This window comes from Mesomycoplasma neurolyticum (assembly GCF_900660485.1).
GTDB lineage: Bacteria > Bacillota_I > Bacilli_A > Mycoplasmatales > Metamycoplasmataceae > Mesomycoplasma_A > Mesomycoplasma_A neurolyticum.
This window is the reverse complement of the sequence record NZ_LR214951.1, coordinates 230686-346028: the sequence shown is the minus strand read 5'-3', so window position 1 is coordinate 346028 and position 115343 is coordinate 230686. Positions and strand designations below refer to the sequence as shown.

The following is a 115343-nucleotide window of genomic DNA, read 5'->3' as shown; positions in this document are numbered from 1 at the left end:
TTTTAGGAGAACCAGGAAAAGGTAAAACAACTTTTAGTAAAAAAATAATGTTAGCTAATTATGCAAAAGAAGATCAAATAATAATTATCGATCCCCAAAATGAGTTTGTTGATTTTGTAGAAAAATTAAATGGGCAAATTGTTGATTTGGGTGTTGGTGATAATGTAAAAATTAACCCTTTACAGATAAGAGAAAACTTTAATCCTTCATTAAAAACAAAAACAATTAAACAAAAAAACATTGAACTATTACAAGCTCATGAAAGTTTTATCAGACAATGATTTCAAATTTTGTATCCTCACTTTGATAAAAATGACATTATTTTCATTATAAAAGCCTTGCATAATATTTATAAAAATTATTTTTTCGAAAATATAGATGTTGATATTTCTAAGCTTAAAAATAATGAATACCCAATTATTGATGAATTAATTTTAGAAATGAAAAATTTAGCTAATAATGAAAAATTAGAAAGTGAAAAAATAAAATTCAAAAAAATTATTGACACTTTGGAATTAGATTTTGTTTTTGGTAGATATAAAAATAAATTTAATTCTTTTTCAAATTTAAAGTTAGATAATAAAATAATTTGTTTTAATGTTTCTTCATTAATGTATCAAGAAAAAGAAGTGTTTAATTCAATGTTTTACTTAATTATTTCATATTTACAAGGTAAGGTATCAAATCGATTGAACAAAACAAATAAAATCTGATTTTTTTTTGATGAAGTACATAAATTTATTGATGAAGATAACATGTCAACACTTAACTTTATTTATTCAACAGTTAAAGAAGGTAGAAAATTTAATGTTGGAACGGTTTTGACCACACAACAACCTCAAGACTTTTTAAAAAGCCCTAAAATCGAAAAAATGGGTCAAGCAATTATTGCTAGTTGTCAATATGGAGCTATTTTCGGTCTCAAATCTGAATCAATAAAATATGTAAATAATTTATTTGAAAATATTGGAGGTTTAACTGAATTTGAAAAAAGCCAAATTAATATTGCAAATATTGGTGAAGCATTAATTATTATTAGTCCTATACAAAGATTGCTATTAAAAATTAATTACAATGACATTGAAAAAGAATTATTTTTTGTTAAAAATCAAATGATTAGTAGTTAATAAAACATTATGTATTTATTAATTACATAGTAAGTACTTATTAAATACATAGTAATTATTTATTACTTAATTAAAAAGTAATTTGAAAAAAAATAATAAATATGAAATATGAATACAAATTAAAACAACAAATTTTTAAAGAATTAAAAAAACTAGAAAGAGAAATTGAAGAAATTGAAAATAGCAAAATATTAGAATATTATTCAACTAATTACATTGATTTACACACAAGCACTAAAAAAATAATAAATTGATATAAAAAAATGTTAAAAATTTTTAAAAAACTTTTAGGAGAAATTAATGAAAAAAGAAAAAGTAAATAAAAATATAAACTATATTAAAAACACAATAGAAAAAAACAAAAATATCAGCATTTATTCTTTAGATAACGATAAAAATGCTCAATTTATTAAACAAATAGCATTAAATTATTTAACTAATTATGATGAATATCATTTTATGCAATGAATTGTTGAAATACAAGATACATCAACAAAATTAATAAATTTACTTGAAGATTATCACGAGACAAGAAACAATGTTGAATTAAGTCTTGATAAATTAAAGTATTTTCAAGAGATAGATGTTCACATAAAAGATTTAAACTATTTTAATGATAGAATTCGCAATATTTTTAATGAACCTATTAAAAATATTGATGTTTTAAATGATGAAGAATTTTTAGAACACTTAGCAAAAAACTTAAAAAAATAATAGTTAAACTAAGTATTTGATTGGTATTTATTTAATTAATAAAACAAACAAATGAAAAAAGAAGACATACTTAATTTATAAAATATCATGTTGAAAATAATGATTATAATTTTAAAATTCAAGCATCAGAAATAGCACAAAATTTTACAAGATAGGTGATGAAGAATTAGCTAAATATATTTTAGGATTAATTTCTTATGCAGGAAATAACAAACCAAAAACTAATATTATTGAAAATGATTTTTTGCATAAAGTTCATTTAACAAATAGTTCCTTATTTTTACCAACAACCATTTTAGATGATATAAAAGGTATAATCAATGCTATAAAACATAATGTAGGTGTAAATAAATTTTTATTTTATGGTCAACCAGGAACTGGAAAAACAGAAAGCGCAAAACAAATAACAAAACTTTTAGACAAAGGGCTTTGAATTGTAGATACTAATTCATTAATTGACAGTCATTTAGGTTAGATGTCTAAAAATATTAAAAAATTATTTAATGATATTAATAATATTTTAAATCCAAAAGATTTAATTATTTTATTAGATGAATTAGATTCAATCGCTTTAGACCGAATTAATTCACAAGATACACGTGAAATGGGGCGTGTTACAACAACAATTTTACAATCACTAGATGATTTAGATGAAAATATGGTTTTAATAGCTACAACTAATTTGTTTAAAATTTTGATAAAGCAGTTTTAAGAAGTTTTAATTTCAAAATTAATTTTGATAAATATAGTCAAGATGATTTATTGCAAATATCAGAAATTATTTTAGACAATTTATTAAAAAAATTCCCAAATCTTAAAAAAATGTAAAAATTTTCAAAAAAATTATAAAAAATATGGATGAAATACCTTTGCCAGGTGATTTATATAATTTAATTCAAACTTCACTAGCTTTTAGTGATCCTATAAAAAAATATGATTATTTAAAAATTTTATTAAAAAATAGTTTAAAAAATAATGTAATTATTAATGAAAATTTATTAAAACAAATGAATTTTACAAAAAATGAAATTGAAATACTAAAAAATAAAAAATTATAAAAAAAGGAGATAAAAAAATGGGAGCAATGAATTTTTCAAAAAAACAATTATCTATTGCTGTTGGTTACATTATTGAAAATTTTATTGAAATAGATAATTTAAGTGAAAAGCAATTAACAAAATTATATGAAGACTATGCAATAACATATGATTGATATAAAACAGGAGAAAAATGTAAATTAACTTTACATGATTTTATAAATGAATCTTTGGATGGTTTATCAGAAAACATAAAAATTATTAATTCTAACATCAAAAAAATTTTAGATTATAGTTATAAATCGCAAAATGAATACTTAGAGGAATTACAAGATGAAACAATTTTAGAAATTGATAATGAAATTGGTTATCACGAAGGTCAGCAATGATATTTATTTAGTAGTCATGCATATAATGAAAAGCAGTTTAAAAATATTATTGTTGATGATTTTTCAAAACCTAAAACCAAAAAAGATAAATTTGAATTCGAAGAAGCACAACTTATTTTAAATCAATCATATCATTATGCTAAATATGAATTATTAAAAACTGCTAATTTATTTAATTTAAAAGAAATTAATATACCTTCTACTTATCAATTGGAATTAAAAACAATAAAGCAAAACAAGATTAAAAAAGCAGAAGAAGAATATTTAAATTGTATACAAAAACTTCAAAATTTTTATGTTAAAAATAACAAAAAATGAGAAGTATATAACCCATTAGAACAAAATGATGAAACATAAAGATAATTGCAAAATATTTACACCCAAAAAATATGTAAATAAAAACTCAATTTATAAAAATAAATAAAAAAAACAAAATACAAACAAATATATTTTAAAAAAAATGAAAACTATTTCAAATAATTAAAATTACATTTTAAATTAATTACTTTGCAATTATTGACAATCACTTAATTAATTACTATTATTAATTAGTTAAACATAATAAAAAAAATAAGGAACATTATGAATAAAAAGCTTAAAATACCAATGTTATTGTTTTCTACTACATTAATAAGTATTCCATTTTTTGCAATGTCAGCAAGCATCCAGAAAGTGATAAAAAACAAAATAATTCACATTCCTAAAAAAAGATACAATGTTCATTACAACACTACATATGGTGGTACATATTTTGATAATATTCATTTTTTTGGTGAAAGTTATTTTGGTCTTGTTGGTTTAACCAAAACAAAGGACTGATATAATATAAAATATAATGATTTATTAGAAAACATTTCATCACACTTTGATAATTTTAATATTTATGATTTAACTCGTTCATATAAAAATCAAATTATAGATTCATTTTCTTCATTAAAAAATAAATATTTTAAATATTTTAAATTTATAATTACATCAAAAATATTTGATGATGAAAAAAGAATAGGTAATTATTTATCTAATAATCGCTACCAAGCAGCATATGAAGCATCAGTTCCAATTGAATTTTGAATAGATATAGAATATAAATTGGCAGATTTAAATGAACCTATTGAAAACATAAATAAAACAAAAACAGTAATAAATAATAAAAATTTAAATAATGAATTTGTTTTAACTTCTTATAATAATTCAAAAAATATTTTTGATAAATCAAAATTAAATTTTAATGATGAAAACTATAAATCAAATGATCAACAAGTTAAAGAAAAAAATCAAGAAATTTTAAATTTAGTTAACAAAAATAATAATATTGATCCTTATTTTCAATTAAATTATGAGATAGTTCCAAATATTTCAAAACAATATTATGAGTTAATAGCTAAATATAAAATAGGTAATATCGATAAAACGGTATCAGTTGCAAATATTGAATATAAATTTAAAAACGCTAATATTTTACAAGGTATTGAAAATCAAATTAAATACATATCGGGAGTTTATCCTGAGCTAAAAGAACCAACAAAATATAAAATTATTGAACATGAAATCCCAGAAAAAATAGATGATTTAAAAGTTGATTTATTATATTTTGGTAAAGATTTTTATCAAACTTTACCAAGAGTAGAATTTACAACTAATTCTGCTTCAAATGAAGTTTTATTTATTAATGATGAACCTGTTCCTACAATAGATAATATATTTGTTTATCAATTTCAAGACAAAAAGCTTTTAAAACAAAATTATAATATATTAAAAAAATTAAGAAGCACATATGATAATTACAATAAAACTCATGATCAAAAAGATCTAGAAAAGTATAATATAGCGAAACAAGAGTGAGACAATATTAACACCTATAAGGTTGAAATTAAAAAATTTAATGCAAAAACTAAAAATTGAAATACTATTTATATAAAAAATGTAGTTGTAGCTTCGCAAATGGATGAATTAATTGAATTGAAATTTTATGCTTGAAATCCAGAAAAAAATCTCGAACAAAAAACAATAATTGAACAATATTTAAAAGATCCAAATGGGCATTTTATCTTAGATGAAAATGGACAAAGAATTAAAAACCCAAAATTTAATCCTTTGATAAATGTTCAAACAGGAACAAACCCTGAAATTGTTGTGTTATTTGCAAATCGATCTAACACAAAACCTTTTTATTTTGATGATGGTTGATTTAATTTGCAAAATCCATTGAATTCTAAAGGAGAAATTGAAAATGTAAAATATGATCAAATATTTCCTGAATACTCACACAAAATTATTGCAGAGGCTCATGTTGTTTATGGTGGTGTTAATTTACAACTTAGTGATGAAATAGAAAAATTTGAAGTTTGAAATCTTATTCCAAACGAAAAAGGTGTGAGATTTTGAACCAAAAATCAAAAATATAGCAAAACTGGCAACATAAATTATTATAAAAATAAAAATAATGTTTATTCTGAATTAGGTCTATCATTATTTTTAGCTAAAACAAAAAATGGTTTAACAAAAGCAAAAATTGTTTTAATTAAAGAGAATAAAGGAAGTATTACCAAAGAATATAATGATGAAAAATTTACTACTATAGAAAATTCAACTGGTGTTAGTTTTTGAGAATATCATTGAGGTAAGCAATTACTTATTTATTTAAGCACTAAATTCAATATTTCAGAAAATAATTCTAAAAAATTATCTTATGAAGAAATTTTAAATTATTGAAAATTATATGTAAATGATGTATTTCAAAATACTAAAATTGTAGGTATAAGACCTATTGTTAATACTTCGGAAATAAAAAATTTATTTTCTAGTAACCTAAAACCAAAAAATAATCAACAAAAAGATATTTTAATAAAACAAGCACTTAAATTTATATCAATGCCTTATTATCGTTTTATTAAAACAAATGTTGAATTAACAGATAACAAAATTATTTTTAATTTTGAACCGTTAACTAACTTTATTGTTATGGAAATATCAAAAATCGAAATTGATATTGAATATGGAAATTTTTTAGATATATTCATAAATAAAGATAAAATTAAAAATTTTTATCTTAAAAATAATAATATAACTGAAGAAGATTTAAATTTGCCATCAAATAATTTTTTCAATAAAGAAATATATGAAAATTTGATTATAAATAATCTTATAATCAATAAGTTTATGGGTGAAAACGGTTTTTTTAATGGGAGAATTAATTTTAAATTTAAATTAAAAGAAAACAAAAACTTTTTTTATGATGATAAATGATATTCAGTGTTTTTTGAAAGTCAAAAGAATTTGAAAAAAAATACTTATAATTTTGAAAATGAAAATAAATCAAATAATGAAGAATATATTTTAGCTCCTAATTTTTCTGATGATAAAAATGATGAAAATAGTAACAATAAAAAAATTGATGAAATTTCAAATACTTCTACAAATGATGAAATTGATAAAATATTAAAAGATTTAGATGAAAAATTAGAATTAAATCCTAATTATGACATTAACGAAAATAACAAAAAACAATTAAATGATTTTTTTGAAAAAAAAGACATTGATGAATATTTAAATAATTTAAATTTAAAAAACAAAGATAAAATTAAAGAGCTTATTAAAAATGGGATATTAACAGAAGAAGAATTAAAAAATATTTTAGAAAATTTAGATATAGTAAAATTAAACAAAATATTGTTAAAAAACAACGATTTATCTGATGTTTATTTGGCTATTGAAAATAATTTAATTGAACAATTTAACAAGTTTAAGATTGATTTTAAAAAGTTTTTAAAAATTCAAAATCCAGAAAAAATAAAACTACTTGTTAAAAAAGATTTGCTAAATAATATTATTTTAAAAATAGGTTTTAAAGATAGCGTATTTGATAATATTTTTGATGTTGAAGTGGAAAATGATTTAACTAAATTAACTGAAGAGCTAGATAAGCTAAATATAAATTCAGAAAATGAAAATAAATCAAAAATAATTAATTTTTTTAATAAAAAAGAAAATCTATATTGATTTGTGCCTTTGCTAATAATTTCAATAGTTGGTGTAAGTGTTTTAGCATGAATATTAATAATTAGAAAGAGAAGGATTGATTAAATATTAAGTACTAAGTAAGTACTAAGTAAGTACTAAGTAAGTATTGACAATTTACTTAGTACTTAATATTCCATTTAAAAAACATGAGGGAAAATATGAAAAAAAGAACCAAAATATTATTATTTTTAATTTTTATTATTATTTCACCAATAATTGCTAGTGGTGGTTATTATTTATGAAATAATTACATTGTTAACAAAATAAATGATAATCCTATTAAAAAAACTAAAAATAATACTAAAAAAGAAAAACTTCAAAAGTCAAACGTAAAAGTTGGGATGTGAAATGTTTATAAATTATCTGCAAATTCTAAAAAAGAAAAATATGAAGCTTTAGCAAAAGTTATTTTAAATCAAAATTTATCTTTAGTAGGTTTAACTGAAATAATGGGTGAAAAAAAACGTAATGATAATTTAGCTATTGAATTTGACATAAATGCAAAACGTGCTGTAGATAAAATAAAAAATACTTTAAATGACTTTGATAGTGAAAAAGATTGAGATTATGTAATTAGTTCAAAATTAGCATCAAACTCGAAATATCAAAATCAAAATGAAACAATAGCTATGCTTTATAAAATTAACTATTTTGAACCTATTCCTTTTGTGGGTTATGAAAATTTAGATCAAACATTATTAAAACATGGTTATGATAAAAACAATTGACTAAAAAAATACAATCTTAAAAATGAAGATGAATTAAAAAACAAAATATTAATTAATAATCAATATAAAAATACATTACTAAAAATTTATAATAATGAAAGTGATATAAATAAAAGTTATACTGAAAAGCAATTATTAGGTATTAATTACATAAACACACCTTGAGTTGCACAAACAAACAAAAACAATAAAACAATTCAATATGCTCGAAGCCCTTTTGGTGTAATGTGAAAGTCCAAAATTGATAACCAAACATTTACAACAGTTGTAGCGCATTTAGATGCACCCAAAGCACAAGAAAATAGACAAGAAGAAAAAAGTGAATTTTCATCATCACAAGGACAACATGAAGTTGAAGAAGCGTTGAAAATAAATGATGTAATGAACTTTTTTGATGTATTAGATGGTGATAATCAAAATTTGATTTTTTTAGGAGATACAAACATAACTGAAAAAGTTGGTCCAATTGTTTTTGAACCATTAATAAAAAATGGCTTTAAAACAGGGCTCGATTGAAACACTAAAACTTCATTAGGGAAGCAAGAGCTATATTCAAATCCTTATGACAGAATTTTTTATAAAGGTCAAATATTTCAAGATTTTGGTTATTTTAAAGAATTTGCTAAAATAAACAAAAGTAATATTGAAAATGGTTATTTTAAAAAATATCAAAAAGTTAATTCAGAAATAAGTGACCACACTTTGGTTTATGCTATATTAAAACTAAATAATTAAAATGATTTCCTGTGCACATTTAAAAAAATATAAAATTTTTTAGTAATTTTATTTTTTGTGTTGTAATGTACAAGAAATCTTTTGTAAAAAAATCCACAAAAAAACATCTTTTGAATGTTTTTTTTATAATTAAAATAGTTAATAAAAATAATTAAATTATTTTGTACTTTTGAAAATTTGTGATAAAATAATTATATGGTCAGTCCTGGGTATGTCAATTTGATATAAATCTGGGGGAAGAAAAAACACTCATATGAGTGTTTTTTTGGTTTTGGATTAAAAAATAAAACAATCAAAAAAAACACCTTTTTTGAATATTCTTTTTTACCTAACATAACTAGTAGGTAATAAATTACTTTTATCATTTATTTTTTATAAATATTACTTATTGTTTCATAAAATTTATTATTAAAAAAAATTTTATGAAATTTAAATCAATTTTTCCGGAAAAAGACATCTCAATAAATATAAGTTAATTTTTTATATTAATATAAATTAACAAAATTAAAAAATAAAATGCTTTTTTATATATGTACCAGTTAGGTATTTATGTGTAATAAAAATAATTAATATTAAAACCTGTTTTTATTTTTTAATTCAAAATAAAATAATTCGAATGTTTAAAATATAAAATATTCCAAAAACCCCACCAACAAAGGGTGGGGGTGGATCGCTGCCAATGCAACGCCTTGATCATATTATGAATATTATACTTGATTTTATTTATATTCAAAGCGTTTTATTTTAAATATTTGATATTTTTCAATATTATTTAACATTTTTAAAAAATTTCAACTTTAAAATATTTTTGTTTTTGGAAAAATTATTTAATTTATTATATCATTCAGAAAAAAGAAATTCCATTTTTAAAAAAATCTAACCAACATTCTTTTGGGTGTTTTTTTGACTAAATTAAATAATTTTGCACAAGTTATGAATATAAAAAATAATAAGTAATTAATAACTAATTAGTAATTATTTAGTTATTAATACGTTGTTATTTATTAATCAAAAAAAAGCAAGCATAAACTTGCTTCTGTCTAGTTCCTTGTACTTCGACATTCTTATGTCATACAATTAGTGAAAACATGGATTTCTAAATGTAGATAGACAATTTATATAATTTCTACAAATACATATTATAACATTTTTTCTAATAAAAAAGCAGCTAACACTACTTTTTAGCCAAATTGTTGTTCCTTCTAATAAAATAAATATTGTAAGATCCAAGAAGTCTAGAAATGTGGACTAAGCATGAAATAAAATAAACATTTTATTTTTTCGTATATGAATTATAGTATAAATAAAAAACCACTCTAATAAAAGAGTGGGTTAGTTTTTTTACTCTAACATAAACTAACAAAGTCGAAAGATAAATGCTTTTTAAGCCCAACCCAGCTCGGTATTTATGAGTAAATAACAATATTAATTATTGTGGCTTATTTTCATTATACCAAATTTTTGTTATTTTAATAAGATTTAATTTATATTTTTTATTTGTCTTTTTTATTTTTAATGTAGAAAATGGAGTACAGTAAATAAATTTAAGTGATCATACTTTAGTTTATGCTATATTAAAGATTAAATAATTAAGTAAATAAAAAAGCAAGCTATAAGGCTTGCTCCACCTAGTTCCTTGTACTTCGACATTTTTATGTCATACAATTAGTGAAAAAACACGGATTTCTAAATGTACATAGACAATTTATAAAATTTCTACAAAGTCATTATACCACTTTTTAAAAATTATTTTTTATTTTTTTTAATTTAAATTTTTTATTTTGAATTGTTGGTAAAATTAGAAGAAAATATTTAATATTTTTTATTTGTCTTTTTTTATTATGAAAAATAGAATTTAAATTATTAGCAACTAAATCAGCTGATCTAATTAAAGAATTTTTTTTTGAATTTGCATAACTTAAATTAATTTTTAAATCTTCTTTATTAAAAATTTTTGTGTTAAATAATGGATTTATAGTTCCGTTTAATTCTGCGCTGATAAGTTTTTCTAAAGAATAATAACCATTGCTTTTTGTTGTTTGATTATCTATTTTAATATTTATAATAGTTTTTATGTCAAAAGAAATTTTTTTAATAATTTCTAGTTCTTTTAATGTTTCTTTTATTAAAATTTTGATTAAAAAATCTTTATTTCTTCCTATACTACTTTTATCCTTAAGATCAATTGAATTTCATTCTTTAAATTTAGAAATAATTCCTATTTTGTAGTATTTTGACAAAGATTTAATCAATCTTTTCCTATCTTTATATGAAGTATTAGAACCTTTTATTTCTCTATTATCACTATTTTCACCTATTTTATTTTTAATTTCTTTTTCAATAGATTTATGTAAATTGTTAGCATCATTTATATCTTTTTTATTCAAAAAAACATAGCCAGCATAAACAAAAAATTCATCCTTAGTTTTTTTATTTATTGTTCCAGAATCATCAATAAAAAAAGTTATTTCTTGTATTTTTGTATTTTCATTTTGTTTGTTTTTATTCAAATATTCTCCTTTGCATGTTTTAATATTTTATTTCATAATTTAATTATTAATTATTTTCTACTTATTTTTTTAAATAATTGATTTATAGCCCAAAACTAAGATATCTTTTTAGACATTTTAATTTAGTTTTGTATACAAGCTTAAAAAATTAATTTAATATCTTTGCATTTTTCAATTCTTTAATAATATCTAATTTAATTTCTTTTAATTCATGAATATATTTTTTATAAAGCATCCCATTGATATCTGAAGGTAATTCAACATCGCTTTTATACAATATCATAATTTTATTTTTAGGTAATTTTCCATATAGTATTCCCATTTCAAAAATTACATTTTGTCTAGCTCTGTATTTACTTGCACTACTTCCTAAATCTTTTTTGTAACCTACATCATCAGGGGTTAAAAGTACAAAAGCAAAATCACAACTATCAATATCACTAATAACTTTATCTAGTATTGAATAACCATCGTCGGGTTTTTCCATGCTAGTTGAAGGATGTAATTTAGATTCTAATAAAATAACTTGAAGTTCTAATTTAGCTCTTTCATCATGGCCATGGACTATGTAAATATTTTTATTAATTTCTTTTTCATTGTTTTTTGGATTTTTTATTTGATTTATTTTTTCTATAAATTTATTTTTTATTTCATTATCTCACTTACCTATAAAAGCTATGGTTCCTGTGCTTTCATATCAATGAATTGAATAATTTTCTTTTTTAGCTTTCAATGTAATTTTGCCAATATTTTCTTCTATTGAAAAATTCTCTTCTTTTAAAAATGTTTTAAATTTTTTTATTTGATTTTTATTTAATCTAATTTTAGTCATTATTTCTCCTTTTATAATTTTTAAATATTTTAATTTTTAAAAATAGTAATTACTAAAATAGTGCTTATTAACTAATTAGTAATTACTTTTTATTTAAATAATAGATTTATAGTGCAAACCTCAAATATTTTTTTTTGATACTTTGCCTGCTATAGATTCAGAATTGTATTTTTCAGCAAAATCAACTTCTTCATTGAAGAATTTTTCAAGCTTTTTAGCCGCTTGTTCTTTAGTAATATCTCAATCTAATTTAATATTAAGCTTTAGCACAGAATGACCTTGAATTATCTCTTCGTATTTGAAAAATTTATCATCTAATATTTTTTGAATTTCTGGATCGAATTTTAACCTTTCAATTTTTTGTTTTAATTCTGGGTTTTTATCTTTAATTAAATTATATAATCATAATAAAAAGTTAAAATGATCAGCAAACATTTTGTAGTTTTTAGCTACAAAGCTATTTGGGTATTCATATTCCAATCAAAATGGTGTAGGTAGAGTTTCTACATTTGTTTTACCTGTAAATGCTTCAATGATTGTTTCATCTTCAACTGATGAAGAAGGGTAATTTCTAGGGTCAAGAAGTTCAATAGCAAATTCAATATTATTGTAAAGTATTGTAGCAATATTTGCTTGTTCAGAAAATGTTTTATCAGGGTTGGTAATACTTGAAGCTAATTCTCATCAAAGATGAGCCATTCTAGATTTTGTTCCATCTATAGTAGATACATAGCCATCAAATAAAACATCTGAATAAATACCAAGTAATAATTGCCCCATTGTTAATATTACGCCATCTGGTCCCATTTTATCTAATTCTTTCATTCCTTCTTCATCATTTAAATCGTCATATTTTTCTGCAAATTTTTCCATTTGTTCAATGTTAAATAGCCGATTAAGATTGTTTTTTCATTTCTCGTAGCTTAATTTTTCTTTTTCATATTGTGTAGCATCTTTAGGTGTCAAAGTTTGAACTACTTCTTTTGAAGCTAATTCTCTATTTTGCTGATAAAACTCTCCCGCTCCTTTTAATAATTGCTTATCTTGTTTATATCAGTAATTATTTAACAATTCATGTGCATAGTCTTTAGTAAATTGTCTCATTTCTTCTTCAGTTGTTGGTTGTTTTCGTTTACTTGAATATCATTCATAGTGTAATTCTGGAACACTAAAAATTCACTCTACAGATTCGCCTAAATTTGTTCTATTTTCTACATCATATTTAGGTACTTCTTCATATTTAAATACTTTATTAAATTTTCCATAATTAGAATAAAAATCTTCTTCATTATTTGGAACCTTAATATCACCACGTCCAATTATATTTACCCCTGGTATTATTGTTGAATTACCAGGTTTGAACACTTTACCAATACTAGGTGGTTTTTGTGGTGTTGGTTTTGCAGGTTCGCTTTCAGCTTCTCTTGGTTCTCCAAATATACGATGTTTACCAATTGTTAAACCACATGAAACAAACGAAAGTGATGAAAACAATAGTAAACTTGTTAATAAAATTGTTTTTTTATATTTTTTTTTCATAGTTAAATTATATACATTTTTTAGATTAAAAATGCTTTTTTATTCCTTTCGTTTTTTTGTTTTTGCTTTTATTAATTTAGTAGTTAATAAGTAATTAGTAAGTACTTAATAATTACTTAGTTTGTGAGTAATAAATTAGTTTTATTATTTATTTTTTATAAATATTATTAATTTTATTTCAAATTTTTGTATTTCAATTATTTATTGGGAAATTAGTTTTTAATTCTAAATAATATTGTTCTAAATCAAGATTTATAGTATTTTTTATTTGATTATAAACCATTATTTTAAATTCTTTTTTAGAATATTTTTTCTCTATTAATTGTTGTATTGTAAAACATATTTCAAATAACCTAATTTCACTATTTTCATAATCAAAAATATATTCATTATTTGTTTTATGTTTTTTCGGAAGATAATAATAAGCTTCAGGGCTTCAAAGAAAAATTATATCTTTTTTACTTTTATATTCTTTTATTTCATCACTTAAATCTTCATCATCAAAATATAGTTCATACGATCTACCCATATGTTGATTTAAAAAGTCTATTGCATCAGAATAATCGATACTATTTAAAATGTTTTCATTAAAATGGTTTTTTAATATTTTTTTATCTTTTATAAATTCATCATTTTTTAAAAATTGACTATAAAATAACAAGTTTTGTATTTTTCAATATTTTTTAAAAAATTTCAACTTTAAAATATTTTTGTTTTTGGAAAAATTATTTAATTTATTATATCATTCAGAAAAAAGAAATTCATCTTCTATTTCATTAATATAATATTTTAATGTTGTTAAATTAAATTTTAAAATTTCTCATTCTTTATTTTTTAATATCATTTCTTATTTCCTTAAAATTAGTGTTTTAAATAAATCCGCAAGTTTATTACTTTTTTTCATGATAAAAATATCATTTAAAATTGGTTGTGTCTCTATTAAACTAATTTGTTTAACAAATTGACTTTCAAGACACAATTCAACATATTCCAAACCAACAACTATTTCTCTGATTATTTTACTTAAGTTTGTTTTATATTTTGAATTATAAAGAATTGTTTCTTTATTCATAATGAAAGTATTAATTGCCATCTTAATATTTTCAACTGAATTCAGAGCTCCTAGTCAAAAGAAATTTTTAGTTTCAATTTTTTCTTTTTTAATAAATTCTAAAATTTCAAATGAGTTTTTTTTAACTAAATTTATTATTGCTTGTGAAATATCTTTGGCGCTAATATTTTCATCAATCAAATAATTTGCTTCATTATTATTTAAAATCTTGCCATAAACTTTAAATATTTTTTTTGCTTTTGTTTCAGTTAAATTGAAATTATTAGAAAATTCTTTAATCATGTCATTATAATTTAAACTTAATTCTTTATACTTGATAGTTGAATCATTATTTATGAGTGCCAATCATGAATTATTTTCATCTATGTTTATAACAATTTTTTCAGAATTTGTGTTAGTTTCAATGTTTATTAAATTTTGGATAGAATTAATGTTTGTAAATATATTTTCAATTTTTAAATCGAAATTTTGAAAAAAGTTAGTCAAAAATTGAAAATATTTTTTAGAAATATAAGTTGCATTATACTCTACAATTAAATTATCAGCATTTTTATTTAATGGTCAAGTTAAATATTGTTTTTTTTCATGCTCATAATTAGTTGTGAATTTTTTTGCTTGAAACAAAATTAATGAATATTCATTTTTATTAAATGTTTTTTTTGCTTGCTCAATGTTTTGATTAAAAATTTTATTATCAATTATTTTTTTATTATTATTAATGTTAGTGGTAATTTCAAATTGTTCACTATTAAAATGAATATCTCTAAAATTATTTAAATAAACAAATATTTTTTTAATTTTAGCTTTTAAAAAGGTATTTATTTCATTTAAAGAACTTTCAAAAAACTTTTGCATCATTTCGTTTTTATTACTTTCTTTACTGAAAATTAAAATATTGTCATTTTTTATTTTTTCAAAAGCATAAAGCCCAAAATTATCTTTTGAAATTTTTGCAACAACTTTGATTTTTCTTTTCATAAACACCCTTTCATAAATATTATTTTAATCTTGTTAAAATTCTTAATTTAGCACTTCTACTTCTGTTATTAGTTGATATTTCATCATTTTTAGGTTTTAAAGAAATATTTTTTCACTTTTGTTCAACAATAATAGAAAGTTATAGTAAGCTTTTTTATTGATTTTATTTAAATATTTCTTAAATTAGTTTTTATTTAATAAGTAATTAGTATGTACTTATTTAGTACTTAGTAAGTAAGTATTTATTAAGTATCAGAAACTTTTATTCCTTTATAGTTTTCATCTAAAACTATTCTTTTTTTCTCATTTTTATTTTTATTTAATTCCATTTGTTTTTTAGTTTCTAAAACTTCAACATTTGTTGCATTAAGTATAATGTGCGTTTTTTTCTGATTATCTACAATATCTTCTAAAATATTTATAGTCGCTTCAACAAAAATTTTTACTCCTTTCATTGCATATTTATTTAATATTTCTGCTGTTTTATTTCAAGCAACAAAAGGTATAAAATCGGTAATTTCATTACCTTCATTTGACTTATATTTTCTTCTTATAGCAAGTGTAATATAAGTGTAATAATTATTATTTGCGCTTGTCATTAACTTAAAATCATTGGCAATTCTTCCAGCTAAAAAAACTTTATTCATTTATTTTTTACCTTTGTATATTTATTTGTTTTTTAAAACCTTAATTGAAGTTATTAAATTAACGCCTTGTTTTATTAGTGTTGTATTTCCATCTTCTTCTTCATTATCTCCTTCGCTAGGAAAACAAAAAATTTCTTTTCCTAATTCTAAAAAATAATTTACTAAATTCATAATTGCGCTATTAGTTTTAGATGAGTATATAACCAATAAATTTGAAATAGATGCCATTATTCTATTTCTATTTTTTATGTGTATTTTTGTTATTTCAGTTTTATCAAGATATTCAGAAATAATTAAATTATTTTTATGAATAGTTACTTTATTAGCAAAAAATGGTTCATTAACTCCATTTGCTGAAATATAAATTATTTTTCCATTATTTTTTTCAAAATAATTAATTATATTTTGATCTAAGTTTTTATAGCTAGCTGTAACTAAAACACTATTTTTGTTTACTTCTGGTAATGATTGCTCTAAATACTTTTTAACTTTTAATGTATTTTTATCGCCAGTTAAAGCAATTTTACTTTTATTTTTTAATAATTTGATATTTCCCTTGTAAAAAATTACAAAAGGTGGTTTATCTAAATATTTAAACTCTTTTGGATATTTTTTATCTAAAATTGTTATTGCTTGTATTTTTTTGTTTTGTATATCATTTTCAATTTCTATTATCTTATTTTTATCAATTTTTTCTTGTTTTTTTAGTGCATTAAAAATTGATAAAAAATCGCCATTATATTTAATAGCAAAATATATTAAAATTAAATTCATTTCCATATTTCCCCTTTTTGATTTTTTAATATTAATTACTATCTAAGTATTAAAATTACTAATTACTTAGTAAGAATTTAATTCTAATTCTTCTTCTAATTCATTTAGTTCATCTTCTATTTCATACAAATCTTCAACATCGCCTCATCTATAATGATTTTCTGAAGCTTCATCCATAGGATCAAATAAACCATTGTTAAAATCATTTTTTAATTCAACTAATTTTTCTAAAACTCCCATATAAATTAATGTAAAAGATGTATCGTTATTATCTTTAGCTTTAAAATAGTTATTAGCAAATTTTTCTATTGCTTCTTCTAATATATAATCTTCATATTTTTTCATATTTTTCCTCATGTTTTTAATTTATTAGTAAATAGTAAGTACTTAGTAGATACTTAACAACTAGGTACTTACAAAGTATTTAATTTTTAATTATTTTGTTGATCATAAATATATTCCAATATATCTTCTAATACTTGACTTTTGGTTTTATTTGTTTCATTCGCTAATGTTTCAAGCATTTTAGCATATTCAATAGGTATAGAATAACAAAATTGATTTCTCGTTTTTTTGTTTGCAATTTTTTTTACAAATAATTTTTGGTTATTTTTATTTTGTAATTTTGTTAATTTTTCATCTGAATTTTTCTCATTTTCATACGCCTTAGCATAAGCACTTTCAAGATTAATTTTTCTATTAATACTCATTTTATTTACCCACTTTTTTAAATTCTAATAAATTCACTAAATCTTCATATGCTTGAGAAACTATATTTTTAGTAGTTAAATAAATTGGTAAATTTTCAAAAGTAATTGAATTACTATTAGAGATAGAACGTGGGATAGATACTTCACATAACCCAGGTTTAGGAAAAAAATTTTGTTCTTTAAATACTTTTTCTAATTTACTTCTTTTTAATGTTTTGGTTGCTACTAAAGCTTCAATTTTTAAATTAGAATTTCGTTTTTGTGCGTCTTCAATATAAACTTGCATTTTAGCAAGTCCTTCAAAACCATATGCATCAAATGTAAAAGGAATTATTGCTCCATCTGCAACAAGTAATGTACTAAAAGTACTTAATGATTTTTTTGGTTCAGTATCAAACAAAATATAATCATAGTTATAGTTATTTTCAATTTCTGAAATAATTTCTTTTATGTGTTTGGTTTTTTCTCCATAATGCATTGCTTCTAATTGAGCTTCTTCAAATTTTCTTCAATTTTTTCCAGGAGTAATTAAATCAATATTTTTATAAATATTAACAATTGCATCTTTTATTTTCGCATCATGAAACACTAAATCATAAAGTGTGTAATTAATTTCAATTTTCTTTTTTAAAGGATTAACAAAACTAGTCAAAACATTATTTTGACTATCTGTATCTATTATTAATATTTTAAATCCTTTTGTTGCTAAAACAGCAGCATAATTAACAGTAAGTGAAGTCTTTAAAACCCCACCTTTATTATTAACAAAAGTTATTTTCTTAGCCATAAAACCTTTCTGGCTAAATAAAGTACAATGTAAAAATTATATCATTAAATATTAAAAAAAATTAAAATTAATTTCATAAATTTTTTTAATATTTAAAAAATTAATTTAAAAATATTAAAAAATAATCAAATAATATTTTTTTAATAAAAAACATATAATTTTTTATTATGACAATAAAACTAATGTGCACATGAGCTTTTGAAAAACAAATAAAAAAATTTGATAAAGCTGAAATGCTATTTAAAAACTCGCTGCAAAGAAAAGAAATGGGGCTACATATTCATAGTATAATTATTAGAAAACTCAAAACTATTTGTGGTGTATGAGAATTTAAAAAAATTAGATATAGAAACAAAAATAAAAATATTATATATTATGATAACCCACACTTTCAAATAGAAAAACATAAAAATATTGATTCAAACTTAAAAAAAGATATTTTAGAAAAAATTCGAAATAGATTAACATATGAAAACGTGATAAAAAGCTATCCTAAAAATACTATTTCAATATTTAGTATTAGGCAAATAATAAAAAAAAGCTTTATAGACAAAAACCAAAAAACAACTGTTTTTAAAAAAATAGAAAATGAAAAAAATATTTATATAGAAATGGATGACACATATGCCAAACTTCAATGAAATAGCAAAAATAAAAAATATTTAAATAGATTAGTTGTTATTCATACAGGGCTTGATAACAAACGAAATGTTAAAAATAAAACTATTTTAATAGAAACTAAAAATACTGATTCAAGCAAAATTTCAGTTAATCAATGAGTTGAAATAATAAAAACCAAAATTAAGGAACTCTACAAATTTAATTATAAAAATATTATTGTTATTGGTGATGGAGCAACATTTATAAAAAAAATAGCTCAAAAATTAAATGCTAAATACATTATTGATTCATGGCATTTAAAAAAAATATTGCAAAAATTAGTTGGTTATGGTTTATATTCAAGAAAAAATAAGCATTTTTTTAAATGATTTAATATTCAAAACAAAGTAACAATTTACAAATTTTGTGAAAAAGAAATTATGAAAGGTAATTATGCTCTTGTTTTAGATGTTATTTATGAAGCAATACAATTTACAAAAACTCAAAATCATAATGTTGATTTATCTATGAAATTACAAGAATTCTATAATTTTAGTAAATATGTCGAAAATAATAAACAAGGTATTCAAAATTTTGCAAAAAACTTTTATATAGGTTCACGTACAGAGGCTTTTGTAGCAAATATAATAAAGAAAAAAATCAAGAGATTCACAAAAATAGGTTTAAATCTTTATAAATTTCTTATTTATAGTGGGAAAAAAAATAACGAAAATTTATTTTTCATATAGAAAAAAGTAGCTAAATAAAAAAACACTAAGTAGTGTTCTTTTACTGTTGCTTAAAATTAAAAAAAAATAATTTTTTTAATAGTTTTATTAAATTTTTGGTTTATAATAAATTAGTTAGGTAAAAAAACCACAAATTTATCATTTCTCTCTAATTTTGAATATTTGATATATTGTTTTTTGGTATTTGAATTAAAAAACCATGTACTTTTTCAAAAAATACTTTATCATGTCCGACCTTTAATATTTTAAAATTTAAAATATTTAAAACAATTTCATTACTTTTAATATCAATAAAAATATTTTTTAATTTATAAGGTTGTATTTTAAAAACTGGTGTTGAACTAGAAAAAATTTTCAAATCTCTAACAAAAACTAAAAAATTATTGTTAAAAAAAGTTTCATTAAAATATTGTTTGTTGTATTTTTTTGTTCAAAACTAGTTTTATCTATGTTTTTTATTTCAAAAAGTGATGGAATTTTCTCTTGAGGAAAATATTCATTTAATTTTTCTGGTGAAGTTATTAATTCTTTGTTGAATTTTTCTAGTTTGTCTTTATTATTAGAAACTAATTCAGCTATTAGAGAATAACTTTTTGCTTCTTCTAATGTTTTGCTATCAATATTTATTTTTTTTAAAAAATGCTTGTGGAACAATACATAATCATCTTGTGTTTGAAATGAATTGTCAAAAGTAACTGAAGGTTGTTCTGAACTTTTTATTTGCTTAGTTTCATTACATGAAATAAAAGTCATCATCGGAATTAAGCAAAACAAAGATAATCCATTTTTTTTCTTATCATTTTTTTTATTGAGTTGTGTAACTAACAGCTAAATCAATTTCTTCATTACGGAGCATTTTTTCATGTTGTAAAATTTCTATTGTTATTTCTTCATTTTTTTGCTCAGTATAAGTTATAAGTTCAGAATTTATAGTTCTATTTTTAGATATTACTAACTGTTTGCCATCTTTATCTCTTATTCAAAAGTCAAAATCTTGAAGTATTGGTTTTTCAATTATGTTTTTACTTCTCTCAAAATAACATCAAGGTTTGTATGCATCAAATTTGTCATTAAAATTTCATACTAATGATGTTTTAAGTGTTTGACCTTTTTTAAAAAAACTTTATGAGTTTTAGTTTTATTTGATTTATAGTTTTTCATGAATCTTCTTTTATAGTAAAATATTTTAAATTATTTAAAGCTTCTTCAAATTTTTTCAACATTTAAAATACTTGCTGCCATTTTTTTATCTAAAAAATTATTGTTTGTTGAAGAACTTAAAAGTGCTGAAATTGTTATTAAACTATCTAAACCTTTGTTGTAAACATCTTTTTTTAATTCTATTATAGAAGCTACCACCCCTGGAAGAAGTAAAGCTGCATAACTTATTCCTCGATTATCAAATTCTTCTGTTTCACAAACTTCCTGGAGCTGCTATTGTGGTGATTTTGTTTTTTTAGTAAAAAAAATATAAATATATTAACTTAATATTTATATTTTTATTTTTTTAAATACTAATTTTAAAATTAGTAAATTTTAATTAATTTATCTTTTGAAAAATGGTTGCCTTTTTTCTTATCTCTTTCAATGTGATAGATTTCAATAGGAATATTTCCTTCGGTGTGTAACCCTTTTTTTTGCTCTCTAATAAATCTAATTATTTCTTTTTCAACATCTTCAAGTGTATGACCTTCTGCAATAACTTTTTTTGAAGATTTTAGAATTGCTTTATATTGGTACATATGTACTCTCCTTTATAATTGTAATATTTTAAAAATTACAATAAAAATTAAATTTTATTATAATTAAATTATATATTTTTTTTACATTTTTTTTATCTATATTTGATAAATAGGTGAATTTAATAAATATAGATAAAATTTAATATAAAAAACAAGAACTTAAGCATAAAAATGCACTTTTTTAGTATAATTAAATAATTAATTTATAAATAAAGAATAGGAGTTTCGAATAATTATGGCAGGACATTCAAAATGAGCGAATATAAAACATAGAAAAGGAGCTCAGGATGCAATTAGAGGAAAAATTTTTGCTAAATTTTCAAAAGAAATCATGATAGCAGCAGCAAAAGGTGGACCTGATCCTGAAACTAATTCAGCATTAAGATTAGCTATTTCAAAAGCAAAAGCAAAATCTATGCCCAAGGCTAACATTGATAAAGCTATTTCAAAAGCAACAGGAACATCTAAAGAAGGTGCAGATTTTAAAGAAATTATTTATTCTGGAACACTACCAGGAGGGGTTGTTTTTTTAGTAATAAGTTTAACTGATAACATTAATAGAACTATTTCAAATGTTCAAGCGCTCTTTAAAAAAGCTAATGGAACTGTAGGTAAGCAAGGATCAATTCCATATGTTTTTGAACAATTAGGTGTATTAGAAATAGATAAAAGCTTAGCTGATGAAGAAACATTAATGCTTTTTGCTTTAGAAAATGGAGCTAACAATTTTGAAACAACAGAAGAAAGTTTTGAAATTTATTGTGAGCCTGGGCATTTTCTTAAATTAAAAAAAGCTATAGATGATCAATTTAATTTTGAGTATAAAACTGCAGAAGTTAGTTATATTCCTAATGAATATGTTGTTCTAGAAAAAGAAAGAACAGCAAAAATTCTTGAACATATTGAAAGATTTGAAGCTGATGATGATGTTCAAGAAGTATTTCATAACATAGATTTAAGTGTTTTAGAGGAATAAACATTTATGGAGCAAGTAAAAGATAATTTTAAATCCAATTCTAATGAAAATAGACTAACTTATAGAAAAATGATAATTTCCATTCTTTATCAATTTGAATTAGAAAACTTAATTGTTAATTCTGAGGTGGTAAACAAAAAATTCAAATTAAACCAACAAGAAAAAGAAACAATAAGTTTTATAGAAAAAAGATATACTTTTTTTAGGGCAAGCATTATTAAGTTTTTAGAAAAAAAAGAAACAACTTGAAGATCTACAAAACCTTTAATTAGAGCTATTTTAATTTTTGGTACTTTTGAACTTTTATATATCACAAAAGAGATTGTTATAAATGAATTTGTTGAACTAACCAAGATTTATACTTTAGAGGAAAAAGAAAATGACTATAAGTTTGTTAATGCTATTTTACAAAAAGTTAGTGAATTATTTGAAACAACTGAAAAAAAGAAAACAAATTAAAGTTTTTTTAAAAAAAGAAAATGCTTGAGAAAAATACAAATTTACACTCTCTGATAATAAAGTTTTTTTTCTATCATTAAAATTTAAAACAACATTTAATTTACCTTTAAAACTAAAAGAAATGCAACGATTTGAACACTCTCTTTGCTATGAGTTTGACACTAAAACATTTATTAGCATTGCTGAGATTCTTTTAAAAAAAGAAAATTTAAAAAGTGTTGAAAAAATAGATTTTTTAAAAAAAGAATTATCTAGTTTTATTTTTTATAAAATTAAATATTTTTCTTTTAGTCAAATGTCAAAACAATTTTTATTTGAAAAACAAGCGCGTGAACACTTTAACAATTTTTCAAATGCATTAATTGAACAAACACCAAATTTTAATTTAATAATTCAAAAAGTATTAGGTATTTTTTATTAAAATGAAAATTAAATTATTAGATTTAGTTTTAAAAAAAGGTTATAAAAATGCTGAAATTTTAATTAGAATTGGAAAAGTAAAAGTTAATAATGAAATAATCTTACTACCACATCAAAAGGTAAAAATTGACAGTATAATTCAAATAGATTATCAAGAAAAAAAATGAGTTTCAAGAGGAGCTTTAAAATTACTTAGAGCTATTGAATTTTTTAATTTAAATTTTGAAAATAAAATTGTTTTAGATATAGGTTCTTCCACTGGTGGTTTTACTCAAGTCGCACTAGAAAATAAAGCTAAAAAAATTTATGCATTAGACTCAGGGACTAATCAAATAGATTATTCGTTAAGACAAAATTCTAAAATAATTGTTATGGAAAAAACTAACTTAAAAACTATTAGCTTTCAACTATTTAATGAAATAATAGACATAATTGTTTGTGACGTTTCATTTATAAGTTTAAAAGAAGTCTTTAAAGTTATAGGTGAAATTAGTGATTATAATACTGAAATAGTTTTATTGATTAAACCACAATTTGAAGCATCCAGTAAATATGTAGAAAAAAAAGGTTATGTTGATGAAAAATATCATGATTTTCTTATAGATAGAGTTATTAAATATGGTTTAGAGTATAATTTTAAATTATTAAATATTACAGAATCGCCAATTACAGGCAATAAGTCAAAAAATAAAGAATATTTAGCATTATTTAAAAAGGTGGAAAATGAATAACGAATATCGAAAACTATTTCCTATGCTTAAAAAAATTACATATTTTGACAATGCGGCATTAAGTCAGAAACCTTATTCAGTAATAGAAGCATCAAGAGAATTTTATGAAAATTTTGCTATTAGTAATAGAACTTCTGAATCTGAAATTGGTATTATTATTTCTCAAAAAATTGATAATGTTAGAGTAAAAATAGCTAAATTAACTGATTCAACAACAGATGAAGTTATTTTTACATCTGGAACTACTCAATCATTAAATAATTTTGCCAATATGATTGAAGAGCATATTTTTGAAAACGATGAAATATTAATTTCATATTATAATCATAGTTCTCATATTATACCTTGAATTGAACTAGCTAAAAAAAGAAAAGCTAAAATAGTTTATTCTGAAAATTTAATAGATGATATCAATGAAAAAACCAAATTAATTTGTTATAGTCAACAAACAAATAATTTTCAGATAAAATTAAATTTTAAAGAATTGTATGAAAAAGCCAAAAAGTACAATAGTATATTAATTAATGATGCAGCACAAGCTATTTCAACTGAAGTTGTAAGTCTTAAATGATGTCATGTTATTGCTTTTAGTGCCAATAAAATGTATGGTCCTACTGGTTTGGGTGCTCTTATAATAAAAAAATCACTTTTAGATAATTTAAGACCCGCCACTTTTGGTGGTGGTTCTGTAGAAAAAATTGTAGATTTAGATACTAATGAATGAAATCAGAAAAATACAATTGAAAAATTCGAACCTGGAACATTAAATCTTGCTGCAATTTGACAATTTGAGCAATCACTAAATTTAGTTGAAAAAATAACTTTAAAAAAAATAAAAAAATTAGCAACAGAAAGCGCAATATATTTATATGATCGTTTACTAGATGTAAAAGATCTAATAATTCATAGCAAAAGAGGCGATTTAATCACTTTATTCACTATGAAAAATACTTCAGCACAAGATGTAGCTTCTTATCTTGGACATAATAATATTTATGTTAGAAGTGGAATTTTTTGTTCTAAATTAATTCCATTTATTAAAGAAGAAAAAAATTATGTAAGAGTTTCGATTGCTTTTTACAACAATAAAGAAGATGTAGATATATTGGTTAAAACTTTACAAAAGGGTGGTGATTTTCTTGACTTTCTCTAAGGATGATAAAAGACAAATAATCATGGATTATTATTTAAATCCAAGATTTAAAAAAGAAAATATTGATAAAACTAATTCACATTATCTTCATAGCAATAATTGCGTTGATGAAATATGAATAAATTTAAAAATTGAAGATAATATTTTGAAAAATGCAGAATTCGAAGCTATTGGATGTGCTGTTTTTTTATCATCTACTGATATTTTTTTAGAAATTGCAAAAAATAAAACTATTGATGAAATAAAATTAATTGTTGAAAATTATGATAATTTAATTCATAAAAAATCTGAAAATATAAAGAAAAACATTTTAGAAAAATTGTTAGTTTTTGAAGATGTTAAAACACATTTGAATCGACTTGAATGCGCAAATATGATATCTAAAATTGTTAAAATAGCTATTGATAAGGGATAAAAATGAATATTAAATATTTAAATAATTTAACAAAATTAACAAAAAGTGAAAAAAATTTAGAAGAATGAATTGAAGAAAATCCTATAGTTTTTTTAAAAACAAGTCTAAAAGATGTTTTAGATATTTTATCTTTAAATTCACCTTCAATTGTGACAAAATATGTTAAAAAAATAGGATATAAAAATCTCAAAGAATTTAAATTATCAATTAAAAATAAATTAAAAGAATCACCACAAAAAATAAGTGAATCTTTCAGTAATCCATTGCTTTATTTACAATCTAGGTATTATTTAACAATTAATGATATTTATAAAAATATTGAAAATAATTTTTTAGAAAAAAGTTATTTTTTATTAAAAACTGCTAAAAAAATTTATATTTATAAAAATCAAGAATTCAATTTTTCATTTAGTGATTTTGAAAATTATTTTAAAAATAGAAATAAAAAAATAGTTTATTTTGATAATTATGATTTGTTATTACATAATTATGATTATGAAAATGAAATTATTTTATTTATAGATGATTTTGAAAAAGACATACATTTTGAATTTATAAATGCACTAGATAAATTAGAAATAAAAAGTATTATTTTATCAAAAAATGATTTTAATTTTTCTTCTAAATTTATTGCATATTATAAGTTAAAAAATAATAATTTTAAAGATTTGCACTTTTTTCAAAACAATTTAAAACTATCTTATATATTTTTGTTAGATTTATTAATAAGTATTTTTGAAAAATAATTTTTTTTTATATTATTCAATAATTAAATCTGTTTTAATAAAAAGACAGATTTTTTTATTAAATTTTGAAAAAGTATAAAAAAAATGGCAGAGGTGACAGGATTCGAACCCATAACACACGGGGTTGAAGCCCGTTGTTCTACCGTTGAACTACACCTCTACTGTAATCTTATACATTATACAATATTTTGTTTATTTTGTATATTTTTTTTTGTATAGAAAAAAATTAAAAATGTAAAGCAAAAATGCTTGATAAAATTTTTTTTTAGTGTAAAATATTCTTATTATTATTTAAATATAAAAAATAAACTTAATTTATATTAAACAAAAGAAAGGTAAAAAAAATGGTAAAAATTAGATTAAAACGTTTAGGAAATAAATTTAATGCTTTTTATAAAATAGTTGCTGCCGACTCAAGAGCACCAAGAGATGGAAGATTTATTGAAATTTTAGGTCATTACAATCCACATTCAAAAGAATTAAAAGTAAATAAAGAATTAGTATTAAAATGACTTAAACAAGGGGCTATTCCTACAACAGTTGTTAGAAATTTATTAAAAAAAGAAGAAATTTTTAAAACATTTGCTGAGTCAAAATAATATTTACAAATAAATAATTTTTATGAAAATAAATTTTTTAACTCTATTCCCTAGATATTTTGAAGCTTTTAAAAATGAATCTATTATTGCAAAAGCAATTGAAAAAAAGATTATTGAAATTAATGTAATTGATATAAGAGATTTTTCACAAAACAAACATAGAAAAGTGGATGATGAAATCTTTGGTGGTGGTCATGGTATGCTTTTGCAAATTGAACCTATAGATTTAGCACTCAAAAAAACTAAAGGTTTCAAAATAGCTTTAAGTCCACAAGGCAAAGTCTTTGATCAAAAAATGGCTAAAGAATTTTCTAAATTAAAAGAAATTACATTGATTGCTGGAAGATATGAAGGTTTTGATGAAAGAATAATTGATTATTTAGTAGATGAAGAAATATCAATCGGAGATTTTGTGCTTACAGGTGGGGAATTACCTGCAATGGTTGTTGCAGATGCAATTATTAGATTGGTAGATGGTGTTATAAAAAAAGAATCTCATGAAAATGAATCATTTGAAAATGATTTATTAGATTATCCACAATACACTAGACCAAGAAATTACAAAGATTTATTAGTGCCAGAAGTTTTATTTAGTGGGAATCATAAAAATATTGATGCTTGAAAAAAGCAAAAACAATTGGAAAAAACTAAAAAAAATAGACCAGATCTTTTAGAAAGGAAAAAACATGCAAAATAAATTAATATCTATTGTTGAGCAAAAACAATTAAGAAATGATATACCTAATTTTAAAGTAGGTGATAATGTTAGAGTTCACGTAAAAATTAAAGAAAACAACAAAGAAAGAATTCAGGTTTTTGAAGGATTAGTAATTGTTAGAAATAGTACAGGGTTAAGAGAAATGTTTACTGTAAGAAAAATTTCATATAATGTTGGAATTGAAAGAACTTTCCCAATTAACTCTCCTTTAATTGAAAAAATCGAAGTTGTTCGTTCAAACAAAGTTAGAAGAGCAAGACTATATTTCATGAGAGATAGAAAAGGTAAATCTGCTAGATTAAAAGAAATTAGAAATAAAAAATAAAGCTCTTAAATGTGCTTTATTTTTTAATTAAAAGGAAAAATAATGATAAATAAAGAAGATATTTTTTTAAGATTAAAAGAATACATGGAAATCCATGGAATTTCAGGGCATGAAGAAGAAGTTGTTAAAGCCCTTAAAAAAAATACAGAAAATGCTAATGTAGAATTTAAAAGAGATGGACTAGGTTCCTTAATAATAACTAAAAAAAATCATTCAAAAGGTCCAAAGATTTTACTTGCAGCTCATATGGATGAAGTTGGTTTTTCTGTATTAGATATAAATGATAATGGCCAAATTTTAGTTGTGAGTGTAGGTGGAGTTTGACCTCTTGTTTTCATAGGAACAAAAGCCAAAATAATAACTTCAACAAACAAAGAATTTTATGGAATTTTTGGTCATACTTCTATTCATATTTTAGAAGCTGAAAAAAGAACTAAAGCGCCAACTATTAAAGATATGTATGTAGATTTTGGTTTTAAAAATAAAGAAGAAGCATTAGAGCAAGGAATTCAACCTGGTGATAGAATTTATGTTTACGGTGAAACATTGAGATTGTTTAATCCTGATTTAGTAGCTGGAAAAGCTATGGATAATCGCGCAGGTATTACTGTTTTAGATTTTGTTGTTAATGCACTAAAAGATGAACAATTACCTAATGTTCCTTATTTTGTTGGAACAGTGCAAGAAGAAGTTGGAACAAGAGGGGCAAAAGTTTTAGCTAATTCAATTGAAGTGGATGTTGCAATTGCGATTGATACAACTGCTTCGCATGATACAATTAATACAATTAAAGGAACACAAAAACTTGGTATGGGTGTTGCAATTAGAATGATGGATTCATCAACAATTATGAACCCTAAATTAGTTGAATATATTTACAATTTAGCAAAGAAAAAAAATATAGCTATTTATAAATTTGTGGCACAAGGTGGTGGAACTGACGCTGCTGAATTACAATATGGTAAAGGTGGTGTCCCTACTTTAACTATTTCAATACCACAAAGATATTTACATTCACCAATTGGTGTTTGTGATTTAAATGATATTAAAGCGATTATTGAATTATTAATTGAATTTTTTAAAATTTTTGATAATAATGAACTAAAAAAAATTGTTTATAAATAAATAAAAAAAGGAAAAATAATGATAAATAAAGAAAATATTTTTTTAAGATTAAAAGAATACATGGAAATCCATGGAATTTCAGGGCATGAAGAAGAAGTTGTTAAAGCCCTTAAAAAAAATACAGAAAATGCTAATGTAGAATTTAAAAGAGATGGACTAGGTTCCTTAATAATAACTAAAAAAAATCATTCAAAAGGTCCAAAGATTTTACTTGCAGCTCATATGGATGAAGTTGGTTTTTCTGTTTTAGATATAAATGATAATGGCCAAATTTTAGTTGTGAGTGTAGGTGGAGTTTGACCTCTTGTTTTCATTGGAACAAAAGCCAAAATAATAACTTCAACAAACAAAGAATTTTATGGAATTTTTGGTCATACTTCTATTCATATTTTAGAAGCTGAAAAAAGAACTAAAGCGCCAACTATTAAAGATATGTATGTAGATTTTGGTTTTAAAAATAAAGAAGAAGCATTAGAACAAGGAATTCAACCTGGTGATAGAATTTATGTTTATGGCGAAACATTGAGATTGTTTAACCCTGATTTAGTAGCTGGAAAAGCTATGGATAATCGCGCAGGTGTTGCTGTTTTAGATTTTGTTGTTAATGCACTAAAAGATGAAAAATTACCTAATGTTCCTTATTTTGTTGGAACAGTGCAAGAAGAAGTTGGAACAAGAGGGGCAAAAGTTTTAGCTAATTCAATTGAAGTGGATGTTGCAATTGTCATCGATACTGGTGCTTCACATGATACACCTAATGCTATGAAAGGAATTCCCGCTGTTAATAAAGGGGTAGCAATCACTATAATGGACTTTGAAACCATTATGCATACAAAATTAGTAAATGCATTTTTTGATATTGCTAAAAAACATAATATTCCAATTTATAAATATGTAGCACAAGGTGGTGGAACTGACGCTGCAGAATTGCAATATGGTAAAAATGGTGTGCCAACTATCTCTATTTCAATTCCACAAAGGTACTTGCATTCACCAATTGGTGTTGCTTCACTTCATGATATTGAATCATGTATAAAACTAATTACTGAATTTTATAAAGTTTTTGATCAAAAATATTTAGAAAATATTAAACATTAATATAAATTTATGTAAATTTTTCAATGCTTTTAGTAAATATTTTTAATTTCAAATATAAAATCTTAAGTAAAATATTTTTTCATTGTGATGATATATTTTACTATAAGATTTTTTTTAATTTCAAATAGTTAAATACTAAATAAACTTTTGTAATTTATTAAAAAAATATAATATATCTTATTTATATTAAATTTATTTTATGATAACTATAACTTTTTTGTAAAAATAAAAAATGGACACTATAATATTTAACTTATTTTATAGTGTCGCAATTAAGTTTTATATTAAAATAATTTTAATTTATGAAAAAGTTTTATAGTGTTTTTTCACTAAACTATATTTTTTTATTTTTTGCATCGTTTTTTGCAGTCAATTCTAAAATTTCATTAACTATATCATCATGAGATGGAGTATCTGGAGGTATAGGTTTTTTAAAATCAAGTTCATATTTTTTTGAATAAGGTAAAAAATAATAAGCATCAGGTTTTATATCATCACTAACAATTTCATTATATTTTATATGACTCCTTGGCCAAATAATAAAAGGTTGAACAATTATTTTTTTCTTATTTTCATCATTTTTAATAAACATATCATATTCAAGAGGACCTTTTGTTACATATAAAAAAATATTATTGTTTTCAAAAAAATGTTCTAATTCTTTCTTTGGTATTTCTTTATTAATCAAAATATCATTTATTTTTCATGTACCAAAAATTGTTTCTTCGTGATTATTAATATTTTTTTCTCAGTTATATAAGTCAAAAAAATAGTCAAAAAGTATTTCTCCATTTTGACCAAAAACTTTTTCAAAATCATCAACATTTTTTAATTCTTTATAATTAAAAACATCTAATTCTAATTTTTGTTGTCCAAAAATTTTTTCATAAACTTCTTCTTCTGATGGAGCTTTATCTGGGATTCTTTTAATTAAAGATCTATAATAAAATTTTTCAACATTATTTTTTTTGTATGTTTTATTAACTCATGATCATATTTTGCCTTTTTCTTCTGAACCTTCTTTGTAATAATATGAATCATTTGGTTCTTTTTCATCATTTTCTTTAATTTTTGTTACTACAACGCAAGAAGTAAATAAAAAAGGCATAAATAAAAAACTTAATAAAAAAAATATTTTTATATTTTTTTTAATTTTTAACATAAGTGACCGCCATTACATCATCAACAAATTCCTCATAGGGACTTGTATATCGCTTAACTTTTATCCTATATTTAGCTTTTTCATTTGATGTATATTCAATTACCTCAACATTGCTATTTACAGATAAAACGCTTTTAACTGTTTCTCATGAATGCCCATTTCATTTTTCTAAATATAAGTCAAAATCACTAAAAAAACGAGAATTTTGTTTTTGAAAAGTTTTTTCTTTTTTTAATCAATCAGATTTATTGTAGTTTTTATTTCAATTATCAATTTCATCTTGATTATTAGCTTTTTTTCCTCAATTAAAAGGATTTAATCATCATCAAAAAGATCTTTCTCAAAAAGCAGGTTTTGTTTTTTCATTTTTTAAAATTCCGGCATTAAACATTCAAGAAGAAGCTATTTTTATTTTATCACCATTATTTAAAAATAGATTATCATCTTTCATAATATATTCTTTTTGATTTTTGTCAAAATGCACAACTTCAACAGGAATATATGCTTTTAGCATTCTTTCATAATCAATTAATCCTGAACCATAAGTTTTACTTAAACCATTACTATTTATATTTAAATCTTTATCTTTTGGATTTAATATTGAAGAAGCAGCTAAAATTGCTTTTATTGCTGGAACTCTTTTTCAATCATCATTCAATCAACTTTTTTCTTTTAATAAAACACTTATCGCTCCTGTAACTAGTGGTGCAGCAAAACTTGTTCCTCTACGTTTAATGTCTTTATTATTACGATTTTTATATTCAAAATAACCTGGTGCAACAACTAATGGTTTAGGTAACTCATTATATTTATTTTCTAGTGTTCTATTTGAATAATTAGCAATTTTGTAGTTATTTTTTGTGCTATCTTCTTGAAGAGCACCAACAACAATTGAATTGAAGGATAGTTTATGACTATCAATATATTTATTACCATCTTTTGGGTCTTTATTATGACCATTGCCAGCAGACAAAACATTAACTACACCATATTTTCTAGATATGTAATCAATAAAATATGCTTGCTCATTATATTCTTCATTTCCCTTATGTTTTCCTGCTCCATAACTGTGGTTAATTACTCTAACTCCATTGTCTATAACCATTCATTCAATTTGCTTTTGTCAAGCTGAATCAGTAGTAGATATAAAACCAGCTGAATAAACTTTTGCTTCTGTGTCAACCCCATCTCTCCCTGCTGCTATTCCAGCTACTACGCCTGCATGACTACTAGGGGTTCCTTCATTATTATAGATTTGAAAATCTTTGAAAATATTTTTACTTATATTTTTATCTAAGATGCCATTATTTATAATTTTATAATTATTTTTTTCTATTTCAACTATATGGAATACCTCCATTATCCCTATTTGGCTACGAGGATGTTTTGAATTTATGTGAATTTTGTCAAAATTTATAACATTTAAATTATTTTTAGTTATTTTAATTGGATAATTATCTCAATCTTCTTCATAAGGATCTTTATTTTTTATTTCACTAAATAAATTAGTTGAATCAGCAGAAGTTGTGTATTCCAAATCAATTATTTGAAAAAAATTTTCATCTTTTTCAATTTCATTAATAAATTTTTGTTTTTCTTCATTAGTGTTAAAAAATAACCAAATTACAGGTGATAATTTACTAATTTCACCACTTTTTATATATGAAAATTTTTTAAGTAATTCATCTTTTGTTTTGTTATTTTCTTTTGTAAAAAAATCAACATCTTCATTTATTGTGTTTTTTTCTTCAACTGGATAATTAAGTAATAATTTTAGTTCAAAGGTGTTATTAATTTCTTGTTCTATTTGTTTGAAATTGTCATTTTGTGGAATAACAAAATTTTTTGTTCTTTTTATAACTTTTTTAAATTCATTTTTATCACTAACTTCATCATTTAAATTCTTTGTTATTAAGTTATTATAATCATATTTTTGTGATGTTGTATTTTTGCCCAATGTAAAACCAACAGTTACTAAAGTTCCCGTAACTACAAAAGGAGATATTTGTAAAAGCATATTTAAAAATTTTTTATTTCTCATCATTTTAACCTTCTTTATTTTTTTTAGCATATTTTAATTATATTTTTTTTATGTTGTTTTTTTAAAAAAAAATTTTTTTATATTTAAAAATAGTATTTTTTTTATTAAAATTAAGATTTTTTTATTTTTTTAAAAAATACAACGTGTTTTTTCATAAATAATCCAAAAAGAAATTAGCTATAAAAAGTTATTTCATTCATTAAATATTATAAAGCGTTACAATTTTTTTGACTCATTATCAAAAGTTGAAACAAGCGATTTATAGTCAATTTCAAATCATTTAATTGCAAATATAATTTCAATATTTACTAATTCTGAATAATAAAATGATAAATTAAAAAATGTCCATTATAGTATTTAACTTATTTTATAGTGTTTTATAAATTAAAATTATTTATTTTTTGCATCGTTTTTTGCAGTCAATTCTAAAATTTCATTAACTATATCATCATGAGTTGGAGTATCTAGAGGTATACGTTTTCTAAAATCAAGTTCATATTTTTTTGAATAAGGTAAAAAATAATAAGCATCAGGTTTTATATCATCACTAACAATTTCATTATATTTTATATGACTCCTTGGCCAAATAACAAAAGGTTGAACAATTATTTTTTTATTATTTTCATCATTTTTAATAAACATATCATGTTCAAGAGGACCTTTTGTTACATATAAAAAAATATTATTGTTTTCAAAAAAATGTTCTATTTCTTTCTTTGGTATTTTTTTTCTAATCAAAATATCATTTATTTTTCATGTACCAAAAATTGTTTCTTCGTGATTATTAATATTTTTTCCCTGTTTATATAATCTAAAAAATAAGTCAAAAAGTATTTCTCCATTTTGACCAAAAACTTTTTCAAAATCATCAACATTTTTTAATTCTTTATAATTAAAAACATCTAATTCTAATTTTGGTTGTCCAAAAATTTTTTCATAAACTTCTTCTTCTGATGGAGCTTTATCTGGGATTCTTTTAATTAAAGATCTATAATAAAATTTTTCAACATTATTTTTTTTGTATGTTTTATTAACTCATGATCATATTTTACCTTTTTCTTCTGAACCTTCTTTGTATTCTGGAAGTCAATAATATGAATCATTTGGTTCTTTTTCATCATTTTCTTTAATTTTTGTTACTACAATGCAAGAAGTAAATAAAAAAGGCATAAATAAAAAACTTAATAAAAAAAATATTTTTATATTTTTTTTAATTTTTAACATAAGTGACCGCCATTACATCATCAACAAATTCCTCATAGGGACTTGTATATCGCTTAACTTTTATCCTGTATTTAGCTTTTTCATCTGATGTATATTCAATTACTTCAACATTGCTATTTATAGATAAAACGCTTTTAACTGTTTCTCATGAATGCCCATTTCATTTTTCTAAATATAAGTCAAAATCACTAAAAAAACGAGAATTTTGTTTTTGAAAAGTTTTTTCTTTTTTTAATCAATCAGATTTATTGTAGTTTTTATTTCTTATCATTTTTACCTTACTTTATATTTTTTTAGCATATTTTAATTATATTTTTTTTATGTTATTTTTTTAAAAAAAATTTTTTTATATTTAAAAATAGTATTTTTTTATTAAAATTAAGATTTTTTTATTTTTTTAAAAAATACAACGTGTTTTTGGTAAATAATTCAAAAAGAAATTAGCTATAAAAAGTTATTTCATTCATTAAATATTATAAAGTGTTACAATTTTTTTGACTCATTATCAAAAGTTGAAACAAGTGATTTATAGTCAATTTCAAATTATTTAATTGCAAATATAATTTCAATATTTACTAATTCTGAATAATAAAATGATAAATTAAAAAATGACCATTATAGTATTTAACTTATTTTATCATGTTTTACTAAACTATATTTTTTTATTTTTTGCATCGTTTTTTGCAGTCAATTCTAAAATTTCATTAACTATATCATCATGAGATGGAGTATATGGAGGTATAGGTTTTTTAAAATCAAGTTCATATTTTTTTGAATAAGGTAAAAAATAATAAGCATCAGGTTTTATATTCAATGTAATATATTCATTATATTTTATATGACTCCTTGGCCAAATAACAAAAGGTTGAACAATTATTTTTTTATTATTTTCATCATTTTTAATAAACATATCATATTCAGAAGGACCTTTTGTTACATATAAAAAAATATTATTGTTTTCAAAAAAATGTTCTAATTCTTTCTTTGGTATTTTTTTATCAATCAAAATATCATTTATTTTTCATGTACCAAAAATTGTTTCTTCGTAATTATTAATATTTTTTTCTCAGTTATATAAGTCAAAAAAATAGTCAAAAAGTATTTCTCCATTTTGACCAAAAACTTTTTCAAAATCATCAACATTTTTTAATTCTTTATAATTAAAAACATCTGATTCTAATTTTGGTTGTCCAAAAATTTTTTCATAAACTTCTTCTTCTGATGGAGCTTTATCTGGGATTCTTTTAATTAAAGATTCATAATAAAATTTTTCAACATTATTTTTTTTGTATGTTTTATTAACTCATGATCATATTTTACCTTTTTCCTCTGAACCTTCTTTGTATTCTGGAAGTCAATAATATGAATCATTTGGTTCTTTTTTATCATTTTCTTTAATTTTTGTTACTACAATGCAAGAAGTAAATAAAAAAGGCATAAATAAAAAACTTAATAAAAAAAATATTTTTATATTTTTTTTAATTTTTAACATAAGTGACCGCCATTACATCATCAACAAATTCCTCATAGGGACTTGTATATCGCTTAACTTTTATCCTGTATTTAGCTTTTTCATCTGATGTATATTCAATTACTTCAACATTGCTATTTATAGATAAAACGCTTTTAACTGTTTCTCATGAATGCCCATTTCATTTTTCTAAATATAAGTCAAAATCACTAAAAAAACGAGAATTTTGTTTTTGAAAAGTTTTTTCTTTTTTTAATCAATCAGATTTATTGTAGTTTTTATTTCTTATCATTTTTACCTTACTTTATATTTTTTTAGCATATTTTAATTATATTTTTTTTATGTTATTTTTTTAAAAAAAATTTTTTTATATTTAAAAATAGTATTTTTTTATTAAAATTAAGATTTTTTTATTTTTTTAAAAAATACAACGTGTTTTTTCGTAAATAATTCAAAAAGAAATTAGCTATAAAAAGTTATTTCATTCATTAAATATTATAAAGCGTTACAATTTTTTTAACTCATTATCAAAAGTTGAAACAAGTGATTTATAGTCAATTTCAAATCATTTAATTGCAAATATAATTTCAATATTTACTAATTCTGAATAATAAAATGATAAATTAAAAAATGACCATTATAGTATTTAACTTATTTTATCGTGTTTTACTAAACTATATTTTTTTATTTTTTGCATCGTTTTTTGCAGTCAATTCTAAAATTTCATTAACTATATCATCATGAGATGGAGTATATGGAGGTATAGGTTTTTTAAAATCAAGTTCATATTTTTTTGAATAAGGTAAAAAATAATAAGCATCAGGTTTTATATTCAATGTAATATATTCATTATATTTTATATGACTCCTCGGCCAAATAACAAAAGGTTGAACAATTATTTTTTTATTATTTTCATCATTTTTAATAAACATATCATATTCAGAAGGACCTTTTGTTACATATAAAAAAATATTATTGTTTTCAAAAAAATGTTCTAATTCTTTCTTTGGTATTTTTTTATTAATCAAAATATCATTTATTTTTCATGTACCAAAAATTGTTTCTTCGTGATTATTAATATTTTTTCCCTGTTTATATAATCTAAAAAATAAGTCAAAAAGTATTTCTCCATTTTGACCAAAAACTTTTTCAAAATCATCAACATTTTTTAATTCTTTATAATTAAAAACATCTAATTCTAATTTTGGTTGTCCAAAAATTTTTTCATAAACTTCTTCTTCTGATGGAGCTTTATCTGGGATTCTTTTAATTAAAGATCTATAATAAAATTTTTCAACATTATTTTTTTTGTATGTTTTATTAACTCATGATCATATTTTACCTTTTTCCTCTGAACCTTCTTTGTATTCTGGAAGTCAATAATATGAATCATTTGGTTCTTTTTTATCATTTTCTTTAATTTTTGTTACTACAATGCAAGAAGTAAATAAAAAAGGCATAAATAAAAAACTTAATAAAAAAAATATTTTTATATTTTTTTTAATTTTTAACATAAGTGACCTCCATTATATCATCAACAAATTCCTCATAGGGACTTGTATATCGCTTAACTTTTATCCTGTATTTAGCTTTTTCATCTGATGTATATTCAATTACTTCAACATTGCTATTTATAGATAAAACGCTTTTAACTGTTTCTCATGAATGCCCATTTCATTTTTCTAAATATAAGTCAAAATCACTAAAAAAACGAGAATTTTGTTTTTGAAAAGTTTTTTCTTTTTTTAATCAATCAGATTTATTGTAGTTTTTATTTCTTATCATTTTTACCTTACTTTATATTTTTTTAGCATATTTTAATTATATTTTTTTTATGTTATTTTTTTAAAAAAAATTTTTTTATATTTAAAAATAGTATTTTTTTATTAAAATTAAGATTTTTTTATTTTTTTAAAAAATACAACGTGTTTTTTCGTAAATAATTCAAAAAGAAATTAGCTATAAAAAGTTATTTCATTCATTAAATATTATAAAGCGTTACAATTTTTTTAACTCATTATCAAAAGTTGAAACAAGTGATTTATAGTCAATTTCAAATCATTTAATTGCAAATATAATTTCAATATTTACTAATTCTGAATAATAAAATGATAAATTAAAAAATGACCATTATAGTATTTAACTTATTTTATCGTGTTTTACTAAACTATATTTTTTTATTTTTTGCATCGTTTTTTGCAGTCAATTCTAAAATTTCATTAACTATATCATCATGAGATGGAGTATATGGAGGTATAGGTTTTTTAAAATCAAGTTCATATTTTTTTGAATAAGGTAAAAAATAATAAGCATCAGGTTTTATATTCAATGTAATATATTCATTATATTTTATATGACTCCTCGGCCAAATAACAAAAGGTTGAACAATTATTTTTTTATTATTTTCATCATTTTTAATAAACATATCATATTCAGAAGGACCTTTTGTTACATATAAAAAAATATTATTGTTTTCAAAAAAATGTTCTAATTCTTTCTTTGGTATTTTTTTATTAATCAAAATATCATTTATTTTTCATGTACCAAAAATTGTTTCTTCATGATTATTAATATTTTTTCCCTGTTTATATAATCTAAAAAATAAGTCAAAAAGTATTTCTCCATTTTGACCAAAAACTTTTTCAAAATCATCAACATTTTTTAATTCTTTATAATTAAAAACATCTGATTCTAATTTTGGTTGTCCAAAAATTTTTTCATAAACTTCTTCTTCTGATGGAGCTTTATCTGGGATTCTTTTAATTAAAGATCTATAATAAAATTTTTCAACATTATTCTTTTTGTATGTTTTATTAACTCATGATCATATTTTACCTTTTTCCTCTGAACCTTCTTTGTATTCTGGAAGTCAATAATATGAATCATTTGGTTCTTTTTTATCATTTTCTTTAATTTTTGTTACTACAATGCAAGAAGTAAATAAAAAAGGCATAAATAAAAAACTTAATAAAAAAAATATTTTTATATTTTTTTTAATTTTTAACATAAGTGACCGCCATTATATCATCAACAAATTCCTCATAGGGACTTGTATATCGCTTAACTTTTATCCTGTATTTAGCTTTTTCATCTGATGTATATTCAATTACTTCAACATTGCTATTTATAGATAAAACGCTTTTAACTGTTTCTCATGAATGCCCATTTCATTTTTCTAAATATAAGTCAAAATCACTAAAAAAACGAGAATTTTGTTTTTGAAAAGTTTTTTCTTTTTTTAATCAATCAGATTTATTGTAGTTTTTATTTCAATTATCAATTTCATCTTGATTATTAGCTTTTTTTCCTCAATTAAAAGGATTTAATCATCATCAAAAAGATCTTTCTCAAAAAGCAGGTTTTGTTTTTTCATTTTTTAAAATTCCGGCATTAAACATTCAAGAAGAAGCTATTTTTATTTTATCACCATTATTTAAAAATAGATTATCATCTTTCATAATATATTCTTTTTGATTTTTGTCAAAATGCACAACTTCAACAGGAATATATGCTTTTAGCATTCTTTCATAATCAATTAATCCTGAACCATAAGTTTTACTTAAACCATTACTATTTATATTTAAATCTTTATCTTTTGGATTTAATATTGAAGAAGCAGCTAAAATTGCTTTTATTGCTGGAACTCTTTTTCAATCATCATTCAATCAACTTTTTTCTTTTAATAAAACACTTATTGCTCCTGTAACTAGTGGTGCAGCATAACTTGTCCCTTGATCTTTAATGTCTTGATTATTACGATTTTTATATTCAAAATAACCCGGTGCAACAACTAATGGTTTGGGTAACTCATTATATTTATTTTCTAGTGTTCTATTTGAATAATTAGCAATTTTGTAGTTATTTTTTGTGCTATCTTTTTGAAGAGCACCAACAACAATTGAATTGAAAGATAAATTATCTCTATCAATATATTTATTATATTCTTTTGGGTCTTTATTATGACCATTACCAGCTGCAAAAACATTAACTACACCGTATTTTCTAGATATGTAATCAATAAAATATGCTTGCTCACCATATTCTTCATTTCCTTCATGTTTTCCTGCTCCATAACTATGGTTAATTACTCTAACTCCATTGTCTATAACCATTCATTCAATTTGCTTTTGTCACATCGAATCATTTATAAAACCAGCTGAATAAACTTTTGCTTCTGTGTCAACCCCATCTCTCCCTGCTGCTATTCCAGCTACTACGCCTGCATGACTACTAGGAGTTCCATCATTATTATAGATTTGAAAATCTTTGAAAATATTTTTACTTATATTTTTATCTAAGATGCCATTATTTATAATTTTATAATTATTTTTTTCTATTTCAACTGTATGGAATACCTCCATTATCCCTATTTGGCTACGAGGATGTTTTGAATTTATGTGAATTTTGTCAAAATTTATAACATTTAAATTATTTTTAGTTATTTTAATTGGATAATTATCTCAATCTTCTTCATAAGGATCTTTATTTTTTATTTCACTAAATAAACTATTTGAATTAGCAGAAGTTGTGTATTCCAAATCAATTATTTGAAAAAAATTTTCATCTTTTTCAATTTCATTAATAAATTTTTGTTTTTCTTCATTAGTGTTAAAAAATAACCAAATTACAGGTGATAATTTACTAATTTCACCACTTTTTATATATGAAAATTTTTTAAATAATTCATCTTTTGTTTTGTTATTTTCTTTTGTAAAAAAATCAACATCTTCATTTATTGTGTTTTTTTCTTCAACTGGATAATTAAGTAATAATTTTAGTTCAAAGGTGTTATTAATTTCTTGTTCTATTTGCTTGAAATTGTCATTTTGTGGAATAACAAAATTTTTTGTTCTTTTTATAACTTTTTTAAATTCATTTTTATCACTAACTTCATCATTTAAATTTTTTGTTATTAAGTTATTATAATCATATTTTTGTGATGTTGTATTTTTGCCTAATGTAAAACCAACAGTTACCAAAGTTCCTGCAACTACAAAAGGAGATATTTGTAAAAGCATATTTAAAATTTTTTTATTTCTCATCATTTTAACCTTACTTTATATTTTTTTAGCATATTTTAATTATATTTTTTTTATGTTATTTTTTTTTAAAAAATTTTTTTTATATTTAAAAATAGTATTTTTTTATTAAAATTAAGATTTTTTTATTTTTTTAAAAAATACAACGTGTTTTTTCGTAAATACCTTGTGTTTTTATTTTTATTAATAATAAAAAAAACAACTCCAACTATTTTTTTAGTTAAAGTTGTTAAAAAAAATATTTTTTATGTTTGGTTTTCAACAATTTCTTCTAATCGTTTTATTTCAACCATTTTTTCATCAAACAATTTCTTAAATTCATTATTTTTTTTAGTTTTTAACTCTAGTTTTAACGCTTCTTTTTCTAATTTAACTAATTTTTTAAATTCATCTGTTCTTGTATGCATTGTTAAATTAGTTAAGTCTTTTTCTTTAGAAAGTTTAAGTTTTTCAATTACTATTGAAATTAAATAACCAATTAATAAAACTACTACGAAACTTATTACTCCTAAATAAATAGTGTCAAATTTTATTGTTTTTGTAATTTTCACTAAAATTCAAATTGGTAATGTTATTAAAAAAGAAATAATCAAACCTGTTAAGGCACCTATAGCATTTGTTTTTTTAGTTACTACACCAAGTAAAAACACAGCAGCTAATGGCGCTCCTAAAAGTCCTACGATTCCTAAAAAATAATCAATTAAATTTTGTTGTTTAGTTGCAGCTAAAAGAATAGTTACTAAAAAACCTAAAAACCCAAAAACAATTGTTAAAATGTATGATAAAAAAAGTTTAGATTTTTCTTTAATTTTATTGTAAAAAACAATAACAATATCATTAATAAAAGTTGTTACTAATGAATTTAATGATGAAGAAACAGTTGATTGACTAGCTGCAAAAACAGCAGAAACAACTAATCCAGATATACCCATAGGCAATACTTTGACAATAAAGTTGGATAATAATAAATTATTCGCAGCTTTATCTCTTCCTACAATCTGATCAATGGCATTTTTTGCATCAACTTCAAAACCATGTGAAGAATAATAGGTATAAAGAATTGAGCCAGCCCCATAAAAAAATAAAATTGTTATCGCAACCAATATCACGTTTATATATATAGATTTATATGTTGTGGAAATTGTTTTTCCTGTTTTATATCTTTGAACAATATCTTGAGATGCAGAATATGAAAACATCGTTGAAATATAGTTTGATATAAATATAAAAAATATTCCTCCGGATGTTAATGAGATTTTTCATTGATCTTTAGAAAATAATATGTGCAATTTTGTTGTTGAAGCACTTCAATTTGTTTTAGCAAGCCCGAAAATGATCACTAAGAATATTCCAAGCATTAAAACAAAGCCTTGAACTGCATCAGTATATAAAACACCTTTAAATCCACCTAAAAATGTGCTTATAATTACAATAATAGAAACTATAAATAATAATAAATATATATTTATATCAACAAAAAGTGTTATTGTTAGTGCAGGGATGTATAACACAATCCCCATTCTAAAAATATGAAATAAAATAAAAGAAATAGAACCAATAAATCTTACTGCATAATTGAATCTTTGTTGTAGATATGTATAACTTGTACTTCCTTTTATTCGACGATAAAAAGGAATAATAATTTTAGTTAAATAAGGTGTTATTGCTAAAATAGTGATTTGTCCAGCAATTCACATTCAACCTGTTTTAAAAGCTAATCCAGGTGTTCCTAAAAAAGTTAAACTACTTAAGGCAGTAGCTCAAATACTTAATGCTACAACAATGGCAGGAACTCTCATGTTTTTAGCTGTTAAATATTTAGAACTATTAAATTTTTTATCTTTTTTACTTTGTCAAAAGAAAAAAATTGGAATAACTAGAACACCTAACATATATAAAATCATTACTATTCAATCTAATCATGTAAATGAACTTTTAGCACTTAAATTATCCATTTTCCTCCTTAAAATTTATATAAAAAATGGTTAGGAAATTTATTTCCTAACATTAATTTTAAGTACTAAAAAAGGTGTATTTTTTGCAATTAAAAATAATTTCAACTTTTTTTTTTTTTGTAAAATTTTAAAAAAAATTTCAAATTTTAACATAATTTTTTTGTATTTAAAAGTTGAAATGCTAAAATTTGTTATATAATTTATAAAATGAATAAAATAGTTAAAATTTTGGATGAGAAATCAATAAATTTGTCAACTAATGAAAAAATTATTAATGATTTTATAAACGATCATACTGATAAATTTATTAGTATGCCTATTCAAGAATTGTCAAGATTTTTGTATGTAAGCATCGGGTCCATAACAAGATATGTGAAAAAAAATGGCTTTCAAACATTTAAAGAACTTAAAAATTCAGTAATCAAAGAACAACAAATTCAAAAAAAATATTCTCAACAAAAAAATACTATTTTCGCTGAAAATATTAACTTATATTACAAACATTCAATTGATAAAACATTGGATAATTTAAATAAAAATGATATTAACATGGCTTTTCATTTATTGAGAAAATCTCAAAAAATTTGTTGTTATGGAATTTCATCTTCTAGTTATGTAGCAAGAGAAATGGTTCATAATTTACTTGTTATTGGTAAAGATGCAGCATTAGCTAATACTATTCATGATGTTATTTTATATGTAGAGAATTATAAAAAAAATAATTGTGTAGTTTTAATTTTTAGTAAGTCAATGTCTTCTAAAGAAAACAAATTTATTTTAGATTTGCTTGAAAAATACGGAATTCAAGTTATTTTAATTACAAAAAACATTAATTATAAAAGTACAAAAAATAAAATTGTAATTCATTTTCAAACATTAGAGCAAGATAATAGAATAATTGCTTTATCATCTAAAATTTCTGAACTTTTTATTTCAGATATTTTATTAAGAAAATTATATTTGTATAACGATAATGTTATTGATAGGACATTATATAGTGATTTTAAGAAAAAATGAAATTAAAATAAAACTATTTATAAAAAACACAAAAATATTTTTTGTGTTTTTATATTTTTTTAAAAATAAAAATTTTATTAAATTCACTATTTTTTAATTCTTGATAAATAAGAAATACCTAAAACCCCTGAATTATTCATATTTTCTGCTTTCATAATAGTAGTTTTAAAAGCAGTTTTACTTAATAATAAATAAAATTTATTTTCAATTTTATTAAGAAATATTTTATCTAAATGTGATAAACCACCACCATATTTTATAATGTCTAAATTATATATGATACTCAAAGTCGCTAAGAAAGTAGCTACATCATTTAAATATTTATTCATCAAATTTGCAAAATCTTTGTTAATTCAATATTTTAATTTAAATGTTATTGGATTTAGTGAATTAAATTTAAATTTTTCTTTAATTTTTTTATTAAATTTTGAAAAACTTAGTTCCTTATCAACAATAGAATTTTTTCAAGGTATTGTACCTATTTCTCCACCTAAATTATTTTTTCCTTTAAATAGCTTTTGGTCTATAATGATCCCAGCACCAACACCAGTTCCAAAAGTAATAAGCGCAATATTAGGTATTTTTTTATATTTTTTATTAATCAATTCAGCAAACACTGCAGCATTAGCATCATTTTCAATTATTAATTTTTTATTGTACTTTTTTTCTAAAAAAGAAAAATCAAGATTTATTAAAAAATCAAAACCATTTCCTGCAAAAATAATTTTTTTTGTTTTAGAATCTATTACCCCAGTCATTGCAATTGCAATGCAATTAAAATTAAAAGTATTATTTCTTTCTATTATTTCATCAATTTGTTTCAACAAAGTATAAGCTTTAGTTTTGACTTTGTATTGAAAAATTATTTTGTAGTTTTTATCCACTAATGCATATTTAATGTTTGTACCACCAATATCAAAAGCTAAAATATTACTCATTTCAATTCCTTTTTTTAATTTTATAAAAAAATTAATTATTTTAATTTAATTCTTAGTTTTGTAATATGAATACCAATACCTTGAGGTCTTGACATTAAAAAGGTATAATTTGAATTTTGTCTTGTGTCAGGACTTCATTCATAAACTATTATAACATCTACATAATCTTTTTGTTGTTCTACAACATATGAGTAACTATATGCAAATTCTTCAATCCCTTTGTAATCAAAATTATAAACTGAATAAAATTTTTCAAATTTTTTGTCAGTAATAAATAGTTGACCATTAATTCTTTTTCATCTTGTTGGAGCTGCAAAAATAAAATAATCTTCATCATTTAATTTAAAATGGCTCATTCCGCTAAAAACTCTACCATCATGAGCTAATTGTATATATCCATTTTTTTCTTTTAGATTTTTTGGATTTATTCAATTTTGTCCACCATCATTTGATTTTGTAATACCAAATGAATTATTTCCACCAGTACTATTTCTTAAAAGTCAATAAATCTCACCGTTTTCAATTTCGATCATTGTTGATTCAGTTAAATTAAAATCTAAACCTGCTTCTTTTAAATTTCAATTTTTTCCAAAATCATCACTAAAAATATAATATGCTTTTTCTCTAGTAGTACTTCTTCCTTTTACTATTTCAGTAAAGTTAGAATACATAGGGAAAATAACTCTTCCATTTAATCTAGCATTGGTTTGATGCTTTAGTTGTATTCCACCACCAACAGCATTACCTAAAAATTTTTTAGTTGTATTTGGAAAATCTTCATCAATTATTTTAAAATTTTTTCATGTTTCACCGTTATCAAATGATTCGAGATATCCATTATAATTTACTTTTTCAGGGATGTATTTTGCATCGTTATAGGGATCTCAAATGCTATGCTCGGTTGCTTTAGATTCTAAAAGTTCATCATTATCAAAGTCAGATTCCAAAACATTTTCATACACTCTTCCACTTATAAAGTGATTTTTTGAATCGTATTCATTGTTTACATAAACATTTAAAGGTTCTAAAGTTGTATTTGTTGTTTCATTATTATCAGTTTTTATATTGTGTAATCTTCATCAATTTTCTTTTTTTGAATATTTTAATAAAACTTTTGATTCTATCTCTTGGTTATTTTTAACACTTATTTTTCATGCTAATTTATCATTGATTTTTGTAAATGGTTGGCTGTCTTGAAAATGAGGAATACCCTGTCTACTTCCTGATAAATTAAATAAATAAATTAATTTATGTTTTTTTTCGTTATTTTCATTATATTCTATTTCTGCAAAACCTCCATCAATAATAAGGCCTTTTTTTGTTTTGGGTGTTTCTACTTTGACAATTGCCTTGTTTTCACTTCATGTATTACCATTGTCGTTTGATATTTTAAAAACTTGTTCAATGTAATTACCAAAATCACCGGAATTTTCAAGTCTTTTATCTGCAGAAACTAAAATTTTACTATCATGAGTCTTAATTACACCTGGTATTCTATAAGAGTGTGCACCATTTTTATCATTAAATTCAAAAAGTTTTTGATTTTTTAATTTTTCAATAGTAAATTTTTTATTTTCTATAGCAACTTGATCATATCAGTTTCCGCTTTTTATATTTTCTTCTAAATTTGGTTCTTTTTTTTCTATAATTAGTTCTTCTTTTTTATTTTTTGAACCAATATTATCAAGAATAATATTTGGATTTTTATTGCTATATCGAACATTTATATCTACTTTATGAAAATGAATTTTTGTTAATGTGACAACACTAATTGTTAAAGATATTATTGAAACACCTGAAAATAGCAAAAGTAAATATCAAATTTTGTTTATTTTCATTTTATTACCTTTTTATTTTATTAAATGACCTAGAAAATAAAAATATTATCTTCTAGGTCACTAAAATAATTTAATTATAAGTTATATTTTTTTATTAATTCTTGTGCAATTGGCTTCAAATCTTCTTTAGAAATAAATTTAAATGGTTTTTTATTATAACCTGCATCAACACCTTTTTCACGCATTACTGCTTTTAAGGTTTGCATTAAACCAACTTTCAATACTTGCTGTATATAATCATTGTATTTATGAATGCTTTCTTTAAATTTTATTTGATCATTTTTTTCATAAGCTGTTATGATTTCTCTTGCGCCCTTTGTATTTATATTATATGTTGAGCCGATGAAACCTCTTGCTCCTAGGGATAATCCAAGTCCCAATGCTTCATCATATGCAAACATAAATATTTTATCTTTGCATTTATTAATTAATCTTTCAAAAAAGAATAAATCAGTTGAACCATATTTGGAACCAATAACATTTTTAATATTTAATAATTCAGAAAATTGCTCAAGACTAACTTTTCCTCCAGCTAATTGTGGCAAGTAATAAATAAACATTGGCAAATTAGATGCTTGTGATATTTCATTGTAATAAGATTTTACTTCTTCAAATGAAAAATTATAATAATATGGTGTGATTGCACTAATTGCATCATACTTTAATTTTTCTGCATGACGAGCTAAACTTTTAACTTCTGAAAGATTTAGATTTCCTATTTGTGCAATTAATGTAATTTTTCCTTTTGCTTCTTCAGCTACAATTTCTAAAATCCTTTTCTTTTGATCATGACTTAAAAGTAAAAATTCTCCTGTTGACCCTGTTACATAAAGACCATCAACTTTTTGCACATCAATTAAAAATCTAATAATTTCACGCAATGAATTTTCTTTTAGTTTTCCATTTTCACTAAATGGTGTTATTAGTGCTGGGAATATACCGTTAAAAATATTTTTTTTCATTTTTTTTATTTTTCCTTTTTTATTTTAATTAATATTTTCTTTAAAATATTTAGTAATAAATTGAATTCTTGTAATAGCTGAACCTACAACAACACCATAAGCATTATGTAGAAAAGCTTTTTTTACATCTTGCGGGGTATTAAAACCGCCTTCAGCAATCAATTTTATTTTAGTGTTTTTTAGTTTTTTTACACATCATTTTAAAAATTCATAATCATTTTCAGTATTTGATTGATTTTGAGTTTTTTTTGTGTAACCTCTCATTGTTGTTCCAATAATATCAAATTTAAGTTTTATTGCATTTTCTACATCTTCATAATCTGAACAATCAGCCATTAAAAGTTGGTGATTTTTTTTATTTTTATAAAAATAATCTACCATTTTTTCTAAATTTTCTTTTGGTCTTTGTCTTAATGTTGCATCAATTGCAATAATATCTACATTTGTTTCAATTAACTGTTTTAATTCTTTAATTGTAGGAGTTATATAAACATCTGAGTTTAAATATTGTTTTTTTACCAACCCAATAATAGGAACATTAAAATTTTCTTTTATAATTTTTTTAATGTTATTAATTTGACTGGTTCTAATACCTTCCGCACCTCCTTGAATTGCGGCCCTTGCCATTTTTAAAACAGTGTCTCTTCCATACATAGGTTCATCAGCTAAAGCCTGACACGAGACTATAAAAATACCTTTTTTTAATTTAGTCATGCCAATAATTTTATCACTTAATTTTGATAACGATTTTTTTTAATTTTTTTACCTTTGGATTATATTTAGGTGCATGTCCATCACCTGGTAAAAAAAGTAAAAACTCATTAATTCTAGGTTTTAATAAATTATTTTTATTATTAATTTCAAATAATTGATAGTCATCAGAAACATTATATTCGGTTTTTTCTTTGCCTAACTCTGTTTTATCATCATAATAAAACATTTCATCATCAATAATAATATGCAAATCACTATAAACATTATGGGTTTCATATTGCACAGTTTGATCATCATATGCGTCAACATCCATCCGAAGTGCGAAAACATCTTTTTCTTTTATTTCATATTTGCCCAATTCAAGATTTTCTAAATTTTGTTTTTCTAATCATTCAATTGCAATTTTTAAGTTAGGATGCAAATTTTTATATTGGTTTATTTTTTCTAATTTGCCATAAATCATTTCTAATTTTTTATCTCCCAATTTTTTTTAGTCAATTGTTTGTAAATCAACAATTTTTTCAAGTTCTTCAATTTTATTTGTTACTTTTTGAAATTCTTCTTTTGTAATTAAACCTTTTTTAACTCAAGATTCAAATTTACCAATTTCTGATTCTAATTTTGTAAGTTGTTTAAATTCAGCTGTTCTTGTTAACATTGTTCTATTGACAAGGTTTTTTTCGTTAATTTGATATTTTTTACAATATTTGTTTGTTAATTTTGAAACAATAAAACCAACTACTAAAGTAGTGAAGAATGATAATGTTGTTAATCAAATTCCACTAAATGTAATTTTATGACTTTCAGGAATAAATTTTTGTGATAATACTCATAATGGTGTGGAAATTATCATAGCAACCAACATTGCTATTAAAACACCAATTGAATTTGTACGTTTGCTATATAACCCAAGCACAAACACAGCAACTGTAGGTGCATTTAATAAACCAATAATTCCTGTAAAATAATTAAATAAATCATTTTGTTTTGTTGCGATCAATAAACAACTGAAAGCAATAGCAAATCCACCAAATATTAATACAAGCAACTTAGAAATTAATGCTAATTTCTTTTCTGATATTTTTTTGTTAAATACAACAACAAAGTCAATAACAATTGAATTACTTAATGCGCTAAGTCCTGATGAAATTGTAGATTGTGAAGCGGCGAATATAGAAGCTAAAATCACCCCTGTAAAACCTACTCCTAAAACAGAATTTACAAATGTTATCATAAATCCACTTTTTTGAAGTCCCAATGCTTGAACCGCAGTTTTACCTTCTAAGAGCATTTTTACTCCGGTTTCTGGTTGTGATGAATAGTATGTTGCAAGAGCTGAACCTGCACCAAAGAATAGTAACACTGTTACAATTCCAAGTGCTGAAGAAATATATAATGTTTTACGAATTTGTGAAATATTCCTTGTTCCTTTGTATCTTTGAGTTACGTCTTGTGAAGCCATAAATCCATACATTGAATTTATAATGTTATATATAAATAGTAATGATATACCACCTTGTGCTAAGTTTACTTTTCAACTATCTCTTGTTAAAATGTCTTGATATTGAAGAGTATCTGAAGAATAGTTTGTTAAAACTAAAGCACTTATTAAAACTGATGCTATCCCAAATAGTAAAATAACACCTTGAGTTGCATCTGCTCAAATAACAGCTTTGAAACCACCAAATGCAGTTAAAACAGCAACTACAAGTCCTACTATTACAACCATAACATATGGATCGACATCTACTATTGTTGTAATTGCAACTATAGGAACAAATAAAACAATAGCTGATCTAAAGATCATAAATATAATAAATGATAATGAACTAATTGCTCTTACAGCATAGTTAAATCTTTTTTGTAAATATGCATATGCTGTAGTCTCTTTTATTCTACGATAAAACGGAATTACAAACATAGCAATAAATGGTGTAATACAAATTAATGAAATATTAGCACCTGTTCACATTCAGTTTGTAGTAGCAGCTTCACCAGCTGTGTTAACAAAGAATAATGAAGAAGTTATTGTTGCTCATATTGAAAGACCAACAACTATAATAGGGTTTTTACCTCCCCCGGTAAAAATGCTTTTTGTTGAATTAGTTTCTTTTTTCTTTTTTTGAATTCATCAAACAAAGATACCCAATCCCACAATTAAAATTAAATAAATTACTAAAATACTTCAATCAATTCAATGTAAATTTTTGGATATTTTAACCATTGTTTTCCTTTCTGAATTTTTTTAATTCTAAAAGTGAATCGATATATTCAATGTGTTTATCATTTCAAGTGTTTATAGGCTTTTTATTTTCGTCCAGGAAAATACCTAAAAATATTGCAACAGTATTATAAATTGTTCAAAGACCATTGAACACTAAAATAACAGATCCAAATATTGAAACAATTTTTACATCATAATATGATATAACTGGAAGTCCTTCTTTATTTAAAATACTTCCATATAAAATTCACATTATAACAATTAATGTTGCACCTATTCAAGAAATGTATAGTTTTAAAAGGCCTAATAATTTTTTATTTACATAAAAATATTCTAAACCAAATAAACCACCAAATAGTGATAATCAAAATAAAGTAGATTTTGACTTACCATCTTTTCTAAAATTTGTCATTTTTTTAAGTCCTTTATTTTCTTTTTTAGAAGCCTAATAAATAATTATTTTGCTTCTTAATGTAATTTTAAAATAAAAGAACTTTACTTAGTAAATATATAAAAATTTTTTCAATTAATAAAAAAAATTTTTTTTTAGATTTAAAAAAATTTTCAAATTAAATTTAAAAAGTATAAAAAAACATAGCAATTACTAATTGTAATAATTATTTTGCTATGTTTAAAAAATTGAATAAAAAATAAATATTATTTTTTCTTTCCGTTTAAAAGAGCTTTATATTCTGTTTGTACTTTGGTTAATGTATCATTGTTAGCATAACCATTATTCGCTGCTTCAAGTAATATTTGGTTATCGGTATTAAAACCTTCAGGGAAATTGTCATGAATTCATTTATTTACATTATTTTCGCCTTCATAATTTACAGCTGATGCAAGTAAACTATCTGGTTCTAAAACATTAGTTGCTCCGTTAGGTACACCATAAGGGCTGATAAATTTAAATGTTTTAGATAAAAATTCATAACCAGTTTTAGTTTTATATAAAAATTGTAAAAACATTTTTGCTGTTTTTAATTTTGATTCATCTTTAGCTAAAGCTGTAATAGCTCATTTTTGAGCAGCCCCACGATAAATCATAGCTGTTTGGTCATTTTTATTGAAAATAGGTAATGGGAAAAGACCTAATTTTACATCATTTTTATTTCTTTTAACATCCGGTTCACTAAATGTTCCGCCTTGAATCATGGCTGTTGTACCAACTGCTAATTCTGCAAGACCACTAGAAACATTATTAGTTTTCTTTCCATCATTTTCTGTTGTATAACCCATAATTTCAAGTGCTTTTTTAGTTGCATCAATCACTTCTTGAGTAATTATTTTTTTCTCATCATTTCATACTTGAGGGTTGGCAATTGTTGAAATCGCACCTGCAATTAAGTGAGTTGAAATTGGTCATAAATCACCTGTTCCAGCTTTTGCTAATGAGTAGAAAGGATTTGCAACACCTTTTGATTTTAAAAATGATATAACTTTTCTGTAGCCACTTTCTTTTAAATCGTTAGTGAAAACATAAAGTTTATTATCTTTTTCTATTGTTCCATCATATGCATCACTTTTTTGTAAATTAGATACTTTTGCATTATCAAAACTTTTACCTTCATATACATTAACACCTTTTTCAATAAAAAGATCTTTATTATAAACTACACCATAGTATTCATAAACTTGTGGTAAAAAACTTTTGTTTTCATTTTCAAATTTAATTGTACCTGTAATGTCACCATCATGTTCTAAAATTGCTTTTGGACTTGTATCAATTAGTTTATCAAGTCTACCTTCAAACTCACTTCTAGGTTCAATTGCATACATTAATAAATCTCCTATACCACCACTAGATGACATTTTTGTTGTAATTATAGTTCCTGGATTTGTTGTACCACCATATTGTTTAAATGTTAAATTAGTGCCATAATATTCATTAAATGCTTTAATTAAAGCCTCTGATTGTAAGTTGATTTCTTGTTTTGAACCTACAATTGTCATAGCATCTTTTGAATAACCTTCAAATTTAGTTTTAAGATTTTGTGCAGTAGTATCAGTTTTTAAACTTTCTTTTAATTCTTTAATAGCTATTTTAATTTCTTTTTCTTGCTCACTTTCATTTCCACAAGAAATAAATGATAAAAATGGTGTAGTTGCAAGTACACCTAAAGCGCTAAATTTTAATATTTTTTTAATTTTCATTATTTTTTATCTCTTTTCTTTTTTTTGAAATACTTAGAATGTAATTTTTTACTTTTTTTAATAATTTAGTTTTTGCATTTTTATTTTTTGAATTTTTTAAAATTTGTCTTCTAACTTGAATTTTTGAGTTAGAATTTAGTCAATTTTCAAGCAAGTTAATAGTTTCTAAATTTAGTTGTGATGTTAAAGTAATAGTTGATTTAGTATCAAAAAGATGAATTCTTGAAGAAATGATGTAAATTTCAATTTTTTGCTCTATTTTGTAATCATTGTATGATGATGAAATAAAGGTGATTTCACTTTTGGTATTTTCAATTAAAGCTTTATATTGAATTTCATTTCCTAATAATTCTTTCGCTTTAATAATTACTTTTAATTTAGAATCATATGCATCATAAACATTATAATCAATAGAAAAATCAGTTGGCCTAATTCCTAAAGTTATTTCTTGATCTTCTTTAAGATATTTAGTTTTATAAAGTGGTAAATTTATTTCTAAATTATCGAGAGAAACAAACTTTTTATTTTTATAAACACCTTTAATAAAATTCATAGCAGGACTACCAACAAAACTAGCTACAAATAAACATGAAGGATTTTTATATATTTCTTTTGGACTAGCTATTTGCAATATAAATCCATCTTCCATTACAGCTAATTTATCTGACATAGTCATTGCCTCAACTTGGTCATGAGTTACATAGATTGTTCCAGAATTTATTTTTTCATGAAGTTTTCTAATTTCATGACGCATAGTTGCACGTAATTGTGCATCTAAGTTACTCAAAGGTTCATCCATTAAAAATAAAACTGGGTTATTTACAATACTTCTACCAAGTGCAACCCTTTGTCTTTGACCACCAGAAAGCTCAGAAGGTTTACGATTCAAATAAAAATCTAAATTTAAAACCCTAGCACTAGTTTCGACTTTTTGGTTGATTATGTCTTTTTTTTGTTTATGATTTAATTTAATGATTTTTTGCTTGATTTTTTGAATTTCATTTTTAACTTGTTTTCTTTCATTTTTCAAGTTGAAAATTTGATCTTTAATATTTGTAAAATATTCAATTTTATTTTTTTGAAATTCAATGTTTTCTTCTAAAAATGTAATCTTACTTAAAAGTTTAAAAAATTCATTTTCTCTTTTTTTAGTTTCATTATTTTTTATTATTTGTTGATATTTATCTTTAAAATTAATTTTGTTTGTTTCAAATTTTTGTAGATCTTTTTTATGTTTAGATAACATTTGAATGTTTTGAATTTTTCAATTAATTTCTGCTATTTGATTTTTTTTATTGTTGATTTGATGTCAAATTTTTCCATCATCCAAAAGTTTTATGTTGTTTGCTTTTAGACCAAAAGCAATATTTTGTTTAACTGATAAATGAGGAAAAAGTGCATAGTTTTGAAAAACCATAGTTAGGTTTCTTGCAGCTGGTTCAGAGTGAGTTACATTAATGCCGTTAATGTAAATTTCTCCTTGATTTGCTTCTTCCAACCCAGCGATAATTCTTAATGTTGTAGATTTACCACAACCACTTGGACCTAATAAAGAAACAAATTCACCTTTTTTTACAACTAAATTAGTTTTAAAAATCGCTTGAAAACCATTAGGATAAATTTTATTTATATTTTTTAGCTCCAAAACATTTGGACCTTTATTATGATCATTTGTTGTTAATGCTATTTTTTTAAATTCTTTTAAAAAACTTGGTATTTGTTTATTTGATTGCGCCATTTGTAATTCCTGAAATAATATGTTTTTGCATAATAATGAAGAAAGCAATAATTGGTATAACTAAAATTGTCAAACCTGCCATAATAGCTGTAAAATCTGTACCATAACTACCAACCAATCCTTCTTTTAGTCTTACAACAGTTGTTGTTGGTTGCTTGTTGTTTGATAAATAAACTAAAAAAGGAAGTAAAAAATCATTTCAAATTCAAATTGTATTAATAATCAAAATTGTGGCAATGATTGGTTTTAATAAAGGTAAAATGATTTTAAAATACACTTTAAATGGATTATATCCTTCTACTTTAGCTACTTCTTCTAACGAAAGCGGAATATTTGATAAAAAGCCATGCATCATAAAAATAGACATAGAAAGACCAAAACCTGTATACATAAAAATCAAACCAAATAAATTTAAAAATCTCATTCTCCCCATTACACTGATTAATGGAAGCATAATAGCTTGAAATGGAACTATCATAGTGATTAAAAAACAATAAAAAATAATTTTTGAAATTATTGATTTATTTCTTGCAAGTTGTCACGCACAAATAGAAGAAATAAAAATAATTGTAATGTTTGAAATTATGGTAACTAAAATACTTACAATGAAAGATTCACTAAATCTTAATGCTGTAAATGCTCTCGTATAGTTTGCTGTTTCATATGGTGTAGGTAAAGAAAAAATGTTTTTTGTAACTAATTTAGATAAACTTTTAAATGATGTGTTTGTCATTAAAAAATATGGGAAAATTCAAACTGTAGCTAAAATAAATAACCCGAAAAATAAAGTTAGTTTTAATGCTTTAGTTTTGGAAAAAGAAAATTTTATTTTATTTACAAAATCCATTATGTTTGTACCTCAAATTTTTTAGAAATATAAACTTGACTAACTGAAATAATTGCAACTAAAATAACAAAAATAAAGCTTTTAGCTTGGGCAATTCCAAAATTTTGCTTATATGCTTGGACATAAGCTGATGCATAAATGTTATATGCCAAAAGCCCTGTATCTCTATCACCATTTGTTAATGCTAAATTTTGATCAAACATTTGAAAAGAACGACTTATTATTAAAAATAAAACAACTGTTATTGCTGGCATAATTGCAGGTAAAACAACACTAAAAAAATGTTTAAATGGTCCACAACCTTCAATTCTCGCTGCTTCAGATAAAAATTTATTTATATTTTGTAATGCAGCAATATAAATAATCATTACATAACCAGCCATTTGTCAAGTAAAAACAATTGCCATTGCAAACATCGCTTCTAATCTTGTTCCAAATCTTAATGAATGTCCAAAAATCTCATTTAAAACACGATCAAAAATAATTTGTCATAAATATCCTAAGATCAATCCTCCAACCATGTTAGGGAGAAAGAAAATTCCTCTAAAAATATTTTTACCATGTATTTTTTTGTTTAAAGCATATGCAAAACCAAAACCAAATAAATTCACAAAAATTAAACAAAGCACACTAAAACCTGCTGTGTATCAAATAGAACTAATGAACTTTTGATCTGTAAGTGCTATTTTATAATTGTTAAAACCTATTCATTTGCCTTCAAACATTAATTGTTCTTTAAATCAATTTGTAAAAGATAATAAAAAACCTAATGTTATTGGCACAATTAAAACTATTGTAAAAATCACAATAGCAGGTAAAATCATAATTAAAAAGTACTTTTTACTATACATTGTATTTTTTTATTTACCTATTCTTTTTTTTGTGAAAATTAATGCTTGTCATGGTAATAAAATATTTTTTTCAAATTGCTGATAATTGTTTAAAAATACATCGTAATTTTTAAGATTTAAATTATAATTTTGCATATTTTGAGATCAATTTATAACAAATACAATTTCATGATCTTGATATTTTCTTTTAAAAGCAAAAATATTTTTATTCTCTTTTAATAAAAGTTTAAAATCACCTCATAGAATTATTTCTTTAATTAAAGAATCTTTTCTTAGTGAAATAATTTTTTTATATCAATTCAAAACAGAATTTGGATCATTTATTTGATTTTCAACATTGATAGTTTTGTAACTAAGATTGTATGGTAATCAGCTTTTTTTAATGTCATTAAAACCACCATCAGAGTTTCAAGGCATTGGAGTTCTTGAATTATCTCTTGAAAAAATTGAAATTAATTTCATGTAATCATGATGAGAAATAACTTTGTCTTCAATAACATCTTGTTTGTATGTTTTATGATCCATAACATCATTAATTTTTTTTAAATTTTTAACATGTGTTGAATTATCCATTCCAATTTCTTCACCTTGATAAAGAAATGGGGTTCCTTTTAGTCCGTGAAGTGTTAAAGCAATAGCTTTAGCTTTTTGACTAAAAAAATTATTTTGATCACTTACAAATCTTGAAGTTTGTCTTCCTTGGTCATGATTACTGAAATATAATGTATTTCAACCATTTTTTACTTTAGTTTGTCAATCAGAAATGATTTTTTTAAATTTTACAAGATCAAAACCTTTGTAAATTTTTCTACCAACTTTTACTTCAAATTCACTTGTTATATGTTCAAAATTAATGATTAAGCTATAATTTTTATTTTTTAATGTGGTATATTTATCTGTTTCTTCTTTGTCCATAGCACCAGATTCTGAAACAACCATTATTTCATCATTATCTTTTCAAAGTTTTTGTCTTATTTGTTTAAATTTTTCAATAACAAATTTTGTATCATGTTTATACATTTTTGTTCTAGTAAATAAATCTTTCGGTTTGCCAATTTCATCAAAAGCATCAAGTCTAAAGCCATCTACTCCTTTTTTGAGTCAAAAATCCATAATGTCAATAAATTCATTTACAACATCATGGTTATATCAGTTTAAACATGGTTGTTCTTTTGCAAAAACATGTGCATAGTAATAACCATTTTTTGCTTTTGTTCAAAATTCACCACCAAACAATGATTTACGTTTTAAATTAAATTTTTTAGTAAAATAAAAATAATTAAAATATTTAGGATCACCTTTCAATGCTTTTTGAAATCATTCATGCTGATCTGAACAATGATTAAGTGGGAAATCTCAAATTATTTTAATATTTTTTTGATGAGCTTTTTTAACTAATTCTTCAAAATCTTGCATTGTTCCAAACATCGGATCAATTTTTTTGTAGTTAGTTACATCATATCCATTATCAACCATTGGTGATTGTGCTATCGGATTTAATCAAATTGCATTAACGCCTAATTGTTCAATATAATCAAGTTTTGAAATCAAACCTTTTAAGTCCCCATTACCATCATTATTTGAATCTTTGAATGACCGCAAATAAACTTGATAAATTGTGCCTGTTCGTCATCACAACTTTTTATTTTCCAAAATTAATTTCCTTTCTTTTTTTATTTATTATTCAAATTTAGTATTTGAGAAAAACTCTCAAAATTAATTTTAGAAAAAAAAAAAAAAAGGAAGGATTTAGCTTTTTTGTTAAAAAAAACACTTAAAAATAAAGTTTTTTTCAAAAAAACCATTTTTTTTATTATTTAAAATAAATTTAAATATAATTAATAAAAAGAAAAATAAGGTTAGAAAATTATGAAACAATATAAATTAGCTACTATTGACATTGGTGGAACAAATACAAGATTTGCTTTGATTGAAAATGATAAAATAATTAAAAAAATTCGTTTTGCAACAAATCAATTTAATTATTCAGAAACTTTAGATAAAGTAATAAATTTATTAAAAAAATATCAAATTGATAGTGTTGCTTTGTGCATACCTGGTCCAGCAGATTATAAAAAAGGAGTTATAATTGATTCTCCAAATTTAAGTGGTTGACATAATATTAATATTAAAAAATATATAAAAAACAAAATAGCTATTAAAAAAATAGTTTTTGAAAACGATGCAAATGCAATGGCACTTGGTAATCATTATTTTTATAAAAATAATGAACTCAAAAATTCTGTAAGTCAATTTTTTACAATTTCTACTGGATTTGGTGCAGGTTTGATTATAAATAATAAAATTTTTACAGGTGCAAATGGTTATGCTCAAGAAATTGCGTTTTTACCTTCATCAAAAAATAAAACTAAAAAATTGCATTTAAATGAATATGCAGCTGAACATTTAATCTCAGGAACTGGTATCAGCTTAAGAGCAAAAAATAAAAAACTTTTTTTATCAGCAAAAGAAATTTTTAAAAAATATAAAGAAAATGATATTTGTAGAAAGATAATTGATGAAGGAATTGATGCATTAGCAAGAACATTAGCTATGGCATTAGCATTTGTCAACCCTAATTTAGTTATATTTGGTGGGAGCGTTGCTTTAAATAATTGATGATATGTTGAAAAAGCAATTGAATTAGCAAAAAAATATGTTGATCCAGCACATTTATTAAATTTAAGAATTGTAAAAGACCCATATGGTGATGATAGCGCATTGATAGGTTTAAGTTATTTATTAAAAAAATAAAAAAATATTTGTTTTAACAAAAAAATGTACAAAAAAATCAAAACTTGTGTTTGATTTTTTATTTTTAAATATAAAAAAATAACTCTAATATTAAAATAATCTTTGTAGAATATTTTTTTATTAGGGTTAAAAAAACATAAATAAATTTTTGTGATTTTATTAAATAAAATTACTTTATAGTTAATTCGAATATCTTTTTTATTTATTATGTTATTGATTAGTTAAAAACTTAAATACTAAATTTTAATAAATTTGCAAAATATAACTACATTTTTTAAAGTTAAATTTTTTCTAAAAAAATAAAAAATAAAAAATGTTTGTTAATTTTAAAAAATAATGTATAATCATTATTGCAAATTTAAAAAAACAAATTATTTGCTTTTATGTGCTAAAATTATTTTAGCGGAGAAGTAGCTCAGCTTGGCAGAGCGCTACGTTTGGGACGTAGTGGTCGCAGGTTCAAATCCTGTCTTCTTCACCATTGGGGGGGTAGCTCACTTGGCTAGAGCGCCTGCCTTGCACGCAGGAGGTAGAGGGTTCGAATCCCTTCCTCTCCACCACGGCTCTGTAGCTCAGTTGGTTAGAGCATCCGGTTCATACCCGGAAGGTCAAGAGTTCGAATCTCTTTGGAGCCACCATATAAGTATATTACTTTCAAAAGTGGACCTATAGCTCAGTTGGTTAGAGCAACCGGCTCATAACCGGTCGGTCACTGGTTCGAGTCCAGTTGGGTCCACCATGGGCAATTACCCAAGAGGCTGAAGGGACTAGTCTTGAAAACTAGCAGGGGCTTCACCGCCCGCGGGGGTTCAAATCCCTCATTGCCCGCCATTATCACTAAAAAGGTAATAACTTTGAAGTGATTTAAATTATATATAGCGAGGTAGAGCAGTGGTTAGCTCGTCGGGCTCATAACCCGAAGGTCGTAGGTTCGACTCCTACCCTCGCAACCAAGGTTCAGTGGTAAAGTGGTTAATACGTCTCCCTGTCACGGAGAAGATCGCGGGTTCGATCCCCGTCTGGACCGCCATGGCTCTGTAGCTCAGTAGGTAGAGCAACGGATTGAAGCTCCGTGTGTCACTGGTTCGATTCCTGTCGGAGCCACCATTTCAAAATATTTTGTCCTGGTTTGGTTTATTTTAAAAAAATAAAAAATTTTAAAACACTCTTTTTAAGAGTGTTTTTTTTAATAAATTTTAAAAATAAAATTTATTTTTCTTAATTTTGTTTAGTAATTTATTTAAATAAAAATATTATTACCTTTGTAATGGATGTTTTTATATTTAAATATTAAAAAAACATTTTAGATGAAAATTAAATTCAACTAAAATGCTTTATATGTTATTATAAAGAAATTATTTTGCATTTTTTACTGAACGCATAACAGATTTGATTTGTTTTTCAGATGCTTTTCTACCCATTTGTGAAAACATTGCTCTTACCATTTTTTCATTAATTGGTGGGTTTTCTTTTAATTGTTTTTCAAAATTTCTTTTAGATAAAAGCAAACCTAAAACTCCTCCGATTAAAAATAGAATAATTCCAACAGCAAATGTTATCCCAATTCAACCCCCGAGACCAACACCACCTGCTGTGTTTGTTATTATAGAGTTTGCAGTTTCTGTTGCTGATTTTGATTGTTCACTTAAAAGTGTCAACATATTTCTCCTCCTTTCGAATTAACTTTAAAATTATAATACAATATTTTTTATTTGTTTAAAGTTAATAATTTAATAAAACTTTGAGCTTCTAGTGAAGCGCCCCCAACAAGTGCACCATCAATATCTTTTTGGCTCATTAAATTTTCAATATTATTCGGATTTACTGAACCACCATATTGAATAATAACATTTTTTGATGTATTTTTTCTAATGAATTCACATATTTCTTGTGCATATTCAACAGTAGATGTTTTACCTGTACCAATCGCTCAAATCGGTTCATAAGCAATTATTATTTTAGAAAAATCTTTGACATCTTTTAAAGATTTTTGAATTTGTTTTAAAATAACTTCTTTTGTTTGTTTTGCTTCATATTGTTTTAAGGTTTCACCAATACACACAATAGGGATTACACCATGTTTTAAAGCTAAATGAAGTTTTTGGTTTACTATTTCATCGCTTTCATTAAAATATTCTCTTCTTTCTGAGTGTCCTAAAATTACATATTTTGCATTTAAATCTTTAATCATTAATGGTGAAATTTCACCTGTATATGCACCTTTTTCAAATTGTGACATATTTTGCGCCGCAAAATCTATATTATGATTTTTAAATAAAAATAATTTTGTAAAAGGTGCTGCAATAGCAAAATCTACATTATTAATTTTATTTTTATTTTTTTGGTATAAAGTTTTAAATTCATGAATAAAATCTTCTGTTTCTAAAATAGTTTTATTCATCTTTCAATTTCCTATGATAAATAATTTTTTCATCTTTAATCCTCTTTCTTAATTCTATATATTTTGTTACAAAAAAAATAGGTACAAAAATAAATGTTGAAATAAAAATAATAATTATTCTTGTAAAAAGTAAAATTTTTTGGTCTTTTAATGGATAAGTGATAATAATAAAAAATAAACAAATAGCAATAGTTAAACTATAATTAAAAAAATTTATTTCTAATATTTTTATTGATATAAAAAAAACTGTAGAAATAAAAAAAATCATAAGATATCCTAAAGATATTAAAAGTAAATAATGATATTTAATAATTTCTTTTTTATAAATATCAGGAGATAATAAACCATAAATTAATATTGCTGGTATAAAAACTAAAAAAATGTGGAAAAAAATTTCTTTTTTATTCATTAATGATTATTTGTATTCTTTTCTTTTATTATCTATTTTTGATAAAAATTTTTCAAATGTTGAAATATAAGTTTTGCTTTCGCCATATTTTCTATAACTTATTAATTTTTTATTTACTTCTACATCACCTACAATAATTTGATATTTAGTTTTTGAGATCTGTGCTTCTCTAATTTTTTTGTTTATTCTTTCGTTTTTTAAATCTATTTGAACATTAAAATCTAATTCAAAAAGTTTTTGATAAATTTGTTGTGCATATTCTAGGTGTTTTTCAATATCAATAGGGATTACAACTAATTGTTTTGGACTCAATCAAAATGGTAAATTACCTTTTGTTTGTTCTAATAAAATAGATACAAAACGCTCATAAGTCCCAATCAAACCACGATGAATTAAAATTGGTGTTTCCTTTTTATTTTCACTATTTATAAAAGAAATATTAAATTTACGTGGTAATAAGAAATCTAATTGAAGTGTAGAAAGTGTTATTTCATGATTTAATACAGTTTTAATTTGAAAATCAATTTTAGGCCCATAAAAAGCTGCTTCACCAATTTTTTCTTCATATTTTATATTTAAATCTTTTAAAACACTTTCTAAATCATTTTCTGCTTGATTTCACATTTCATCATCATCGTAAAATTTATCCTTATTTTTTGGATCGCGTTTTGAAAAAGAAACATAATTAATTTCAATTTGAAATAAATCAATTATTTCTTTAATCATTGTGTATAAATGTTTAAATTCATTAATAATTTGATTTTTTCTAACAAAAACATGACCTTCAGTTAAATCCATAGCTCTTACTCTTTCAAGACCTGTAAGCGCCCCTGATTTTTCATAACGATATAATCTTGATTGTTCAGAATATCTAATTGGTAGTTCATTATAGCTTTTTTTAGTTTTATCAAAAAGAATAATATGATGGGGACAAGTCATAGGTCTTGCTATTAATTCTTCATTTTCAACTTCAATTGGTTTAAACATATCATCTTTATAATGTTCTAGATGCCCTGATGTTTCATATAATTTTTTCGCACCAAAATGAGGGGTTAAAACTTCATTAAAACCATATTTTTTATCAATTTTTAAAACTAAATCGCGAATTGCATTTTTTATTTTCATTCCATTAGGTAATCAAACAGGAAAACCTTGACCAAAATAATCAGAAAAAGTAAAAATATTTAAATCTTTACCAATTTTTCTATGGTCTCTTTCTTTTCTTTCGTTTAAAATATTTAAAAATTCTTCTAATTCATCTTTTGTTTCTCAAGCTGTTCCATATATTCTTGTCAATTGTTCATTTTCACTTTTCCCTCTTCAATATGCCCCTGCTAAAGAAATAAGTTTAAAATGCTTTAATTGACTTACGTTTTCAACATGTGAGCCAACACATAAATCTTCAAATAAAATTTGATTATTAGAAGGGTTTAATAATGAATAAAAAGTTGCTGTTTCTCCACGATTTATAATTTCATTATAAAGTTCTTTTTTGAAAGGTTTATCATTAAAATTATAATTTTCACCAAAACTTTGTTGCATTTTATAACCACCAGAAGCTAATTTATGCATCATTTTTTCAATTTTAGTTAAATCTGTCACACTTATAGGACTACTAAAGCTAAAATCATAATAAAACCCTTCACTTGTGGCAGGGCCAAAACCTAATTTTACATCAGGAAAAAGTTTTATAACTGCAGCTGCTAATAAGTGGCTCGCTGTGTGATTAAGTTGTTTATTAAATTTCATTTTTATTTCAAGCCAATCCCTTCTTTAATCTTTGATAATGTTTCTTGTGCAAGCTTTTGCGCTTTCGCTTTGCCTTTTTCAGCATAAAAATCAACGTTTTCAATAAAAGTATTGTATTTTGATTGTAAATTAATTAAAAATTCTTTCACTTCTTCAGCTACTTTTTCTTTAAATTCTTTGTAGTTTGCATTTATGAATTCTTTTTCTGCTTTTTCAATTGTTATTTTTTTAAGTGCACTATAAATTGTTAAAAGATTTGATACACCAGGTTTATTTTCAGAAAAGTAAACTTTATTTTCAGAATCTGTAATTGCTTTTAAAATCTTTTTATAAGCTACATCAGGTTCATCTAATAAATAAATAGCACTATTTTTGTTTAAATCAGATTTAGACATTTTTTTATTTGGATCTGTTAAAGACATTATTTTTGATCCTACCTCGACATTAACATTTTTTGGTAAATTTAAATTAGTTTTATAATTTTTATTTAAACGACTAGCAATATTTCTTGTTAATTCTATGTGTTGGGTTTGATCAAGACCAACAGGCACAAATTTAGGATTATAAAGCAAAATATCAGCTGCCATTAGTGTTGGATAAATCAAAAGACCTGTTGGAATTAAATTTGTTTTGTTATCATTTTTAATATTTTGAGATTTATCTTTGAATTGTGTCATTCTATTTAATTCACCTAATGTTGTGTTTACTAAGCAATATCAATTCATTTCACTATGTTCAGCAATGTCCGATTGATAAAAAACAATACTTTTTTCAGGATCGATTCCTGCCGCAAGATAAAGCGCAAAAATTTCTTTACGATTTTTTTCTAACTCTTCAGGTTTAATTTTTAAGGTTAAAGCATGCAAATCAGCAACAAAAATAATTAATTGATAATCATTTTGAAAATTTAATGCATTTTGAATTGCTCCAATATAATTTCCGATTGTTAATTTACCTGTTGCGGTTATACCTGTGACTATTTTTTCTTTTTTATTCATAAAACACCTTTATATTTTATCAATTAATTTATAGTATTAAATATTATAAACATTTTTTAAAATAATAACAATAATTAAAAAATTTGTTAAAATTTAAATAAAATTTTTTATTATGTTAATTTATAATTTTTAATTATTTATTAAATTTAGTATTTTATTGATTCAGAAGAAGGTGAAAATGAATTTAGATAATTTTGACAAAGAGTTATTAAAACACATTTCCATGATCCCAGGGGTTTACGGTTTTGCTGATTTAAATTCTAAAAATGAAAACTTAGAAAAAAAACACATTACTAAAAAAAATGAATGATATAAGGCTATTAGTAAAATTCAGCATTCAAATGAAATAATTATCAATTTAGCAGTTGTTATTTTATTTTCAGTTAACACACAAACAATTGTTAAAGAAATATCTTCATTAGTTGAATTTTATACTAAAAAAAATAATTTTAAGCTTAAAGCACTAAATATTCATATTAAAGGAGTGAGTTAATAAAATGATTAAGAATAATGAACTTACAGCTAAACTATATGTAAACATGATTGTTTCAGGAGCTAATAATTTACAAAACAACAAAGAAAAAATTAATGCTTTAAATGTTTTTCCTGTTCCAGATGGAGATACAGGAACAAATATGGCTGCAACAATTTTTTCTTCTACTAAAAATTTAAAAAATGAAACATTTACACATTTAGGAGAAGTTGCTAAATTAATCTCTAAAAACATGCTTATAGAAGCTAGAGGTAATTCAGGAGTTATTTTATCTCAAATTTTTAGAGGTTTTTCTGAATATTTTTTAGATAAATCAGTTGCAAATAATTTTGAAATTGTTGAAGCATTCATCAGCGCTACAAAAAAAGCTTATGACTCTGTTCTTCAACCGGTGGAAGGTACACTTTTAACAGTTATAAGAGAAACAACAGAAACATTAGAAAAAACAGTTACACCTAAAACAACAATTGAAGAACTTTTTAAAATAGCATTAAATGCAGCTAGAAAAAGTTGTGATAATACACCAAATATTTTGCCTATTTTAAAAGAAGTAAATGTTACTGATTCAGGTGGTGAAGGTTTATTTTTGATTTTGGAAGGTATGTATAATTTTTTAATAGGTAAGCCTGTGGAAATATCACAAAGCCAAAATAATGTAACTAATTTTGTAAGTGATACGGAAATTTATGATGGAGAATTTGGTTATTGTACAGAAGTTATTGTTGAACTTAGAAATCCAAAAAACTTTAGTAAAAAAAGACTAATAAGCAAAATTATTAATTTTTCTTCTTCTTTGGTTGTTGTTCGTGATTCTAACATTGTTAAAGTTCATGGTCATGTTTTAAAACCAGGGAAATTTTTGTCTGCAATTCAACAATTTGGTGAATTTTTGAAAATTAAATCAGAAAATATGTCACTTCAAGCTAATAGTTCTAAAATTATTGCTGAAAATGAAACACAAAATAAAAAATTTAAAAATGCAATTATTTCATGTAACACAGGACAAGGAATTATTAATATTATGAAAGAAAATGGTGCTCATTTTATTATTGAAGGTGGTCAAACAAACAACCCATCAATTCGTGATATATTAAATGCAATTGATTCATTAGAAGCTGAAAACATTTTCTTTTTACCTAATAATTCAAATATTATTTTGAGTGCACAACAAGCTGTTCAAACAATTACAAATAAAAATGTTATTATAATTCCTTCTAAAACTCCAATTCAAGGAATAAATGCTGTACTAAATTTTAGTGAAGATATTAGTTGACAAGAAAACAAAGAATTAATGGAAGATGCAATAAAATCTATTCACACAATTGAAGTAACGCAAGCAAATCGTGATGTTAAAATTGGTGATGTTAAAATAAAAAATGAAGAATTTATTGGAATTTTAAATGGTGAGATTTTAGTCTCCACTTCAAATTATATTGATGCAGCAAAATCAACAATTAAAATTTTAATGAAAAATATAGGAGAAAATTCTTCTGATTTAATATCAATTTATTATGGTGTTGATTCATCAGAAGGTGATGCAAAAGAACTAGCTGATTTTATAGAAGCAAACTATGATGTTGAAATCGAAATTAAAAAAGGTGAACAAAAAACATATCATTTCTTGATAGGAGTTGAATAATGAAAAAAATAGCTTTTGATGTAATGCAAAATGACAATGGACCTGAAGCTGGTATAAAAGCTGCACTTGATTTTGTAAATAATAATTCTAATTATCATGTATTTTTAGTTGGTGATGAAACTGAAATCGCCAAATTTTTAGTTGAAAAACATTCTCAAATATCTATTGTTCACGAACCTAATGTCGTTCCTAAAACAAATTTAAATTTAAGAAAAATTCTCAGAGAAAAAACATCAATGTCAAAAACCTTAGAATTATTATTGGAAAAAAAAGTTGATGCCGTTTTATCTTCTGGTGATTCTGCAGCTTATTTAGCATTAGCAACAATGAAACTTAAAAGACTAAAAAATGTTGATAGACCTGCATTTATGCCAATGATTCCTAAAATGATTAATGATGAATTTTTCTTGCTTTTAGATGCTGGAGCAAATCTTGAAACAAAAGCAGAATATCTTGAACAATGAGCTATCATTGCAACAATTTTTAGTCAAAATTTATTTAACAAATCAAAAGCAATTTGTCGTTTAATTAATATTGGTACAGAAGATGACAAAGGTTTTGAATATCATCAAAAAGCTAATATTTTACTAAAAAATAATCCAAGAATTAATTATCAAGGATTTATTGAAACTAGAAATATTTTTAATGTTGATAGTGATATTGTTTTAGCAGATGGCTATACAGGAAATATCACACTCAAAACATTAGAAGGTTCGGTATTAAATTTATCAAAATTCATTAAAGCAAAAATTACTAAAACATTTTGAAGAAAAATATTTGCAATTGGTCTAAAAAAAGCATTTAGTGAAGTAAAAGAAAAATTTGACTATCGGAATGTTGGAGCTGCATGGGTGATTGGTGTTAATGGTATTGTAATTAAATCACATGGCTCATCCGATATAAAAGCATATAAAGGTGCATTTAGTCAAATTAAAATAGCAATTGAAAGTCAAATTTTAACTAAAGTAAAACAGGAAATTGAAAAAATAAGTGAAAAATAAAATTATTAATTTTTTAAATCAATTTGATATTAAACCAAATAATCTTTTGCTTTTTAAACAAGTTTTTACCCATAAAACTTTTAGTAATGAAAATAAAAAATTTCTTCATTATGATCGTTTAGAATTTTTAGGTGATGCTCTTATTCAATTTAAGATTTCTTTATTAATTTATAAAACTTTCCCTAAAATAACTGAAGGTGAAGCAACTATAAAAAGATCAAAAATTGTAAATACTTCTTCATTAGCTAAAATTGCTTTTAATTTAAAATTAAATCAATATTTACAAATTTCTAAAGGAGCTTTAGAAATTCTTGACAATCCTAAAGTTAATGCAGATTTATTTGAAGCATTAAGTGCAGCAATTTATTTAGATCAAGGTGAAAAAAAACTTGATGAGTTTTTTGAAAAAACTATTTATAATTTGGTTATTGATTCACACCAAATTTTAAAAGATCCTAAATCACAGTTCCAAGAATACATTCAAGCTTCTACAAAACAAAATGCAACTTATAAAGTTGTTTGAAATAATGAGGTTTTTGAAGCTAAATTATTATTTGATGATCAAATTTATGGTATAGGAAAAGGAAAAAGTAAAAAAGAAGCAGAAACTAATGCAGCAATAAATGCTTTAGAAAGGTTGAAAAAAAATGAAATTAATTAAAGTAGAAGCACAAGGTTTTAAATCATTTGCTGATCGTGTTGTATTAAATTTTGATGGTGGCGTTGTAGGAATAATAGGTCCAAATGGTTCAGGTAAATCTAACATTAATGATGCAATTAAATGAGTATTAGGTGAACAATCTTCTAAAGCTTTGCGTGGTGATAAAATGGAAGATGTTATTTTTGCTGGTTCAAAAACAATGCGGGAATTAAATAAAGCAGAAGTTATTTTAACATTTGATAATAGTGATAAAGCTGTTTCTATACCGCATGATATTTTTACTATTTCTAGGGTTTTACACCGTGGTAAAGGCGGAAATGAATATTACATCAATGGTGAAATTGCTAGGTATCGTGATATTAAAGAAATTGCAATGGAATCCGGAATTTCTAAATCTTCATTAGCAATTATTTCTCAAGGAACAATTAGTGATATTGCTGAAGCATCACCTGAGCAAAGAAGAGCTATTATTGAAGAAGCTGCAGGAACATCAAAATACAAAGCAAGAAAAATTGAAGCTCTAAGAAAACTAGAATCAACAGAAGAAGCTTTGTCTAAAATTAGATTAATTATTAATGAAATTGAAAAAAGATTATCTACACTTTCCAAACAAGCAGAAAAAGCAAAAACTTTTATTGAAAAAACAGATGCGCTTAAATCTATTGAAGTTGGTTTAATTGTTGAAGATTTGACATTTTATAATAATCAAATTTTAGAATTAAATAAATCTTTAGAAAATGCAAAAGTTGCAAAACAAGAACTTGAAACGGAAAGAGAACTTCTGATTGCTTCATTTAAGCAAAATTCTGAAAGCAAAATCGAACTAGAAGTTGTAGCTGATAAAATGCAAAGTGAACTTAGTAGTGTTGAAAAAGAACTACACACACTAGAAATAAGACAAACTAAAATTAATCAAAGAAGACAAGATATTATTGATGGATTGATTGAAGCAAGTCCTAAAGAGCAAGCTGAAAATCTCCAAAAAGAAATTAGTCAAATTGAAGCTAAAATCAATCAATATCGCTCTTACGAAGAAAATACACAGCAAAAAGTTGTAAATGTTAGTGAAAAAGCTAAAGAAGTTGAACTAGAATTAATAAAAACAACTAATGAAAAACATAAAGTATTTTCATTTTTAGAAGCGGCTAAAGCAAGATTAAAAGTATTAGAAGAATATAAAAATAATAGAAGTAACTTATTCAAAGGAACAAAAGTAATTTTAGAGCACGCTTCATTATTTAAAGGTCTAAAAGGTGCTGTTATTGATTTAATTAAAACTGATAAAGAATTTAGTGCAGCTATTGAAACAACATTGGCCAATGCATTACAACATGTTGTTGTAGATAATTCTGAAACAGCAGTTAAAGCAGTTAACTTTTTAAAACAAAACAAAGCTGGTTGAGCTACTTTTATTCCTTTGAATTCAATTCAACCAAGAGAAATAAGACATGATCATTTAATGGCTCTTAAAACTCAAAAAGGTTTTGTTGCAATGGCTCATGAATTGGTTGAAACCACAAAAGAATTTGAAAAGTTAAAACTTTATTTACTGGGTAATGTAATAGTTGCCAAAACTATTGAAGATGCAAACAGTTTATCTAAATTAATTCAATTAAAATACATGGTTGTAACTTTAGATGGTGATGTTATAAGACCAGGTGGTATTATGACTGGTGGTTCAAAAGATGAAAAACAAAATAGTTTGCTTAAAATTGACCAAGATATTGAACAAATAAAAGCTAAAATTCCAACATTAAATGAACAAAAACAAGCTTTAGATATTAAAGAACAAAAAATTTTACAAGAAAAAAATATGCTTATTTCAAGTATTGGTGAACTTAATGATACAGTTAAAGAAACTAGAAATAAACGTGTTATCTTAATGGATCGTTCAGATGAACTAAAAGTTAAATTTGCTTCAATTAGTTCAAGTAATTTTGAAATTGCTCAAATTGATGAATTAGCTAAACAGATTGTTGATCTAGAAGTTAAAAAAAATGAACTTGAAACTAATTTAAAAATTACAAAATCAAGAATAAATGTTTTAACTCTAGAAATGCAACCTAGTTTAGAGAAAAAAACTCAAGTTGAAAATGACATATATCATTTAAATAACCAAATTTCTAAAAATGAAACTAATTTAGAAAAAGCAAATTATTTAATTAGTCAAAATCAAAAAAGATTAACTGAACACTATCAAATGACACTTGAAAATGCTCAAGAGTCATACAAACTTGAAGCTGATATTGATGAAGCAAGAAAAATAGTTGAAGAGTTAAAAAAAGAAATAAAAGCATTGGGGAATGTTAACCTTGATTCCATCAAAGAATTTGAAGAGCAAGAAGAAAGATACAATAATCTAAAAGAAAATGAAGAAGAATTATCAAATGCTAAAAACATTATTTTAGAAGCTATTGCTGAAATGGATAAAATTATTGTTAATAAAATTCAAGAAACAGTTGATATTGTTAATCGTGAATTTAAAAATGTATTTATGTCTATGTTTGGTGGTGGAAATGCAAGAGTTCAATATTCTGATCCAGAAAATATTTTAGAAACTGGAATTGAAATATTTGCTCAACCACCAGGAAAAACAATTAAAAATCTTAAATTATTTTCAGGTGGCGAAAAAGCTATTATTGCAATTTCACTTTTATTTGCAATTATTAAAGCAAAACCTATTCCTTTATGTATTTTAGATGAAGTTGAAGCTGCATTAGATGAAGCAAATGTTATTCGTTATGCAGAATTTTTACAGTCATTAAAAGATAAAACACAATTTATTGTTATAACTCACCGTCATGGGACAATGACCAAAGTTGATCATCTTTTTGGAGCAACAATGCAAAAAAGAGGTGTAACTTCATTTTTTAGTGTAGAAATTTCTAAAGCAAAAGAACTTTTAAAAAATCAAATAAATTAAAAAAATAAAAAAATAACTTTTTTTACTTTTTTATTTTTTTTTTTTTTGCAAAAAAATTAATTATAATTAGACGCATGAATAAAAAAAGCATTTTAAAAAATAAGAAAAAAATAGCTTTTATTGTTTTAGGATCGATAGTTACCACAACAACAATAGCTATCGCAATTTTTGTTCCACTTTCAAAAAACAAAAATAAAACAACTATTAATGTTTCTAAAGATGAAGGTAATGATAAAGTTAAACCAATTGTTGACCTAAAACCAATTGATAATAATGATCAAAACAATAAAGATAACAATAAAGTTGACCCAAAACCAATTGATAATAATGATCAAAATAATGAAGATAACAATAAAGTTGACCCAAAACCAATTGATAATAATGATCAAAATAATGAAGATAGTTCAAATGATTCATTTGAAAAATTAGATAATACAATTTATATAGAAGATAAAAACGGTATTCAAAATTTTGAAACATTAGAGCAAGCAATTAAAAAAGCTGTTGAAAATGATATCATTAATATTAATAAAGAATTAATAGAATTAGATGAAACAATCATTATAAATAAAAATTTAACTTTTAAAACTAATAAAAATTTAACTTTTAAATTTAATTCCAAATTTGAAGAAGGTTTTAAAATGTTGGAATTAGAAGAAAACAGTTCTTTAACTTTGATAACAAAAAAAACTGATGATTTCATAGTTTTTGATGGAGAAAATAAATTTCTCCAAGATAATCCTTTAATACATGTTTTAAAAAATGCTAAATTGTCAGCTACAAACGCTAAATTTCTTAATGCTAATAATAATAATAATAAATTTAATACAAAATTTGCAACTTTTTGAAATAAAGGGCACATTATTTTAAATAATGCAGAAATATCAGGTGCTAAATCTTATGTATCTGCTGCTTTCAGGAATGAAAAAGACTCTATTTTTGAAATGAATTCAGGTAAAATTTTAAACAACACTGGGCATCACTATGTTTTATCATATTCAAAGGGTAAAACTATTCTTTCTAATTCAATAATTGAAAACAATAATGCACAGTGAGAAATCTTTTTTGTTGCTGATCAAAAAAGTTCTCTTGAAATACAAAATGTAAAGTTTAAAAATAATAGTTTTTATAATAGTGATGTAATTATTTGAATTCATGAAGGAAGTCAATTAATTTTAGGTTCACAAATTGATTTCAAAAATTTACCTAGGGCAATTGTTTTAGGTAAAAAAAATGCAAGTGTAAAAATTCTTGATAAACTTGAAAAATATGGTAAAAATGATAAATTATTCATTTTTTCAGCAGAACATGCAAAAAATAATAATTTTAAAATTTTAGAATTCGCTAATGAACAAGCTCTAGAAAGTCTTGAAAATATTTATGTTCAAAAAGATTATAAAAGAAAAACTGACAATAGAGATATTGATGACTTTATAGTTATTCAGAATAGTCATGAAAACAAATTAATTTGAAATGCTTTTGGAGATTCAGAAATTTACGATATTTATAACCAATTATCATTCCCTTTTAAAGATGATTTAGGAACAGAGTTTGATGATTCACTTGTAGAAGAAGCAAAACAACAAGAAATAAAAAATAAAATTAATGAATTTTACAAAGATTACTCTAATGAAAGAATTGCTAAAAAACTTAACAAATTATTAGAAAATATAAAATTACAAAAAGAAAAATTTGAAAAAAATAAAAATAATATCACATCTCAAATAAACACTTCCCCAAATTTAAAAAGTGCCAATAGCAATAGAGAAAGAACAAACCAAGATTTTAGATATGAAAATGCCGAAATTTTAGGTTATTATCTTGTACCTGGAATCATTAATAAATTTAATGTTTATCTTGAAGGAGAAATAGATAATAAAAATAATTTTATTAGAATTGGCGCAAGACCGGTTAATAATGTTAAAGATAATAAATGACAAAATGTTCTTTTGAATAAATGAAATTTAGAACGTAAACTCAATAAATTTGAAGTTGACATGACTAATGAACCATATGCTAAAATGCTTTTTTTAATTAATGATGGTAATCGTTCTGTTAAAATAAGAGTTGAACCCTCAAATGATGAACCAACCATTCAAAAACATCCTTACTTTATTTATAAACATGATCAAAATGATAATGGTGAAAGATTTTGAAATTACATTAATGAATTAAAAGAATATAATAAAACAGTTAATAGTTATGACAAACCTAATATGACTATTTTGGAATTTCAATTTGAAGAACAAGGCAATTTCCAAATTAGCATAGGTTCTAGAGAATTAGAAGAAGCATATAAACAATTAACTGATAAACCATTATTTGAATCTAAAGAAAATGCTATTAATTTTATTGAAAATTATGCTACAAAGCTTGAAAATTTATTTAAATGAATTAGAAAGTTTGATGGATATGAAGCTAAGGATCTAAATGAAGCTAATCATATAACACCTTCTAAAGTTCATATGTATTTTACTTCAACTATTATAAAACCATCTACTTTTTTTGCGATTGGTGAATATTTTCATTTACCAACAAGTTATTCTCGAGACTTTTTAATTGGTAGACAAATGCATGGATGAGGATTTTTACATGAGTTAGGTCACACAACAGATAATAGAAATATAATGTATCCAGATTCTACTAATAATCTTTTTGGTATGGAAGCAGCAAGAAAAGATTTTGAAAATTATGTAAAACAAAATCCTAATTCAAAAATTACACTTGATTCTGAATTACGCTTTTATCATGAAGCAATACCTAGAATTGAAAAAAAATTTAATGAAAAACTAATGAATAAAATTAACAAAAAGGAAAATAATGATTTTTTTCTTTCAGAAAAGTTTTGACCTCCAATTTATTCATGATATATTTCATTTACATTTTTAAAAAATTTTGATTTAAAAGATTCTAATTCTAAATATAAAGAAGATATTAAAAAATATGGTTTATGAGGAGCTATGCAAAGGATAATTAGAGAAAAAGATGATGATTTTAATAAAGTTATGGAAATTATTCCTAATGAGCAACAAGCTAATATGGATAGAAAAAAAATTATTAATAGTTGAAGAATAGTTGCATTATTAAGCATAGTTAGTGGTTATGATTTTAGCGATATTTTACAAAGATATGGTCAAAATGATATTCCAGAAATAGTTAAATCATTTACAAGTCAGTTTCCTAAATTTTCACTACCTATTGAATATATCACTTTAAACACTTTTACTTTTAAAGCGCAAAATTTTCCACTTTATTCAGATAAAACAGAACTAAATATAACCTTTGAACAAGAAAATAGTAAGTGAAAAGTTGTGACTGATATTCCTGAAAAAGATTCCACTATTGGATATGAATTATATAAAAATGATAAGTTAGTATATTTCACAAGAAGTAAAGATATTTTGATGGAAAATATGGATTATAATAGTTCATATTATATAATAAGTTATGATTATAAATTAAACAAAAAACAATCTAAAACCTTTGTTTTTGATCAAAGTGAAAATAAATGAAAAACTATTTAAAAATAAATTAAAAACACCTTTTTAAAAAAACAGGTGTTTTTTTATATTATTAATTCGCTTTTTTTATTTAGGATAAAAAATAAATTTAAAAAGTAATAAAATTTTATAATGATTTATTTCTACTAAATAATTACAGTAAAATAATATAAAAAAACATTCTTGTAAAAAAACGAAAACAAATTGTATTTTTTTTAAAATGTTGTAAATTACTTAAAAGATTTTTTTAAGATATAAATTAGCAACAATATTATATGTTTTTTTGTAGTGTTGTTGCGATTGATGAAAATAAACAATTTAATTTTTTCTTATATGTATTTATTATTGTAAAATTAAAAAAATAACTAATTTTTACTTTTAAATATTTGTAAAATAACTCATTTTTTATTTTATAAAAAAAAATGTATTTTTTAATTTACAAATATTTTTTATATGTTATAATAATTATGATCCAAAAATTTATTTAATAGGAGTGATAATAATGTTAGAAAAAGATATTGAATTAAATTTTATTGAAGTTTTAAAAACAAAAGGATATAAATATCTAGATGATGAAGAATCATTAGAAAGTAGAGAATATGATAAAAATCAACCATTTTTTAATAAAACTTTTGAAGATTGTTTAAGAACAATTAATCCAGGTATTTTACAAGATGAAGTTAATAAAATTATAAGAAAGATTCAAGATTTATCTTCTGATGCAAATCCAGATAAAAAAAACAGCGAATTATTAAAAATAATGAAAAATGGTTTTACAATAAGAAGAGAAAAAGAACAAATTAATAAATTATGAAAAATAATTGATTTTGACAATGTTGAAAATAATGAATTTATTGTTACTAATCAATTTAGAATGAATAGTAAATATGGAAAAAATAATGAAAACATTCCTGATATTGTTATATTTATAAATGGACTTCCGATTATTGTAGGAGAATTAAAAACATATAGTGAACTAAATACATCACTTATTGAAGAAGCTATTTATCAAATAACTAATTATGCAATGCATTTGCCTGATTTATTTGCTACAAATATTTTTTCTTTTGTTTCAAATTTGCATGAAATGTTAATAGGGAATCCGATTTCTAAAAAAAGTACTTTTAATCACTGAAGAGAAAATGATAAACAAGAAAATGTTTTAGAAAGTGATTTTTGAAATAAAAAAAATATTTTAGAAATATTTAAAAATTTTGTTTTTTATGATAAAAACCTTAAAAAAATAATACCTAGATATTATCAATATTATACAGTAAAAAAAACATTAGATGTTTATAGACAAAATTCAAATAAATTAGGTATTGTTTGACATACACAAGGTTCAGGTAAATCGCTAACAATGGTAATGTTAACTCGAATGCTAAGACAAGAAATTGCACCTAATTTAACAGTTTTAGTTGTAACAGATAGACTTGATCTACAAAATCAATTATTTGATACATTTAATAATTCTGCAGAATATTTATTAGAAAAACCAACAAAAATTGAAAAAACCCAAGATATTATTAACATATTAGAAAATACAAAAGTTAATGGAATTTATTTTGCAAATATACAAAAATTTAGAGATAATGATTTTTCTATTATTAATAAACGTGATGATATTTTGATAATTACAGATGAAGCACATAGATCACATAATAGTTATGATTCACAAAGTTATAAAGAAATTTTTAAAGCAGATGTGGACTTTGATGAATATAAAAGAACATATGCAAGAATTTTAAGAGACTCATTTCCTAATGCCAAATTTATTGGTTTTACAGGAACACCAATAGAAACTAAAGATGTTGAAACTAAGAGAATTTTTGGTGATTATATCGATGAATACAGACTTGTAGATGCACTACAAGATAAAACAATTGTAGATATATTTTATGAAGATTCTAAAATTGATGCGCAACTTTCAGAAGAACAATTAAAACTTATTGATGATATTGACGAAGAAGAAACAAATATCATTTATCAAAATGAAAATATAAAATTAAAAAAACAAGCTATTCAATATAAAAATAGGTTAAAAATTAAAGAAATTCAAAATTTTATTTTTTCTTCTGGAAGAGTTACAAATGTTGTTAAACATTTTATTCAACATTATGAAAGAAGAAAAAAATGACTATATGGAAAAGCTATGTTTGTTGCTTTCAACAGGGAGGTTGCATATAAGTACTATAAAGAAATTATAAATCAGCGACCAGATTTTCAAGATAAAGTTAAATTAGTTGTAACAACAAACAGTCAAAAAGATAAAAAAGAATTTCCTGAAATGCATGAACTTTTAATTAATCAAAATGAAATTAAAATTATCAAAGATTTTAAAGATGTTGATTCAGAAGTAAAAATATTAATTGTTGTTGATAAACTTTTAACTGGTTTTGATGTTCCAGCATTAGATGTTATATATATAGATAAAATTTTAAAAATGCATAATTTAATGCAAGCTATTGCAAGAGTTAATAGAACCTTCAAAAAAGGAAATCAAAAAAAAGAAAATGGACTTATTGTTGACTATATTGGTATATATAGAAATTTACAAGATGCACTTGATTTTTATTGAGATAGAAAAGATATTAATAATAAAAATAAAAAAGATATTACTATAAAAGACAGTGAAAAAAATGTGGAAAAATTAAAAAAATTATTTTTACTTGAATTAAATAAAATTTACAAACTTTTTTTCAATGAAACCAAAATAGAAGAAATGATTGCAAATAATTCATTGTTCAATAAAACTATCAATGCTTTTTATTTTAATTCATCAGAAGAAGAATTAAATAAATTTATGTTAATGACTAATAATTTAAAAAAGAATTTAAATTTAGTTTTTTACAATTTAACTAAAAATGAAAAAATTATGGTAAAAAATTTATTTAATATTTATGATTATATTGCAAAAAAAAATGTTTCTTCAATTGACTGAATAAAATGAAAAGAAAGAAATCAAAAAGATTTAGATAGTGCATTAATTTATGAAGAAATACTGCCAAATTACTCAAAAGAAAAAATAAATTTTGAGTGAATACACAATAGAATTCAAAGAATCGAAAAAAACTTAAGTGAAATATATAATTTAAAAGCTGACATGGTAGTAAGAGCAGTGCAAACATTTATCGATTACTCACAAAACATTTCTAAAACTGCACAAGAAAAGTATTCAAAAAAACTTCGTGAAATATATAAAAAATTTATGGAAAAAAACATATCTTATGAAGAATTTATAAAACAATTGAATGAAATTATTGAAAAAATAAATTTGGATAATAATGATAATTTAAGTCAGGAAGAAATTTTAGTGAAAAGATTTATGGATGTTTTATTCATAGAAAATGAATATGAAGATAAGGATACATTACAAAGAATAGCAAAGGAAATTTATCAAAAATTAACCAATAATGGTATGTCGCCTTTTAAAAAAGGATGAATTAAATCTAGGCAAAAAAGAAAAGCGATTATTAGTGATATTAGTTGAATATTGCACGATAATAATTGACCTCCTACTATGGATGATACAGAAGAAAATCAAATTATTAAAAATAAAGCAAACAAATTGTTTATAGACGAAATAGAAAGAGTGATTGACAACGAAACTTCTAATAATTTTATTAAATAAAAAACAAAAAAAATACTTTTTAAAATTACAAAAAAGCATTTTTTTTAATAAAAAATAAAAAGTTTGTAAAAAAACTCATAATTCATGTTATAATATTATTGCATCTAAAAATAAATGCAATTTTAAATAATTATTTAGCTATTTAATTAAACATTATATATAAGAATTTATATATTAAATTCAAAAAAAAAAAAAAAAGAGGTAAAAAAATGTCCAAACAAAATATCGAAATCAATTATATTGATTCAATCAAAGAAAAATTATGAAAATCATGTGATGAAATGAGGGGGAATGTTCCTTCTGAACAATATATGCACATTATTATTGCTATTATATTTTTAAAAGCAATGTCTGATAAATATGAAAAAGCAGGAGAACAAATTAGAAAAAAATATTTGAATGATGGTGAAAGAAAATGATTATTAGCAAAAAAAGATTTAAATTTACTTAAAAGGTATGATGTTCAATTTATTGTGCCAGAAAGTGCCAGCTGATCAAATATTCAAAAATATATAAGTAAAGAAGAAATTGGAATAAAAATCGATGAGGCTTTATTAGCGCTAGAAGAACAAAACAATTCATTAAAAGGTTTATTTGAAAAAAATTTTAGTCGTGAAGATTTAGACAAACAAAGATTAAGTAAAGTAATTAAACAGTTTTCTGACATTAATTTTTCTGAACTTAAAGAAGATTTTATAGGTAGACTATATGAATATTTTTTAGGAAACTTTTTTAGAAAACAAGGTCAAAATGGTGGAGAATTTTACACACCACAATCCATTGTGGAACTTATGGTTGCTATTTTAGCTCCAGACAGCGATAGTAAAATTTATGATCCAGCTTGTGGAACAGGTGGAATGTTTGTTCAAGCTAAAAAATATTTAGAAAAACATAAAAAAGATGTAACCCAAATGAGAGTATATGGTCAAGAATTTTCATCTACAACATGAAAATTAGCAAAAATTAACTTAATTTTAAATGGTTTTGATCCTGATGATACATATCTTGGTTCCAAAGCAGAAAGCACTTTCAAAGAAGACTTAAGTGGTTTTGAACAATTTGATATTGTATTAGCAAATCCACCATTTAATCTTAAAATATGAGAAAATGAAAATGCTTCAGATGATCCAAGATACAAATGAGGACTACCACCTACAAAAAATGCTAATTATGCTTGATTATCCCATATTTTATATAAATTAAATGAAAATGGTAGAGCAGCTGTTATTCTTGCTAATGGTGCGCTTTCTTCTTCACAAAAAGAAGAGCTAAGCATTAGAAAAAAAATGCTTGAAGAAAATAAAATAGAAGCAATAATTTCTTTACCAGATAAATTATTTTACACAACTGGCATTCCTGCCACAATCTGAATTTTTAATAATAACAAATTAAATGACGATGTTATCTTTATTAATGCTGAAAATTTAGGAGAATTAGCTACTAAAAAACTTAGAGTGTTTAACACAGAAAATATTAATGAAATAGTTTCTGCTTATAATGATGCTAAGTTAAATAAAGATTTTAGTATTAAAGGTTTTGCAAAAAGAGTTTCATTAAATGAAATTAAAGAAAATGATTATTCACTTGTACCTGGAAGATACATTGATTTACTAGAAGAAGAAGTGGATAAAGAACAACTAAAAGCAGAGATTCTAGAAATTCAAAATGAACTTAAAATTTTATTTAAAGAATTCACTGATTTAATTCCTGATGTTGAAAAATCTATTGAACAAGCTATTAAATTTGCTGATGGGCAAGAAAAAGAAAAATAGAATTAATTCCTTATTATTTATTTAATTAGCAACAGTCTTTCCATAAAACAAAAGCAAAAAAAATATTTTATAACTACAAAAATTAAAATCAATAAGGAAAAGTAATATGAAACAAATTCAAAATCCAAATATTTTCAAATTAGAAGAAATAGCTGAATTTTATCTTGGTAAAATTTTAAAAAAACCAACAGAAAGCAAAGGAGAATACCCTCTAATTTCATCTACTTCCAAAAATGATGGGATTATTGGAAAAGTTGAGACATTTGATTTTCAAAATTGTATTACATTGCCAAGATTAGGGATTGAAGATAATATTTTTTTCACATTAAGGAAATATAAATTTAGTGCTACATCACATTTAATTATTGTAAAACCAAATAAAAATATTGTAATTTTAGATTTTTTATATTTACTATTAAAATCACTAAATACTAAAATTAGTCAATATGCAATTGAGGGAGATTTCATCAAACGTTTAAGTTTAAAAAAATTAAAAAGCTTAAAGTTAAGTATTCCTGAATTAAGTATTCAAAAAGAAATTGTTCAAAATTGAAAAAAAACAAACGAAAGTCTTGTATTTTTTGAAAAATTTTTTGAAAATCCTATATTTCAAATTAATAATTTATTAGTTAAAACACTTAATTATGTTATGAATAAAAGTAATAAACAAAATTATTTATTATCTGATTTATTAGATAAACAAAAACCATATAAAATGGGTAAAATTAACTTTGAGTCAGATGATAAAAAAAATAATTTATATATTTTAACTTACAAGAGTTTCAAAAATAATAATCTAAATGACAAAATGACATTTTATGATGAAAAATTAGAAAGTTTTTTTGCTAACAAAAATGATGTTTTCTTTACTAGATTCCCAGAACCTAGTTTTGGAATTCAAAATATTTATGAAGAAAACTCAGCTGTTTTTGATAGCTCATTAGTAAAATTAAATATTGATGAAACTAAAATTCAAAAAGACTTTTTTAAATATTTTAATTATTCAAATTTTTGATTAAATTGAAAACAAAAAAATAAAACATCAACATTGTTGGGTGGAATAAATTTTTTAACAATTTTAAATTTAACACTTTCACTTCCAACATTAGCAAATCAACAAAAAATGATATTAATTATAAATAAACTTGAAAAATTAATAAAAATATTAACAAATATACAAAATAAAATACAGAAAATAATTTTGATTAATAATCAAATTATATTTAAAAAAATTAAAGAAAGGAGTTCATAAATGGCAATTTATGAATTGAATAAAATTGTTAAATTTTTAAAAGGTAAAATATAAAACAAAATGAAACACTAGAAAATGGTGAATTTAATGTTTATTCATCAAAAACTAAAGATAATGGAATTTTTGGTAAACTTAATACTTTTATTTTTGATGGTGAGTATATATTAATTACAAGTCATGGTGCATATGCTGGAACAGTTATTTATGTAAATGAAAAATTTTCTACTACAAGTAACTGTTTTGTTTTAAAACCTGATAATAATATTGTGAATACAAAATTTTTGTTTTATTTATTAAAAATGAAGCAATTAAATTTAAACGCAATCGCCAAAGGTTCGGCTCAAGGTTTTTTAAGTAATAATGATTTGTCATATTATAGTGTAAATATTCCACCTTTAGAAACCCAAAATTCAATAATAGATATTATTGAACCAAATGAACTAATAGAAAATAAAATAAAAAAAATGAAAAAAAACATTGATAAAATTTATTTTTGATTTTTTGATAATTTCTCTATAAGGCGCAATAATTTTCTTTATGAAAATGTGTCTTTTATTAAAGGAAAAAATAAAAGTAAAAATCAAAATACATCATGTGAAAAAAATACTTTTATTAATATATCTTCGTTACAAGGGAAAATTAATGATTTTACATGTGATAAGAAAAATGTGCATTTTGGTGATATTTTAATATCTTTAGATGCAACTACAGGTATAGTGAATAATAATATCGAAGGGTTTAATGGATATGCATATAAAGTAGAATCTAAAACAAAAAAAGATGTGGAAATATATTTAAATTTAATAAACAAGTTTAATCAAAAAATTATTAAAAATTTTTCAGTAGGAACAACTATAATGCATGCTTCAAAAGCAAAAAATAAATTAATAAATTTCGAATTTAATCATGTTCAATTAATTGAAAAAATATATTATTTTGACTTTAAATTAAAAAAAATTGAACAAAAAATCCAAAAATTAAAAAACAAAATTTTAAAAATAATATTTTAAAATTTGTTTTTTTAATACAGTTAATATTTTTTTAATTTTTGTTAAAATTATGTATATTTCATTTATCTTTAAATCAATATTATAAGTTTTTATTAATTTCAATTCTAAAATATTGTTTTTAGTAATGTTTTTTTGAGCAGCGCCAGTAGCTATATTTAATAATTCTGTTTTTTGTTTTTTTATGCTTTCTGAAATATTTAATGGGTAATCTGAAGTTAATGATAATGTTCTTTGATTAGAAACTCAATTTTTTGATGTTATAACTTTTGATGTACCAATTGTGCCTGAAAGCCCTGTGATAATATCCCCAATATTTAATAGATTATTTTTCATAAAGTTAGTTTCTTGATTTTGTGTTAAAGAATTTCCGATATTTGATATTTTAAAAATTTTGTATTTTCCATTATCTTCTATATGCTTTTTGTTATAAGCAAAACCAGTATTTATTTTATATGAAATATCTTTTATCAAAACATTACTTAATTTTCTTTGTTGGTAAATTTTTAATATTTTTTTTTCAATTTGAATAATTAAATTTTTTGTTTGCTCAATGGGTTCAATAATATCTATTAATGTTTTTATATCTTTTTCAGCATTTTCAATAGTATCAATTCTTACCAAATGATTATGCCTCAAAAATAATTCTTCATGCGGTTCAATAATATCTATTATTGAATTTTGGGTTTCTAAAGGTGGGATTTTTACACTATAATATGACAAATCATTATTACTTAAAAAACCTTGAGCCGAACCTTTGGCGATTGCGTTTAAATTTAATTGATTCATTTTTAATAAATAAAACAAAAATTTTGTATTTACAATACTATTATCAGGCTTTAAAACAAAACAGTTACTTGTAGTAGAGAATTTTTCATTTACATAAATAACTGTTCCAGCATATGCACCATGACTTGTAATTAATATATACTCACCATCAAAAATAAAAGTATTAAGTTTACCAAAAATTCCATTATCTTTAGTTTTGGATGAATAAACATTAAATTCACCATTTTCTAGTGTTTCATTTTGTTTTATATTTTTACCTTTTAAAAATTTAACAATTTTGTTCAATTCATAAATTGCCATTTATAAATAAAACCCAACACATTTTAAAAAATAAATGTGTTGGGTTTTTGTATGTTTTTTTGTATGTAAATGGCAATTTATAAACTTGAGGAAATAATTCAAGTAATTTCAGGTAATAGCAAACTTACAAAAAAATATGTAGATGCAAATAATGGTGAATTTGGTGTTGTATCTAGTAGTTCATTTAATAATGGAATTTTCGGTTATATAAATACATTTATGTATGAAAAAGGAATTACAATTTCTAAAGATGGTAGTATTGGAAATGTTTTTTGACAAGATAAACCATTTTCTATTAATACAGGCGCATTTTTAGTTAAACCAAAAGATTTAAGCATTATAAACGAAAAATATTTATTTTTTCTTTTAAAAACAAAAGAAAAAAGACTAAAACAAATAGGTGATGGCAGTGTAATCAAACATATTTATGCAAAAGATATTAATAACTTAGAAGCTATTATTCCTGATTTGAAAACCCAAAATTCAATAATAGATATTATTGAACCTATTGAACAGTTAAAAAACACAATAAATAAAATTAAATTAATATTAAAAAAACATTTAATTTTAATTTATAAACTAAATCAATCTTCAAAAGAACCTATAAAAAATCAAATAATTATAAAAAATAAAAAATATAAAAATGAAAAATTTTATTGCCCAACTTCACTTGTTAGTGAACTTAGTTTAAATAAAGAAAATTTAATTTTATTAGACCAAACCAAAAAACCATCAAGAGCAGATTTAACAATAGAAGATAATTCATTTATTTTTTCAAAAATAATTGGTGAAAACAAATTGATGATTTTTTCAAAAGCTCCTAATATAGTTTTTTCTACTGGTTTTTTTAATATAAAAAGTAAAAATGAAACAAATGATCATTTATTATCTTTTTTATTGTCTAACGATTTTATATATCAAAAAAATCAATTACAAACTGGTACATTAATGCAATCTCTAAATAAAGAAAACCTTAATAAAATTTTTATTAAAAAAGACATTTTATATAGTAATAATCTTTTTAGTCAATTATCAAATTTAATAAATTTAGAAAAAAATATAAATTCTATATTAAAAAAAATATTAAAAATTTTCATCTAAAAAACACCTATTTTTATTTAAATAAATGTTTTTCATTATTTACTAATAGCTTAATTTTTAAATTTAATATTTTATTAATTTTATTTTTAATAAGTATTAAGGTGTTTAGCAATATATAAATTTTTTCTAATTCATTTTCTAAAGAAACATCTAGAATTTTAATGTTTTTTATTTGATTTAATTTTAAATATTTAATTACTGATCCATTAGATTGATTTCTTAATTGTTGAATAAAATTTTGTATTGTTCAAAAAGTAGTAAAAAATAATTTTTTAGGTTTTATTGCATAATTTCTTTGATACAAATCGAAAATACCATTATATCATCAGCAATAAAAATTACCATTACCTGATAATATTATATATTTACCATTGTAATTGCTTTTAAATGACTTGCTTATGTGTTCTGAACATGAATAAAAATTGTAAATACCATTTTCTTCATCTATAACATCATTATTTCATTTACCAGTTGAAATTTCGTAAATATTATCAATATAAAAATTATTTTTTAAAATTTTGAAAATTTTATTTGTAAATTTGTTAATGTTTGTTTCTAGATTTTTAAAATTATTTAAAACTTTTTCTAATGGTTCAATAATATCTATTATTGAATTTTGGGTTTCTAAAGGTGGAATATCAACAATTAAATTTTTAAAATAATTAATTTTAACTATAGGAAAGATAGTTGCAGTATTTTTGTTTTCTAAAATTATTTTATTTTTAATTTTTTTTAAATAAAAATAAAGATATTTATCTAAAATAAAATCATTATTTGCTTCAATAGAAGTTATTTGTTGGTTAAATCATGATTCTTGTTTCAAAATACCTACATTCCCAATCGTTGCTGTAGATGATATTAAAACAGTTCCTTTTCTTTTTATTTTTTGTGTTTTAGTAATAAATCTTTTTATTTTCATATTTTCTATATCGGATGGTCCTAAAAACGGAATTTCTTTTTTTCATAATTCTATCCTTTTTGTTGATGGTGTGCTCCCGTTTACTATTTTAGAAATTTCCCCAAGTTTATAAATTGCCATTTATGAATAAATAAATTTTTATTCTGACTTTTTATTTTTTTATATATTTATGCTTTTTTTATAATTTTTTCATTTAAAAAAAAGAAAGGAAATTATGAATTTTTTAAAAAATAATGAAAAAATGATCAAATTATTTTTATCTACTAAACAAAATTATAAAACACAAAAAACTTACTTTTCATTTTTAAAACGTATTATTTTACTTGAAAAGATTACTATTAAACAAATTAACAAATATATTTCTTCTCTTAATGTAAGAAATAATACAAAACTTTTATACATGAGAGTTGTTAAAAGTTTTTTAAGATGATGTAATAAAAATCAAAAGCAAAGCTTTAATGTTGAATTATTAAATACATACAATAATGATTCTAGAGAAAAAAGAATTTTCACTACAACAGAAATTGAAATTTTAACTAAAGAATTAAAAATATTTAATGATAAAGTTTTAGAATTCTATTTTTGAATGGTTTATGAAAATGCAGCAAGAATTAATGAAATAATTAACGCTGATTTTGAAAATTTAAACTCTGATTATTTTACTACAACTCAAGTTTTAAAAACTAAACATAAACAATCACAAAGAGTTGTAGGTATACCTGAATATTTAGTTGATATATATTTAGAAATTAATTTTAATAATCTAAAAATTAATAATTCATCACTAAATTCAAGAATGAGTAAATTTTTTAAATTTTTATCTAAAAGACATCCTAATAAATTTAAAAAACATGATATAAATTTTCAAACTTTAAGAACTAATAAAATTACTCAATGAGCTTATCTCGGCTATAATTCTACTCAAATTGCAAATATTACAGGACACATTAAAACACAAACATTAGATGAAAATTACATCATTAAAAACAAACTTCAAGCTGAACATGATTTAAAACTTTTAATGAGTGATCAAGAAAATGTAAATGCTTTAGATACTAAAACACTTAAATCATTAGTAGATAATTTTAATAAAAAAGAAAAACGATTTCAAAATTCATTAAAAAAAATTAAACAAGAAAATAAAGCTTTAAAAAAACAGTTGAAAGAAATGTTATTTATTTTAGAAAACAATAATATTAAAATAAATTAAAAAATATAAAAAAACAAAACACAACACTTTAATTTATGTTGTGTTTTGTTTATTATTTTATTTAATAAAATGATTATTATTCTTTTTCTCTATGTTTTTGATTATTTAAATCTAAAATCCCACTTGTTGCCCCCATAATTGATGCAACATTTTGTAAATTAGGTGGAATAATAATTTTAGTTGCTTTACCATTAGCTAAATCACTAATTTTTTCAATAGCTTTGAGAGTTAGAACACTATCGCTAATTTTAACACTATTAAGTAATTCGAGCGATCTTCTCTCTCCTTCAGCTTTTAAGATTTTAGTCGCTTTTTCAGCTTCAGCATTTAAAATAGCAGCTTCTTTTTCACCTTCTGCTTTTAAAATTGAAGCAATTTTAAATCCTTCAGCTTCAAGAATGTTTGCTCTTTTTTCTCTTTCTGCTCTTAATTGTTTTTCCATTGATTTTTGAACATCAACTGGTGGTGTGATATTTTTTAATTCAACACGATGAATTTTAATCCCTCATGAATTAGCAGCGCTATCTAAAATAATAGTTAATTTACTATTTATAGTATCACGTGAAGTTAGTGTTTGATCTAATTCTAATTCACCAATTAAATTTCTTAATGTTGTATAACATAAATTTTCAATAGCAACCAAAGGTTTTTCAGCTCCATAAGCATATCTTTGTGGATCTGTAATTTGTAAAAATACAACTGTATCAACTAAAATAGTTGAATTATCTTTTGTAATAGCTGCTTGTTCTGAAAAATCTAATGCTTTTTCTTTAAAATTTTCACTTAAAACAATTTTGTCTACAAACGGAATAATAAAATTCATTCCTTTATCTAAAGTTTTATTATATTTACCTAATCTTTCAACAACTGCAAATTCAGACTGTGAAATTTTCTTTATTCCTAATATCAACAAGGAAATTATAAATATTAAAAATAAAATTATAAAGATAGAGCCTAGGATAATACCTACCATTTTTTTATTCTCCTTTATTTTTTTGAATTCTTTCTACATATAAAATATTACCTTTTACATGTTTAACTTGAACTATTTCACCTTTTTTAATCAAACCTTCCCCTTTGACAGAGATTGTTAAAAAAATCTTGTCATCAAAAATTATTTTTCCATATTTTTCATTTTCATTCTCTTCATAAGAATCTTCAATTAATTTTGTTTTTTCAATAAAAAGCAAGTTTTTAATTGCAAGATTTTTATTCGCTTTTTTTCTATTGTAGAAATATTCTCTAAAAAAGAACCAGAAAATAAAATAAGCTATTAAATCAATTATTACAAACAAAATTAATGAAAGTATAATATAAAATGTTTCACCTTTTGTAGCTGCAATAATAATTATTGCAATAATATTACCAATCGATGCAATCCCTATTCAAAATCCAGAATTTAAAATTTCACTAATAATTATTATTACTAAAATCAAAATAAAAATAGTTAAAAAAATATATTTATTGACATTATTTATTTGAAATCAATTCATAAATATATTTTAACACTTTATTTATAAGAAAAATATTAAAAAATTTATTTTTTTTGAAAAAAATATTTTCTAGATATTTTAGACAAAAAAATAAATTAATATTTAATTAAAAAAATGTTTATGTATATATACATAAAAAAATATATATATTTTGATTTTTTTTAAAAAAAATTATAATAATTAAATATTTTTTTTATTTAATTAATAAATACATATATATAAATATATTTAAATAATATATAATTTAAGAGAAAAATATTTATAAGCTTTTTTTGGCTTGAAACAATTATTTTTCAAATAAAAAATTAAAGAAAGGAAAAAATGATTTCACTTAGAAAACAAAATAATAGTGTTAAAGTGAATAATAAAAACAGAAGTGGAAAATGAAAATTAGTTTTTTCTAAAATTTCAGGTGCGTTTTTATTACCTATTTCTATTATGGCGATTGCTGGGTTGCTATTGGGTGTTGGGTCAACCATTGCTTCTAATACAAATTCTGATGCTGGTAAAATTTTTGGTAGTTTTATTCAAGCATTAGGAAAACCAGTTTTCGATGCTTTACCATTATTATTTGCAGCAGCTTTTGTTGTGGCATTTACAAATGAAGCAGGAGTCGGAGTTTTTGCAGCTATCGTTGGTTATTTTACCTTCTTAGCGGTGCAAGCACCATTCTTTACTGATGTTTATCAATATAAATTTTATGATGCGACAAATGATGCTGAAACAATTGACAAAATTTTAGCAGATCCAAAACTTGGTATGCTTGAACATAATAAGGATTTAGGTGTTTATTATATCCTTGATGATAAAGGGGATAAAATATTAGAATTCCTTGGTTATGAAATTTTAGGTATTTCTTACAAAGCTGGAAGAAGCCTAGAAGCTTCAAAACAAATTATTAGTAATAGTTTAGGTTTCAAATCGTTACAAACATCAGTATTTGGATCAATTATTGTTGGTATTATTGTTTCTTATTTATACAATAGGTTCCACAAAATTCAATTACCAACTTACATTTCATTTTTTGGTGGAAAAAGATTTGTATCAATTATAACTATTTTTGCAATGATACCTTTATCATTTGCATTCTTGTTATTCTGACCATGAGTTGGTACAGTATTGGATCTATTTGGAAGATTTCTTCAAACAGTTCCATATGGTTTTGAATCATTAATTTTTGGATTTATTGAAAGATCATTAATTCCATTTGGGTTGCATCACGCATTTTATGCACCATTATGATATACATCTGTTGGTGGTGATGTAGCTTCATCATTAAATGATTATCATTTAAATTTAATTAATGATGTAAAAACTACAATGAAATTTACAACAGATGCAGAAGCTATTGCATATATCAAAAATTCAGTTGGAGCTTATGCAATTAGTGGTGATTCACTTGAAATAGCTAAAAAGAATATTGATTTAAAAAACTTAAATCTTAAAAATGGTGGATTATCTTACATTGATTTATTAGATTATGTAAGTAAAAATAGAGATTCTTTCCAAGGTGATTCAAAAATTTCAGCAGCTTCATTAGGAATTGATGCTAATGATATATCATTCATCGATGTTGTAACAAAAGATGGTCAAAAAACATTTGTTCAAAAATCATTGCCATTATTTACTTTTTATGAGCAAAAATTATCACTAAAAGTAGGTAGATTTATGCAAGGTAAATATCCATTTATGCAATTTGGATTACCTGCAGCAGCTTTCGCTATGATTATGGCAGCACCAAAACAAAATAGAAAATTCGCATCTGGTGTTGTATTACCATGTGCATTTACAGCTTTAGTCACAGGTGTGACAGAACCTATTGAATTCACATTCTTATTCTTATCACCTGTTTTATTCTGAGGATTCCATGCATTTTTCTGTGCATTAGCATTTATGTTAATGAACTTATTCGGTGCACACATTGGACAAGTATTTTCAGGTGGTTTCTTAGATTTAATTATTTATGGAGCTCTTCCTGTTCTTAAAGGAACAAAATTCTGATGATGAGCAATTATTGGTGTATTTTATGTACCAATTTATTACTTTATTTTCTACTTCTGAATTAAGAAATTTAATCTTGCAACCCCAGGTAGAGGTCAAACAACAAGATTATTTACTAAGGCAGATTATAATTCAAGAAATGAATCATCTTCTTATGAAGGATTGTTACCTTGAAGAGAAAGAGAAATTGTTTTAGGTTTCGGTGGTTGAGATAATATAACAGCATTTAATAGTTGCGCTTCTAGATTGAGATACGATATTATTGATAAAAACAAAGTTGACATTAATAGAATTAAGGCAGCAGGTGCTACAGGTGTTATGTTTGTTGGTGATAACCATGCACAAGCTATTTTTGGACCTAAAGCTGAACAAATTAATGCAACAATTATTTCTCATATGAATGCAGATTTAGGTTTAATTGAAAACAATGAAGCTGATAAAATAAAAGTTGTTTTTGCAAAAGACTATTGTAAACATTTCAAGAAAAAAGATCAAACAGAAGAAATTTTAGATTTTGATAATGAAATTCCTGATGTTCAAGATTTAGATGATATTCCAAATCCAGAAGAAGAAATAACATCTAATGATCAAGAATTGTTTACAGAAGAACATGAATATGAAAATGAAGTTTTAGAAGCTAATGATATGGTTGATTTTAGTGACTTAACATTTGATGATGAAGAAGAAGTCGAAGAAGAAGTCGAAGAGATTTCAGAAGATGGTACACTCAAAGTAGTTGTTAAAAAACATAGAAGATATTACTCCAAAATTAAAAATCCTACATATGGAATTGTGAAAAAACTTGAAATTTTAAATGACGGTGTATTTTCAGAAAAAATGGTAGGTGATGGAGTTGCTATTTATGTACCACGTAATGTTAAAAGAGCAAAAATTTATGCTCCATTTGACTCAGTGGTCACAACAGCATTCCCAACCGGTCATGCTTATGGCTTTACTTCGAAAAATGGTGTTAATGTTCTAATTCATGTTGGAATTGATACTGTTAACTTAAATGGCGAAGGATTTACATCACATGTACAACAAGGACAAAAAGTTAAAACTGGTGACTTAGTTGCTGAGGTTGATATGCAAATCATTCGTGAAAAAGCAACAAATGCAGAAATTGTTTATGTTGTTCCACAAGATTCTAGAAAAACAGAAGTTTATGATGTTCATTATGGAAGATTAAAAGCTGGAAAAGTTGCTTTTAAAGTAAAATAACAAAAAACATTATTTCAAAAATACTAACTACAAAAGTGTGGTTAGTATTTTTGAATAAAAAAAATAAAAAATAATGTATTAAAATGGTATAATTTTTAATACTTTATTAAAGATTATTAACAAAATATTAAAAAAAATAAATAGGAGAATTATGGCAAGAGAAGGCATAACTTTAAGATGTAATGATTGTAAAATGGAAAATTACATTTCTAAAAAAAATAAAAAAACTCAAGTAGAAAAAATTGAATTATCTAAATATTGCTCAAAGTGTTCAAAACACACAATGCATAAAGAAAAAAAATAATTAATTTAAAATAGAAAGTTTATTATGAACACAAAATATTTAAATGAATACTTTTTATCTGAAAAAATAGATGTAATCATTTCTTTCACAGCTCAAACAAGACTTTGATTAACAACTGTTCAATCATCAGAAGGAATGGTTGTGATTGAGAAAGATAAAAAATATCTTTTTGTTGACTCAAGATACATTGAATATGCACGTAAACAAACCAAAAATGCTGAATTAATTTTATTAACTGCGAAAAATCTCAAGGAATTTTTTCAATCAAAAAATTATCAGGTAATTGGTATTGAGGAGGATTATATAACATTGGGGGAACTTAATAAAATAAAAACATATTTTCCTAATGCAAAATATAAGCCAATTTTAGGTCAAAAACTTAGAATTTTAAAAACTGATGAAGAAATTAAAAATCTTCAAAAAGCAATAGACATTTCGCTTCTTGCTCTAGATAAACTTATTCCAACTTTGGAGGAAGGACAAACTGAAAGAGAAATTGATCATAAATTAAACTATTTTATGAAACAATTAGGAGCTCAAAAAGAGTGTTTTGACACTATTGTGGCAAGTGGCCCAAATTCTTCATTACCTCACCACAAACCTACAGAGCGCAAAATTAAAAAAGGTGAATTATTAACTATTGATTTTGGGGCTATTTACAATGGTTATGGTGCTGATATTACAAGAACTTTTATTTTTGGTTCTAAAGCTAATGATTCTAAGTATCAAGAAATTTTAACTATTGTTGAAGAAGCTGCGGCAATTGGTAGAAAACTAGTAAAACCTGGGATTTCAACATTTGAAGTAGACAAAGCATGTCGTGATTACATAACAACAAAAGGTTATGGTCAATACTTTGTTCATTCCACAGGTCATGGTTTAGGTATTGATGTCCATGAATTGCCTAGTGTTTCTAGTCAACAACCTGGAACAATTTTAGAACCTGGAATGGTTATAACTGTTGAACCAGGCATTTATATTGAAGGATTAGGTGGAGCTAGAATTGAAGATGACTTATTGGTTACTGAAACTGGTTCAATAACTTTAAGTCGTAAAAATGAAATTAATGGAATTAAAAAATAAAACTTTAAACTTTTAATAGTCTAAAGTTTTATTTTTTAATTTTAAAGATAAAATATATAAAAAACGCTATATTAGGATTTAAATTTTAAAACAAAGGAATAGTAATCATAAACAGGTTTATGGTTATTATTAACATCTTCTCAACTTGTTGATATTGTAATAGCAATGGTTTTATTTTCTTCTACAAATATGATTGAAGAACCTGCAAAATAAAATTCTTCATTAATATTTTTGTCAAATGGTTTATTATTAAAAACAAAAGCCGAATCTTTTTCTTTTGATATTTTTTGCAATGTAGTTATAAGAGTGTTATTAGAATAAATATTTTCTTGGTATTTATTAACAAATTCTTGATAACTCATAGAATCATCTTTTAATTCTATTACAATTTTATCATTTGGATATTTTTCATTATCAGAAAGTGAATTAAATTTAAGAATAATTACTTCATCACGAGGTTGTTTATCAATAATTTTTTCATTCTCGAAAATATTTTGATTTACTTTTACTGTTAACTTGATAATTAAATTAGTGTCATCAAATTCTACTTTTCAACCATATAATGAACTTATGTTTTCTTGATTTTCTAAAAAGCTAATTAAGTTTTCGTTATGTTTAAAAGTCTTTTCGTCTGTAAAATGAGATTTAAATATTTCATCAATTCTTTTTTGTGGCGCTCATGCTTTGAGTCATGTCACAAAATCTAAATAATTATTTTTAGTTTTTTCCGAAAGTTTTATATCCAGGTTTTTATTTGTAGCTTTTTCGTTTAATAAATTTTTTGATAAATTCATTAAAGTTGGTTTATCTTTTTGATCAAATTTAAAGTAAAATGTGTTTTCTTCTTCATCATCTTCATCATGTATGTTAACTAATTTTGTTTCTAATCTCACTACTTTAGTTTCATCATTAAAAACAACATTATATTCTCATGTCTGATCAATATAATTAGTGTCTTTTATTTCTTTCTTAAATCAAGGATTTTCTCCTTCAGACATAGAAGTAATAGCATCACCAGCTGATCCTGTTTCAAATAATTTTTTATAAAAATCATTTTTAAACTTAGAATAATCAACATGCATATTATCATTTAAAGTAATTTGTATTTTTCTTGATCCTATAATACTTTGTTTATAAATATTTTCAGGTTTTTTAAATTTTAATAATAATTTTTTATAAATTTTTGAATCATTTTCTTTTATAGGTATTTTAAATTCAATAATTCAATTATCATTATCAAAATTTACTTCTCAATTTTTTTTACTTAAAATTTTCGCTCTTCAATCACTATTGAGTTTTACTTCAACTCATTTTTGATTTGGATAATGTCGATAGTCTAAAGATTCATTAAAAATTTCATAAATTGTTCAACCATTTGTTAGTTGATTTTGAATAATAGTTAAAATCTCTAAGTATTTATCTTCACCGTCTTTTGTAACTTTTAATTGAAATTCATCTTCTATTTCATCAGATTCTGCATCAGATAAATTAGTGGAATGTACATATTTTTTAATTTCTTTTTGAGTTTTTGGATTTGGATTTTCTTCATTTTCTATTTCTTTTTGAGTTTTTGGATTTGGATTTTCTTTATTTTCCATTTCTTTTTGAGTTTTTGGATTTGGATTTTCTTTATTTTCCATTTCTTTTTGAGTTTTAGGACTTAAATTTTCTTCATTCTCTTTTGAATTTTTTACTTCTGTACAAGCGATAAAAGAAGTTGTGGAAATTACACCTAAAATAGAAAACATAAGTAATGATTTTATTTTTTTATAGTTTGTCATTTATTAAACAAATAATTTCTTTCTACTTTTTTTGTTACTCTTTATATTTAAAAACAAATAACAAATTAATTATACATTAATTATACAAAATTTTTTTTATATTGTTTATTTTGTTAAAATATTTTATTATTTGCTACAAGCAAAAAATACAAAAGAAAACGCAAACACATAAATGCTGTGTTTTTTCTTTTTTTTATAAAAGTAATATTGTAATAAACACTTAATTATTTTTCTTTGATTTTTCTATATTTTTCTTATTAATCGTTTTTTTTATGCTGCATTCTGAAATGTTGATTTTTACTTTTAATTTTTATTTGTTTAAAATCATCTTTAGTTTTAGATGTTTCTTCAACAATGATAAAAAGATTTTCTTTATCACCATAAACAAAAGCAGATTTTGCTCAATAAATTTCTTGCTTTTAGATCATGATGAATTTATTCAAATTTGGACATTTTCAATTATTGTTACAACAGGTGTTATATTATATTGAAAACCGGGAAAACCATCAATTGCTTCAATTGTTACTAAATCAGATTTTATTGCTTTAAAAACACCTTTTGGACTAATAATTTTTAAATTTATTTCATTCATTATATTTTATTAAAGATTATTAACAAAATATTAAAAAAATAAATAAGAGATTTATGGCAAGAGAAGGCATAAATTTAAGTCATAAAAATAAAATTAATGGAATTAAAAAATAAAACTTTAAACTTTTAATAGTCTAAAGTTTTATTTTTTAATTTTAAAGATAAAATATATAAAAAACCCTATATTAGGATTTAAATTTTAAAACAAAATAATAGAAATTATAATGATAATGTTTATGGTCATCATGACCATGTTCTCACCTTGTTGGTATTGTAATAGCAACGGTTTTATTTTCTTCTAAAAATCTGATTGAAGAACCTTCAAAATAAAATTCTTCATTAATAGTTTTATCAAATGGTTTAGTATCAAAAACAAGAGCTGAATCTTCTTCTTTTGATATTTTTTGTAATGTTGTTATAAGATTATTATTAGAATAAATATTTTCTTTGTATTTATTAACAAATTCTTGATAACTCATAGAATCATCTTTTAATTCTATTACAATTTTATCATTTGGATATTTTTCATTATCAGAAAGTGAATTAAATTTAAGAATAATTACTTCATCACGAGGTTGTTTATCAATAATTTTTTCATTCTCGAAAATATTTTGATTTACTTTTACTGTTAACTTGATAATTAAATTAGTGTCATCAAATTCTACTTTTCAACCAGATAATAAGCTTTTGTTTCTTGGATTTTCTAAAAAGCTAATTAAGTTTTCATTATGTTGAAAAGCATTTTCTTCTGTAAAATAAAATTTAAATATTTCACTAATTCTTACTTGTGGTGCTCATACTTTGAGTCATGTCACAAAATCTAAATAATTATTTTTAGTTTTTTCTGAAAGTTTTATATCTAGGTTTTTATTTGTAGCTTTTTCATTTGATAAATCTTTTGATAAATTCATTAAAGTTGGTTTATCTTTTTGATCAAATTTAAAGTAAAATGTGTCATATTTTTTATCATTTTCAGGATCTTTTTTGTTAATTAATTTTGTTTCTAATCTTACTACTTTAGTTTCATCATTAAAAACAACATTATATTCTCATGTCTGATCAATGTAATTAGTATCTTTTATTTCTTTCTTAAATCAAGGATTTTCTCCTTCAGACATAGAAGTAATAGCATCACCAGCTGATCCTGTTTCAAATAATTTTTTATAAAAATCATTTTTAAACTTAGAATAATCAACATGCATATTATCATTTAAAGTGATTTGTATTTTTCTTGATTCTATAATACTTTGTTTGTAAATATTTTCAGGTTTTTTAAATTTTAATAATAATTTTTTATAAATTTTTGAATCATTTTCTTTTATAGGTATTTTAAATTCAATAATTCAATTATCATTATCAAAATTTACTTCTCAATTTTTTTCACTTAGAATTTTCGCTCTTCAAGTATCATTCTGTTTTACTTCAACTCATTTTTGATCTGGATAATGATGATGATCTAAAAAGTATTGAAAAATATCATAAATTGTTGAACCATTTGTTAGTTGATTTTGAATAATAGTTAAAATCTCTAAGTATTTATCTTCACCTTCTTTTGTAACAATTAATTGAAATTCATCTTTTATTTCATCAGATTTTGCATTAGATAAATTAGTGGAATGTACATATTCTTTAATTTCTTTTTGAGTTTTAGGATCTGAATTTTCTTCGTTCTGTTTTGAATTTACTTGATTCTCTTTTGAATTTTTTACCTCTGTACAAGCGATAAAAGAAGTTGTGGAAATCACACCTAAAGCGGAAAACATAAGTAATGATTTTATTTTTTTATAATTTGTCATTTTATTTGTCATTATTAAACAAATAATTTCTTTCTACTTTTTTTTGTTACTGTTTATATTAAATAATATTTAAAACAAATAACAAATCAATTATATAACATTTTTTTTATATTTGTTTATTTTTTTAAAATATTTTATTATTTGCTATAATCAAAAAATACAAAATAAAAACGCAAACACATAAATGCTGCGTTTTTATTTTTCTATAAAAATAATATTGTAATAAATTCTTAATTGTTTTTCTTTGATTTTTCTATATTTTTCTTGATCATTGCTTTTTTATGCGACATTTCGAAATGTTGATTTTTACTTTTAGTTTTTATTTCATTAATTTTTATTTCTTTAAAATCATCTTTAGTTTTAGATATTTCTTCAACAATGATAAAAAGATTTTCTTTATCACCATAAACAAAACCAGATTTTGCTCAATAAATTTCTTGATTTTTAGATCATGAAGAATTTATTCAAATTTGGCCATTTTCAATTATTGTTACAACAGGTGTTATACCATATTGAAAACCACGAAAACCATCAATTGTTTCAATTGTTACTAAATCAGATTTGGTTGCTTTAAAAACACCTTTTGGACTAATAATTTTTAAATTTATTTCATTCATTATACTTTGTTAATATTTTGTTTGTGTTTTTCAACTACTTCTTCAATTGAGCCCATATACAAGAAAGCATCTTCAGGTATATCATCATGTTTACCTTCAATAATTTCTTTAAAACTTCTTATTGTATCTTCGAGTTTTAAAAATTTACCAGGTTTACCTGAAAATTTTTCAGCAACAAAAAATGATTGAGATAAAAAGTTTCTAATTCTTCTTGCTCTATAAACAGTTTTTTTATCTTCTTCTGATAATTCATCAATCCCAAGTATTGCAATAATATCCTGTAGTTCTTTAAATTTTTGTAAAATTTGTAGCACTTGCTTTGCCACGTTATAGTGTTCAAAACCAATAATTTGTGGATCGAGCATTCTTGAACCTGAAGCTAAAGGATCAACAGCAGGATAAATTCCTAATGCAGCAATATTACGGTCTAAAACTGTTTTAGCATCTAAGTGTGCAAATGTTGTTGCAGGCGCTGGATCAGTTAAGTCATCTGCCGGAACATAAACAGCTTGTATAGAAGTAATAGAACCTTTTGATGTTGATGTAATTCTTTCTTGAAGTTGCCCCATTTCTGTAGCAAGTGTTGGTTGATAACCTACAGCAGATGGAATTCTCCCTAATAAAGTAGACACTTCAGAACCAGCTTGAGTAAATCTAAAAATATTATCAATAAATAATAAAACATCTTGATTCATTTGGTCTCTAAAATATTCAGCCATAGTAAGACCTGTAAGGGCAACACGCATTCTAGCTCCAGGCGATTCATTCATTTGACCAAAAACTAAAGCCGTTTTGTTTAAAACTCCTGCATTTTTCATCTCATGATATAAATCATTTCCTTCACGACTTCTTTCACCAACTCCAGCAAAAACTGAAAGTCCTCCATGATGTGTTGCAATGTTATTTATTAATTCTTGTACTAAAACTGTTTTACCAACTCCAGCCCCACCAAAAAGACCAATTTTCCCACCTTTTACATACGGAATTAATAAGTCAATTACTTTGATTCCTGTTTCTAAAATTTCAAAATTACTTTTTTGTTCTTCGTATTTTGGTGCAAGTGCATGAATTGGCATTTTAAGATCACTCTCAACTTCTGGTAATTCATCAATAGCTTTACCAAGAACATTAAACATTCTAGATAAAACTTGTGTCCCAACAGGTACACTTATTGGTTTTCCGGTATCAATTACAGTCATATTTTTAGTTAAACCATAAGCCATTTCCATTGAAATTGTTCTCACTGTATCATTACCAATATGTTGTTCAACTTCAAGGACAATATTTTTTTTAGGATCATTTGGATCAACTATTACTTCAAGTGCATTAAGTAATGATGGAATGTTATTTGATTTAAATTTTACATCAATAACAGGACCTAAAATTTGGACAATTTTTCCTTTATTCATTAATTTCTCCTTTAATTATTTGTTCCACTAATAATTTCTGTTATTTCTTTAGTGATATCTGCTTGTCTTCTTTTGTTGTAATCTATTTTAAGATTTACAATAATATCGCTTGCATTACTAGTTGCATTTTCCATTGCAATTCTTCTTGATGCCATTTCAGAAATTTTTGACTCTATTAAAAAGTTAAAAATTGTTGCCTTTAAGAAAAAAGGCACAATTCTTTCAACCACTTCTTTAAAAGAAGGCACATATTCAATATCAATATTTTTTTTGTTATCGTTTTCTTTGCTCTCAAGTGGGAAAAGAGTTTGAACCTCACTATTGAAAGTGACACTATTAATAAATTTAGTATAAATTATCTTTATTTCATTGATTTCATTATTCATTAACAAATCAATTAATATAGAAATAACATCATCTAAAATTCCATATTCAATATTATCACCATAATGAATGATTTTTTTAATGATTTGCTCATTATAATCATTAATTAAAAAATTATTAATTTTTGTTCCAAAAACAATGATTTTATCTTTTTTTTGAACCAATTCTTTAATCTTTTTTATAATGTTGATATTATAAGAACCGCAAAGTCCAAGATCTGAACCTATAATAATATAAATTGTTTTTTTCTCTTGTTTAAATTGTTTTAAATATTTATTTAAATCACTATTTTTAAAAGAATTATTTACTATTTCAATTAATGAATTAGCAAAGGTCTTTGAAACTTCTGCTTCTTTTTGAATTTTTTTAAATTTTGCCGTTGCTAAAAGTTCCATTGCATTTGTAATTTTTTTGATATTTTCAATTAGTTGAATTCTATTTTTGATTAAATTAAGTGATTCCATATTAATTTAATTGAGGAATTTTTAAATGATTATTTGGGTTATAATCATCAATTTTTGAAGTAAAATCATTAGCAAAATCAACTAATTTTTTATAAAGTTTTGAAAGTGTTTGGCTATCTAAAGTTTTATTTTTTAAAATTTCAGCTTTTAATTTTAACATTTCATTTTCAGTGTTAATTCATTGCAATAATTCATTGTTAAAAGCACGAATTTCATTTAATGGAATTGGGTTAACAATTTGATATTGAATAGTAAAAAGTAAAATAACTTGATCAATTTCGGAAATATGTAAATATTGATCTTGTTTTAATATTTCATATACTTTACTTCCATGACTAAGTATTTTTTTAGTAGATTCATCTAAATCTGAACCAAATTGAGCAAAAGCTTTCATTTCATTATATTGCGCAAGTTCAAGTTTAAGTGATGAAACTACAGATTTCATTAATTTTGTTTGTGCTGAAGAACCAACTCTAGAAACTGAGAAACCTACATCAACAGCTGGTCTTTGCCCTGAATTAAATAATGACTCTTTCATAAATATTTGTCCATCTGTAATTGAAATTACGTTTGTTGGAATATAGGCTGAAATATCACCTGATTGAGTTTCAATAATTGGAAGCGCTGTTATTGAACCACCACCATTTTTTTCATTAAGTTTAGCTGCTCTTTCTAATAAATAGGAATGTTGATAAAAAATATCTCCTGGAAAAGCTTCACGCCCTGGTGGTCTTCTTAATAAAAGTGAAAGTGTTCTATATGCAACAGCATGTTTTGATAAATCATCATAAACAATTAAAACATCTTTCCCTTGCTCCATAAATTCTTCTGCAATTGTAACCCCAACATAAGGTGAAATATATTGTAAAGGTGAAAGCTCAGAAGCACTTGCAACAACGATAGTTGTATATTCAAGAGCTCCTTCTTTTTCAAGTTTAGATACAATTTGTGCAATAGTTGAATTTTTTTGCCCTATTGCTACATAAATACAGTAAACATCTTGATTTTTTTGGTTTAAAATGGTATCAATAGCAATTGCTGTTTTACCAGTTTGACGATCACCAATAATTAGTTCTCTTTGCCCTTTACCAATTGGAATTAGTGAATCTATCAAAAGAATACCTGTTTTAAGTGGTTGGTTAACTTCTTGTCTTTTCATTATTTCTGGTGTATTTGTAAAAACATTCCTTGTTTTAGCACTATTAATAGGACCTTTACCATCAATAGGTTCACCTAATGCATTAATAACTCTACCAATTATTTCTTGACCTACTGCAACAGAAATAATTTTATTTGTTCTTTTAACTATTTGACCTTCAAATACTTTTTGGTCATTACCTAAGATTACAACACCAACAAAATCTTCTTCTAGATTCAAGACCATTCCTTTAACATTACTTTCAAATTCAATAATTTCACCTAAAATAGCCTTTTCTAAACCTGAAATCAAGGCCACACCATCACCAACAGTTATAACTTTTCCAGTTTCATAATAATGAGCCTTATTTTCATATTTTTTTATTTGTTCTTTAATTATTGAAGAAATATCATTTTTATTAAAAGCCATTTGTTTTCTCCTTTAAAATATAATCTTTTATACCCTCTAATTTAGAAATTATTGAATTTTCAAAAATATGGTTTTCAATTTCGATTTTAATCCCTGCAATAAGTGATGTATCTATTTCATTCACTAAATGAATTTCACAATTTATTTTCTCTTTAATTTTATTTACCAATTTTTGCATTTCATTTTCATTTAAAATTCTTGTTGAATAAACAACACCTTTTTTTATATTTAAATGTTGAAATGCTTCTTTTTGGAATGTATTAAAAATTTCAGGTAATTTATTAATATATCTTTTTTTTGTTAATAATTTTAAAAAATTAATAATAGTTTTTTCAAAAACAGTATTTTGAAAAATCTTGTCAATAATATCTTCTTTTTCATCTTGTGTAAGATTAAAAGAAGATAAAATAAAAAAAATTTTTTCATTAGCAAGAAAAATATTGTTAATTTCTTGCAAATGATTTAAAAAACTTTTTATTTTTTTTTCTTCTAAAGCTATTGAAAACAATGCATGAGCATAATTAGATGATTTTATTTTATTCATTATTTTCTGTTTCTATATTATCAAAAAATGTTTGTATTAAATTTTGATTATCATTCTCATTAATATTTTTTTCAATAATTTTAGAAGCTAGTTTCACAGCTGTATTAACTACATCATTTTTATATTGTTGTTGATAATCTAACTGCATTTTTTTAATAGCTCTATTTCCATCATTAATAATTTGTTTAGCCTCAATTTTCGCATTATTAATTGTAATTAATGACTCTTTTTCAGAATTAAATCTAGATTGTTCTATTATTTCCAAAGCTTTCTGCTTTGCAATTGATAGTTCATGTTTTTTTTGTAATTCAAATTTAATTGCTTGTTCTTTTTTAACTATAGTTTCATTTATATTTTTTTGAATAAATTCTCTTTTTTCCTGTATTACCTTTCTCAAAGGAGAATAAACAAGAAAATATAAGATAATTAAAACAATAATAAATGCAACTAAAGTTGCCAGCATTACTCAGACATTAGGCAAAATATTTTTAAATAATTTTGATATTTCTTCGCCAGCTGAGAATTCATTAGTTTTTTCACTAGTGTTTTGTGATAAATTTTGTGTTAACATTTTTTAAAATTTAAAAAACAAATAATAAAAGAATAGCAACTATAAGGCAATAAATTGATGATGTTTCAGCGATTGCACAGCCAATAATTAAAAGTTTAACAATGCTTTTTTCTGCTTCTGGGTTTTTTGCTACAGCTTCAACAGCTTTACCAGCTGCATAACCTTGTCCAACTCCTATTCCCATAACACCAATTAATGATGCACCTGCTCCAACAGCTACAAGCCCAACTCCCACTGCATTAGATGGATTTTCTTGTGATAATTTGTTTGCAATTTCTAAAATTTCTGTGTTCATATTTTTAAACCTCTCTTTTTAAAAAAATATTTATATTTTATTGTAATAATAAAAATTATAAGTGTTTCATTTATATAAAATAATAATTAAACCCTTAATCATTAGTTGTATTTGAAGATCAAGCAACAGCTGTTAAAAGTGTAAATACATACGCTTGAATAAAAGGACCAAAAATGTCAAAATAAAATAAAAATGGTGCTAAAAATAATGATGCTGGTAAATTAAACATAGAAAAAACACCAATAGGTAATAATCCTCAAACATAATTTAGTCCACCATAAAGTAGCAATAATATAACTGAACCACCAATTATATTACCAAACAACCTAAATGATAAAGATAGTAAAGGTGAAATAGCCGAAACTATTTCTAATGGATTTAAATATTTAACAAAGTAACGCCACTTTAAACAAAAAATTCCTATAATTTGAGTCCCTAAATGAGACATCAATGTTAATGTTAATGGTATTGAAATACTACTTCCAATTGGTTCAACACCAAAAAGTGAAATTAAATTTCCAAATAATAAAAAAGTAAAAAGTGCAAATAAATAAGGTTTTAAAAAATTAATTTTTTTAACTTCATTTCCAGTAAAAAAACCATCTAAAAAATTATAATATTTTTCAGCAATAAAAACTACTATACCAGGTGCTTTATCTGCTTTTTCTTTTTTAATTTTGAAATAAACAATAATTGAAAACAATAAAATTAAAAACACTACAACAAAAAGTGTAAAAAGTTGTGGTTGTTGTCAATTATCGAAAAATGCTCCCATTTCACCTCCTTTATTTTTTTATATGTTATATAAATTAAATATACTAAAATTTTTTGTTTAATGTTTTGATTATGATAAATGGCATAAACATTAAAACACCGATCATAAAACTAATAATATTTATTGGGTATATTCCAATATCTGGTAATTTTTTATTATCATTAAATTTAAGATTAAATAAAAGGATACAAATTACAATCAAAACCTGAAAGCCAATAAATATTAAATTAAATAAAAAATATACAAAAATTATTTTAGCTTTATCTTTTCTTTTAAAATCAATAGATTTTTTTACTTTTTTTAAAAAAAGATAAATAATTAATTTGTTTTTTAAAAAAAGCCCACCACCTATTGATAGCATTGCAAATATTCAGCCTAACAATAATGAAAAATCTCAAAATGCATAAATACTTAATGCTAAAAAAACTAATAAATATAAAAGTAAAATTCATTTTATTTTTTTAAGCACATTTACCCCTTGATTACATTTTTTTTGTTAAATTTAAACTTTGCTTTTTTATTTTACTCCTTTTTATTTAAAAAAAGCCATTTTTTTTTAAAAAAATAATTTTCGTTAATTTTTTTTGTTTAAGATTCCCTTTTTTAAAGCATTTTTTTAATTTTAAAGAAAAAAATATTTTTTTTTTGTAAAAAGTGTGGTAAAAGGTGTATAATGTGGTAGATAGTGGAAGGAGTTGGAATGTTTGGCAATTATTTAAAAACTATTGATGAAAAAAATAGAATCGTAATTCCTAGCAATTTTAGAGCTGAATTAGGTGATGTTTTTTATGTATCATTAGGACTAGACAAAATTATTGAAATCAGAAATAAATTTGAATTTCAAAAAATAAAAAATAAAATTAACGAACACAACTCATTAAATAAAAACGTAAGAGACTTTGCAAGGTTTTTCTTTGGAAACACCACAGAAGTTTCATGTGATAAATTGGGAAGGGTGATTTTACCAAAAAACCTTTTGTCAATTACCACTATCACCAAAGAAGCATATTTGATTGGAGTAGGTGAAAAGTTAGAACTTTGACCGAAAGATAGATATGAAGCTGAAAACAAAAAGTTTACAAATGAAGAAGAACTTGAAGAAATGCAAAAAATTTTAAACGAAAGTGGAGTTATTCTTTAATGAAACATTTACCTGTTTTATTAAATGAAGTGTTAGAACAATTAAATCTTAAAGAAGATGGTAAATATATTGATTTAACACTAGGAAGAGCTGGGCATTCATCACACATTTTGAAAAAACTCAAAACTGGATGATTGTATGGTTTTGATAAAGATATTGAAGCTACAAAAGAAAGTAGATTAATACTTAACAAAATTAACAGTAATTTTACTATTATTCACAGTGATTTTAAAAACATAAAATATGCTATGAATAATTTAAAAGTTGAAAAAGTTGACGGAATTTTGATGGATCTTGGTGTTTCATCTCCACAATTAGATGATAAAGATAGAGGTTTTTCATATAACAAAGATTCAAGATTAGATATGAGAATGGATCGAAGCCAGAGTTTGGATGCTCATTATATAGTTAATAACTACAGTTATGAGCAGTTAAATTCTATTTTTATCAAAAATGCAGATGTAAAGCTTTCTTACAAAGTTGCGAAAGGCATTATTGATAATAGACCTATAAATACTACTTTAGAATTAGTAGATGTTATAAAAAAATCACTACCTGCAAAAATAGTAAGGTTAAAAAATCCTGCTAAAGCAATTTTTCAAGCTATTCGGATTGAAGTAAATGATGAATTAGAATCATTAAAACTTGCGTTAAAAGATTCGATTAATTTTTTAAATACAAACGGCAAACTTTTAGTTATTACATTTCACTCAATTGAAGATAAAATTGTTAAAAACTTTTTTAATTCATTAACAAAAAAAGAAGATTACTATAAACTTCCTATTATTGTTGAACAAAAGTGAAAAAATATTTCTTTAAAACCTAAAAATGATGAAATATCAACTAATAACAGAAGTAGAAGTGCTAAATTAAGAATTTTAACAAGATTAAAATAATATTTATGAAAGGGTGTTTATGAAAAGAAAAATCAAAGTTGTTGCAAAAATTTCAAAAGATAATTTTGGGCTTTATGCTTTTGAAAAAATAAAAAATGACAATATTTTAATTTTCAGTAAAGAAAGTAATAAAAACGAAATGATGCAAAAGTTTTTTGAAAGTTCTTTAAATGAAATAAATACCTTTTTAAAAGCTAAAATTAAAAAAATATTTGTTTATTTAAATAATTTTAGAGATATTCATTTTAATAGTGAACAATTTGAAATTACCACTAACATTAATAATAATAAAAAAATAATTGATAATAAAATTTTTAATCAAAACATTGAGCAAGCAAAAAAAACATTTAATAAAAATGAATATTCATTAATTTTGTTTCAAGCAAAAAAATTCACAACTAATTATGAGCATGAAAAAAAACAATATTTAACTTGACCATTAAATAAAAATGCTGATAATTTAATTGTAGAGTATAATGCAACTTATATTTCTAAAAAATATTTTCAATTTTTGACTAACTTTTTTCAAAATTTCGATTTAAAAATTGAAAATATATTTACAAACATTAATTCTATCCAAAATTTAATAAACATTGAAACTAACACAAATTCTGAAAAAATTGTTATAAACATAGATGAAAATAATTCATGATTGGCACTCATAAATAATGATTCAACTATCAAGTATAAAGAATTAAGTTTAAATTATAATGACATGATTAAAGAATTTTCTAATAATTTCAATTTAACTGAAACAAAAGCAAAAAAAATATTTAAAGTTTATGGCAAGATTTTAAATAATAATGAAGCAAATTATTTAATTGATGAAAATATTAGCGCCAAAGATATTTCACAAGCAATAATAAATTTAGTTAAAAAAAACTCATTTGAAATTTTAGAATTTATTAAAAAAGAAAAAATTGAAACTAAAAATTTCTTTTGACTAGGAGCTCTGAATTCAGTTGAAAATATTAAGATGGCAATTAATACTTTCATTATGAATAAAGAAACAATTCTTTATAATTCAAAATATAAAACAAACTTAAGTAAAATAATCAGAGAAATAGTTGTTGGTTTAGAATATGTTGAATTGTGTCTTGAAAGTCAATTTGTTAAACAAATTAGTTTAATAGAGACACAACCAATTTTAAATGATATTTTTATCATGAAAAAAAGTAATAAAATTGCTAATTTATTTAAAACACTAACTTTAAGGAGATAAAAAATGTCAAATAGAAAAATTAAAATTTTTGGTATTGGTGGCTGTGGAAATAATATAGTAAAACATGCATTAGAAAATGCAAAAGACAACATTGAATATTACTTTGCAAATACAGATTTAATTACACTTAATACTTTTGATCCAGAAAAAACTATTGCTTTAGGTGATAGTGAAAAAAGAAAAGGATCGGGAGCGGGCAATGATCCACTCAAAGGTAGAGAGTATGCACTTGAATCTAAAAATGAAATTAGTGAAAAGATGGCTGGTGCAGATATTGTTGTTTTGGCAGCAGGAATGGGCAAAGGAACAGGATCAGGTTCTAGTTCAATTTTTGCAGAAGAAGCTAAAAAACATGGTGCTTTAACTATTGCAATAGTTACAATGCCATTTGAATTTGAAGGAAAAAAAATTAGTGGTAATGCAGCTTTAGGACTTGCAAACCTAAAAAAACATGTTGATGCACTTTTGATTATTTCCAACAATAAATTAGCAACTAAACACGCTAATTTACCTCATTTTGAAACAATGAAAATTGCTAATGTATTTTTTGACAAAATTATTAATGTCATTTATGAAATTATTAATGTTAGAGGAATTCAAAACGTAGATTTTGCTGATTTGTTATCTATTATGAAAACAAAAGGCGAAGTAATTATTAATTCAGTTAAAGGCTTTGGTAGCGACAAAGTTCAAAAAGCAATTGATAAACTATTGGAGTTTGATATTCTTGAAAATAATATCAAAAAGGCAAAAAACATAATTCTTAATATTGCTTCAGCAGATATAACTTCTGCTGAAATCAGTGAAATAATTAATCGTATTAAAAAAGAATCTGAAAATGAAGTTGATGTTATTTATGGATTGATACAAAAATCTAGCAATGACAAAGATTTATCACTTTCTATTATTGCAACAGGAATTAATGAATTTAATTCAGAAAATAAAACAATCAGTTCAACTATCACAAATAATCATAACAATGTTTCAAGGGAGAATGTGAGTGAAACACCAAAAAGCACTTTCATGAACACTAAAACAGTTTTAAATGAACATAACACTGAAATGGAGAAACCTAGTTTTTCATCGATAACTGAAGCAGTCAGAAGTCAAATGGAAAAAAAAGTTAATAATAATGAAAATTCATTACCAAAAATTCAGAGTGAAAATTCAAGTAAAATTGAAACTAATTTTAGAAGTATGGCAAGTCCTTACGCAAACAATCCGAAAGTTGAAACAGTGCAAACAAACACTAATCCTATGACCAGCAATTCTACCCCTAGTTTAAATTATGATAAATTAAGACATAGAATGGCTGAAAAAAGTTCAACACCTGAAGAGAGAACAACTAATGTTGCATCAAACTATGCAACTATTAGCCAGAAAACTAGAGAAGAAACATTAAGTGCATCTGGTCAAAAAACTAATAATCATTCTTCAGAGTTAAATTACAATAAACCAAATTTTTTTGAAATTGAAAATGATAATGATGAAACAGAAGAAAATTATTTCCCAAGTTTTTTAAGAAAATAAAGTTATTAGCGATGTCATAGAAGCCAAAACTTTAATAAGTATCATTTAAATTAATCAATAACAAAAATACAAACACTAAATCAGTGTTTGTATTTTTGTTATAACTATTTTTTATGTCTAATTTTAATTTTTAAAAGTTAACAATTGAATTATTTATATTTTTTTTCTTTCATAATAAAACTGCATCAATAATAAAATAAATAGTGAAACAAATTAAAATTAAAATAATAATTAAATAAGTCATAAATGCATAATAATAATTATATGTTTCGCTTAAAAATGTAAAAAACAATATTGCAAATGAAGAAACTAAAGTTCTAAATATCAGAGATAATCCAAGCTGTTTTGCATTATCTTCTTTATTAAACATTTCATAATGAAAATTATAATATATAGGTATTAACAAGGAAAATAAAAGTTGTTGAAATGAAATAATTAAAACGTAAAAAATTAATGAAAATCATGAATTTTTTTCAAACATCAAAATTATAAAAAGTCATGGAAATCCAATTAAAACTAATAAAAAGGAACAAATACAAAATATAGCTAAAATTTTCGACTTCATTTTATAATTTAATCAATGACTTATAAAAGTACCTAAAACACCAAAAATAGATGTTAAAACTGGAATTATTACACTTGAAAAATTTCTGTCAATAAAATCAAAGTTAGAAAATTTTAAAAATTGAAACATTCCTGATTGCTTTGGATATAAAATTAATGAAATCACTATAGAAAAGAATATAGTGAAAAATCATTTGCTTTTGTTTTTTGAATAATTTTTTTCATTGTTTTTAATATTTTTAAAAACAATAGCTTTTTTATTTAAACTTAAAGAAAAATAAAGCAAACCACTTAATAAATAAGTGCAAATGTTAAATATTATCAAAAAATAATAATTAAAATAGCTAAATAATAATGAAATAAAAGGAAAAAATACAAATGATAATGTAGTTGCTCATGAATTCAAATAATTATATTTTTTTATTTCTTTTTCATGACTACTGCAATAATATAAAATATTTCTTAAATGTATAAATCTAAAAGCATGAACAAAACCTAAAAGTGAATTTATTATAATCATTAATATTGAAAATAATTTACTTTCTTTTGAATACAAAAAATATAAAAATATTGATATTATCAAAAGAAATAAAGACAAAATATCAGAAATTACTAATGAAAATTTAGAATTTATTTTAGAAATTCGTTTACTAAAAAAATAAATTACAAGTGTAGGAATTTGAATCAATAAATACATTGATGCTATATTTCATTGATTACCTTCAAATTTAAACATGTATAATGAAGTACCTAATTTAAAAGCTCCTGATCCAATTAACGAAATAAAAATAGCTATAATATATTTATATAAATTTGTTTTCATATTCTAAGATAAAATTGTTAAATAAAGAAAATTTTTAAATGTAGTTTTCGAAATATGCGAATGTATTTTGATAGCAGCAATATTAATTGTTATAACATTATCATATGTTTGTATTTCTGTAATATCAGTTAGCCCAGAACCATAAACTAATTCATAAGGTATAAACATTTTTTCGAAAAATAATTTCATTTTTTCAATCATTTTAATATTTGGTGCTGTAAAACTATCTGCAACTCTTATATAAATTTTTTCACTATCTCATTTATCATTTTCAGAAACTTCTAAGTTTATTATTGTATTATATTTTTTTAATTCTTGTTTAAAATCAATATTTTTTATCGATACTAAACCAATTTCCTCTTTTGTTGTTAAACAAAAATCATTAATATGGTTACCAAAGAGATAAAAAATTAAAATATTTAATCTATTATCAAGGTTTTTAGAAATTATTTTTTTAGAATCAAATATTTCATTTTGTTTAGGTAAAACTTGAAATATTTGATTTTTTTCAAAAATTAAATTCTCCAGAATTTTTAGTGTTGGTCTATTAATTTTTTTTATTTTTTCATTTGAAAAAATATAATTATCTTTTTGTACACTTTTAGTTGTTTTGATGAACTCACCATCAACATTATATATATTGACATCAGTATTATTTCAATTGATTGTACCTAAATTGTATACTTGGTTATTAAATAAAATTCCACCAACTTCATCACTATGTCCTATAAATAAAATATTGTTTTTAGATTTGTTGAATTTTTAAAAATAAAATTATTATTTATATTTTCATAATTACTAAAATTATTTTTAAATTTTTTTATAATATTATTTTTAAAACCTATAATAGAGGGGAATTTTTAAAAATCTAAAATTTCATTGTTTTTTTTATGTAAAATATTCAAAAATAAATTACAACTTTTAATAACACTTAATAATTTTCCATTATTTTTTAATGATTCTCAAAATTTATGAATTTAAATATTCTGGTTTATAAAAATAGAATTTTTTAAATAATTAAAAATAGGTAAATATTCATAATTATAATGATACGAAATTATTGTAGATGTGTAAATTTGACTCATTAAAAATTTTTGATTAATTTTTGTATTTATATCTAAATCTAAATTATTTTCTTTAATTAAAATTAATTTTAAATCTTTTAAAATATTATTTACTTTTTTCTCTCTGTCATGTTGAAAAACTGGGGCGATAATATAACCTAAAGATAAAAAAACTTGAAATACATGAAAATTTAAATTTAAATAATATAAATTTGTATTTTTAATTTGCGTACAATACTCTAAAGAAATACTTTCTAAAACAATAAATTCGATTTTTATTCCTTTTCAATAAAACACAAATAAATTATTATCATAAGTTATTTCCTTTATTTCTTTTATTAAAAACTCAATAAATTTTTCTCTTGTATATTCAGGAGTTTCTGAAGAGAAACAAATATCAACATCATTAAAATCTCTTTCAATGATTCCATTTCTTTTTAAAACATAACTTCCTTTAATAATTAAATCAAATAATTCAACATTAGAATTTTCTTTTTTAAATTTATAAATTTTTTTATTTAAAAAAATTCAAATTCATTAAAAAATTTTTTGCTGAATACATTTTTTTGCATTTATAAAAAGACCCCCTCATGTTTTTGCTTAAAAGTTAATTGAACTTTTTTTTATATTTTTTTCATTTTAGTCTTCAATTTTTATGTATATTTTTTTGAATTAATTATAATTTATATTCTTTATTTTAAAATAAAATATTCTAAAATGAATAATAATCAATTTAATTAAATGATTATTAAAATATAAATTATTGTGTAATTAAATTTTAATTTTCAAAAGTTCCATTTGTGATTATTATTTTTTAATAATAACAAGATAAAAAATAGTTTTTTTAAATTCAATAAAAGAAAAGATAAAAATGAAAAAAACAAAAATACTAAATACAACAAAAATTGATTTTTGTAAATCAAACTTTATTGATGTTGCACTTAGTATTTTGCTTTAAATTGAAAATTTTATTATAAAATGATGATTTTTAATTTTATATATTTTTTATAATATTTTTTTTGATTTTTGAATTTAGAAAAAATGATTATTTTTGCATTAATAAAACATTTTTATTTTAAATTTAAATATTATTCATACATTTTTTTAGGTTTTGGAATAGCTTTTCTTTTATGTTGTGTAATTTTGTGTTGTTTTTTAATTTTTTTTATAATTTCATTACTTAATTTTTCTGGATTTGTAAAAAATAATTCAAATTGATCATAGCTAAATCCCAATTCTTCTTCATCACTTTGATTTTCTCAAAGACCAGCTGATGGTTTTTTATTAATAATACTTTCAGGAATAACTTTAATTTCTTTCGACATTTGTTTAACTTCTGATTTTTTCAAATGAACAATTGGCAATAAATCAACTCCACCATCACCATATTTAGTAAAATATCCTAAATACATTTCAGAAAAGTTATCTGTACCTAAAACTAAATATTTTTTTGCTTGAGCAATTGCATAAAGTGTTGTCATTCTTAATCTTGGTTTGATATTGGCAATAGCTAATTTATCATTTATATTTAAATTTTTCAATAATTCATTATAACTATCTTTTAAATTTACTTCTAAAGTTTCAATTTTTATATTATTTACTAATGCTTTTATATCATCTAGATCATTTGCCATAGAATTTATAGGCATGATTATACCTAATGAATTATTTGGAAAAGCTTTTTTTGCAATAGCTGCTACTAAAGATGAGTCAATACCCCCTGACAAACCTACAATCACACCTTTCATTTTAGCTTTTTTAACTTCATCTTGCAATCACTTAACTAAATAATTAAAATATTCTAAATATTTCATTTTAATTAATACCCCATTCTTTTAATTGATTTTTCATCATCATTTCATTTTTTACTTACTTTTACTCTAGTATTTAAAACAATTGGCATATCAAAAGTTAAAGCAATTTCCTTTCTCGCATTAATTCCAATTTTTTTAATCATACTTCCGTTTTTACCTATTAAAATGCCTTTTTGAGAATCTTTTGATACATAAATAATTGCATCAATTATGTATTTATCTTCTTCTTCACTAAAATTATCTATAACAACAGCTATATTATGTGGTAATTCATAATCTAAAAGTTGAATAGCATTTTTTCTGATAATTTCTTTTGCAATAAAAGACATGCTTTTATCAGTTATCTCTTCTGGATCAAAAAATAAATTTGATTCAATTGCATATTTTTTAATTTCTTCCATTAATTCATCAATGGTTCTTTGATAATTTATTGATACACCTAAAACTGAATTAAAACCTAAAGATTTTAAAAAAGAAGCTTTAGTATCTAATTCATTTTTTTCTTCTATTAAATCAACCTTTGTAATAATAGCTATTTTATTTTTGATCTTTTTTAACTTATCTATAATCATCAAATCACCTTTTGCTATCGTTTCATTTTCAGGGGTTAAAAATAAAACTAAATCTGATTCCTTAATCGCTTCGTAAGAACTTGCATTTAAACTTTCACCTAATTTTTGTTGGGTTTTGTGAATACCTGGAGTATCTGTGAAAACTATTTGATATTCACTATCATTATATATACCATTAATTTTATCTCTTGTTGTTTGTGCTTTAGGTGTTACTATTGATAGATTATAGTTTAAAATTTTATTTAATAATGAAGATTTCCCTACATTTGGGCGGCCTATAATTGAAACAAAACAAGTTTTCATTAAATTATTTGATCCTTAATAATTGGAAAAGGTACTAACTCATTCAAAGTATTTATTCTATATTCACCATTATTTTTATACTGGTAAACTTTTGCATCTAAAGGCATAAATTCAGTCATAACTTGTCTACAACCTGCGCAAGGCGAAATATATTCTGGACTTTTAGAAATAATGTGAATTTCAATAATTTCATTTTGTTTAAAACCATGAGAAATTGCACCAAAAATAGCTGATCTTTCAGCACAAATCCCTGAAGGAAATGCTGCATTTTCTACATTTACTCCATTTCAAGTTTTGCCATTTTTATCAATTAAAATAGCTGCAACTGGAAAATCAGAATAAGGTGCATATGAAAATTTCAATAATTCTTTTAATTTAGTTATCATCACGATTAACTCCTAGTTTTTTCATTATGTTATTAACATGAGAATTCATAATCTCTTCATCTTTTTCTGTTTGATGATCAAAATGAAAAAGATGAACCATTCCATGTGTAAATAAATAGCAAAATTCTCTTTTAATACTATGACCATATTCTTTTGCTTGCTCAATAATTTTTTCATAAGAAATAATTATTTCACCTAAAAATAAATAATCTAAAAATTTAAAATCATTTCAATCAGTGGGAAATGACAAAACATCAGTTTCTTTATCTTTTTTTCTATATTCATTGGATATTTTTTTAATTTTTAAATTATTGGTTAAAAGCAAATCAACATGCAAAGGCTTTTCTATTTCAAACTCTTCTTGTGCATAATCAACAATTTTTTTAAACTCATTTAGAAATTCAAATTTATATTTAGTATCATTAAGAAAATTAAGACTATTTTTTTTTATATTCATAAATTATATTATAATTTATTTTTAAATATTTGCACTAAAAAGGAAACTAAAAAATGACAAATAATGAAAAAATAAATCTTTTTTTAAAAAACGAATTTCAGCAAGAATATTTTATAAATCTAAAAAAATTTTTAAATAATGAATATAAAAATAAAATTATTTTTCCACAAAAAAAGGACATATTTAATTTTTTAAAATTAACTGATTTCAATAGTTTGAAAGTTGTAATCATTGGCCAAGATCCATATCATGGTGAAAATGAAGCTCATGGTTTAGCTTTTTCTACATTAAACAGAAAATTGCCCCCTTCATTAAAAAATATTTATTTAGAAATCCAAAAAGATTATCCAAATTTTAATAAAATTAATGGGGATTTATCATCTTGAGCAAAACAAGGGGTTTTACTTTTGAATAGAATTTTAACTGTTCAAAAAGATAAACCAATGTCACATGCTGATATTGGTTGAGAGAATTTTAGTTTTAATCTTCTTTCGTTTATTAACAACAATTATAATAATGTAATTTTTTTGTTATTA

Annotated in this window: 109 protein-coding genes and 9 tRNA genes (2 of these 118 only partly in view); 52 read left to right on the top strand and 66 right to left on the bottom strand. The window is 23.0% G+C overall.

Translation table 4 applies throughout. The annotated features are described in order from the left end of the window. The 9 genes from EXC65_RS01515 to EXC65_RS01485 all read left to right on the top strand — a co-directional run. On the top strand, positions 1 to 1127 hold the final stretch of the coding sequence (locus EXC65_RS01515) for an Mbov_0397 family ICE element conjugal transfer ATPase (RefSeq protein ID WP_129719735.1). 1480 nt of this gene lie to the left of the window's left edge; only the last 1127 of its 2607 coding nucleotides appear in the window; the start codon falls outside the window, past its left edge; the stop codon is at positions 1125 to 1127. 101 nt (positions 1128 to 1228) lie between these two features. Beyond that, on the top strand, positions 1229 to 1450 hold the full coding sequence (locus EXC65_RS01510) for a hypothetical protein (RefSeq protein ID WP_129719734.1): 222 nt from the start codon (positions 1229 to 1231) through the stop codon (positions 1448 to 1450). Next, positions 1428 to 1841 (top strand): hypothetical protein, encoded by a 414-nt coding sequence (locus EXC65_RS01505; RefSeq protein ID WP_129719733.1) that lies wholly within the window; start codon positions 1428 to 1430, stop codon positions 1839 to 1841. Before EXC65_RS01510 ends, EXC65_RS01505 begins: the two co-directional genes overlap by 23 nt. Positions 1842 to 2085: 244 nt before the next feature. After that, the gene (locus tag EXC65_RS04585; protein ID WP_232018827.1) at positions 2086 to 2316 is read left to right on the top strand and encodes a hypothetical protein; all 231 of its coding nucleotides are present in this window, start codon (positions 2086 to 2088) and stop codon (positions 2314 to 2316) included. Further along, the gene (locus EXC65_RS04580; RefSeq protein WP_232018826.1) at positions 2317 to 2553 is read left to right on the top strand and encodes an AAA family ATPase; all 237 of its coding nucleotides are present in this window, start codon (positions 2317 to 2319) and stop codon (positions 2551 to 2553) included. 142 nt (positions 2554 to 2695) lie between these two features. Further along, positions 2696 to 2899, top strand: a complete 204-nt coding sequence (locus tag EXC65_RS04575; protein ID WP_232018825.1) for a hypothetical protein — start codon at positions 2696 to 2698, stop codon at positions 2897 to 2899. Between the two features lie 17 nt (positions 2900 to 2916). Then, positions 2917 to 3624, top strand: coding sequence for a hypothetical protein (locus EXC65_RS01495; protein ID WP_165001320.1), 708 nt, complete (start codon positions 2917 to 2919; stop codon positions 3622 to 3624). A 225-nt stretch (positions 3625 to 3849) separates the two neighbouring features. After that, positions 3850 to 7350, top strand: a complete 3501-nt coding sequence (locus EXC65_RS01490) for an Mbov_0399 family ICE element protein (RefSeq protein ID WP_129719731.1) — start codon at positions 3850 to 3852, stop codon at positions 7348 to 7350. Between the two features lie 95 nt (positions 7351 to 7445). After that, entirely contained in the window at positions 7446 to 8750 is a 1305-nt protein-coding gene (locus EXC65_RS01485) for an exonuclease/endonuclease/phosphatase family protein (RefSeq protein WP_129719730.1), read from the top strand. A 1739-nt stretch (positions 8751 to 10489) separates the two neighbouring features. Here EXC65_RS01485 and EXC65_RS01480 read toward each other — a convergent pair. The 10 genes from EXC65_RS01480 to EXC65_RS01430 all read right to left on the bottom strand — a co-directional run bounded on the left by EXC65_RS01480 (position 10490) and on the right by EXC65_RS01430 (position 18599). Then, positions 10490 to 11260 (bottom strand): DUF3800 domain-containing protein, encoded by a 771-nt coding sequence (locus EXC65_RS01480; RefSeq protein WP_165001319.1) that lies wholly within the window; start codon positions 11258 to 11260, stop codon positions 10490 to 10492. Positions 11261 to 11408: 148 nt separating this feature from the next. Further along, the gene (locus EXC65_RS01475; RefSeq protein WP_129719728.1) at positions 11409 to 12092 is read right to left on the bottom strand and encodes a TIR domain-containing protein; all 684 of its coding nucleotides are present in this window, start codon (positions 12090 to 12092) and stop codon (positions 11409 to 11411) included. 93 nt (positions 12093 to 12185) lie between these two features. Next, a complete protein-coding gene (locus EXC65_RS01470) occupies positions 12186 to 13631 on the bottom strand; it encodes a hypothetical protein (protein ID WP_129719727.1) in 1446 nt (481 codons plus the stop codon). 148 nt (positions 13632 to 13779) lie between these two features. Then, a complete protein-coding gene (locus EXC65_RS01465) occupies positions 13780 to 14475 on the bottom strand; it encodes a hypothetical protein (RefSeq protein ID WP_129719726.1) in 696 nt (231 codons plus the stop codon). A 3-nt stretch (positions 14476 to 14478) separates the two neighbouring features. Then, positions 14479 to 15681, bottom strand: a complete 1203-nt coding sequence (locus EXC65_RS01460; protein WP_129719725.1) for a hypothetical protein — start codon at positions 15679 to 15681, stop codon at positions 14479 to 14481. A 245-nt stretch (positions 15682 to 15926) separates the two neighbouring features. Beyond that, a complete protein-coding gene (locus EXC65_RS01450; RefSeq protein ID WP_129719724.1) occupies positions 15927 to 16328 on the bottom strand; it encodes a single-stranded DNA-binding protein in 402 nt (133 codons plus the stop codon). Between the two features lie 21 nt (positions 16329 to 16349). Beyond that, positions 16350 to 17108, bottom strand: coding sequence for a DNA-processing protein DprA (locus EXC65_RS01445; RefSeq protein ID WP_129719723.1), 759 nt, complete (start codon positions 17106 to 17108; stop codon positions 16350 to 16352). Between the two features lie 60 nt (positions 17109 to 17168). Next, entirely contained in the window at positions 17169 to 17447 is a 279-nt protein-coding gene (locus EXC65_RS01440) for a hypothetical protein (protein WP_129719722.1), read from the bottom strand. An 86-nt stretch (positions 17448 to 17533) separates the two neighbouring features. Next, a complete protein-coding gene (locus EXC65_RS01435; RefSeq protein WP_129719721.1) occupies positions 17534 to 17812 on the bottom strand; it encodes a hypothetical protein in 279 nt (92 codons plus the stop codon). A 1-nt stretch (position 17813) separates the two neighbouring features. After that, on the bottom strand, positions 17814 to 18599 hold the full coding sequence (locus tag EXC65_RS01430; RefSeq protein ID WP_129719720.1) for a ParA family protein: 786 nt from the start codon (positions 18597 to 18599) through the stop codon (positions 17814 to 17816). Positions 18600 to 18781: 182 nt separating this feature from the next. Between EXC65_RS01430 and EXC65_RS01425 the strand changes: the two genes are divergently transcribed. Then, a complete protein-coding gene (locus EXC65_RS01425; protein WP_129719719.1) occupies positions 18782 to 19948 on the top strand; it encodes an Mbov_0401 family ICE element transposase-like protein in 1167 nt (388 codons plus the stop codon). Positions 19949 to 20096: 148 nt separating this feature from the next. Here the strand turns inward: EXC65_RS01425 and EXC65_RS01420 are convergent, their stop codons facing one another. The 4 genes from EXC65_RS01420 to EXC65_RS01410 form a co-directional block, all read right to left on the bottom strand. Beyond that, on the bottom strand, positions 20097 to 20306 hold the full coding sequence (locus tag EXC65_RS01420; protein WP_129719718.1) for a hypothetical protein: 210 nt from the start codon (positions 20304 to 20306) through the stop codon (positions 20097 to 20099). Positions 20307 to 20320: 14 nt separating this feature from the next. Next, positions 20321 to 20704 (bottom strand): hypothetical protein, encoded by a 384-nt coding sequence (locus EXC65_RS01415; protein WP_129719717.1) that lies wholly within the window; start codon positions 20702 to 20704, stop codon positions 20321 to 20323. A gap of 435 nt (positions 20705 to 21139) precedes the next feature. After that, entirely contained in the window at positions 21140 to 21307 is a 168-nt protein-coding gene (locus EXC65_RS04440) for a hypothetical protein (protein ID WP_165001318.1), read from the bottom strand. Positions 21308 to 21474: 167 nt separating this feature from the next. Further along, on the bottom strand, positions 21475 to 21690 hold the full coding sequence (locus EXC65_RS01410) for an MAG6790 family protein (RefSeq protein WP_129719716.1): 216 nt from the start codon (positions 21688 to 21690) through the stop codon (positions 21475 to 21477). Between the two features lie 235 nt (positions 21691 to 21925). Between EXC65_RS01410 and EXC65_RS01405 the strand changes: the two genes are divergently transcribed. From EXC65_RS01405 to EXC65_RS01375, 7 genes are read left to right on the top strand one after another with little or no spacing between them, the layout of a single operon-like run. Beyond that, a complete protein-coding gene (locus EXC65_RS01405) occupies positions 21926 to 22666 on the top strand; it encodes a YebC/PmpR family DNA-binding transcriptional regulator (protein ID WP_129719715.1) in 741 nt (246 codons plus the stop codon). A gap of 6 nt (positions 22667 to 22672) precedes the next feature. Next, positions 22673 to 23125, top strand: a complete 453-nt coding sequence (locus tag EXC65_RS01400) for a transcription antitermination factor NusB (RefSeq protein ID WP_129719714.1) — start codon at positions 22673 to 22675, stop codon at positions 23123 to 23125. Next, the gene (locus tag EXC65_RS01395; RefSeq protein ID WP_129719713.1) at positions 23094 to 23546 is read left to right on the top strand and encodes a hypothetical protein; all 453 of its coding nucleotides are present in this window, start codon (positions 23094 to 23096) and stop codon (positions 23544 to 23546) included. The genes EXC65_RS01400 and EXC65_RS01395 overlap by 32 nt, the downstream gene beginning before the upstream one ends. A 1-nt stretch (position 23547) precedes the next feature. Then, positions 23548 to 24276 carry a TlyA family RNA methyltransferase gene (locus tag EXC65_RS01390; RefSeq protein WP_129719712.1) on the top strand — a complete coding sequence of 243 codons (729 nt, stop codon included), beginning with the start codon at positions 23548 to 23550 and terminating at the stop codon, positions 24274 to 24276. Further along, positions 24269 to 25429: an aminotransferase class V-fold PLP-dependent enzyme gene (locus EXC65_RS01385; protein WP_129719711.1), complete on the top strand. Its 1161-nt coding sequence runs from the start codon at positions 24269 to 24271 to the stop codon at positions 25427 to 25429. The genes EXC65_RS01390 and EXC65_RS01385 overlap by 8 nt, the downstream gene beginning before the upstream one ends. Beyond that, positions 25416 to 25844 carry an iron-sulfur cluster assembly scaffold protein gene (locus tag EXC65_RS01380; protein WP_129719710.1) on the top strand — a complete coding sequence of 143 codons (429 nt, stop codon included), beginning with the start codon at positions 25416 to 25418 and terminating at the stop codon, positions 25842 to 25844. Before EXC65_RS01385 ends, EXC65_RS01380 begins: the two co-directional genes overlap by 14 nt. Before the next feature lie 2 nt (positions 25845 to 25846). After that, the gene (locus EXC65_RS01375) at positions 25847 to 26590 is read left to right on the top strand and encodes a MurR/RpiR family transcriptional regulator (protein ID WP_129719709.1); all 744 of its coding nucleotides are present in this window, start codon (positions 25847 to 25849) and stop codon (positions 26588 to 26590) included. A gap of 85 nt (positions 26591 to 26675) precedes the next feature. Here EXC65_RS01375 and EXC65_RS01370 read toward each other — a convergent pair. Further along, positions 26676 to 26750, bottom strand: a tRNA-Trp gene (locus EXC65_RS01370). Positions 26751 to 26934: 184 nt separating this feature from the next. Here EXC65_RS01370 and rpsP point away from each other — a divergent pair. Genes rpsP through EXC65_RS01345 form a run of 5 tightly spaced genes read left to right on the top strand, consistent with a single transcriptional unit; the run spans position 26935 to position 30455 of the window. Further along, positions 26935 to 27189 (top strand): 30S ribosomal protein S16, encoded by a 255-nt coding sequence (rpsP, locus tag EXC65_RS01365; RefSeq protein ID WP_129719708.1) that lies wholly within the window; start codon positions 26935 to 26937, stop codon positions 27187 to 27189. 22 nt (positions 27190 to 27211) lie between these two features. Next, positions 27212 to 27886 carry a tRNA (guanosine(37)-N1)-methyltransferase TrmD gene (trmD, locus tag EXC65_RS01360; protein WP_129719707.1) on the top strand — a complete coding sequence of 225 codons (675 nt, stop codon included), beginning with the start codon at positions 27212 to 27214 and terminating at the stop codon, positions 27884 to 27886. Beyond that, positions 27876 to 28232: a 50S ribosomal protein L19 gene (rplS, locus tag EXC65_RS01355; RefSeq protein ID WP_129719706.1), complete on the top strand. Its 357-nt coding sequence runs from the start codon at positions 27876 to 27878 to the stop codon at positions 28230 to 28232. The genes trmD and rplS overlap by 11 nt, the downstream gene beginning before the upstream one ends. Positions 28233 to 28274: 42 nt before the next feature. Beyond that, a complete protein-coding gene (locus tag EXC65_RS01350; protein ID WP_129719705.1) occupies positions 28275 to 29357 on the top strand; it encodes a M42 family metallopeptidase in 1083 nt (360 codons plus the stop codon). Positions 29358 to 29375: 18 nt separating this feature from the next. Further along, complete coding sequence (locus EXC65_RS01345) at positions 29376 to 30455, top strand: M42 family metallopeptidase (RefSeq protein WP_129719704.1); 1080 nt, start codon at positions 29376 to 29378, stop codon at positions 30453 to 30455. A 334-nt stretch (positions 30456 to 30789) separates the two neighbouring features. Here the strand turns inward: EXC65_RS01345 and EXC65_RS01340 are convergent, their stop codons facing one another. From EXC65_RS01340 to EXC65_RS04570, 11 genes are all read right to left on the bottom strand, one after another. Beyond that, positions 30790 to 31617: a hypothetical protein gene (locus tag EXC65_RS01340; protein ID WP_129719703.1), complete on the bottom strand. Its 828-nt coding sequence runs from the start codon at positions 31615 to 31617 to the stop codon at positions 30790 to 30792. Then, positions 31604 to 33661 carry a S8 family serine peptidase gene (locus tag EXC65_RS01335; protein WP_165001317.1) on the bottom strand — a complete coding sequence of 686 codons (2058 nt, stop codon included), beginning with the start codon at positions 33659 to 33661 and terminating at the stop codon, positions 31604 to 31606. Before EXC65_RS01335 ends, EXC65_RS01340 begins: the two co-directional genes overlap by 14 nt. A gap of 387 nt (positions 33662 to 34048) precedes the next feature. Further along, entirely contained in the window at positions 34049 to 34882 is an 834-nt protein-coding gene (locus EXC65_RS01330) for a hypothetical protein (RefSeq protein ID WP_129719701.1), read from the bottom strand. Further along, positions 34869 to 35153 (bottom strand): hypothetical protein, encoded by a 285-nt coding sequence (locus tag EXC65_RS01325; RefSeq protein WP_129719699.1) that lies wholly within the window; start codon positions 35151 to 35153, stop codon positions 34869 to 34871. The genes EXC65_RS01330 and EXC65_RS01325 overlap by 14 nt, the downstream gene beginning before the upstream one ends. A gap of 381 nt (positions 35154 to 35534) precedes the next feature. Continuing rightward, entirely contained in the window at positions 35535 to 36374 is an 840-nt protein-coding gene (locus EXC65_RS01320; protein WP_129719700.1) for a hypothetical protein, read from the bottom strand. Beyond that, positions 36361 to 36645: a hypothetical protein gene (locus EXC65_RS01315; RefSeq protein ID WP_129719699.1), complete on the bottom strand. Its 285-nt coding sequence runs from the start codon at positions 36643 to 36645 to the stop codon at positions 36361 to 36363. The genes EXC65_RS01320 and EXC65_RS01315 overlap by 14 nt, the downstream gene beginning before the upstream one ends. A gap of 382 nt (positions 36646 to 37027) precedes the next feature. Beyond that, a complete protein-coding gene (locus tag EXC65_RS01310) occupies positions 37028 to 37867 on the bottom strand; it encodes a hypothetical protein (RefSeq protein WP_129719698.1) in 840 nt (279 codons plus the stop codon). Then, positions 37854 to 38138: a hypothetical protein gene (locus tag EXC65_RS01305; protein ID WP_129719697.1), complete on the bottom strand. Its 285-nt coding sequence runs from the start codon at positions 38136 to 38138 to the stop codon at positions 37854 to 37856. The genes EXC65_RS01310 and EXC65_RS01305 overlap by 14 nt, the downstream gene beginning before the upstream one ends. Positions 38139 to 38520: 382 nt before the next feature. Then, complete coding sequence (locus EXC65_RS01300; protein WP_129719696.1) at positions 38521 to 39360, bottom strand: hypothetical protein; 840 nt, start codon at positions 39358 to 39360, stop codon at positions 38521 to 38523. Further along, complete coding sequence (locus EXC65_RS01295) at positions 39347 to 41398, bottom strand: S8 family serine peptidase (protein ID WP_129719695.1); 2052 nt, start codon at positions 41396 to 41398, stop codon at positions 39347 to 39349. The genes EXC65_RS01300 and EXC65_RS01295 overlap by 14 nt, the downstream gene beginning before the upstream one ends. A 239-nt stretch (positions 41399 to 41637) precedes the next feature. Continuing rightward, positions 41638 to 43347 (bottom strand): sodium:solute symporter family transporter, encoded by a 1710-nt coding sequence (locus tag EXC65_RS04570; protein WP_232018824.1) that lies wholly within the window; start codon positions 43345 to 43347, stop codon positions 41638 to 41640. Positions 43348 to 43554: 207 nt separating this feature from the next. On the opposite strand from EXC65_RS04570, the gene EXC65_RS01280 reads away from it, so the two are divergent. Next, positions 43555 to 44370 (top strand): MurR/RpiR family transcriptional regulator, encoded by an 816-nt coding sequence (locus tag EXC65_RS01280; protein WP_129719694.1) that lies wholly within the window; start codon positions 43555 to 43557, stop codon positions 44368 to 44370. 80 nt (positions 44371 to 44450) lie between these two features. On the opposite strand, the gene EXC65_RS01275 is transcribed toward EXC65_RS01280, so the two are convergent. The 12 genes from EXC65_RS01275 to EXC65_RS01215 form a co-directional block, all read right to left on the bottom strand. Continuing rightward, entirely contained in the window at positions 44451 to 45302 is an 852-nt protein-coding gene (locus tag EXC65_RS01275; protein ID WP_129719693.1) for an ROK family protein, read from the bottom strand. A 35-nt stretch (positions 45303 to 45337) separates the two neighbouring features. Then, positions 45338 to 47140, bottom strand: a complete 1803-nt coding sequence (locus EXC65_RS01270) for a sialidase family protein (RefSeq protein ID WP_129719692.1) — start codon at positions 47138 to 47140, stop codon at positions 45338 to 45340. Between the two features lie 74 nt (positions 47141 to 47214). After that, positions 47215 to 48102, bottom strand: coding sequence for an N-acetylneuraminate lyase (locus tag EXC65_RS01265; RefSeq protein WP_129719691.1), 888 nt, complete (start codon positions 48100 to 48102; stop codon positions 47215 to 47217). A 24-nt stretch (positions 48103 to 48126) separates the two neighbouring features. Next, positions 48127 to 48816, bottom strand: coding sequence for an N-acetylmannosamine-6-phosphate 2-epimerase (locus tag EXC65_RS01260; RefSeq protein ID WP_129719690.1), 690 nt, complete (start codon positions 48814 to 48816; stop codon positions 48127 to 48129). A gap of 10 nt (positions 48817 to 48826) precedes the next feature. Continuing rightward, positions 48827 to 49279 carry a YhcH/YjgK/YiaL family protein gene (locus EXC65_RS01255; RefSeq protein ID WP_129719689.1) on the bottom strand — a complete coding sequence of 151 codons (453 nt, stop codon included), beginning with the start codon at positions 49277 to 49279 and terminating at the stop codon, positions 48827 to 48829. 27 nt (positions 49280 to 49306) lie between these two features. Further along, positions 49307 to 51040, bottom strand: a complete 1734-nt coding sequence (locus EXC65_RS01250) for a sodium:solute symporter family transporter (protein WP_129719688.1) — start codon at positions 51038 to 51040, stop codon at positions 49307 to 49309. Further along, on the bottom strand, positions 51033 to 51452 hold the full coding sequence (locus tag EXC65_RS01245) for an NINE protein (protein ID WP_129719687.1): 420 nt from the start codon (positions 51450 to 51452) through the stop codon (positions 51033 to 51035). Before EXC65_RS01245 ends, EXC65_RS01250 begins: the two co-directional genes overlap by 8 nt. 245 nt (positions 51453 to 51697) lie before the next feature. Continuing rightward, the gene (locus EXC65_RS01240) at positions 51698 to 53194 is read right to left on the bottom strand and encodes a hypothetical protein (RefSeq protein ID WP_129719686.1); all 1497 of its coding nucleotides are present in this window, start codon (positions 53192 to 53194) and stop codon (positions 51698 to 51700) included. Continuing rightward, positions 53184 to 54932, bottom strand: a complete 1749-nt coding sequence (locus EXC65_RS04665) for an ATP-binding cassette domain-containing protein (RefSeq protein ID WP_197724529.1) — start codon at positions 54930 to 54932, stop codon at positions 53184 to 53186. The genes EXC65_RS01240 and EXC65_RS04665 overlap by 11 nt, the downstream gene beginning before the upstream one ends. Next, positions 54916 to 55779, bottom strand: coding sequence for a carbohydrate ABC transporter permease (locus EXC65_RS01225; RefSeq protein ID WP_232018823.1), 864 nt, complete (start codon positions 55777 to 55779; stop codon positions 54916 to 54918). Before EXC65_RS01225 ends, EXC65_RS04665 begins: the two co-directional genes overlap by 17 nt. Then, positions 55779 to 56603, bottom strand: coding sequence for a carbohydrate ABC transporter permease (locus EXC65_RS01220; RefSeq protein ID WP_232018822.1), 825 nt, complete (start codon positions 56601 to 56603; stop codon positions 55779 to 55781). The genes EXC65_RS01225 and EXC65_RS01220 overlap by 1 nt, the downstream gene beginning before the upstream one ends. 36 nt (positions 56604 to 56639) lie before the next feature. Next, positions 56640 to 58283, bottom strand: a complete 1644-nt coding sequence (locus EXC65_RS01215) for an alpha-amylase family glycosyl hydrolase (protein ID WP_129719683.1) — start codon at positions 58281 to 58283, stop codon at positions 56640 to 56642. Between the two features lie 216 nt (positions 58284 to 58499). Here EXC65_RS01215 and EXC65_RS01210 point away from each other — a divergent pair, with 216 nt between their 5' ends. The 9 genes from EXC65_RS01210 to EXC65_RS01170 all read left to right on the top strand — a co-directional run bounded on the left by EXC65_RS01210 (position 58500) and on the right by EXC65_RS01170 (position 60491). Continuing rightward, positions 58500 to 59384 (top strand): ROK family protein, encoded by an 885-nt coding sequence (locus tag EXC65_RS01210; protein ID WP_129719682.1) that lies wholly within the window; start codon positions 58500 to 58502, stop codon positions 59382 to 59384. A gap of 404 nt (positions 59385 to 59788) precedes the next feature. Next, a tRNA-Pro gene (locus tag EXC65_RS01205) sits at positions 59789 to 59865 on the top strand. A gap of 2 nt (positions 59866 to 59867) precedes the next feature. Beyond that, positions 59868 to 59944 (top strand) — tRNA-Ala (locus EXC65_RS01200). A 1-nt stretch (position 59945) separates the two neighbouring features. Next, positions 59946 to 60022: transfer RNA gene (locus EXC65_RS01195), tRNA-Met, on the top strand. A gap of 24 nt (positions 60023 to 60046) precedes the next feature. Continuing rightward, positions 60047 to 60123: transfer RNA gene (locus EXC65_RS01190), tRNA-Ile, on the top strand. Between the two features lies 1 nt (position 60124). Beyond that, positions 60125 to 60215, top strand: a tRNA-Ser gene (locus EXC65_RS01185). Positions 60216 to 60261: 46 nt separating this feature from the next. Then, positions 60262 to 60337: transfer RNA gene (locus EXC65_RS01180), tRNA-Met, on the top strand. A gap of 1 nt (position 60338) precedes the next feature. Further along, positions 60339 to 60414, top strand: a tRNA-Asp gene (locus EXC65_RS01175). A 1-nt stretch (position 60415) separates the two neighbouring features. Continuing rightward, a tRNA-Phe gene (locus EXC65_RS01170) sits at positions 60416 to 60491 on the top strand. A gap of 248 nt (positions 60492 to 60739) precedes the next feature. Here EXC65_RS01170 and EXC65_RS01165 read toward each other — a convergent pair. From EXC65_RS01165 to trpS, 5 genes are read right to left on the bottom strand one after another with little or no spacing between them, the layout of a single operon-like run. After that, a complete protein-coding gene (locus EXC65_RS01165; RefSeq protein WP_129719681.1) occupies positions 60740 to 61045 on the bottom strand; it encodes a YneF family protein in 306 nt (101 codons plus the stop codon). 47 nt (positions 61046 to 61092) lie between these two features. Next, positions 61093 to 61818, bottom strand: coding sequence for a triose-phosphate isomerase (gene tpiA, locus EXC65_RS01160; protein WP_129719680.1), 726 nt, complete (start codon positions 61816 to 61818; stop codon positions 61093 to 61095). Continuing rightward, positions 61778 to 62194 (bottom strand): MAG3450 family membrane protein, encoded by a 417-nt coding sequence (locus tag EXC65_RS01155; RefSeq protein ID WP_129719679.1) that lies wholly within the window; start codon positions 62192 to 62194, stop codon positions 61778 to 61780. The genes tpiA and EXC65_RS01155 overlap by 41 nt, the downstream gene beginning before the upstream one ends. A gap of 6 nt (positions 62195 to 62200) precedes the next feature. Continuing rightward, complete coding sequence (gene thrS, locus EXC65_RS01150) at positions 62201 to 63943, bottom strand: threonine--tRNA ligase (RefSeq protein WP_129719678.1); 1743 nt, start codon at positions 63941 to 63943, stop codon at positions 62201 to 62203. A 2-nt stretch (positions 63944 to 63945) separates the two neighbouring features. Then, entirely contained in the window at positions 63946 to 64941 is a 996-nt protein-coding gene (gene trpS, locus EXC65_RS01145; protein WP_129719677.1) for a tryptophan--tRNA ligase, read from the bottom strand. A gap of 178 nt (positions 64942 to 65119) precedes the next feature. Between trpS and EXC65_RS01140 the strand changes: the two genes are divergently transcribed. From EXC65_RS01140 to EXC65_RS01095, 10 genes are all read left to right on the top strand, one after another. Next, positions 65120 to 65434 carry a hypothetical protein gene (locus tag EXC65_RS01140; RefSeq protein ID WP_129719676.1) on the top strand — a complete coding sequence of 105 codons (315 nt, stop codon included), beginning with the start codon at positions 65120 to 65122 and terminating at the stop codon, positions 65432 to 65434. A gap of 4 nt (positions 65435 to 65438) precedes the next feature. Then, a complete protein-coding gene (locus EXC65_RS01135; protein WP_129719675.1) occupies positions 65439 to 67073 on the top strand; it encodes a DAK2 domain-containing protein in 1635 nt (544 codons plus the stop codon). Beyond that, positions 67073 to 68074 (top strand): phosphate acyltransferase PlsX, encoded by a 1002-nt coding sequence (gene plsX / locus EXC65_RS01130; RefSeq protein ID WP_129719674.1) that lies wholly within the window; start codon positions 67073 to 67075, stop codon positions 68072 to 68074. Before EXC65_RS01135 ends, plsX begins: the two co-directional genes overlap by 1 nt. Next, a complete protein-coding gene (rnc, locus tag EXC65_RS01125; protein ID WP_129719673.1) occupies positions 68064 to 68735 on the top strand; it encodes a ribonuclease III in 672 nt (223 codons plus the stop codon). The genes plsX and rnc overlap by 11 nt, the downstream gene beginning before the upstream one ends. Next, positions 68722 to 71658, top strand: coding sequence for an AAA family ATPase (locus tag EXC65_RS01120; protein WP_129719672.1), 2937 nt, complete (start codon positions 68722 to 68724; stop codon positions 71656 to 71658). The genes rnc and EXC65_RS01120 overlap by 14 nt, the downstream gene beginning before the upstream one ends. 74 nt (positions 71659 to 71732) lie before the next feature. Further along, positions 71733 to 75182, top strand: a complete 3450-nt coding sequence (locus EXC65_RS01115; RefSeq protein ID WP_129719671.1) for a hypothetical protein — start codon at positions 71733 to 71735, stop codon at positions 75180 to 75182. Between the two features lie 478 nt (positions 75183 to 75660). Next, entirely contained in the window at positions 75661 to 78789 is a 3129-nt protein-coding gene (locus tag EXC65_RS01110) for a type I restriction endonuclease subunit R (RefSeq protein WP_129719670.1), read from the top strand. Between the two features lie 209 nt (positions 78790 to 78998). Next, the gene (locus tag EXC65_RS01105) at positions 78999 to 80561 is read left to right on the top strand and encodes a type I restriction-modification system subunit M (RefSeq protein WP_129719669.1); all 1563 of its coding nucleotides are present in this window, start codon (positions 78999 to 79001) and stop codon (positions 80559 to 80561) included. 106 nt (positions 80562 to 80667) lie between these two features. Beyond that, positions 80668 to 81813 (top strand): restriction endonuclease subunit S, encoded by a 1146-nt coding sequence (locus tag EXC65_RS01100; RefSeq protein WP_129719668.1) that lies wholly within the window; start codon positions 80668 to 80670, stop codon positions 81811 to 81813. Positions 81814 to 81863: 50 nt separating this feature from the next. Further along, positions 81864 to 82823: a restriction endonuclease subunit S gene (locus EXC65_RS01095; protein WP_129719667.1), complete on the top strand. Its 960-nt coding sequence runs from the start codon at positions 81864 to 81866 to the stop codon at positions 82821 to 82823. Here EXC65_RS01095 and EXC65_RS01090 read toward each other — a convergent pair. Continuing rightward, positions 82806 to 83909, bottom strand: coding sequence for a restriction endonuclease subunit S (locus EXC65_RS01090; RefSeq protein ID WP_129719666.1), 1104 nt, complete (start codon positions 83907 to 83909; stop codon positions 82806 to 82808). The two genes, EXC65_RS01095 and EXC65_RS01090, sit on opposite strands and share 18 nt — an antisense overlap. A 69-nt stretch (positions 83910 to 83978) precedes the next feature. Here EXC65_RS01090 and EXC65_RS01085 point away from each other — a divergent pair, with 69 nt between their 5' ends. Continuing rightward, positions 83979 to 85010 (top strand): restriction endonuclease subunit S, encoded by a 1032-nt coding sequence (locus tag EXC65_RS01085; protein WP_129719665.1) that lies wholly within the window; start codon positions 83979 to 83981, stop codon positions 85008 to 85010. 13 nt (positions 85011 to 85023) lie between these two features. Here EXC65_RS01085 and EXC65_RS01080 read toward each other — a convergent pair whose 3' ends face one another. Then, on the bottom strand, positions 85024 to 86049 hold the full coding sequence (locus EXC65_RS01080; RefSeq protein ID WP_129719664.1) for a restriction endonuclease subunit S: 1026 nt from the start codon (positions 86047 to 86049) through the stop codon (positions 85024 to 85026). 94 nt (positions 86050 to 86143) lie between these two features. Between EXC65_RS01080 and EXC65_RS01075 the strand changes: the two genes are divergently transcribed. Next, positions 86144 to 87139, top strand: a complete 996-nt coding sequence (locus EXC65_RS01075) for a site-specific integrase (RefSeq protein ID WP_129719663.1) — start codon at positions 86144 to 86146, stop codon at positions 87137 to 87139. A gap of 76 nt (positions 87140 to 87215) precedes the next feature. Here EXC65_RS01075 and EXC65_RS01070 read toward each other — a convergent pair whose 3' ends face one another. Beyond that, positions 87216 to 88112, bottom strand: coding sequence for an SPFH domain-containing protein (locus EXC65_RS01070; protein ID WP_129719662.1), 897 nt, complete (start codon positions 88110 to 88112; stop codon positions 87216 to 87218). Positions 88113 to 88116: 4 nt separating this feature from the next. Then, positions 88117 to 88632, bottom strand: coding sequence for an NfeD family protein (locus tag EXC65_RS01065; protein WP_129719661.1), 516 nt, complete (start codon positions 88630 to 88632; stop codon positions 88117 to 88119). Positions 88633 to 88953: 321 nt separating this feature from the next. Here EXC65_RS01065 and EXC65_RS01060 point away from each other — a divergent pair, with 321 nt between their 5' ends. From EXC65_RS01060 to EXC65_RS01050, 3 genes are all read left to right on the top strand, one after another. Beyond that, positions 88954 to 91854 (top strand): PTS transporter subunit IIABC, encoded by a 2901-nt coding sequence (locus EXC65_RS01060; RefSeq protein WP_129719660.1) that lies wholly within the window; start codon positions 88954 to 88956, stop codon positions 91852 to 91854. Positions 91855 to 92005: 151 nt separating this feature from the next. Then, complete coding sequence (gene rpmG, locus EXC65_RS01055; RefSeq protein WP_129719659.1) at positions 92006 to 92158, top strand: 50S ribosomal protein L33; 153 nt, start codon at positions 92006 to 92008, stop codon at positions 92156 to 92158. A gap of 24 nt (positions 92159 to 92182) precedes the next feature. Further along, positions 92183 to 93241 (top strand): aminopeptidase P family protein, encoded by a 1059-nt coding sequence (locus EXC65_RS01050; RefSeq protein WP_129719658.1) that lies wholly within the window; start codon positions 92183 to 92185, stop codon positions 93239 to 93241. 71 nt (positions 93242 to 93312) lie between these two features. On the opposite strand, the gene EXC65_RS01045 is transcribed toward EXC65_RS01050, so the two are convergent. From EXC65_RS01045 to EXC65_RS00990, 12 genes are all read right to left on the bottom strand, one after another. Further along, a complete protein-coding gene (locus EXC65_RS01045; RefSeq protein ID WP_129719657.1) occupies positions 93313 to 95022 on the bottom strand; it encodes a hypothetical protein in 1710 nt (569 codons plus the stop codon). A 310-nt stretch (positions 95023 to 95332) separates the two neighbouring features. Beyond that, entirely contained in the window at positions 95333 to 95614 is a 282-nt protein-coding gene (locus EXC65_RS01040; protein ID WP_129719656.1) for a hypothetical protein, read from the bottom strand. Positions 95615 to 95798: 184 nt separating this feature from the next. Then, entirely contained in the window at positions 95799 to 97409 is a 1611-nt protein-coding gene (locus EXC65_RS01035) for a hypothetical protein (protein ID WP_129719655.1), read from the bottom strand. A gap of 230 nt (positions 97410 to 97639) precedes the next feature. Further along, entirely contained in the window at positions 97640 to 98026 is a 387-nt protein-coding gene (locus EXC65_RS01030) for a hypothetical protein (protein WP_129719654.1), read from the bottom strand. Next, positions 98026 to 99435, bottom strand: a complete 1410-nt coding sequence (gene atpD / locus EXC65_RS01025; protein WP_129719653.1) for a F0F1 ATP synthase subunit beta — start codon at positions 99433 to 99435, stop codon at positions 98026 to 98028. The genes EXC65_RS01030 and atpD overlap by 1 nt, the downstream gene beginning before the upstream one ends. A gap of 11 nt (positions 99436 to 99446) precedes the next feature. Further along, positions 99447 to 100283 (bottom strand): ATP synthase F1 subunit gamma, encoded by an 837-nt coding sequence (gene atpG, locus EXC65_RS01020; RefSeq protein WP_129719652.1) that lies wholly within the window; start codon positions 100281 to 100283, stop codon positions 99447 to 99449. A gap of 1 nt (position 100284) precedes the next feature. Further along, positions 100285 to 101850, bottom strand: coding sequence for a F0F1 ATP synthase subunit alpha (atpA, locus tag EXC65_RS01015; RefSeq protein WP_129719651.1), 1566 nt, complete (start codon positions 101848 to 101850; stop codon positions 100285 to 100287). After that, positions 101840 to 102394: a F0F1 ATP synthase subunit delta gene (locus EXC65_RS01010; protein ID WP_129719650.1), complete on the bottom strand. Its 555-nt coding sequence runs from the start codon at positions 102392 to 102394 to the stop codon at positions 101840 to 101842. Before EXC65_RS01010 ends, atpA begins: the two co-directional genes overlap by 11 nt. Further along, complete coding sequence (gene atpF, locus EXC65_RS01005) at positions 102387 to 102965, bottom strand: F0F1 ATP synthase subunit B (RefSeq protein WP_129719649.1); 579 nt, start codon at positions 102963 to 102965, stop codon at positions 102387 to 102389. The genes EXC65_RS01010 and atpF overlap by 8 nt, the downstream gene beginning before the upstream one ends. Positions 102966 to 102975: 10 nt before the next feature. Beyond that, on the bottom strand, positions 102976 to 103260 hold the full coding sequence (gene atpE / locus EXC65_RS01000) for an ATP synthase F0 subunit C (RefSeq protein WP_129719648.1): 285 nt from the start codon (positions 103258 to 103260) through the stop codon (positions 102976 to 102978). A 94-nt stretch (positions 103261 to 103354) separates the two neighbouring features. After that, positions 103355 to 104035, bottom strand: coding sequence for a F0F1 ATP synthase subunit A (locus EXC65_RS00995; protein ID WP_129719647.1), 681 nt, complete (start codon positions 104033 to 104035; stop codon positions 103355 to 103357). A gap of 43 nt (positions 104036 to 104078) precedes the next feature. Next, the gene (locus EXC65_RS00990; protein WP_129719646.1) at positions 104079 to 104504 is read right to left on the bottom strand and encodes a hypothetical protein; all 426 of its coding nucleotides are present in this window, start codon (positions 104502 to 104504) and stop codon (positions 104079 to 104081) included. A gap of 231 nt (positions 104505 to 104735) precedes the next feature. Here EXC65_RS00990 and mraZ point away from each other — a divergent pair, with 231 nt between their 5' ends. Genes mraZ through EXC65_RS00970 form a run of 4 tightly spaced genes read left to right on the top strand, consistent with a single transcriptional unit; the run spans position 104736 to position 108824 of the window. After that, positions 104736 to 105176 (top strand): division/cell wall cluster transcriptional repressor MraZ, encoded by a 441-nt coding sequence (gene mraZ, locus EXC65_RS00985; RefSeq protein WP_129719645.1) that lies wholly within the window; start codon positions 104736 to 104738, stop codon positions 105174 to 105176. Further along, entirely contained in the window at positions 105176 to 106072 is an 897-nt protein-coding gene (gene rsmH / locus EXC65_RS00980) for a 16S rRNA (cytosine(1402)-N(4))-methyltransferase RsmH (RefSeq protein ID WP_129719644.1), read from the top strand. The genes mraZ and rsmH overlap by 1 nt, the downstream gene beginning before the upstream one ends. A 19-nt stretch (positions 106073 to 106091) precedes the next feature. After that, positions 106092 to 107294: a hypothetical protein gene (locus EXC65_RS00975; protein WP_129719643.1), complete on the top strand. Its 1203-nt coding sequence runs from the start codon at positions 106092 to 106094 to the stop codon at positions 107292 to 107294. A gap of 3 nt (positions 107295 to 107297) precedes the next feature. Beyond that, positions 107298 to 108824, top strand: coding sequence for a cell division protein FtsZ (locus tag EXC65_RS00970; protein ID WP_129719642.1), 1527 nt, complete (start codon positions 107298 to 107300; stop codon positions 108822 to 108824). A gap of 130 nt (positions 108825 to 108954) precedes the next feature. Here the strand turns inward: EXC65_RS00970 and EXC65_RS00965 are convergent, their stop codons facing one another. The 7 genes from EXC65_RS00965 to ybeY all read right to left on the bottom strand — a co-directional run bounded on the left by EXC65_RS00965 (position 108955) and on the right by ybeY (position 114807). Next, positions 108955 to 110211 carry an MFS transporter gene (locus EXC65_RS00965; protein WP_129719641.1) on the bottom strand — a complete coding sequence of 419 codons (1257 nt, stop codon included), beginning with the start codon at positions 110209 to 110211 and terminating at the stop codon, positions 108955 to 108957. Positions 110212 to 110214: 3 nt separating this feature from the next. After that, a complete protein-coding gene (locus EXC65_RS04550) occupies positions 110215 to 110697 on the bottom strand; it encodes a zinc-binding metallopeptidase family protein (protein WP_276310796.1) in 483 nt (160 codons plus the stop codon). Positions 110698 to 111188: 491 nt separating this feature from the next. Next, positions 111189 to 111572 (bottom strand): hypothetical protein, encoded by a 384-nt coding sequence (locus EXC65_RS00955; protein WP_129719639.1) that lies wholly within the window; start codon positions 111570 to 111572, stop codon positions 111189 to 111191. Between the two features lie 791 nt (positions 111573 to 112363). Then, on the bottom strand, positions 112364 to 113089 hold the full coding sequence (nadE, locus tag EXC65_RS00950) for an NAD(+) synthase (protein ID WP_129719638.1): 726 nt from the start codon (positions 113087 to 113089) through the stop codon (positions 112364 to 112366). Between the two features lie 5 nt (positions 113090 to 113094). Next, the gene (era, locus tag EXC65_RS00945) at positions 113095 to 113964 is read right to left on the bottom strand and encodes a GTPase Era (RefSeq protein WP_129719637.1); all 870 of its coding nucleotides are present in this window, start codon (positions 113962 to 113964) and stop codon (positions 113095 to 113097) included. Further along, a complete protein-coding gene (gene cdd, locus EXC65_RS00940; protein WP_318025965.1) occupies positions 113964 to 114350 on the bottom strand; it encodes a cytidine deaminase in 387 nt (128 codons plus the stop codon). Before cdd ends, era begins: the two co-directional genes overlap by 1 nt. Next, a complete protein-coding gene (gene ybeY, locus EXC65_RS00935; RefSeq protein ID WP_129719635.1) occupies positions 114340 to 114807 on the bottom strand; it encodes an rRNA maturation RNase YbeY in 468 nt (155 codons plus the stop codon). The genes cdd and ybeY overlap by 11 nt, the downstream gene beginning before the upstream one ends. Before the next feature lie 53 nt (positions 114808 to 114860). Here ybeY and EXC65_RS00930 point away from each other — a divergent pair, with 53 nt between their 5' ends. Further along, positions 114861 to 115343, top strand: the 5' portion of a protein-coding gene (locus EXC65_RS00930; protein ID WP_129719634.1) for a uracil-DNA glycosylase. It continues 171 nt past the right edge of the window; only the first 483 of its 654 coding nucleotides appear in the window; its start codon is at positions 114861 to 114863; its stop codon lies beyond the right edge, outside the window.